Origin of the sequence: Janthinobacterium sp. NKUCC08_JDC, from assembly GCF_019345575.1 — a bacterium.
GTDB classification, from domain to species: Bacteria; Pseudomonadota; Gammaproteobacteria; order Burkholderiales; family Burkholderiaceae_D; genus Janthinobacterium; species Janthinobacterium aestuarii.
In genome coordinates this window covers 55,588-170,097 of record NZ_JAHKQW010000012.1, presented here as the reverse complement: position 1 = coordinate 170,097, position 114,510 = coordinate 55,588, and the positions used below count along the sequence as shown (strand labels likewise).

The following is a 114,510-nucleotide window of genomic DNA, read 5'->3' as shown; positions in this document are numbered from 1 at the left end:
GCCATCGAGGTGCACGATGGCCGAGTCGTTCGTCCATTCCAGACGGCTGGCGCGGCCCTGCAGCACGCTGACGTTGGGCGCGAATTTCAGGGCGGCGTCCAGCGCCTGGCCCAGGTTGCGGTCTTCGATGATCCACGCCAGGCTGCCCACATGGGCGCCGTAGGCGTCGAAACCGAGTCCGCCCGCCTGCGCGCCGTCGCCGTTGACCAGCATGGCGTCGACGGGCGCCACCCTGTCGGCCTCTAAAGCGCCCCACACCTTCAGCGACGACAGCAAGTCGTGCGCCGTGTGATTGAGCGCATACACGCGCACGTCCCAGCTGGCTTCGAGCGGCTTGGCGGCCGAAGGGGATGCGGTCACCGGCGGACTCGCCGGAGATAACAGGGTGACGCTTTGTCCTGCCTGGGCAAACGCCAGCGCCGTGGTTTTCGCGATGGCGCCGTTGCCGACGATGCAAACGTCGCTGTGGCTGTGCATGAAGCGCCGCATGGTAGGGGGAGTGGGACTGTTCATGCGGCCATTATAGCGTTTGCCCCACCTGTTTCAGATAGTCCGGAAGTACAGAACGCGTGCCTCAGATCAAGCGGCGCCATGAAAGACGGGCAACACGTGGTCCGCGATCTCCTGCATCGTCTCGGCCAGCGGGCGGCGGTTCTGCCGCAGTTCCAGGCCGATACTGAAACCGCCCTGCCCCAGCTTCGTCATGGCGCCCATCTCAGTCCCACTGCGGCGCCAGGCCGTCCGGGTTGGCCAGGCGCTCGCCCCGCTCCAGGGTCGCCATCTGCGCCATCTCGTCCGGCGACAGGGTGATGCGCTGGAAATGCAGGTTCGCTTCCAGGTTGGCGCGTTTGGTCGACGACGGAATCACGGCAAAGCCCTGCTGCAGCGACCAGCTCAGGGCCACTTGCGCCGGCGTCACGCCATGTCTGGCGGCGATGGCCGCGATCACGGGGTCGGCCATCACCTTGCCATACGCGAGCGGCATGTAGGCCGTGATGTGGATGCCCTGGCTGCGCGCGAAATCGATGACCTTGCGGTTTTGCAGGAACGGATGGATCTCGACCTGCTGCGTGGCGATTTCCGATGCACCCACCGTATCGATGGCTTGCCGCAGCTGCGCGTTGGTGAAATTCGATACGCCGATGGCCCTGGTCAGCCCCTGCGCCTTCGCCTCCGCCAGCGCCGCCATGTAGTCGGCCACGGGAATCGCGTCGTTCGGCGACGGCCAGTGGATCAGGGTCAGGTCCAATTGTTCCAGCCGCAGCTTGCGCAGGCTGGCCTTCAGGCTGGAAATCAGCTTGTCGCGCTGCAGATTGTCGATCCATATCTTGGTGGTGACGAACAGCGCGTCGCGCGGGACGGCGCTGGCGGCGATCGCCTGGCCCACTTCGGCTTCATTGCCATAGATTTGCGCCGTGTCGATATGGCGGTAGCCGACGTCCAGGCCCGTGGTGACGGAATCGATGACGACCTGGCCCTGCAGGCGGAAGGTGCCCAGGCCGATTTCAGGGATGGCGGTGTGATTGGTGGTGGTATTCATGCGGCAGTCCTCTCAAATACATATCGATGACGACACTATGCGCCCTTCCTTTGTTGAGAAAAATACCGTTTATATCAAATCATATTTGATCTACAGGCAAGTAAAATGATGCCCATGCAGGAAATCCGGGAAAAGTCGTCGCCGGCTCTTGCATTCCCGTTTTGGTCTGCTATAATTCGCCACCTTGGCCTGGTAGCTCAGTCGGTAGAGCAGAGGATTGAAAATCCTTGTGTCGGTGGTTCGATTCCGCCCCGGGCCACCAAGAATTCAGCAGCACCTATCAAAAACGCCACCTTCGGGTGGCGTTTTTGTTTGTGGCGCCGTCACATTCCCTCCCAGCTCATCATCCGGCACCATTGCACAAGACGCCGGCATTCCTGACACAAGATTTTCCCCACGGGAACATGTTAAGATTAATTAAAAATTAACGCCTGTATCAAGGAACATGACCGTGAAACAATGTTTATTACTGGCTGTTGCCAGTGCCCTTGCCAGTACCGGGATGGCGCAGCCTGCGCAAGTCGCAGCACAGGTGACAACGTCTTCAAGCGCCACGCAGCAGGAACCTCGGCGCGCAATCCCACTCAGGCCATGGGAAAAAAGGCTGGCAGCGTCGACGTTTTCCATGCAGATGCTGGCAAGCGGCCGCATTGATCCCGACTACCCTGGCTTGCCGCTTGGCCTCGCCGTGACCGCCATACAAAAATTCTTGGCCGACAAAAAAGGCGAATTCGAATCGACGGCTGATTATCAGCGTAGAAAGACCGCTGCCCTGGATGAAAAAATCATCGGCAACTCAAGCTTGAATGACTGGTTTGCCTTGGTGACCCCGGTCAAGAATAACGAACAATCTTCAAATGCCATCAGCTACGAATTCAATGCGAATACAGGAAAAGTAAAGCTCTTTGTCTTGCCTTACTCTTTTGAGCTGAATGGCATCGGCGCTCCTGACTACGACCTCAACAAACTGCGATACAAGGGCCTGGATCAATTTCAATTGAGTTCCAAACTGAAATCAAAAGGTCCGTACAAGGGGCCTGGCAGCTATCGCGCAAAATACCCCATCGAAGAAACCGACACGGCAAGGCTGGGCATTGCAGTCAATCGCATCCCGTTCCTGGATTTTCAGCGTGACAATTTCCAATCTAACAAGAAACCTGTAATCCAGTTGACGATGGAAAATGCCGTCGCGGCAAAAGAGCTACCTGCCTTGAAGGCGCTGCTCGTGATGAAAGTGGCGGCGCCTTACCTGGTCTATAATTTCTACCGGTCCGAGTTTACTCCGGACAGAACGGACATGAAAACAATACAAAGCATTTACCTTGCCGGCAATATGGCTGGCATTATTTTTTACTCCGGCATCACCGGCGACATTCTGGGGCGATTACCCGCAGGATTTGGCCTGCCTGTCGCACCGAATTAATGCAAAAAAAAGCCAACCCGAAGGTTGGCGTTCTCAAATCACGCAAGGCGGCCGCCTGCGGCCAGCCACATCGCTTTTACCACATCAAATCATCAGGAATCTGGAACGCCGCGTACGGATCGTCCTCGTCCACTTCCGTACTGGCCTGCTTGACGCGCACGACGATGGCGGGGTCGCGTTCGGCGATCTTGTCGGCGATGATGCGCGGCACCAGTTCCACGGCCCCGCCCAGGCAGACGATCACCAGACGGCCCGCCACCAGATGGGCTTGCACGGCCGCCGTCACGTAGATGCGCTCGATCTTGTTGTTGAACGTGAAGTTATACGGCACGTCGCCGTTGTTGCCCTTGCTCTGACGGTTCTTTTGCACCATTTGCGCGATCTGCGCCACGATGGCCTTCTGGTTGGCGGCCGCGTCGCGCTGGGCGTTCAGTTCGCGCGCGCGTTCCGCATTCTTGCGCTGCGTCTCGAGCGCGGCCAGGCGCACTTCGTCGACACTTTGCGTGCCGCTCTTGCGCTCGTCCTTTTTTTGCTTGCTCTTGTCCTGGTTGGCCAGCTTGACCTTCTTCTTGTCGACCAGGCCGGCCTTTAAAAACTGCTCTTGCAACGAGACCATAACTACTCCGTATTGAGGGTGCGCCGGCCAAGGCAGCGGCATCGGCCGGTGGAAAGACGCTAGCATAGCAAAAAACAGGACCGCTACCGCCGCAACATGATTGCCAGGAGCAGGCAGTGGACGTCTGGCGCCCGGCAGTAACAAAAAGACACACACAAGTGGAAATTTTGTTGATAAATGTCATATAGTTAGTTACGTTCTGCATACCGGCATTACCTGCCGCTTGCATGTACCCTTCCACCGACTGCGCCTAAAGGATTTACCATGAAACAATTCATCGCCCTCTGCATCGCCGCCGCGTTTGCCAGCACCGCCTTTGCCGCCGCACCGGAAGCGGCGCCCGTCGCCAAGACGGCCCAACAGTCAAAAATGACCACCTGCAATGCGGATGCCGCCGGCAAGAAAGGCGATGAGCGCAAGGCCTTCATGAAGGAATGCCTGAGCGCCAAGCCGGCGCCGGCCATGACGCAGCAAAACAAGATGAAAGCGTGCAATGTCGACGCCAAGGACATGAAAGGCGACGCCCGCAAAGCCTTCATGAAGGAATGCCTGAGCGCGCCGAAGAAATAAGCGCCTCGCCTGCCTGTCCCCGCAACGCCAGCATCATGCTGGCGTTTTTTATTGCGCTGCGTAAGCCTGCATCAGCCGGTCGAGGAAAACAAACAGCTGGCCGTTCATCGCTTGCCAGTCGTGGGCGCGCAGGATCGCTGGCTGCTGCACGAAGCGGTGCGACGTGAGCGTGGCCAGTTCTGCTTCCGACGCGGCGATCAGCAGGTCGACCACCTCCGGCGTGAACTCCATATGGCACTGGAAGCCGTACACCAGATTGCCGTATTCGACGATCTGACGGGGGCAGCCTTCGCTAGAGGCGATGACCTTCGCGTTGCCGGTCAGGCCCGGCATGTCGCTGTGCCAATGCCCCGTTTCCAGGACGTCGCCAAAATGGGCGAACTTGTCGTTCGCCTTTCCGTCTGCCGTCAGCGTGATGGGGAACTTGCCGATTTCCTTTTCAGGGCTGTGCGCATGGCGCGCTCCCAAGGCCGCGCCGATCAGCTGCGCGCCCAGGCAAACGCCGACGACGGCCTTGCCCGCCGCGGCACAGGCGGCTATCAGGGCCTGTTCGGCCGCGGCGTCGAAATGCGGACACTCCTCGCGCGTCGTCGACGGCGACTGCGGCCCGCCCATGACGACCAGCAGGTCGATGTCCGCGATGGAATCAGGCAGCGGCTCATGGGCATAAACGCGGGAATACGTGGCCTCGTGGCCCCGTTCGCGCACCCAAGTCTCATAGGCGCCCGGCGCCTCGAATGCTTCATGCACGACGAAATGGACTTTCATGATGTTCCCCTTCTGTAGCGAGTAAATGAAACTATGGCCGGCCCAGCACCTGGGCCAGCACTGCGGCGAACGCCTCCGCGCCCGCTTCGTCGATGGCCGACACGGTGATCCGCAATCCCTGCGCCGACGCCTGCACGCCGAACGCTTCGCCGCCGCGCACCAGCCAGCCATGCCGGGCCAGTGCCAGCACGGCCGCCTGGCTGCTGTCCTGCAGCGGCAGCCACAGGTTCAGCCCATCGGCCGGACTGGCGCAGACCAGGCCTTGCGCCGCCAGCGCCGCCGCCACCATGTCGCGGCGGCGCGCATAGTCGGCGCGGGCCAGGACCACCTGCGCGGACACGTCGGACGACGACAGGCAGGCGCTCACGGCGTCCTGTAAGAGATGGCTGACCCAGTTCGTGCCGGGCGCCAGGCGCAGGCGCAAACGCTGTGCCGTCTGCCCGTCGCTGGCGACAACGGCCAGGCGCAGGTCGGGACCGAAGATCTTCGATACGGAACGGACCAGCGCCCAGCGCCGGGCCGCCGGGGGTATCACGTCCTGGTAGCCGGCGGCGGACAGCAGCGAAAAATGGTCGTCGACGATGACCAGCACATGCGGATAGGCGGCCAGCACGGCGCGCAGCTGGTCCGCACGCGCCGCGCTCAGGCTGCAGCCGGTGGGATTGTGCGCGCGCGGCGTCACGATAACGGCTTGCGCGCCTTGCGCCAGCGCCCGTTCCAGCGCCTCGGCCTGCATCCCCTCGGCATCGACGGCCACGCCAACGGCGTGCAGTCCGGCAATTCGCAAGGTGTTGATGCTGCTGACGAAGCACGGGTCTTCCACGGCTACCTTGTCGCCTGCGGCCAGGTACGCCCCCAGGAGGCGCTCGACCGCATCGACGGCCCCATTCGTCACGGTGATGTCGTGGCCTTCGGGGCAATCGCCGGCCAGCCAGCGCCGCGCCAGCACTTCCAGTTCCGGGTCCACGGTGGCTTCGCCATACAGGCGCGGGCGGTATCGCTTGCGCGCCAGGGCCGCGCCGACGTCAGGCAGCCAGGCCAGGTTCGGATTGCCGCCGCCCAGGTCGGCCAGCGGCGAGCCGGGCAGCAAGCCTTCCTGCTCGCCGGGATCGCGCTGCGCGCGGATGGCCGTGCCCAAACGCCCTTGCGTGACCGCGATCCCGGCCGTCACGAGGCGCTGGTACGCCAGCGACACGGTATTGCGGTTGACGCCCAGGGTCGCGGCCAGCTCGCGCACGGTCGGCAACTCCTGACCCGGCAGCAATTCCCCCGCCTGCGTCAGCGCGCGGATGCTGTCGAACAGTTCCGCGGCGGTTTTCCCGGCAATCTTCACGATAGTCTCAGACATGATATATTTTGGCATAGGACAATAATACACCACTCCCGCGACTGCTGCCGCTAAAGGCGAACACAAGGCTGACACATGAACACAGACACTCCCCTGCTCACCCCCACCATGCATGAGCGGCATGGGCGCTGGCCGCAAGCCGTGTCGGCGGACGACTTCCGCCGCAATCTGGCGGCAGTGCATGCGCGCATGGCCGCCGCCTGCCAGCGGGTCGGACGCGATCCGGCCGGCGTGCGCCTGCTGCCAGTCAGCAAGACCAAGCCCGAGGCGAGCCTGCGCCTGGCCTACGCCGCCGGTTGCCGCATGCTGGGAGAAAACAAGCCGCAGGAGGCGGGGCGCAAATGGGAAGCGATGGCGGACCTGGCCGACCTGCAATGGTCGGTGATCGGCCATTTGCAGACCAACAAGGCCAAGCTGGTGGCGCGCTTTGCCAGCGAATTCCAGGCGCTCGACAGTCTGCGCGTGGCCGAGGCGCTGGAACGGCGCCTGCAAGCGGAAGGGCGCGGACTCGATGTGTTCGTGCAAGTAAACACCTCGGGAGAAGCCAGCAAGTACGGCTTGCCGCCGGACGAGGTGGCCGCTTTCCTGCGCCAGCTGTCCGCCTTCCCGGCGCTGCGCGTGCGCGGGCTCATGACCCTGGCGCTGTTGTCGGCGGAAGCCGTGCGCGTGCGCCGCTGCTTCGTGCTGCTGCGCGAATTGCGTGACCGGCTGCGCCAGGACGTCCCCGATGGCGTCAGCCTCGACGAGCTGTCGATGGGCATGTCCGGCGATTATGAAATCGCCATCGAAGAAGGCGCCACCGTCGTGCGCGTCGGCCAGGCCATCTTCGGCGCGCGCGATACGCCCGATAGCCACTACTGGCCCACGGCGCAAACGGACTAGGCGGGCCAGTACGCCTTGTGGTCGCGCCGTCAATCATGCCGAATGATCAAGATGACATGCTGAAAGATACCGCGTAATATTTTTACCATACTGCTCAGCTCGGCAGCAGAGCTCACTGGTGAAAGGACGGCAGCGTGGCCGCGTCAAACGATCTCGCGCACTGGCGCGGACAGATTTTTGCGCGCCTGCTGCAGGCGGTGCTGCTGCTGGGCATCGTCACTGCCATTCCCAGCGCCCTGCTGGCCGCGCGCGAAGCTATCTGGTCCATAGTCGCCCTCGACTTGCTGGCCATCGGCTGGATCGGCCTCATCTGGCATCTGCGCGCCATGCCCTACCGCTGGCGCGTGTGGCAATTCCTCATCGTCGCCTATCTGGTGGGCGTGGGCCTGCTGATGAAAATCGGCCCCGTCAGCCAGATCTACATGATGCTCATGCCCGTGCTGGCGGCCCTGCTGCTGGGCATGCGGCCAGCCCTGTCGACCCTGGCCCTGACGTCGCTGACCATCTTTCTGCTCGGCCTGCATCCCGACGTGGAGCTGCAATTGCGCGGCGTGCCCGATTCGCCCGTGCTGCGCGCGCTGATCGTGGCCCTGAACTTCCTGTTCATCGCCGCCGTGCTGACCCTGTCCTGCGCCTTCCTGCTGCGCCACCTGGAACGCAGCAGCCAGGCCCTGTCGCAGTTGAACGCCGACCTGCGCTTGACGGCCACGGCGCTGGCCCGCCTGAACGACATGGTGATGATCGCAGAAGTGGCCGATACCGCGTTAGGCGCGGGTACGGTGCCCGCCACGCGCATCATCTTCGTCAACGATGCCTTCGAGCGCAGCAGCGGCTATGCGCGCGCCGAAGTGCTGGGCCGCAGCCTGCTGTTCCAGCAAGGCCCCGCCACGGATGCGGACGAACTGGCGCGCGTCGCCGCCGCCATGTCCCGCGCCCAGCCAGCAAGGGCGGAATTACTGAATTACAACAAGGCCGGCAAGGCGTACTGGGTCGAGGCGGAACTGGTGCCGTTTACGGATGCGGACGGCAGGCAGACGCACTGGGTGGCCGTCGAGCGCGAAATCGACGAGCGCAAGAAATCGGAAGCGGACATCCACCGCCTGGCCTTCTACGATGTGCTGACGGGCTTGCCCAACCGGCGCCTGCTGATGGACCGCATCGGCCACTTGCTGGCCGCCGCGCCGCGCAACCATACCATCAGCGCGCTGATGTTCATCGACCTCGACCACTTCAAGCACATCAACGACGCGCGCGGCCACGCCACCGGCGACGCGCTGCTGCGCCTGGCGGGCGAACGGCTGGCGCAGCTGATGCGCAAGGCCGACACGGTGGCGCGCATCGGCGGCGATGAATTCGTCGTGCTGCTGGCGCACCTGGCCGATGACCTGGACAGCGCCGCGCGCGCGGCGGCCCAGGTGGCCGAAAAAATCCGCGCCGCCATCGCGCGCGACTTCGAGATCGGCGCGCAGTCCTATCATTGCAGCGCCAGCATCGGCGTGACCCTGCTGCCGAAAATGGAGCAGCAGGCGCACGACCTGCTGCGCGAAGCGGACATCGCCATGTACCGCGCCAAGGCCGAAGGGCGCAACGGCATCGCCTTCTTTGAAGCGGCCATGCAGGCGGGCGTGGAGCGCCGGCTGACCCTGGAACGGGCGCTGGCGCGCGCCCTCGATGACCATGTTTTATGCATGCACGTGCAGCCGCAGGTCGACCGGCACGGCCGGGTCACGGGCGCCGAATTGCTAATGCGCTGGCCGCAGGCGGACGGCACGTACATCGCGCCGGATATCTTCATTCCCATCGCCGAGGAATCGGGGCTGATCGTCAAGCTCGGCCACTGGGCGCTGCGCGAAGCATGCCGCGCCGCCAGGGTGCTGGCGCAGGCGGGATCGCCCGTCGCCCTGTCCGTGAACGTCAGCCCGGCCCAGTTTCGCCAGCCCGATTTCGCTTCCCGCGTGCAGGCGGCGCTGGCCGAACACGGCACGCCGGCCGGCGCCCTGATCCTGGAATTGACGGAAGGCTTGCTGATCGATCAGCGCGACGCCTCGTTGGCGCGCATGCGCGAACTGGCGGACCTGGGCATCCGCTTTTCCATCGACGATTTCGGCACCGGCTATTCCAGCCTCGCCTACCTGACCTCGATGCCGCTGTATGAACTCAAAATCGACAAGCGCTTCATCGACGACACGCCGCACGATGCGCGCGACACGGCCATCGTGCAAGCGATCCTGGCCATGGCGCGCCACCTGGGCTTGCGCGTCGTGGCCGAAGGCGTGGAAACGCAGGAGCAGGCAGACTTCCTCATCGCCCATGATTGCGACGGCTTGCAGGGCTTCCTGTATGCGCGGCCGATGCCGCTCGCCGACTTTCTCGCCTGGCTGGCCCGGCATCAGGCTTAGCTTTCCGACATTTCCTGCACGCAACTCCTCCGCTAGAATACCGGCCTCATAGCCTGTACCTTCATCATCCCCTTTGATTAAAGCGATCCCCGATGCGTCTGGTTCTTCCCCTGCTGCCGCTCCTGCTGCTATCTCTGCTGCCTGCCGCGCATGCGGCCCCTTCCTCCACCGCCACCACGCCCACGCCGATCACCTTGGACCAGGCCATGGCCGATCCCGACTGGATCGGCACACCCGTCGAAGCGGCATGGTGGGGCTGGAACGGCCAGCTCTACTACAAGCAAAAACGCCTCGGCTCGCCCCTGCGCGACACCTATCAATTACCAGACGCGAACGCCAAGCTCAATAGCGGCAAGAAGGTCGACGATGCGCAGCTGGCCAACCTCGATGGCCAGCAGATGGTCGTCAACCGGGCCGGCACGCGCGCCATCCTGCTGCGCAACGGCGACTTGTTCGAGCGCGACCTGAAAAACGGCGCCCTGACGCAAATCACGCGCGGTGTGACGGCCATCAGCGACCCGCAATATTCCAGCGACGGCGGCGCCGTGCAATACCGCAGCGGCACCGACTGGTTCAGCTGGAACCGTCTTGATCGCCTGAGCGCCCCCGTCGCCCTGCTGCGCGCGGCCAAGGACCCGGACGCCAAGCCGGAAGCGGACGCCCTGCGCGAGCTGCAGCTGCGCCTGATCGTCAACCTAGCGCGCCAGAAGGAAGACCGCGACGCGAACCGCGAACGCCGCCACGAAGAGCGCCGCCTGGACGCCACGCGCGCGCCGGAACCGATCTACCTGGGCGAGAAAGTGACGATTTCCGGCAGCGCCCTGTCGCCGGACGGCCGCTGGCTGCTGTTCGTCACGCAGGATAAAGCTGCCGAGAAGGGCAAGCTGGGCAAACTGGCCCGCTATGTCACGGAAACGGGCTATCCGGAAGCAGACGACGAACGCACGCGCGTGGGCCGCAACATGCCGATCGCGCAAAGCCTGAAACTGGCGGACCTGCGCACGGGCCAGGTGCGCGAGATCGCCTTTGACAGCCTGCCCGGTATCGCCACCGACCCGCTGGCAGCCTTGCGCGCGGAACAGAAGCTGCCGCCGTTGAAAGGCAACCGTGCCGTACGCATCGACGCCCAGCGCGACGGCATCGCCTGGACCGATGACGGCAGCAAGGCCGCCGTGCGCATCCGCGCCATCGACAACAAGGACGGCTGGCTCGCCAACGTCGACCTGGCCAACGGCGCCCTCGTGCCCGTGCACCGCATCAGCGATACGGCCTGGGTCAACCGCCGCGCCGAGGAATTCGGCTGGCTGCCAGACAACGCCACCTTGTGGTATCTGTCCGAGGAAAGCGGCTACGCCCACCTGTACACGAAACAGGGCGCGGCTCCGGCGCGCGCACTGACCAGCGGCCAGTGGGAAGTGAGCGCCGTCGAGTGGAGCCGCGACGGCAAGAATGCCTATTTCATGTGCAACCGGCAAGCGCCAGGCACGTATGAAGTGTGCGCCAGCACGGCCAACGATGGCGGGGCGCGCGAAGTCACGAATCTGAAAGGCGTGGAAAACTTCGGCCTGTCGCCCGACAACGGCAAGCTGCTGCTGCGCTATTCCACCAGCTATATGCCGGCCCAGCTGGCGACGGTTCCCGTTGCCGGCGGGAAGGCGACTATCCTCACCGATACGCGCAGCGACGCCTTCAAGGCGCGCAGCTGGGTCATGCCGGAACTGGTGCAAGTGCCGTCCACGCACGGCGCGGCGCCCATCTGGGCCAAGCTGTACCGGCCAAAGCAGCTGGAAGCGGGCAAGCGCTATCCTGTCGTCATGTTCGCGCACGGCGCCGGCTACCTGCAGAATGTGACCGAGCGCTATCCCGTGTACTTCCGCGAACAGATGTTCCACAACCTGCTGGTCGAGCAAGGCTACATCGTGCTCGACGTCGACTACCGCGCTTCGCTCGGCTACGGCAGCGCCTGGCGCACGGCCATCTACCGCCAGATGGGCCACCCGGAACTGGAAGATTTTGTCGATGGCGCCAACTGGCTGGCAGCCCAGCACCAGGGCGACATCAAGAACGTGGGCATCTATGGCGGCAGCTATGGCGGCTTCATGAGCCTGATGGCCCTGATGCGCGCGCCGGACATCTTCAAATCGGGCGCCGCCCTGCGCCCCGTGACGGACTGGACGACCTACAACCACGAGTACACGGCGAATATCCTGAACACGCCGGACATCGATCCACAGGCGTATAAAATCTCGTCGCCGATCGAATACGCGGACAAGCTGACAGGCAACCTGCTGATCGCGCACGGCATGATCGACGACAACGTGTTCTACCAGGACTCCGTGCGCCTGTCGCAGCGCCTGATCGAGCTGAAAAAGGACAACTGGGAAATGGCCAGCTACCCGATGGAGCGCCACGGTTTCGTGCAGCCGGAAGCGTGGTATGACGAGTACCGCCGCATCTATCAATTGTTCCAGCGTACGTTGAAGTAAGCGATATCAGAATGTCGGGTTACGCGGCTACGCCGCTAATCCGACCTACGCCGGAGAGAGTAGGTCGGATTAGCCCGCAAGGGCGTAATCCGACACCACACTCACTCAGTCAAACGGCACCGGCCGCGGCGTCGTATCCGACGATGGCGGCAGGATCGGCAGCACGATATGCGGCTGCTTGCCCGTCAGGGTTTTCAGGAAAGCGACGAGCTTGGCGTTTTCATCGGGCGTAAAGGTGCGGCCCAGCTGCAAGCGGCCCATCACGTCGACGGCCTGCGTCAGGGTCGCCGCTTCGCCATCGTGGAAGTACGGATACGTCAGCTCCACGTTGCGCAGGGTCGGCACCTTGAAATTGAAGCGGTCCGCATCCTTGCCCGTCACGGCCGAGCGCCCTTCAGCCGTCATCGCCGTCTTGTACGGTTCCACCACGCCCATCTTCTGGAAAGTATTGCCGCCCACGGCAGGGCCGTTATGGCAGGCGATGCAGCCGCTCGACTTGAACAGCTGGTAGCCGGCCAGTTCGTCTTTCGTCAGCGCGCTTTTCTTGCCCGACAGCCATTGATCGAAACGCGAACCGGGCGTCACCAGCACTTCCTCGAAGGCGGCGATGGCGCGCGTGACTTGTTCGATGGTCAGCTTGTCCTGGCCAAACACTTGCCTGAACTCCGAGCGGTAAGCGGGAATCGAGGCCAGCACGTCGATGGCCAGCTCGTGCGTAAAAGCCATCTCGCCCGGATTGGCGATGGGGCCGCCCGCCTGCTCCTGCAAATCCTTGGCGCGGCCATCCCAGAATTGCGCCACGTTCATGCTGGCATTGAGCACGGTGGGCGAATTGATGGGCCCGCGCTGCCAGTTGTGGCCGATCGAGGTCTTGATATTGTCCGTGCCGCCCATGCTCAGGTTATGGCAGCTGTTGCAGGAAATAAAGCCCGAGCGCGACAGGCGCGGATCGAAAAACAGTTTCTTGCCTAGCTCGACCATCGCTGGATTGGCCGCCTTGGCGGCGGTGATGGGCTGGATCGGCTCCTTGCTGGCGGCGTGCAGCGCGCCACTGAAAGCGAGGCTGGCGATGAAGAGGAAGGGGGACATGGTGCGGCGCATAGTCTAACTCCTGGAAACATTCCCGAATCGGCGGCGCGCACCGGCGCGGGAATGCAGCGTGCCGGCCCGGTCGCCACCCGTACATCGCTGATTGGATGTTGATTTATATTAACTTTGACGGGTTGACAATGGAAATGACCGGGATCAAGGTTCTGGCCAAGTGCGAATCGCGCTTGCCATTTACGCAAGCGTGGCACATGATGAAGGCATGAAAACGCCTACCTACTCCGCCCTGTTGCGCGCCACGTGCGCCAGCTTCCTGCTGCTGGCCGCCAGCGCCTGCGGCAGCGCCCCCACGCAAGATGATGCGCCGCCCGCCCCCGGCAATGCCGGCTTGCTGGCGCAAATCCAGGCGGAAGTGGGCACCGCCGCCTGCGATTCCACCCAGCAATGTCAGACCATCGCGATCGGCGCCAAGGCTTGCGGCGGCCCCGAGCGCTATTTGGCCTGGTCCAGCAAAAACAATGACGGCAAGAAGCTCAAGGCCCTGGCCCAGGCGCAAGCCGAAGCGAGCCGCAAGCAGCAGCAGGCGGACGGCATGATGTCGACCTGCTCCATCGTCACGGACCCGGGCGCCACCTGCGAAGCGGGACGCTGCGTGTTGCAAAAGAGCGCCATGGGCGGCAACGCCGCCATGTAATCGAATGTGCCGGCAACACGTCAGGATTGCAATTGCAAGGTCTTGACGATTTTGCTCTCCACCCTCTCGCCCGCGCCTGAGGTGGTGTTCTTGCTCTCCTTGCGCAGCAACAATAAATGGTCGCCGCTGACGCCATACTGGCGTGTCTCGTCCGACTTTTGCGTAAAGCTGACGACGACAAAGGCGCGCCCGCTCACGTCAAAGTGGAAATGGCTGGCCAGCGGCGTGCCGTCCGCGGCGATCCACACCTCGATGCCGCCTTCGAACTTCTTCACATACTTGCGGTCTTTCTCAGGCACCTTGTCGAGCGACAAGGTAAAGCTGAGCAGGCGCGCCGGCTTGCCCTTGTAGCTATCCATTTTTTCACTACTGAACACGGCTTCCTCGATCTCGCGCGACAGGGCGTCCGCCGCCGACACCATGGAACGCAACTCCGTCGCCTTCATTTCTCCCAGCGCAAAGCCGATCGGCGTCTTCACCTTCGGATCTTTCACCCTGGCGCGCTGCTCGGCCTCCACTTTCGCCAGCAAATCCTTGCCGTAGAGCACTTGCAAGCCTGCCGGCCCGCCTTCGACGGTGACTGTCGCCTGGCCGCTATCCTCTTCCGCCACCTTGCCCTCGCCCTCGCGGCGCCAGCTTTTCGATTCGACCTGCGCCTTGATCGGCATCTGGCCCTGCAATCGGGCCAGCGCCGCAGTTAAATCGGCCAGCCCATCGGCCCGCGCCGCGCCGCAAAACAAACTGAACAAGCCCGCCACCGCCAGGCCCTGCACTCCAATACGTCGCTGCATCGCCACATCCCTTCGGGTCATACAAGGATGCCAAAACACCATGTTTTGGCCATCTGTTGCATTTGAACACAGCTAGCTCTGGTCAGGTAGAAAGTCTTTCTGCTATAATTCGCCGCCTTGGCCTGGTAGCTCAGTCGGTAGAGCAGAGGATTGAAAATCCTTGTGTCGGTGGTTCGATTCCGCCCCGGGCCACCAAGAATTCAGCAGCGCATAGCAAAAAGCCAACCTTCGGGTTGGCTTTTTTGTTTTTCTTTGCACAAAATCTCTCCCGCCCCACCGCTGTGTACGCAAACGTACGGACTGCAGCGGCCCAAGAGCCCATGCTGCAGGCAGACCACACACCCTTCCCGCCGCCAGCGCCCTGCGCGACACGGCGCAACGGCCACCTGGCCAGTTCTCCCCGCTACACCGCCATGCGAAACTCGCGCCCGACGCCGTCGAGCCGTTCCGTACATTACGGCACACTGCCAAAGGATGCATCATGAAAACTACCCTGATATTGCTCGCGCTCGCCTCTACCCTTGCCCTGACGGCTTGCCAGCGCGAAGCACCACCCGCACCCACCGTCGTACAAGTCGTTCCCGGCCCTGCCGGCGCGCCTGGTCCTGCCGGCGCGACGGGTGCCACGGGCGCTGAAGCCCCTGCCGGCGCGACCGGTGCCACCGGCGCCACGGGACAGACCGGCGACAGCGGTGCCGCCGGATATGACGGCGCCAAGGGCGCCACTGGAGCACAAGGCAACGATGGTGCCAAGGGCGACGACGGCGCCAAAGGTAAGACGGGCGACACGGTGATTGTCGTTCCACAACGTTAATACGCTTTACTCCGGACACCACAACGCCAACCCATCCGGTTGGCGTTGTGCGTATGCGCTGTACCGCACAGTAACATTCGCCATCTCGGCCTATCCTGTTGTCATATAACAGGGAGATATCGCATGCTGACGATCATACTGGTGGCGGCCCTGCTGGGCCTGGTTGTACTGTTCGCGCCCGGCCCCGTGCGCCGCGCCCTGATTACCCCACACCTGCTGGCCCTGTTCAAGCGCATCTTGCCGACGATGTCCGACACGGAGCGCGACGCGCTCGAGGCGGGTACCACGTGGTGGGATGCGGACCTGTTTTCCGGCAAGCCCGACTGGCCCAAACTGCTGGGTTATGGACGCGCCTCGCTCACGGCCGAGGAACGCCATTTTCTCGATCACGATGTCGAACGGCTGTGCGAACTGGTCAACGACTGGGAAACGCAGCAGGCGCAGGATTTGCCGCGCCCAGCCTGGGACTACATGAAGGCGCAAGGTTTCCTCGGCATGATTATCCCGAAGCAATATGGCGGCAAGCAATTCTCCGCCTACATGCATTCGCAAGTGGTGATGAAGCTGTCGAGCCGCTGCTCGGCGCTGGCCGTGACCGTGATGGTGCCCAACTCGCTGGGACCGGCCGAACTGCTGCTGCACTACGGCACAGAAGAACAGAAAAACCATTATTTGCCGCGCCTGGCCAACGGCACCGAGATTCCCTGCTTTGCCCTGACCAGCCCGTACGCGGGTTCCGACGCGGCCGCCATTCCCGACCTGGGCGTGGTTTGCATGGGCATGCATGAAGGACGCCCTACCCTGGGTTTCCGCCTCACGTGGAACAAGCGCTACATCACCCTGGCGCCCGTGGCAACCTTGCTGGGCCTGGCATTCCAGACCAGCGACCCCGAGCATCTGCTGTCCGGCAACGATGCGCCGGGCATCACTTGCGCGCTGATCCCCGCCAGCCACGACGGCGTGGTGATCGGGCGCCGCCACCATCCCTTGAACGCCGCTTTCCAGAACGGCCCCACCTCGGGCAACGATGTGTTCATCCCCATCGACTGGGTCATCGGTGGCCAGGCGCAGGTGGGCAAGGGATGGCGCATGCTGATGGAGTGCCTGGCGGCCGGGCGCGCCATTTCGCTGCCCTCGTCCAGCGTGGGCATGGGCAAGATGGCCGTGCGCGGCACCGGCGCGTATGCGGCCGTGCGGCGCCAATTCAACATGCCTATCGGCAAGTTCGAAGGGGTGCAGGAAGCGCTGGCCCGCATGGGCGCCAACCTGTATCTGATGGATGCGGCGCGCACCCTGGCCGCGCACGCCGTCGATCTGGGCGAAAAGCCGGCCGTCATTTCCGCCATCGTCAAATACCACGTCACGGAACGGGGCCGCGCGCTCGTCAACGACGGCATGGATATTCTCGGCGGCAAGGGCATCTGCGTCGGTCCCAACAATTTCCTGGCCAGCGCCTACCAGCAAATCCCCATCGCGATCACGGTCGAAGGGGCCAACATCCTCACGCGCAGCCTGATCATCTTTGGCCAGGGCGCCATCCGCGCGCATCCGTATGTGCTCAGGGAAATGGCTGCCGTCAGCGAAAGCGACGGTCGCAAGGCCTTGCGCGATTTCGATACGGCCTTCTTTGGCCATGTCGGCTTTGTGCTGGGCAACCTGGCCAGGGGATTGTGGTACGGGCTGGGCGGCGCGCGCCTGGCGGCCGTGCCCGATGCCGGCGTGCCTGTACTGACGCCCTACTACCGCGCCCTGACGCGGTTGTCGACGGCGTTTGCCGTCATGACGGATATGTCGATGTTCGTGCTCGGTGGCGAACTCAAGCGCCGCGAGCGGCTGTCCGCCCGCTTGGGCGACGTGCTGGCGCAGCTGTACCTGGCATCGTCCGTGCTGAAGCGCTACGAAGACGATGGCCGGCCCGAGGCCGACCTGCCCTATGTGCACTGGTCGCTGCAAGATGCGCTGGTCAAGGCGCAGCAGGGCTTGACGGGCGTGCTCGACAATTTCCCCGCGCGCGTGCTGGCGGCGCTGCTGCGCACCTTGCTGTTCCCGTTTGGCTTGCCCCACCGCCCGCCATCCGACGAACTGGGCAGTGAAGTGGCGCTGGCCCTGCAAACGCCGGGCGCCGACCGCGAACGCCTGCTGGCCGACGGTTATGTGGCCAACGACAGCAACGACCCCGTGGCCTGCGCCGAGCGGGCCCTGACCCTGCTGCCCGACATCCTGCACATCGAAAAACGCCTGAAAGACACGCCCGAAGGCGCGGCCCTGCGGCACCTGCCGCAAAGCCTGTCCGCCATGCAGCAGTGGCTGGCCGCAGCCAAGGCGGCGGGTTCGGTCAGCTGCCAGGAGCACAACACCTTGCTCGACTATGCGCGCCTGGTCGACGGCTTGATACAGGTCGACGATTTTGCGCCCGCTGCGGCGCAGCCAACACACTTGCAGGCGCACGGGGCCGATATCAACAGCCGCGCAGCCTGAGCCGGATTGCGGCCTATACTGAATTGAGCGGGTGCTGTGCCCGCTCTTTTCGGAAAGGAGTCGATCATGACGCGCAAATTCATCGATTGCCGGGAATTCCCAAGCGACACGCATTGTTCGGTGGCCATCTCGGCCGACAGCGAGGAAGAGCTATTGGGGATTGCCGTGGAGCACGCGGTCTCGGTACACCATCACCACGACACGCCGGAACTGCGCCAGCAATTGCGTCAACTGTTCAAGGACGGCATGCCGCCCGAACACCTGCCCATGACGGGACAGGCCGGCAACAGCGGGACCGCGCATGCGCACTAGCCGGCCAGGGCTTGCGCCGGTTTCTGAAAGCGCAAGCCCGGCACGAGCGGCACCAGGGACACACAGGCTTGAACGCCTGACGCCTGAGCACGCCGGCAGCGGATGCCAATCCCTTGACCCAAGGCAATGCAATATGCGGCCAGCCAGCATAAGATCGCCGGCTTTGCCCATCCTCCATGCGCCACGCTCCCGAACTCCTCCTGCCTGCCGGCTCCCTGGCCAAGATGCACGCCGCCTTCGACTTTGGCGCCGACGCCGTCTACGCGGGCCAGCCGCGCTACAGCTTGCGCGTGCGCAATAACGATTTTTCGACCTTGCAAGCCTTGCAGGAAGGCATCGATGGCGCCCATGCGCGCGGCAAGCAATTCTTTGTCGCCAGCAACATCTTCGCGCACAACGCCAAGCTGAAAACGTATTTGCGCGACATGGAACCGGTGATCGCCATGCGCCCCGACGCGCTGATCATGGCCGACCCGGGCCTCATCATGATGGTGCGCGACAAGTGGCCGGACGTCCCCGTACACCTGTCCGTGCAGGCGAATGCCGTCAACTGGGCCGACGTCAAATTCTGGCACCGCATGGGCTTGACGCGCGTGATTTTGTCGCGCGAACTGTCGCTCGACGAGATCGAGGAAATCCGCCAGCGCTGCCCGGAAATGGAGCTCGAGGTCTTCGTCCACGGCGCGCTGTGCATCGCCTATTCGGGCCGTTGCCTGCTGTCCGGTTATTTCAACCACCGCGACCCGAACCAGGGCACCTGCACGAATTCCTGCCGCTGGGATTACAAGGTGAAAAACGCGTCCGAAGACGCCAGCGGCGACCTGGGCGGCATGCAGGTGGTGCCGCTGGAATTTCACCAGGCGCTGGCCGAGGCGGACAACAATGCGTTTTCCGCCCTGCACCAGCAGCCGCGCCACCCGCTGGCCGACCAGCCCTATCTAATTGAAGAAGCCCAGCGCCCGGGCCAGCTGATGCCGATACTCGAAGACGAGCACGGCACCTACATCATGAATTCGAAGGACTTGCGCGCCGTCGAGCATATCGAGCGCCTGGTTAAAATCGGCGTCGATTCGCTGAAGGTCGAGGGCCGCACCAAGTCGCTGTACTACGCGGCGCGCACGGCGCAAGTCTACCGCCAGGCCATCGATGACGCCGTCGCGGGCCGCCCCTTCGACATCAGCCTGCTGGGCCAGCTGCAAGGCCTGGCCAACCGCGGCTACACGGACGGTTTTTACCAGCGCCACCATACCCAGGCGCACCAGAACTACATGCGCGGCGCGTCCGAGGCGGACCGCAGCCAGTACGTGGGCGACGTGCTGGGCGTGGCGGACGGCTGGGCCAGGGTGGAAGTGAAAAACCGCTTCGCCGTGGGCGACCGCATCGAGGCCGTGCATCCGGGCGGCAACCGCGACGTCACCATTACCCGCATGCTCAGCGATGACGGCAAAGAGATCCAGGTGGCGCCCGGCAGCGGCCACTTCGTGCGCATCGAACTTGACGGCGCTCTCGACAAGGCCTTGCTGGCCCGTTATTTGTAACCGCCAGTCTGCTGCGCGGGGTAGCGAAGCAGTCTACAAGTGTTTGATTTGACAAGAAAAATTCCGGCTGGCACTACCTAAATAATTTGTTTAGGCTTCAACATTGCTATACGATACGGCCACCCGCGCCCGGGGGCCTTATCGGCATCCCGTGCGTCCCTGACACGTTCACCGGAATCCCCGATGCCACCTGCCACACCCGCCCTGATCACCAATGACGCCGTCGTCCTCGGCCTGCTCGCCATGACCCTGGGAGCCGTCTTCTGGAGCGCTTCCCGCCCAGACGGCTTCTGGAAAAAGTTCTACACGTATATCCCGTCGCTGCTGATGTGCTATTTGATCCCGGCGTTGCTCAACACGTTCGGCATCATCGACGGCAACGCGTCCGGCCTGTACGCCGTGGCGCGCGACTACCTGCTGCCCAGCGCGCTGGTGCTGCTGTGCGTGGCCATCGATTTCGGCGGCATCATCCGCCTCGGCCCCAAGGCCATCATCATGTTTTTGACGGGCACCCTGGGCGTCATGCTGGGCGCCCTCGTCTCGTTCGAAGCCTTGCGTTTGATCCACCCGGAAACGGTGGCCGGCGACACGTGGCGCGGCATGACGACTGTCGCCGGCTCGTGGATAGGCGGCGGCGCCAACCAGGCGGCCATGAAGGAAGTATTTGAAGTGGATGCCACCATGTTTGGCCAGTTTGTCGCCGTCGACGTGCTGGTAGCCAACGTCTGGACGGCCGTGCTGCTGTTCCTGGCCGGCCGCGCGGGCGCCTTCGACCGCTGGACGGGTGCAGACTTGACGGCCATCAATGCGCTCAAGGACAGCATCGAAAGCTACCGCGCCCAGCACGCGCGCGTAGCCAACCTGACCGACATCATGATCATCCTCGGCGTGGGCCTGGGCGTGACGGGCCTGTCGCACTTCCTGGCCGGCCCCATCATCAGCTGGATCAACACCCTGCCCGCCGCATGGCGCCTGCAGGATTACAGCCTGACGTCGAACTTCTTCTGGATCGTCGTGCTCGCCACCACCTTCGGCCTGCTGCTCAGCTTTACCAAAGCACGCAGCCTGGAAGGCGCGGGCGCCTCGACCATCGGCTCGGCCATGCTGTACGTGCTGGTGGCTACCATCGGCATGCACATGGACTTGAAAGCCCTGTTCGACAAGCCATTTTTGTTCCTGCTGGGCCTGATCTGGATCGCCGTGCATGGCGGCCTGATGCTGCTCGTCGCCAAGCTGATCCGCGCGCCCCTGTTCTTCATGGCCGTGGGATCGCAAGCGAACATCGGCGGCGCCGCCTCGGCCCCCGTCATCGCCAGCGCCTTCCACCCATCCCTGGCCCCCGTGGGCGTCCTGCTGGCCGTGCTCGGCTACGCGCTGGGCACCTACGGCGCCTACATCACGGGCTTGATCTTGCGCGGCATGGCGGGGTGATCCCTGTCCTGGCTTGACCAGCCAGGCACGCAAGAATGACGACAACGCCAGCCTTAGGGCTGGCGTTGTCGTTTACGGCTCGCATCGGCCGCAGCATCCCCAAAAATCCCCACAATGTAGCAGAAACCCCTCAAAACCAAATTTCCGCACCATTTTTGTGCGAAATCTGCGATGATAGTTTCCCAAATAACCGATTACCTCCATGGAATTCTGATGAAATACGCATCTGCTCACGAGTATGTCCAGCATGTCGCCGCACGCAATCCAGGTCAACCCGAGTTTCTGCAAGCCGTCACCGAAGTCATGGAGAGCTTGTGGCCGTTCCTGGAACAGCACCCGAAATACGCGGAACAAGGCTTGCTGGAACGCTTGATCGAGCCGGAGCGCGTGGTGATGTTCCGCGTGTCGTGGGTCGATGACCACGGGCAGGTGCAAGTCAACCGCGGCTACCGCATCCAGCACAGCATGGCCATCGGACCGTACAAGGGCGGCATTCGCTTCCACCCTTCCGTGACCTTGTCCGTGCTGAAATTCCTCGCTTTCGAGCAGACGTTCAAGAATGCGCTGACGACCTTGCCCATGGGCGGTGGCAAGGGCGGTTCCGACTTCGATCCAAAGGGCAAGAGCCCGGGCGAAGTGATGCGTTTCTGCCAGGCCTTCGTGAGCGAACTCTTCCGCCACGTGGGTTCGGACACGGACGTGCCGGCCGGCGACATCGGCGTGGGCGGGCGCGAAGTGGGCTATATGGCAGGCATGATGAAAAAGCTCAGCAACCGCGCCGACTGCGTGTTCACGGGCAAGGGCGCCAGCTTCGGCGGCTCGCTGATGCGGCCGGAAGCGACGGGCTACGGCACCGTATATTTTGCGCAGGAAATGCTAAAAACGCGGGGCCGCTCGTTCGAAGGCATGCGCGTGTCCGTGTCCGGCTCGGGCAACGTGGCGCAGTACGCTGTGGAAAAAGCCATGGCGATGGGCGCGAAAGTCATCACCGTCTCCGATTCGAGCGGCACCGTCATCGACGAGGCAGGCTTTACCCCGGAAAAACTGGCCATCCTGATGGAGGTCAAGAACCATTTGTATGGCAGGGTCAGCGACTACGCCGCGCGCACGGGCGTGCGCTTCGAGGCCGGCGTGTCGCCATGGCATGTGCCGGTCGATATCGCCCTGCCCTGCGCCACGCAAAATGAATTGCATATCGACGACGCGCGCACCTTGATCGCCAACGGCGTGCAATGCGTGGCTGAGGGCGCCAACATGCCGACCACCATCGAGGCAGCCAAGGCATTCGAAGCGGCCGGCGTGCTGTATGCGCCGGGCAAGGCCAGCAATGCGGGCGGCGTGGCCACGTCCGGCCTGGAAATGAGCCAGAACGCGGCCCGAATTTCCTGGCCGCGCGAGGAAGTCGATGCGCGGTTGCTGCAGATCATGCAGGGCATCCACGCCGCGTGCAAGCAATACGGCACGCGCGCCGATGGCACGGTCAGCTATGTCGATGGCGCGAATATCGCCGGCTTCGTGAAAGTGGCCGATGCGATGCTGGCGCAGGGCGTGATTTAATCATCGGCCAACGGTGGTGTCGGATTACGGCGCCTTGCGCCTAATCCGACCTACGCCGACCTACGACATTTCTGGCTTCATCAGGCTCTTGCGGCTGATGGTGCGGCCCGACACCATGAACTCGCCGTTGCCGCGGTAATGTAACGTTTCCGGCAGCTTGGGCGAGGTGGCCACGTGGGCTTTCACGCACTCGAAGATGAAGAAGCCGCCTTTCGGATTGCCCGCCACCTGGGCCAGCTTGCATTCGAAGTTGGCGTAGCACTCGGCGATCAGGGGCGCGCCCACCAGTTCGGCTGGTTGCGGTGTCAGGCCGAAGGCCGTGAACTTGTCCGTGTCTTCACCGCTGCAATTGCCGATGGCGACCACCTGGTCGACCATGTCGGCCGTGGGCAGGTTGATCACGCACTCCATGCTGCGCTTGATCATTTCATAGCTATGGTTCGCGTCGGAAATAAAACAGCCCAGCAACGATGGCGTGAATTCCATCAGCATGTGCCAGGCCATGGTCATGACGTCGCTTTCGCCCTGCCACGTTGAACTGACGAGCACCACCGGCCCCGGTTCGAGGAAGCGCCGGATATCGGCGACGGGATAATCTTCTTTGTGGTAATTTTTCATCTGGTCTCCAGGACGCGGTACGCCATAGCATAGACCAACGGCGCCTTGCCGGGCGCGCGGCTGGCCGGCCGCAGCGTGTCATCGGCACCGCGATTTGTGCCGTTCATCGCAAATTTCTCCCCCTTGGAGATGTTGCAACATAGAATACACTGATCAACTACTCAAGGAAACCGCCATGCGTCCTCTGTTCCTGTTGTCAGTCCTGTCCCTCGCCTGCCTCTCGGCCCTCGCGCATGCGGACGAGCAAACCCGCACGGTAGCCGCCTTCAACGCCATCGACATCCGCGGCCCCATCAGCATCGAAGTGGAATCGGGCAAGGAGCAAAGCCTGCTGCTGCGCGGCGACCAGAAATTCCTCAGCGGCGTCATCACGGAAGTGGTCGATGGCGAGCTGAAAATTTCCATGAAGGACAAGGACATCAAGAAGACCGAGGGCGACCCGCGCGTCATCATCACCATGCCCACCTTGCGCAAGCTGATCGCGGAAGGCGCGGGCGAAAAGATCCTCACCAAGCTCAATGGCCCACGAGTCGACATCAGCTACAAGGGCGCGGGCCGCCTGGCCGCCGATGGCCAGGTCGACTGGCTGCGCCTGAAGGCGCAAGGCGTGGGCGAAGTCGATACGAAAGCCTTGCTGGCGAAAAACGTCGATGTGAATTTCGAAGGCATCGGCTCCGTCAAGGTGTATTCCTCGGGCGAACTGAACGCCGTGGTGCGCGGCATGGGCGAGCTGACCTATTACGGCAAGCCGAAGATCGTGCACAAATCGATCGCCGGCATCGGTAGCGTCAATGCCGCCAAATAAGATTTCCTAGAACAACAAGGCCATCAGGCCACTGGAGACCGCATGACCGCAACACATGATACCGAAGCGCCGCTGGTGCTGCGCGAGGAGCACAATGGCCTCGTCACCCTGCGGCTGAACCGCCCGCTGCAATTCAATGCCCTGTCCGAAGCCATGCTGGCCGCGCTGCAGGAAGCGCTCGACACGATCGCGCAGCAGCCGCACGTGCGCTGCGTGGTGCTGGCCGCCGAAGGCAAAGCCTTTTGCGCGGGCCACGATTTGCGCCAGATGCAGGCGACGCGCCAGCTTGCGTATTATCAAACCCTGTTCGCACAATGCTCGCGCGTGATGCAAGCCATTCAAACCTTGCCCGTGCCCGTGATTGCCCGCGTGCACGGCATCGCCACGGCGGCCGGCTGCCAATTGGTCGCCAGCTGCGACTTGGCCGTGGCGGGCGCCTCCGCCCGTTTTGCCGTCTCCGGCATCAACGTGGGCCTGTTCTGCGCCACGCCATCGGTCGCCCTGTCGCGCAATGTGTCGCCCAAGCGGGCCTTCGACATGCTGGTGACGGGGCGCTTCATCGACGCTGACACGGCCGCCGACTGGGGCCTGATCAATGAAACCGTGGCCGACGCGGCGCTCGACGACGCCGTGGCGCGCCTGGCGCAGCAGATCATGGCGAAAAGCCCGACGGCCATCCGCTACGGCAAACAAATGTTCTACCGGCAGCGCCAGCTGCCGCTGGACGACGCGTATGCGTATGCGGGGGACGTGATGGCGCGCAATATGATGGAAGAGGATGCGGAAGAAGGCGTGACTGCCTTCCTGGAAAAGCGGCCGCCCGGCTGGGCGGCCATCAAGTAGCTTAACGTTCCTGCTTCATCTGCTGCTGGACGGAAAGGCTCAAGGTCCCCAGGTCTTCCTTGCCCAGCATCGGCAATTGCGCCAGCAGGTTGGCCAGGGCCGAGCTGCCCGTCACGTCCAGCTCGGACGACTGCACCAGCACCGTGCCGGCGCCCGTGAAGTCGATCTGCTTTTCCTCGCCCGACAGGGTAAAGCCTGTGAGCGCGCCGGCGGCCGAGGCCCAACCCTGCACGTGGGCGTAATCGTAGTGATACGAAGGACTGGGGCAATCGGCCCAGCCCAGCACGGCCTGCTCGTCCACGCGGCATGGCAACTCGAGGAAATGCACGGGGCCGTTCGACGAGGCGATCACTTTACCCGTGCCTATCATGGTCAGGTAGCCGGGCAAGGTCGATTCCTGGCAAATCACATCCTTCGTGAAACCCAGCAGGTTTTTCGCGCGGATGGTCATGTTGGCGTTGTCCAGGTCGTAGCAGGCCAGGTCGTTGCCGTTGTCGCCCAAAATCAATTGGCCTTGCCCTTGCGCGACGACAAAGTGGTGGATGTATTTCGGCGCATTGAATGCGTTGCGCACGATCAAATCGAGCACGCTGCTGCCCATGGCTTCGAAGCGCAGTTCGCCATAGAAGGCGATCATCTTGCCCTTGCGAATGAAGATCTGTTCCTTGACGTCGATGACATACGAAAAACGGTTCAGGTTATCGTTCTTCGGCAAGGTATCGGGAGTGTAAATCGTCATGGCTTACCTTTCGCTCGCTTGGATATAGACCGTGCCCTGGCCCGTGAACTTCACCTGGTACGATTCGCCGGACGCCTGGCCGACGAAGGTTTTCCAGTTCAGGTCCGTGACGATGGTCGAGCTCAGCTGCCCCGTGTGGCCGATATACGCTTGCGGGTCGACAAACACGGGCACGTCCGGCGTGACGGGCAAGCCGATGGCGTTACCGTCGGACAAAATCGCCACGTCGCCCGTGCCTTGCAAGGTGGTGGTAAACAAGCCCTGGCCCGAGGCCATGCCGCGCACCACGCCCTGCACGCCGCCCTGGTTGCCGAGGAACATGGTGCCGGCCGTCAAGCGCGCATCGAAGGCCAGCAGGGAATCGCTTTCCACGTAGAACGTTTCGCCGCGCACGGGGACGATGGTGACGAACAGGCCGCCCTGCGCGTAAAACACGCTGCCCGTGCCACGCGCCGACATCATGGCGTAGCCTTCGTTCGTGACGGCGCGCATGGCCAGGCTTTGCACGCCCTGGCCGGCCAGGAAGGAGCGGCTGAACGCAACGTCGCCCTGGTAGGACACCATGGCGCCCTTGCGCGCGAACACTTCTTCATTGCCGAGTTTGACCTCAAGCATCTTTTCATTGATCTGCTGATAGACAGGCATCGCGGGTCCTCGCTAACTTAACGTTCGGCGGGCTGGATGAACACCACGCCCTGGCCTGTGAATTTGTGCTGGTACGATTCGCCCGAGCTCTGGCCGATCATCGTGCGCCAGTTGACGTCGAAAACGAATTCCTGGCGGATGTCGCCCTTGAAGCCGACGAAGGCGTCCGGGTCCACGCGCAGCGGATGCGCGGGCGTCACTTCCAGCATGATCAGGTTGCCGCGCGAAATGACGGCCAGGTTGCCGTTGCCTTCGACGGTGGTGGAAAACAGCCCCTGGCCCGAACTGGCGCCGCGCAGGCCCGCAAAGCTGGTGCCCGTCTTCAGGCTCGTGTCGTAGGCCAGCAGGCTGCTGCTTTCGATGGTCAGCTTTTCGCCGGCCAGCGCCATGACGGTGATCTCGGCCGCATTCTGCGCGAAAAACACCGTGCCGGTGCCTGAAGCCTGCATCACCTGCATGCCTTCGTTCGTCACCTTGCGCTTGAGCGCGCCAAAGAGGCCCTCGCCGCCAAGCAGGGACTTTTCAAATTTGATGGCGCCCGTATAGGCGACCATCGCGCCGGCAATCGCCAGCACTTTTTCATCCTGCAGGCGCACTTCCAGCAGGCGGTCGGTATTGGTGCGGAAACTGGTCACGCGCGACTCCCCAAGAATGCCAGGCCACAAAGCCATGGCTATCCGACAAGATACCGGGGGCGTTACCGCCATGCAAGTGCTATTCCTCCCGAACGGGGGTCTGCGTTAAAAAAAAGGCGTGCCCGGAGGCACGCCTTGCGCTGACATTTGAAACGGTTTACTCGGCCAGCACCGGCTTGGCGCCGCGCGCGTTCTGGAACAGCGGCACGGGATCATTGGTATTGACCTCGACCACCGTCACGCCCTGCACCACGCCAGCGACCTGGTAGCCGACGGCGCCCAGGTGGCGCTTGCCTTCGGCCAGGTTGGACCAGCTGAGCGACACAGACGCGGTGCCGCCCATGAAGGCCGTGCCCGGCATCAGCGCCTTGAAGCTGCCGTTGTTCAAGCCCGGCGCCAGCACCCACGACGACAAGGTGTAGTCGGCCTGGCCGTTTTGCGGCGCAAAACCGATCACGCACACCTTGTAGGTACCGGCGGCGGGCAAGCGCAGTTCCACCTGCTCATTGGAACTTTCATTGCCGCTGCTGCCGACGAGCACATTGGCGGCGTTGTAGACCTCCATGTCCAGGTCGGTATTCGCGCCGCCCGTCGTTTCCGTATCGTAGGTGGCAAAGCGCGCCGCCAGGGTGCCGGCCGGGACCACCACGTTGTGCACGTTCACGCCCGTCGCGCCGCCCGCCTTGCAGGCAGCCGATGCGGCGGCGCCCGTCACCGCCTGGCCGATCGTGCGCGTCTGGCGCACGGCTTCGACGAGACCCGATTTGACGCCGACCAGCGCGCCCGTGAAGCCCGTACCCAGGGTCAGCACCTTGCTGCCCGTGGCCGCTTCGCTGCTGACCAGCGGAATGGCGGCCAGCGACGTGCCGCGCGCCGTCAGCGGGCTGCGCACCGTGTGCGTGCCATCCGTCCAGCTCAGGGCGCCGTAGGTCCAGGTATTGGCCGGCGCCGTCGTGCGCGTCAGCTTGACCTGGTACTGGCCCTTGGCGCCCGGCGCCAGGCTCAGGCTCGTTGGCGTCACCGCCACCGTGTAGCCGGGCAGGCTGGCCGAGACGTTATAGACGGCGCTGCTGGCGCCCACGTTGGTCACCGTGCGCGTCAGCACTTGCGTGCCCAGTACGTTGGCCGCCGTCAGCGACGCCAGGTTCAGGTTGTAGGCAGGAATGGTGCCGACGGCCTGGCAGGTGGCGGGACTGTAGACCTTCAGGTTCAGGCCGCACAGGAAGCGCGCATAGTCGATTTCCGACACGTCGTACACGAGGCCGGGATCGGCAGCGCTGTTCGGTGCGATGTGGCCGGCGCCCTGGCCCCATGGCAGCTGGCCCGAGTTCTTCGCCGTGGCATCCCACGACACGGAACCGTTCAAGCCATCGGGATACGTGCTGAAGGCCGTCGTCATCAGTGCCGACTTGATGGCCGCAGGCGACCAGCCCGGATGCTGCTGCTTGAGCAGCGCCGCCACGCCGGCCACGTGCGGGCTGGCCATCGAGGTGCCGGAATAGAAATCCCATTCCGCCACGGGCGCCGCGCCGCCAGCGGCCACGGCATCGCGCTGCGCCGGCGTCAGGTCGGCCGTCACGCCGGCGAGGATGTTGGTGCCGGGCGCCGACATGTCCGGTTTCAGGATGTTCGCGTTGGCCACGTTCGGTCCGCGCGAGGAACGGTCGCTGACGATCGGCGCCTGCACCGTCGTGTCGGCGATCGTATGGATCTCGCCCAATGCCGCCGTGCCGTCCGGATTGGACGCCATGAAAGCCTTCAGCGCGTCGCCCTGCGCCTGCGCCAGGTGCACGGTCGACAGCGTGTGCGCCTGGTTGATGATGGTGTTGGCGCCGCCGGCCACGTTGGCGATGACCACGCCCGCCGCGCCCGCCGTCCTGGCATTCGCGCTCTTGTTGACCAGCACGTTGCCGCCGCGGTCGCACACGAGTATCTTGCCCGCCACTTTCGCCGGGTCCAGATAAGCGGAGGTGGCATCGGCCCCGCCGAAGCAGCGCAGCAAATTGAGGTCCGTCGGCAGCACGCCGGCCAGGCCCGCATCGCGCGAGCGGATCAGCGGCAGCGCCGGCGTCTTCGCATTGCTCGATGCGCCTTCCAGCCTGGTGCCGTTGCTGAGGATGACATTGCCCGCATACAAGCGGTTGTGCGTGGAATTGGCCACCGTCGCCAGCCAAGGGCTGATGTGCGAGACAGGCGCCGGCACGTCGGGCGCCGGCGTGGATGGGCCGGAATTGCCGCCCGACGTGGCGACAAACACGCCGGCCGCCGCCGCGCCGAGGAAGGCGACTTCCGTCGGCTCGTCGAAGGCGCCGCCGCCCGCGTTCGGGCCGATGGAGAAGTTGATGACGTTGACGCCATCCTTGACGGCCTGATCGATGGCGGCCACGCTGTCGGCCGTGGCGCAACCGTTGCGGCCCGTCGATGCGGCCGTCCAGCAGACTTTATAGGCGGCGATGCGGGCACGCGGCGCCATGCCCGAGGCCTTACCCAGCGACACGCCGTTCGAGGTGGCCAGGGCACCATTGTTGCCGCCGGCCGTGGACGCCGTATGCGTGCCATGGCCGCCGTGCCCCGTCAGGCCAGCGACGGAATCACGCGGCGACAGGAATTCCGTCCAGTGCAGCGCCGACGTGGAAGCGCGGTAGTAGCGCGCGCCGATCAGCTTGTTGTTGCAATTCTCGGCGCTAAAACCTTCGCCCGTCTGACAGGTACCCTGCCAGCTGGCCGGTGGCGCGCCGTACACGACGTTGCTGCCGCTGTGGCTGGGCACGCCGTTCTCGTCGAGGCGGTCGGCAAAGGCCGTGTTCTCGGGCCAGATGCCGCTGTCGACGATGCCGATGATGATGTCTTCGCCCGCGTGTGTCTTGCCGCCCAGTTGTTCCCACAGGCCGCCCGGCTTGTCCAGGCCCAGGAAGGTGGGCGTGTAGCTGGTGTCGAGCTGCAGGATGGAGTCGGCGCTGATGCTGGCCACGCCGCTGTTTTTCTTCAGGGCCCGCACTTCATCGTCCGTCAGCAAGGCGGAAAAGCCGTTGAAGACGACGCTGTACTGGTGCGTGATTTCCGCCGCGCTGACGGTGCCGGCCACGGCGGCCTGCTTGCTGTCGAGGTAGCTCAGGTAGGCCTGCACATCGGCGGCGCCCACGTTGATGCGCGCACCCGGGGCCGGCTTGGTGGCGGCCAGGCCGTCGACCTGGCCCGTGTAGGTGGCGGCCGGCTTGTCGACCAGCTGCACGATGTAGGAGCGGCGTTCCTGCGCCTGCGCCGCTTGCGCCAGGCTGGCGGCCAGCAGGAGGATACCGAGAGAGACGGGACGTAATTTCATCTCACGCTCCTTGCACGGTGAACGCTGCGAACTTGCCGCTGCGGCGGCGCGACAGCATGCCGATGGCGCCCAGGCCGGCCAGCAGCAGCATGTAGGTCGACGGTTCCGGCACGGCGCTGATGTTGATATTGTCGAGCGCAAACTGGCCCTGGTTAAAGGCGGGGAAATCGATGGAATTGCTGCACGCGCCAGTGTCATTGAAAATGCAGGCGTTGAAGGTCAGGCCCGTGAAGGAATAGTTGCTGAAGCCGCCCAGCAGGGATGCGCTCTGGAAATGGTAATTGCCATCGCTGCCCTGGCCCGGAAACGCCAGCGACGTGCTGACCACCTGGCCGTTGCTGAGGGTGCCGCTCAGTTGCAGCTGGCCCCACTGCATGTTGGGCAAGCCGGAAACGGGCGCGATGAAGGAATAGTCGAAACCGGCCAGGCTGAACGCCTGGTGGTCGGCACGCGCGAAATTCACGCCGCCATCGTTGAGGATGGCCAGGTAGTTGCCGGTGGCGCCCTGCGGGCAGGCGGCGATATCGCACGACGAGCCCACGCGGCCATCGAGGATGGCGCCCACGCCGCTGACGCCGCCGCCGGCCGCCGTGGTCGGGTCGGCCAGGAACAGCAGGTTGTAGCTCGACGTATTGAGCGTCTGGCCGCTTTCATACACGTCGGGGGGCAAATTATCGAAGGTCAGGACACCGGCCATGGCCGGCGCCGAGGCCAGCACGGACAAGGTGGCCAGCGCGGCCAGGATGGTGGCGCGGCCGCGGGTAGCGGGCCGATCGGCGGTGGCGGGCGATACCCGCGCATGTGATGGACGATTCATTCTATTCCCTTGGTTGTTGTGGATAGATAGGTCGGCAGGTCTCGCGCCCGCTTTCAGCTTTTTCACAAAAGTGTCAACAAATATAGCAAACCACACAAAACAAATATCATATTTTTAATATCATTTATTTATTTTTTATCTAACTCTGCGATACTTTGTTTTGTTTTATCTATGAAAGCTTGAGCAATCTCAACGTTACATCGGACCAACAATGCCTCGCACCGCAGACGTGCGCGCCAGCGCGCCGGCCCGACTTCAGATAAGCTCGAAAACCGCGCCTGCCGCGCCGTCATCCCCGTCACATCGCGGTACACCTGTTCCATCCTGGAACACTTGTCTCTCGCCGCGAAGCGCCCGGCCACAGCCCCTGCGCGATGGCATGAAGCTTGCACAACAAGGGAATCGACCGCGCTCAGGGAGCAGCATCATGGAACACCATCAATTTGCCGGCAACGGCAGCGCAGGCACGCGGCCGGCCCGGCGCCTCCTCGTGTGCTGCGCGCTGGCGCTGGCTTTTTTCCTGCTGGCCGCCAGGCTGGATCTGGCCGAACGGCTGACCTACGCGCTGTGGCGCCAAGAGCACTGGCAACTCGATGAACTGGCCCTGAGCCTGCTGTTGCTGACGCTGGCGCTGGCCGGCTTTGCCGTGCGGCGCGGACGCCAGGTGGCGCGGCTGCTGGCGCAAAACCGCACCCTCACGCAGCGCCTGCTGCGCGCGCAGGAAGAAGAGCGCTGCGCGCTGGCGCGCGAGTTGCACGATGAAGTGGGACAGGACTGCACGGCCATCCGCGCCGCCGCCAGCTACATCCTGCGCGCGCGCGATGGCGACCAGGCGAACGTGCAGGCGTGCGCCGCCAGCATCGCGCGCTCGTCGGAAGCGCTGCATGCGATGGTGCGCACCATGCTGCGCCGGCTGCGCCCGCCCGTGCTCGACAGCCTGGGCCTGGCGCCGGCCCTGCAGGCGCTGTGCGACAGCTGGTCCCAGCAGCACGGCATCGCCTGCCATTTCGCACCGCACGCCATTCCCGCCAGCCTCGACGACTGCACCGCCACCGCCATCTACCGCCTGGTGCAGGAAGGCTTGACGAACGTGGCGCGCCACGCGGGCGCCAACCGGACCACGGTGGAATTGCGCGCCGATGCGCACGGCTTGCTGCACCTGGCCATCGAAGACAATGGCCAGGGTTTGCATCCAGACAAAACGCCGACAGATGGCTTCGGCATGCTGGGCATGCGCGAAAGAGTGGCCGGCCTGCGCGGCCATATCCGCTGGATCAGCGCGCTGGGCAACGGCTTGCGCATCGAAGTGGCGATGCCGCTGGCGGCAGGTGCGGCATGAACGCGGCCATGACCCCGATCCGCGTGATGCTGGTCGACGACCACCCGGTGGTGCGCACCGGTTACCGGCGCCTGCTGGAACAGGGTGGCGACATCGCCGTCGTGGCCGAAGCGGGCAATGGCGAAACGGCGTATGGCTTGCATCTGGAACACGCTCCCGACGTCTGCGTGACGGATTTGTCCATGCCCGGCATCGGCGGCCTGGAATTGCTGCGCAAGCTGCTCGCCCGCGATACCGGCGCCCGCGTGCTCGTGTTCAGCATGCACGACACGCCGCAGCTGATCGCCCGCGCGTTTGAGGGCGGCGCCTGCGGCTTCGTCAGCAAGCAGGCCGACCCGGAACACCTGGTCGATGCCGTGCGCGCCGCCCACGCGGGCCGGCGCTACGTCGATCCGCACAGCGCGCCGGGCGTCCTGCAAGGCACTGCCCGCATGGAAGCGCAGCGCTTGAGCAGCCTGAGCCAGCGCGAATTCGAAATCTTCCGCCTGCTGGCCGAAGGCCGCAGCGCCGCCGACTGCGCCCGCCTGCTGCACGTGAGCAGCAAGACGGTGGCCAACCACCAGACCTGCATCAAAGAAAAGCTCGACGTGCCCGGCCCCGCCGCGCTCGTCCACTTGGCCTTGCGCAACGGGGTCATCGAACAGATCCACTCTTAAAACACGTAGCGCAAGCCCACATTCACGCTGCGCGGAGCGCCGGCCGCATAGAAGGTCGCGTTGACCATCGGATACTCGCCGTTCACGGCCGGCAGCGGCCGGGCACTAAAATTGCCGTTGGCGTCGAAACCCGTCGCGCCCAGCTGGGCCGCCGTCGCATAGTGCCGGTCGAACAGATTGTTGACCTGGGCGAACACGCTCAGTTGCCGTGTCAGCTGGTATTTGCCATTGAGCTCGACCACGGCGTAGCCGCCGCTCTTGCCCGCGCCCAGGTACGCTGGTCCATCCGCCTGGTGCGCGTTGTTTTCATTGCCGCGCGCATAGGAACTCGACACGGCCGTCATGGCCAGGCCCACCGTCCAGTCGCGTCCGCCCTGCACCTCCACGTGCGCCTTCAGGATATGGCTGGGAGTGAGGGGAATCCGGTTGCCCGGCGTGATGGCGATATTGCCTTCCAGGCCGGGCGCCTCGGCGTCGCTGCTGCTGTTGGCGCTGCCGTTGACGGTTTCCCGGCTCTGATACGTCGCCTGCAGCCACGTGTAGTTGATGCCGAAGTCCAGCGCGCCCGCCTTGCCGTCGAGCGCCAGCTCCACACCCTGGTGGCGCGTCTTGCCGAAATTCTTGAAGTAGCCGAAACCGGCCTGGTTGTCGGCCACGAACAGGATATCGTCATGGTTTTCCGCGCGGAACACGCCCGCGCTCCAGCGCGCCACCTCGCCCCACTGGCCGCGCACGCCCGCTTCCCACGTCTTCGTCACCACCTGTTTCAAGGGCGGGTCGCCGGCCATGGCGTTGGGCAGGCGGCAGGGGTTTTCCGGATCGGCGCAGCCAAGCTCGATGGCCGTCGGCGTGCGGCTGCCTTCGTTGTAGCCGAGATAGGCGCTGATGCCTGCGGCCGGCGCGTAGGCCAGGCCGATGGCGGGATTGAAGCGGCTGAAACGGTGATCGCCATCGAGCGAACCGCTGCCGCCACCGGGCGTGATGGCGTCGCGGTTGCGCACCGTGCTGCGGTTGTAGCGGCCAGCGATAGTCAAGGTCAGCTCTCGATTGAATGCCATGCTGTCGCTCGCATACACGCTCCATGTGCGCATGCGCCCGCTCAAATCGACCCGGTTATCGACGGGCGTGCCATCGTCGTCGATTTGCGTGCCGTCGGCAAAGAAGTCGACGGGCGTGATGCCGCGGTCCGGGTTCAAATAGCCGAACTGGCTCGTCTGGCGGAAGGTGGCGTGGCTGGCATCGAAGCCGGCGCCGGCCGTGACGGCATGACGCGCGCCCGCCACGTCGGCCAGCGCGGTGAACTGGCCTGAAAAACCATAGTTTTCCTGCTCGGTATGGCTGCGGTTGATCATGCCATTGCATTTTTCGGCCGGCTCGTCATTCAGCAGCACGTTGGCTATGCAGCGCCACTTCGGAAACGGCGTATTGGACGGATTCGCCCCGCTGGCGGGAAAGCCCGTGTAGCCGGCCGCCGCCAGGGCCGCGCGCTCGGCCGCGCCGGGCTGATAGATGGACTGGTCGAGCGACTCGTCGTTGAGGTCGCCATTGAAGGTGTGCGTGTCGATCTTGCGGTAGTAGACATTGCCGGACAAGAGCAAGGCAGCGCTGGCCTGGTGCTTGCCCGTCAGATTCAGCAAGGTCGACCTGTTTTCCGTCAAGTCAGGCTTAGTGTAGACGCTGCGGTAGTCGCGCGCCAGCATGCGCTGTTCCTGCAAGCCGTTGCCCGTCAACGCATTGTCCGCGTGGGCCACGGTGACGGCGATATCGGTGCGCGCATCGCCCCATCCCAGCTTGCCAAACACCTGGCGCACGTCGGATGGCGAATCGTCGCGCCAGCCCACTTCCTTGAAACGGTTGCCCGTCACGTACCAGTGCCAGCCCTGCGCATTGCTGCCGCCATGCTCGACCTCCACGGCGCGCCGTTGATCGGAACCCAGGCGCGCCTCGACGGCGGTACCCGGGTGGCTCTTGCCATCCTTGGTCTGCAGGGCCAGCGCGCCACCCAGGGTGTTCAGGCCGAACAGGGGATTCGAGCCGGGCATCAAGGTCAGCGAAGCGATCGCCATGCGCGGTATCAAATCCCAGCTGACGACGTCGCCGAACGGCTGGTTCAGCCGCATGCCGTCCAGGTACACGGACAGTCCCTGCGGCGTGCCCAGCAAGGGCGAGGCCGTATAGCCGCGGTAGCTGACGTCGGGCTGGAACAGGTTGTTCTGCACTTCGTTCACGTAGACGCTACCCAGGTTGCGGCGCAGGAAGGCGGAAATATCGAGCGCGCCGCTGGCGGCGATCTGCTGTGCGCTGGCCGTCTGCACGGGCGCAGCCAAGGTATCGCGCGGCTGCTCCACGGTGGGCAGCGGCATGCTGCCCGTGATGATGACGGTGGGCAAGTCGCCCGAGGCGGCCAGGTTCGCGGCCAAGCTGGCGGCAGCAGGTTCGGCTGCCTGTGCCTGGCACAGCGCCATGGCAGCGGCAGCCAATAAAGTCAGTTTCATGCGGGTCCCCGTTTTTATCATGGTTTTTATGTCTGTCCAGTATCGGACAGCCACCATCGATGAACTAGGGAAAAACTCCCGCCGTGCAAGGAAACTTAGCGCTGCAAGGGCAAATAGCTCTGCTTGAGCTGGCGCAGCACGAAACTCGATTTGCTGTGGCGGATGCCGGGAATTTTATACAGGCGCTCGCGCAGCAGGCGTTCATAGTCGCGCGTGTCGCTGACGGCAATGCGCAGGTAGTAGTCGTAGTCGCCGGAGACGAGGAACGCTTCGAGCACTTCCGGGATCATGGCCAGCGCGTGGCCGAACTCGAACAGGGCCTGGTCGGAATGGTCGTCCAGGGTCACTTGCACGATGACGGTGTCGGCCAGCCCCACCTTGGCCGCGTTGACGTTCACCGTATAGCCTTCGATGACGCCATCGTCCTCCATGCGCTTGATGCGCGCCCAGCACGGCGACGACGTCAGGCCCACCTTGGCGCTCAGTTCGTGCAGGCTGATGCGGGCATCCTGCTGCAGGGCCGTCAGGATGGCGAGGTCGAATTTGTCGAGCTTCATTTTGCAATTTCCCATGTTTGCAGCAAATTTTGCTGATCAAGGCATTTTATACGAGAAAACCAGCAGCCTTTTCTGCCATGGCAAGCAGAAAATAGATACATGAAACCCGATCCCGCCCCCCTTCTCGCTCCCGCCCACGATCTTGCGCCGCGCAACGGCGCCAGCACCCTGATCGACACCCTGCTGGCCCTGGGCGTCGACACCGTCTTCGGCTATCCCGGCGGCGCCGTGCTGCCCCTGTACGACGCGCTGCACGCGCAGCCGCGCTTGCGCCACGTGCTCGTGCGCCACGAACAGGCGGCCGTGCATGCGGCCGAAGGGTATGCGCGCAGCACGGGCCGGCCCGGCGTCATCTTCGTCACGTCCGGCCCCGGCATGAGCAACACCACCACGGGCTTGCTCGACGCCCTGTGCGATTCGATTCCCGTCATCTGCATCAGCGGCCAGGTGGCCACCACCAGCATCGGCACGAACGCCTTCCAGGAATGCGACGCGCTGGGCATCTCGCGCCCCGTCACCAAGTGGAACCGGCAAATCCGCACGGCCGACGAGACGGCCGCCGTCGTGCACGAAGCGTACGTGCAGGCCACGCAAGGCCGGCCGGGCCCCGTGCTGATCGATTTTCCCAAGGATATGCAATTGGCGACCGTCGCGGCCAACACGCCGCCGCCGTCCGTCGCCAACGTCGCCGCCCCCTTGCCCGACGCGGCCGATATCGAGCAGGCCGCCAGCCTGATCGCCAACGCGCGCCAGCCCGTGTTCTATGGCGGCGGAGGCCTCATCAATTCCGGCCTCGATGCCTGCGCCGCTTTCCAGCAGCTGGTGAAACTGGCGGCCGCGCCCTGCACCCTGACCCTGCTGGGCCTGGGCGCCTTTCCCGCCTCGCATCCGGCCTTCCTTGGCATGCTGGGCATGCACGGCACCCTGGAAGCGAACCTGGCCATGCACCATGCGGACCTGATCGTCTGCGTGGGCGCCCGCTTCGACGACCGGGTGACTGGCAGGCTGGACGCCTTCTGCCCCGGCGCAAAGGTCATCCACGTCGATATCGACCCGGCGTCGATCGGCAAGGTGGTGCGCGCCGACGTGGCCCTGCGCGGCGATTGCGCGCCCGTGCTGGTCGCCCTGCTGGCGCAGTTGCGCGGCCGCCTGCTGGCGGACCGCCAGCCGTGGTGGCAGCGTATCGACGGCTGGCGCGCTCAGGACAGCCTGGCGTTCGACGACACGCCGGACGTGATCGCGCCGCAGGCGCTGATGCGCCGACTGCAGGCGGCCCTGGACGGACAGGACGCCATCGTGTCCACCGACGTGGGCCAGCACCAGATGTGGGCGGCCCAGCACTTGCGCTTCGAGCAGCCGCGCCGCTGGCTGACCTCGGGCGGCGCCGGCACCATGGGCTATGGATTGCCGGCCGCCATCGGCGCGCAGATCGCCCATCCGGGCAAGCGCGTCGTGTGCGTCAGCGGCGACGCGTCGATTTTGATGAATATCCAGGAACTGGCCACGGCCGTGCAGCACCGCCTGCCCGTGAAAGTGGTGCTGTCGAACAATGGCTACATGGGCATGGTGCGCCAGTGGCAGGAACTCATCCATGGCGGGCGTTACAGCCACAGCTACACGGAAGCGCTGCCCGATTTCGTCGCGCTGGCGCGGGCGTTCGGCTGGCAGGCGCATACGGTCAGCCGGCGCGAAGACCTCGACGCGGCGCTGGCGGCCTGCCTGGCATCCGAAGGCCCCTACTTCCTCGACGTGCGAGTGCATGGCGAAGAAAATTGTTTCCCCATGATGGCGCCCGGCGCGGGGCACCATGAAGTGACCCTGTCCAAGGGACAGGTGTACAGCGAGCGGTAGGTCGGCATGACCACCGGCCACGCCGACGATGTTGCCGGATTACGCGTGGCGTTGCCACGCTAATCCGACCTACTCGCCCCCACGGGTAGGTCGGATTAGCGGCGGTACGCCGCGTAATCCGACATCACCACCGGCCGGATTACGCCCATATCCTGTAGATCCAGTAACTTTCATCTTCGCGGCTGGCGCGTGCCAGTTCGGTGGGACTCAGGCCGGTGATGGCGCGCACTTCGCGGCACAGGTGGGCCTGGTCGGCGTAGCCGCCCTCGGCGGCGATATCGGTCCAAGAAGCATTGCCTTGCAGCATGGCCTCGCGTGCGTCGAGAAACGACTGTTCCGCGCGGCGCATGCGTCGCAGGGTGCGCATGGGCTGGCCGGCCCAGGCCTTGATGCGGCGCTCGATATTGCGCGCGCCGCTGGCCAGGCCCGTCGAGGCCGCCTGTACGCCCAGGCGGCGCACCCAGTCCTGGATGGCGCCGGTGGGATGGTCGCCGCTCTTGCGCGCCAGCGCCCAGCGCGGCGCCAGGAATGCTTCCACCAGCGCGATGCGCGCTGCATCGTCGGGCGCGGCCAGCACGGCGTCGGACAAGGCCAGCCAGTCGGCGTCGAACAGCGGTTCCAGCGGGCGCACCTGGTCGAACAGGGCCGCCATGTCGATGCCCGTCAGCGCGTGCAGGGCGGCCGGATACAGCATCACCATGAACGAGTGCACGGGGCCGGGGTTGTAGCTGACCAGCGGATAGCCGCGCGGTCCGCTGAACAGGGCGGGCGGCATGCGCACGTGCAGCAGGTCGGAGCCGGGCGCGGCCGCCTCGACGTCGCCCGCGACCGTCCACAGCAGGCAGCACATGGGCGTGGCGGGAAAGCGGTTCAGGCGCTGCGCGGGCGGCAGCGGCGCGCAATGCGTGGTGTCGCGCACGAGGAAGGCGCGCACGCAGGAAGCGAGCGCGGTGCGCGGCGCGATCAAGCGGGTCAGGGGCGTGGGGGCGGCAGGCATGGCGACGATTGTACCGGCAATTTTTGGCCGCGCGCGATGTCGTATTCGTTCAAGACGCGTGCGCGCAAGCGCGCTAGAGTCTAGCCATCGTTCCCACGACAACAGGAGCTTTTCATGCCGCCACTCGACCACGCCGCCGCACCCGCCACCACCCTGCGCCAGATCCGCCAGTTGCCGGGGCCATTCGCCTTGCCCATCATCGGCAACGCCATGCAAGTGCGGCTGCCGCGCATCCACCGCGACGTGGAAGGCTGGGTACGCCGCTATGGACCTTTCATGCGTGCCTGGTTCGGCCGCACTCTGGTACTGGTGGTGGCCGACAGCGAGGCGGTGGCCGCCGTGCTGCGCGACCGCCCCGATGGTTTCCGCCGCCCCCTCAGCAGCTACATCGTTTCGGAGGAAATGGGCGGCAATCCCGGCGTCTTCCTGGCCGAAGGCAGCGAGTGGCGCAACCAGCGCCGCATGGTGATGGCCGGCATGGCGCCAGGTGCCATCAAGGCGTATTTTCCCGCGCTGGTGACGGTGGCGCAGCGCCTGCAGCGGCGCTGGCAGCATGCCGCCACGCAAGGCCAGTCCATTGCCCTCGATGGCGACCTGAAACGCTACACGGTCGACATCATCGCCGGCCTGGCCTTCGGCACGGAAGTCAATACACTCGAATCGGGCGAGGACGTGATCCAGCGCCACCTGGACGCCATCCTGCCAGCCGTGGCGCGGCGCAGCCTGTCGATGCTGCCCTACTGGCGCTACGTCAAGCTGCCCGTCGACCGGCGCCTGGACCGCGACGTGGCGGCGCTGGACGTGGCCGTGGCGCAACTGGTGCGGCAGGCGCGCGAACGCATGGAACAAGACCCCGCGCGGCGCGTGCGCCCGCCCAACCTGCTCGAAGCCATGATCGCCGCCGCCGACGAACCCGGCAGCGGCGTGAGCGACCGCGCCGTGGCCGGCAATGTGCTGACCATGCTGCTGGCCGGCGAAGACACGACGGCCAACACGATTTCCTGGATCATCTACCTGTTGCAACGCCATCCGCACAGCCTGGCCAAGGCGCGCGAGGAAGTGCGGCGCCTGGCACCCGACGTGACGCAGTTCACCGTGGCGCAAATGGATAGCCTCGACTACCTGGGCGCCTGCGCCAGCGAGGCCATGCGCTTGAAACCCGTGGCGCCCTACATTCCGCTCGAAGCGCTGCGCGACACGGTGGTGGGCGACGTGGCCGTGCCCGCCGGCAGCATGCTGTGGTGCGTGATGCGCCACGACAGCGTGTCCGATGCGCACTTTCCCGATGCACAGGCTTTCCAGCCCGAACGCTGGCTGGAAGGCGGCGAGGCGAACAACAAGCGCGCCGCCATGCCTTTCGGCGCGGGCTTGCGCACGTGCCCGGGCCGCTACCTGGCCTTGCTGGAAATCAAGATCGCCATGGCAATGCTGCTGGGCAGCTTCGACATCGCCGGCGTCGACACGCCCGATGGCGGCGAAGCGCAGGAACTGATGGGTTTCGTGATGTCGCCCATCGGCCTGACGATGCGCCTGGCGCGGCCGCAGTGATACCATGGGGGAAGTCCCATACATTCGACCTTCCCATGACCATCCGCCTGGAATCGCCGCAGCAAGCCGACGTGCAAACCCTGATCGCCGAGCTTGACGCCTACCAACAGACCCTGTATCCGGCTGAGTGCGTCTACTCGCTGGACCTGGCGTCCGTGCCGCCTGATACCCTGCTGTTTGCCGTCGCCCGCGATGCGGCAGGCGCGGCGCGCGCTTGCGGCGCCATCGTCGTCACGCCCGATTTCGGCGAGGTCAAGCGCATGTACGTGCACCCGGACAGCCGCGGCCTGGGCCTGGCCAAGCGCCTGCTGGCCCTGCTGGAAGAGCAGGCGCTGGCGTGCGGCTGCCGCTTGCTGACCTTGGAGACGGGCATCCACCAGCCCGAAGCCATCGCCCTGTACGCGCGCCACGGCTACCAGCGGCGCGGGCCGTACGGCGACTATCCTGACGATCCATTCAGTGTTTTCATGGAAAAACCGCTGCAGGTGGCGGCATGAGTGCGCCTGCCGACAGCCTGTTTGACATCCGCGCGCGCCTGCGCACCTTTGCCGACGAGCGCGACTGGGACCAGTTCCACACGCCGAAAAACCTGGCCATGGCCCTGTCCGTCGAAGTGGCGGAACTGGCCGAGCACTACCAGTGGCTGCCCACGGGCGCGGACGCCGAGCTGGACGAGGCCAAACGCACGGGCATCCGCCATGAACTGGCCGACGTGCTGATGTACCTGGTGCGCCTGGCCGACAAGAGCGGCGTCGACCTGCACGCGGCCGTACTGGAAAAGATGGAACTCAATGCGCAGAAATACCCGGCGCAGCAGGTGCGTGGCGACGCCCGCAAATATAGCGAATACTGAACGAATACTGAGTCACCCACCCGTGCGTGGCTGATGCGCAAAAAAGCGTAGCATCCAGCCATGCGCATTCCTATTTCCCTGCTGCTTGCCTGCCTGCTCCCTGGCCCGGTTGCCCTGGCGCAAACCGCACCCGTGCCGCAGGTCAAAGTGGACGCCACGCGCGACCCCGTCGATAAATCGTACCGCAAGATGCTGCAGGGCGTGGACCGCTTCGAGCGCGACCGCGCGCTGGCGCCGCAAGCGAGCTTGCGCTTTCGTCTACTGCCGCGCCAGCCTGGCGTGGACATGACGGGCGTGCAGCTGCGCATCGCTGGCGACACCGTCAGCATCCCCTTACCCTTGGCCGAGGACAACAGCTTTGCTCCCGTGCGCAATGCGCAAGCGGCGCGCGAAGACGCCGTGCTGATCGCCAACCGCAAGGCCACCACCATGAGCTGGCGCGCGCAAGTGATCACGCCCGGCTTGCCGCCCGGCACGCGGCGCCTGGGCGACCTGCGCCTGGAATGCCGCGCCGGCATGGATTCGGGCCTGATCTCGAACGACCCGCAAATCATCGCCTGGCTGTCCAGCATGCTCTACAGCACGGACAAGGTGTGTTCCGAGCCGGATGGCAATTATTTGTTCTTCACGGAGCGGCCCCTGTTCGGCGTCACCCTCGTGCATGGCGAGCGCCGCCTGGCGTTGCCGTTCAGGATGCTGTACGCGGGCGGCGAGCAGACGCCCGCCTCGCTGCCCTATTGCGATTGCCAGGTCTTGCTTGACCGCACGTATTACGCGCCCTTATGGGATGCCAGCTGGCCCGACGACACCCTGCTGGAATTTACTTACATGGACGAGGTGGTGCCATGAAATGGCTGCTGATCGCCATGCTGGCGCTGCTGGCCGCCTGCTCCGGCACGCGCGCCTTGCAGGCAAGTAAGAACGTGCCATATGCCACCTTGGAACAGACGGTGCAACCGGGCAGCAGCACGCGCGAACAGGTGCGCGCCGCGCTGGGAGACAGCACGTCCATCCGTTTCGACAGCGGCAATGAAGTATGGATGTACACCTACCCGGCCGCCTCGGGCGCGCAGGGAGAATATGTGATTTTGTTTGGCGGGGATGGGGTGGTGAAGAAGGTGCGCAGCGGAGAGGTGTATCGGGTGAAGCAGTAAAAGTACCCAAAAAGCAAACTGGGGTCGTACCCTGAGGGTACGACCCCGGCCTTTCGCCGTTGGGGTAATTAGCGTGCTTTCAGCAAAGCGCGCGACGCCACGCCCGCGCCCACGCTGCGTCCCATACCAGCTGTCTTGCGCTTGGGCGAGGCCTTCAATTTGAAGATGCCGATCGACTGGGCCACGCTGTCGGTGCGTTGCGCCAGGCTGGTGGCGGCAGCAGCCGCCTGCTCCACCAGCGCCGCATTCTGCTGCGTGATGCCATCCATGTGGATGACGGCCTGGTTGACTTGCCCGATGCCCTGGTTCTGCTCGCGCGTGGTCGAGGAAATCTCGTCCATCACTTCCGTCACCCTGGCAACCGAGGCGATCACTTCCGTCATGGTGGCGCCCGCATTGCTGGTCAGCACGCTGCCCGCATTCACGGTGGCGATCGAATGGTCGATCAGGTTCTTCACTTCTTTCGCCGCTGTTGCCGAGCGCTGCGCCAGGCTGCGCACTTCGCCGGCCACGACGGCGAAGCCGCGGCCATGCTCGCCCGCGCGGGCCGCTTCCACTGCCGCGTTCAAGGCGAGGATGTTCGTCTGGAAGGCGATGCCGTCGATGAGACCAATGATGTCGAGAATCTTGCGCGACGAGGTGCTGATCTCGTCCATCGTGGTCACCACTTCGCTGACGATGGTGCCGCCCTTGGCCGCGACGGTAGACGCCTGCGCCGCCAGCTTATTGGCCGTGTCCACGTGGTCGGCGCTGTTCTGCACCGTGGAAGTCAGCTCTTCCATGCTGGCCGCCGTCTGTTCGAGGCTGGACGCCTGCGATTCCGTGCGGCTGGACAGGTCCATATTGCCCGTGGCGATCTCGGCCGTGGTGACGCGGATATCCTCGAAGTTGGCGCGCACGTCGCCGATGATGCTGTGCAAGTTGATATTCGTCTGGCGCAAGGCCGCCATCAATTGGCCCATGTCGTCGTCGCGCACTTTGTCGATGACGCCCGTCAAGTCGCCGCCAGCCATCTTGCGCGCCACCGTGATGGCCTCGCCCAGCGGCGCGACGAGGGAATTGTGCAAATGGGCCCAGAAATACAGCATCAGCGCCACGGCCGCGGCGGCAGCGCCGCTGAGCCAGCTGCGCGTGGCCGTGCTCGTGTCGCCATCGATATTCCACACGGCGCAGCCGAGAATGGCCAGCACCACGCCAAAGACGATGCAATGCAGGGCCAGGTCTTGCGACAGGGTCAGCTTGCGCCACTCGGCCAGCTTGGCAGCCCAGCCCTGGCGCACGACGCGGCCATTGCGGATCGCCAGCTTGGCGCTATTGCCGTCTTTAAAACTTTTATACAGGGCTGCCGCTTCGTTGATCTGCTCGCGCGTGGGCTTGGTGCGCACGGACATATAACCGATCGGGCGGCCGTTTTCGATGACGGGCGTGATATTGGCGAAGACCCAGTAGAAATCGCCATTCTTGCAGCGGTTCTTGACCATGCCGGTCCATGGCATGCCCGTCTTGATGGTATCCCACAGGTCAGCAAACGCTTCGGCCGGCATATCGGGATGACGCAGAATATTCTGTGGCGCACCCAGCAGTTCCATTTCTGAAAAACCGCTGACTTCAATGAAATACTGATTGGCGTAATTGATGTTTCCTTGTAAATCCGTCGTGGAAACAATCGTCATGCCTTCATTTAATACGTATTCATTTTGCGTGATAGGCGTATTGACCCGCATCGTCGCTCCTCTATTTTTTTCAACTAGCATAACAAAATCATAAAAACAATATACCACATCAAGCACCCATGATATATCGCCCCGGCGACAGTGACACTGGTCAAAAAATTTAATAAAAGCTAATTCATTTATGTTTTAGAATTTACTTTGATTCAACTTGATTGATTTTATTGAATGCAAAATTCAAATTGCGCGCAAACACAATAATTAATAAAAAATTATTTATCGGCGAAGCAGGCAATAAATACGCCGTATGCGCCGACAAAAAGGCGCAAGGGAACTGGCGCAATGGCCGGCACGTGGCGACGCCTGCCGCCAACCATAGCGCGGTAACAATATTCATTTCTTGAGGGAAAATAAAAACTGGCGCGAATGCGCCAGTGGGGGAACTGTCTCCAATCCGCGACACAGGCGCCGGAGCGCCCGTGGGGATGGCTTACTTAAAGGTTTTGCGCGGTGGCGACTTCGGACGCGGCGGCGCAGGCTTGCGCTCCGTCGTGCCATCGTCCAGGCTGATGCGCAGCTTCTGGCCCGAGACCACGACCGATTTCAAGTGGTCGAGGATTTCCGGCGGCATGCCTTCAGGCAGGTCCAGCACGCTGTAGTTGTCAAAGATATCGATGCGGCCGATATGCTTGGCTTCCAGGTTCGCTTCGTTGGCGATGGCGCCGACGATGTTGCTTGGCGTCACGGCGTGTTCACGGCCCACTTCGATGCGGTAAGCCGTCACGCCTGGACGTGGACGTTCCTTCTTCGGCGCGCGCGGCGCAGGGGCTGCGTCGCCCGCGTCCGCTGGCGCATCCTTGAACGCTGGCGCGGACTTGGCGGCGAACGGCTTGCGCGGCGCGGCTGGCGGCGCCAGGTCCGGCGCGTCGCCGTCGCGGCTGATGCGCAGCTGCTGGCCCGCGACCCACACGGTTTTCAGCTGATCGAGCAATTCTTTCGGCATGCTGTCCGGCAAGTCCAGGACGCTGTAGTCGTCATAGATTTCGATGCGGCCGATGTTTTTCGAATCGATACCCGCTTCGTTGGCGATGGCGCCCACGATATTGCCTGGTTTCACGCCATGCTGATGACCGACTTCAATGCGGAAGGTCTGCATGCCGGCGTCGGCTGGACGCTGGATACGTTCCTTTTTCGGGAAGGCCGGGCGTTCGCTGCGCTCGTTGCGGTCGAAGCGGTCATTACGCTCGAAACGGTCACTGCGCTCAGGGCGGTCAAAACGGTCTTGGCGCACTGGACGGTCGTCTTGCCACGTGGCTTGCTCGCGCGCCTTGTTCTTGTCCAGCAGCAGCGGCGTATTGCCACGCGCCATCTTCGCCAGGGCAGCGGCGATTTCGATGGCGGGAATGTTTTGTTCGCGTTCGAAATCTTCGATCAGCGATTGGAACTGTTCCAGTTCGCCCAGGGCCAGGGTTTCGCTGATCTGTTCCTTGAACTTGGCGATACGCACGTCGTTGACGGCCTGGATCGTTGGCAGTTCCAGCATGCCGATCGGCTGACGGGTCGAGCGTTCGATGGCTTTCAACAAGTTCTTTTCGCGCGGGGTGATGAACAAAATCGCTTCGCCGCTGCGGCCGGCGCGGCCCGTGCGGCCGATGCGGTGGGTATAGCTTTCCGGATCGTGCGGCACGTCGTAGTTGACGACGTGGCTGATGCGCTCGACGTCCAGGCCGCGGGCGGCCACGTCGGTTGCCACGAGGATGTCGATCTTGCCGTCTTTCAACTGCTGGATCGTGCGCTCGCGCTGGGCTTGCTGGATGTCGCCATTGATGGCGGCAGCCGAGAAGCCACGGGCTTGCAGCTTGCCGGCCAGCTCTTCCGTGCCCAGCTTGGTGCGGGCGAAGATGATCATGCCGTCAAACGCTTCCGCTTCCAGGATGCGGGTCAGCGCGTCGAGCTTGTGCATGCCCGACACGAGCCAGTAGCGCTGGCGGATGTTGTCGGCCGTGCCCGTCTTGGCGGCGACCGTCACTTCGGCCGGGTTCACCAGATAGGTCGTGGCGATGCGCTTGATGACGGAAGGCATGGTGGCCGAGAACAACGCCGTTTGATGGCCTTCCGGGGTTTCTTTCAAGATACGTTCGACGTCGTCGATAAAGCCCATGCGCAGCATCTCATCGGCTTCGTCGAGCACCAGGGTTTTCAGCTTGGACAGGTCGAGCGAACCCTTGTCCAGGTGATCGATGACGCGGCCTGGGGTGCCGACGATGACGTGCACGCCGCGGCGCAGGGCCGACAGCTGCGGGCCGTAGCTTTGGCCGCCGTAGATCGGCAGCACGTGGAAGCCGGGGATGTGGGCGGCGTACACCTGGAACGCTTCGGCGACCTGGATGGCCAGTTCGCGCGTCGGTGCCAGGACCAGGGCTTGGGGTGAGCTTTGTTTCAGATCGATGCGCGACAGGATCGGCAAGGCGAAGGCAGCGGTTTTACCCGTGCCCGTTTGCGCCTGGCCCAGCACGTCGCGGTTCGCGAGCAATAATGGAATCGTGGCCGCCTGGATAGGCGACGGTGTTTCGTAACCGACATCCTTGAGCGCGCGAATCAGCGGCTCGCTCAGGTTAAGGTCGGAAAATAAGGAAATTGGTGTATCAGACATGAAATCACTCACAAGTTCGCTCGAATCGCCCAATGCGAAAGAGTGTATCCGCTAGTTTACTCTTTACTGGACCTTACCGGGTGGAACGGGGCGGCAGAACGCCATTTTTTGCAGTCTAAAACGCAGAAAAATCGGCGATCCGCACGCAATTGGTGCAAAAACCAAGCAATATTATATGTTTTGCAATAGATTCGACTACTTTACAGATGCGCCTCGATATTGCTTGCCGCATCGACCGAGTGGCGCAAAAATTCCAGCAAGTCCTCGTTCAGCCTGTCCTTGTGCGTCGTCGCCAGGCCGTGCGGCGCGCCCGCATACACGAGCAGCTTGCTGCCTATGATGAGTTCGGCAGTGCGCCGCGCCGAGGCGGCAATCGGCACGATCTGGTCGTCGTCGCCATGGATCACCAGGGTCGGCACGTCGAATTTGGCCAGGTCAGCCGTAAAATCCGTCTCGGAAAATTGCTTGATGCACAGGTAGGATGCCGGCATGCCCGCCTGCATGCCTTGCCGCCAGAAACCGTCGCGCACGCCCTGCGACGGCTTCGCATCGGGCCGGTTGTAGCCATAGAAGGCCTCGCTCAAATCCTGGAAAAATTGGCTGCGGTCGGCCTGCACGCCGGCGCGGATGGCGTCAAATGTGGACAGGGGCAAGCCCAGCGGGTTTTCCGTGGTTTGCAGCATCAGTGGCGGTACGGCGCCCACGAGCACGGCGCCAGCCAGACGCCCGGTGCCATGGCGGCCGATGTAGCGCGCCACTTCGCCGCCGCCCGTCGAGTGGCCGACGAGGGTGGCGCCCGTCAAATCCAGCGCGTCGATCAGGGCGGCCAGGTCGTCGGCATAGGTATCCATGTCGTTGCCGTCGAACGGCTGGCTTGAGCGGCCATGGCCGCGCCGGTCGTGCGCGATGACGCGGTAGCCGCGCGAGGCCAGGTAAAACATCTGGTCTTCCCACGCGTCGGACGACAATGGCCAGCCGTGGCTGAAGACGACGGGCGGGCCGCTGCCCCAGTCCTTGTAGTGGATCAATGTACCGTCGGCGGTACGCAGGGTATTGCTCGATTGCAAGTTCGTGGCAGTCATGGAACGCTCCTTGTCGGTGGACCAGCAGCCATTGTGGCCGCAATTGGCCCGCGCACGCCGCGCGCTACGCCAGGGCATTGCGGTAGAGTAAGATTGTCGCTGCTTTGCTTTCCCGTATTCACTTTTGGAGTCGTCATGCGCTTTCCCTTCGTCCTCGCCGCCAGCCTGTTCAGCACGGCCGCCCTCGCCCAACCGCTCGTGGCCGAAGCGCCCCTGCGCGCCCATCTGTCCTTCCTGGCCGACGATTTACTGGAAGGACGCGGCACGGGCCAGCGCGGCGGCGACCTGGCCGTGCGCTACCTGGAAACGCAGGCGGCCGTAGCCGGCCTGCAGCCGTTGAAGGATGGCACGTACCGCCAGGCGCTGACCATCGTCGGCAGCAAGGCCTTGCCATCCAGCAAAGTCACGTTCAGCGCGGGCGGCAAGACCTTGTCTCCCGCCTTCGGCAAGGACATCGTCTTTGGCGCGGCAAATGGCCAGCAGACAGTGGTGTTCGACGCGGCCGTCGTGTTCGCCGGCTACGGCATCCGCGCGCCAGAAGAAAACTGGGACGATTTCAAGGGCGTCGACCTGAAGGGCAAGCTCGTCATCATGATGGTCAACGACCCGCAACCCACAAGCGCCGAACCGCAGCGCTTCGCCGGCAAGTCGCTGACCTATTACGGCCGCTGGGTCTACAAGTACGAGGAAGCGCTGCGCCAGGGCGCCGCCGGCGTGCTGCTGATACACACGACCGCATCGGCTTCGTATCCGTGGTCGGTACCGGCCAACGGTTTCGGCCATGAACGCTTCAACCTGGCCGGTGCGGGCAATGCGATGGAAGGCTGGCTGCAGGAAGACATGGCGCGCACGCTGTTCCAGGCGAGCGGACAGGACCTGGACGCCTTGCGCGCGCAGGCGGAAACGCGCGAGTTCCGCCCCGTGGCCCTGAACGCCACGGTCAAGGTGGCGCTCGACAGCCAGGTGCGCAGCATCGAGCAATTCAATGTGGCCGGCATCGTGCCGGGCACGGATCCGAAATTGAAGGACGAGGCCGTCATTTACTCGGCCCACTGGGACCACTTGGGCAAGGATGACGAAGGCAGCCAGCGCGCCGGGCAAAGCGACCATATCTACAACGGCGCCATCGACAATGCGTCGGGCGCGGCGGCCTTGCTGGCCATGGCGCAAGTGGCCGTGAAACAGCCGGCGCGCCGCACGCAGATCTTCCTGTGGCCGGCCGGCGAAGAAACGGGCATGCTCGGCAGCACGGCCTACACGCGCGCGCCCCTGTGGCCGCTGGCCAAGACAGCCGCCGACCTGAACCTCGACAGCATGAATTTTGTCGGCAAGACGCACGACATCGGCGTGGCCGGCGCCGAACGCAGCAGCCTGTACACGAGCGCCGCCAAGGTCGCCAAGCGCATGGGCCTGCGTCTGGCGCCCACGATCCCCGACCTGTCCGGCGCGTTTTACCGGGCCGACCATTTTGCCTTCGCCAAGGCTGGCGTACCCGCCTTCAACGTGGGTTCGGCAGTGTTTTCCGGCGACGGCTCGTTCGACTTCGTCCAGGAGCCGAAAGCGTCGGGCGAGCGCCTGGTCGCATTTAAAAAGGACTACCACCAGGTCACCGATGAGTACAACCCGTCGTGGGACTTGTCGGGCATGGTGCAGCAGGCGCAATTTACATTGAACCTCGGCTATGAAGTGGCGAACGACAAGAATTTGCCGGTGTGGAACAAGGGCGAAGCGTTTGGGAAGGTCAAGCGCTAGGCATCATGAAAAACACCGGCCTGTGCCGGTGTTTTTACAAGCGTGCCGGCCACAATCCCGTAGGTCGGATTAGCGGCACAGCCGCGTAATCCGACAACATTGTTAGCGCCGGTGGGAATGCCGGATACGCGGCTTCAGATTGCCATGATGCGTTTCAGGTCGACGAACGCCGTTTCATACAGATGCTGAAACGCGCCGACCATGACCTCTTCCACGCCTTCGGCCGCGTCGAATTCGCTCGACCATTCGGCCACGCACTCGTTCGCGCCCGGCTCGCCCGTGACGCGCAGGGTGGAACGGTAGTTCTTGACGGGGATGGGGCCAGAGACGATGGTGTAGCTGTAGCTCTTGTCCGCTTCGCTGTAGCTTTGCAGGCGTTCGGCGATGATGGCGCCGTCCGTGGTTTTCAGGCGGCGCACGCGGCCGCCGTGTTCGGACAAGCTGGTCTTGATCGAGCTCGACCATTCAGCCAGCGACTGGAAGCCGCCGATAAAATCCCACACTCGTTCGGCGCTTGCCGCCAATATTACAGAAACAATTACTTGGGCCATCTTTAATTCGGTTCCTCATCCAGGTTTGCCGGGCGCCGCGCCCGGCCGGCCGGAGTTGCCCGGCACAGTCGCTATTTTAGCGCCCATGCCGCTTTGCTGCTGAGCAAACTATGGCAACTGGCCAGCCTGGGGTGGCTGTCTTACAGGTTTTCCGCCAGGAAAATCAGGGAATTGCCATGCGCCTGGGCGGCGGAACGCTGCTGGTAGCTGTCGCGGTGGGTGCAGTTGAAACCGTGCTCGGCGCCCGGGTAGATATGGATTTCCACGTCTTGGCGGTCTTCGAAGCGCTCGGCGATCTTTTGCACGGCTTCCGGCGGAATATGGCTATCCTGGCCGCCGAAATGCATGAGCAGCGGCACCTTGATCCGGTCGGCCAGGTCCAGCTTGTTCTGGATGCCGCCGCCGTAATAGGCGATGGCCGCATCAACCAGGCCGGCCGCGGCCGCCTGATACGACAAACGGCCGCCGAAGCAGTAGCCGACCGAAGCGAGCTTGCCCGTCACTTCCGGACGCGCGCGCAGGACAGCGACGGTGGCGGCGATATCGGCGTCGGCCTGCGGATTGTCGGTGGCCTGCATCAGCTCGACGGCGCGCTTCCAGCCGTCCGCGTCATAGCCCAGCTCGATGTGCGCGCCGGCGCGCCAGAACAGGTCCGGCACCAGCACCACGTAGCCATCGGCCGCGTACTGGTCGGCCACGGCGCGGATGTGCTCGTTGACGCCGAAAATTTCCTGCAACAGGATGATGGCGGGACCCTTGCCCACGTGCGGCACGGCCAGGTAAGCCTGGAAGCTGCCGTCCGGGCCGGCGATATCGATCCACTGCGAAGTTGTGCTCATAGAAAACTCCAGTCTGAGGTTGGGGGGAATGCCACAGCCAGGCATGTTACTGGTTTTTCCTCTTTTCTGCCCCCGCCCTTGGTCCAGGCTCAATACATCTCGCGCAGGTAAATCACGGGGCCCGATTTGAAGACGCCGAAGACGACGGTGCCGACGGTGCTGGCCAGGTAGGGATGGCTGCCCACGGAAACATCCACGCTGCCGGCCTTGCCGGCGCCGGGCGCCAGCAAGGTCAGGAGATTGGTTTGCGGCAGTGCGCCTTGCGTGACGGTGTATATCCGGTCATCAACGGCCAGCTTGCCGCAGTCCAGCGTTTTCTTGCAATTGACAAACAACACGTCCGACTTGTTCAAGGCACTGACGTTGTCAAGCAGATTCGTGACCCACTTCGTGCCGTTCCAGTACTGGACTTGCACGGCCAGCCTGACTGGCAGCAATTCGGAGCCATAGCCGTGGGGCACCATCCATTGCCCCGACAGCACGGTCATCCGTGCCTCGTTCTGTATCAATGGCGAGATTGAGCTGACGACGGCGCCGCCGGGATAGGTGCTGCTGGCGCGCAAGCGCACGTCGGTAGGCGCCACCTTCAGCGGCACGCCGGCCTTGCCCGGAAAACGGTAGGCGACCATGGGAAGGGCAACGCCGAGGGTGAATTTCGCGGGCGCCACGCCGGTGATGGTGGTCTGCGCCTTCTTGCCATCGGTAAGCCGGCTGCTGCCATCGGGGGTACTCGGCGGAAAGGAAATCGTGCCCGTGGCCGCATCGAGGCCTTCGAGCAGCACGGGCGCCAGGACGCTCGGGACGCGGTCGTCATAGTTTTTGGTCGGCGTCCCGCCCAAGGCGCGCGCCGTCACGCGCACGCCTATCGCCTGCCCCGAGTAAGCGTAGCGGCCTTTTTCCCCGTCGTTGGCGCAGGTGAGCGGTGCGGCGCACGGCGTGGCGATGCCGGCGGGAGCGCCGGTTTTCACCAGTTCCGTAATGAAGTGGTGCGGGATAAACTGCACCTCCCCGCTCACGCCCGAAGCCTTGGGCAAGGCCGGCACAGCAAGGTTGGCATCCAGATAACCGTTGGGGTTGGCCAGATTGAAAGCGATGGTGATGGTGCCCACTTCCGACCAGTTCATGTCGCTGCTGACAACGCTGCCATTCGTAAAGACCACGCCACCCTGCATGGCCGGCTTGGCTGGTGTGTCCGGCGCGGCGATCTCGCTGGTCGTCGGCTTGACCAGGCTGGACAGCGAAGGCAGCACCGTCTCCGCCGGCTTTTCATTGCCGAAGTTCGGCGTCACGGCGCCCACACTATTGAGCACACTCATGCTGACCGCCACAGGCGCACCCGCGCGCTGGGGGTTGGCGATGGCAACGACGCTGAACGAGGCCGGTACGACGGTAACCTTGCCGCTGCCCGTCATGCTCAAGCCGGCGTCGCCGGTTGTGGCCGCCCCCGTATAGGTGGCCTTCAAATTCAGCTGTCCCACGTCCGCATACGACATGATGGCGGTGGCGACGCCCTGGTCGTTGAACGCCAGGTTGACGTTCGCGCCCGCCGTGCCGCAGGCGCTGGTACTGTTCGATGCCAGTGGCACGAACGCCCCGGTTCCCTGCACGAAAACAGGCAGGGTGCCGCTGGCGGGATTGCCATAGCTGCAAGCGAGATTCAGGTTCTTGCTGGTACTTTTGAACAGGGGCACGCAAGCTTGCGGGGTCGAACTGGGGGGCGCCTGCACGGCGCTGATACTGAACGATTGCAGCTTGGCAGAAACATGATTGACGGGAGTGACCGTCAAGCCTGTCGCCGCAAAGCTCATGTCGCAGCTGCTGCTGTTGTCCGAAGCACGCTTGCATACGAGCGCGCCCGTGGTGCCGGGCACGCTCGTCAGGCTCAGGGTGGCAGTGCCGGCCGTGTACTGGCGCACGCTGGCCGTCGCCACGCCGGTGTTGCCTATCTGCGTCGCCGTGCCGCCAGGGCTGACAGTGACATTCACGCCGTTCGTGTACTTGGCGCTGCAGGCGGCATCCGCGCATGCCGTCACCGTCACCGTCTGCGGCGCGCACGTCAGGGCATTGCCCGAATGCTCGATCTGGAAATGGTGGGGCCCCGCCTGCGTACCCGGCCCGCACTTCGGACCCATCGGTTCATTGAAAGCCCAGCCGCTGTTGTTCGTCACGCAGCTGCACGGATACGACGGTGTATAGGTTTTGCAGGTGATGGTTTGCTGCACCCGGCCCTGCCAGCCCAGAGTGATGTGGTCGACCTTGGCGTTACCCGTGATATAGGCGTTGGACGAGTCGAGCGTTACCTCGCCGGCGTCCACATTACCCTTGATGCCATTGCCCGAGGCGATCGACAAGGAATTGCTGGCTTCCACATCGCCCGTGACGAGCAGGCCGGACGCTTTCAAGTCGATCGTCGGCGATTTCAGGTTACCCGTCACCTGGCTGCCGGAACCGATGGTCAGCGAAGTGGTCGCCGTGATATCGCCCTGGATGCGGGTATTGGCGGCCAGGATATTGACGATGGTGCCGCTGATGGGCCCGTTGATGACCGAACCCGAGGCGATTTCCACCGGGCCCTTGGCGCTGATCCTGCCCGTCACCGTGACGTTGTTCGAGCCCATCTTGATGGCCGTGGCGGAAATATTCGCCGTAATCGTCTGTTCCTGCGCGCCCAGGAAGAAAGTGCCGCCCTCGGCTGTCAGGTTTCCGCCCGTCACCTTCAGGTTCGGCGGATTGATGTCCTTGATGTCGAGATTGCCCTTGACCGTCAGCGCGGCATTGCCGCTCATCGTCAAACCCTGGTTGTAGCTCATCGACAAGGAACTGTTGACCGTCACGCCATACGCGCTGCCAATGACGATGACGTCGGTAGAACCGAGCGCCAGCGAGGCGCACGTGTATTGCAAACCGTCCTGGCTCAGGCCGCAGCCGCTCACGGCGCCGCCATTGAAGTTGAGCGTGGCCGCGTGGGCAAGGGATGAGCCCAGCAGCAATGTCAGGGCGGAAAAAAAGTGGAGTAAGCGCACGATATTCAGGAATCCGATGGGTGGGGAGCCAGCGGGCGCGCCGATTATTTCATGCTAACCTACGCCATCGCTGTTGTTGCATTATGGCAGTATTTATCCCCCTCGCGCATATCGCATGATCAAGCAAAGCCCCAAAGAATTTCCCCTGCGCACAGTCGACATCATCGTCTATCCCGGCTTCAAGGCGCTCGAAGCCATCGGCGCCATGAAGGTGTTTGATTACGCCAACACCCATTTGCGCCTGCGCAAGCTGCCCGGAGGTTACGACGTGCGCATCGCCTCGACGGCCATCGGCCCGGTCGAATCGGACACGCTGATGTCGCTGCACGCGAGCAAGGCGCTCGACGCCAGCCGCCTGCCCGACCTGGCCGTCATCGTCGGCTGCCATCACGTCGAACAAGTCTTGCACGACATCCCCGCCCTGGCCGCCTGGGTGGCCGAGGCGGCGCCGCGCATCGATACCCTGGCGGCCCTGTGTACGGGCTGCTTTTTCCTGGCCGAAGCCGGTGTGCTCGACGGCAAAAGCGCCGCCACGCACTGGAGCGCCGTGGACAGCCTGCGCCAGCGCTATCCATTGATACAGGTCAATGCCGATGCGATTTTCGTGCGGGAAGGGAAATTCTGGACGTCGGCCGGCGTGACGGCCGGCATCGACCTGGCGCTGGCCCTGGTGGAAGACGATTTCAGCCGCGATATCGCGCTGGAAGTGGCGCGCGACCTGGTCGTGTATTTGAAGCGGCCCGGCGGCCAGTCGCAGTTTTCCGTGCACCTGTCGAGCCAGATGACGACGCATCCGACCATCCGCCAGTTGCAGGGCTGGATCATGGAGCATCTTGCCGAAGAACTCACCGTGCCGCTGCTGGCGGCCAGGCTGGCCATGAGCGAACGCAATTTTACGCGCGTGTTCCAGCGCGAAACGGGGACCAGCCCCACGGAATTCATCGACACGGCCCGCTTCGAAGTGGCGCGCCGTTTGCTGGAAGACAATGTATCTTCCTTAAAACAGGTGGCCGTGCAGGCGGGCTTGCATAGCGAGGACAGGCTGCGCCGCCTATTCCAAAAGAAACTCGCCATCACGCCGCGCGACTATCGCGAGCGCTTTTCCAGCACGGCGCGCTAGGAGGTCAGCGCGGCTTGCCGTGACGCACGTGGCGCGTGGCCAGCTGGCGGCTCTGCAGGGCCAGCGGTGTAAACAGGAGTGCGCACAGCAGATACGTCGCCAGCAGCGCCAGCCAGATGGCGGGCGTGGCAAGGCTGGCGGCATTGCTCCACCACAAGGCCAGCAGGGAAGACAGGGCCGCGCCGAGGAAGACGGGCAGCATGCGGCGCAAGGTCGCGAGATAGGCAGTGGCAAACATGAACGGCTCCCAAAGCAAGGCGGTGATGTCTTCACACTAGCAGGGGCAGACGGCGAAGTACAGCGTGCCGTCCTGCCCCGTCCGTCAAGTGTTGCGCAATGAGTACAGTCAAATAAAATTAATACAACACGACGGAACGGATCGATTCGCCGCTCTTCATCAGGTCGAAGCCCTCATTGATGCGTTCGAGCGGCAAGCGGTGCGTGATCAGGTCGTCGATGTTGAGCTTGCCTTCCATATACCAGTCGACGATCTTCGGCACGTCCGTGCGTCCCCGCGCGCCGCCGAAGGCCGAACCGCGCCATTCGCGCCCCGTCACCAGCTGGAATGGACGGGTGGAAATTTCCTGGCCCGCCGCCGCCACGCCGATGATGAACGATTTTCCCCAGCCCTTGTGCGTGCACTCGAGCGCCTGGCGCATCAGGGTCGTGTTGCCCACGCATTCGAACGAATAATCGGCGCCGCCATCGGTCAGCTGCACGATGGCGTCGACGACGTTTTCCACTTCGTTCGGGTTGATGAAATGCGTCATGCCGAACTTGCGCGCGATGGCCTGGCGCGCCGGGTTGATGTCGATACCGATGATCTTGTCGGCACCGACCATTTTCGCCGCCTGGATCACATTCAGCCCGATGCCGCCCAGGCCGAACACGGCCACGTTGGCACCCGCTTCCACCTTGGCCGAGAACAAGACGGCGCCCACGCCCGTCGTCACACCGCAGCCGATGTAGCACACCTTGTCGAATGGCGCGTCTTCGCGGATCTTCGCCAAGGCGATTTCCGGCACGACGATGTAGTTCGAGAACGTGGACGTGCCCATGTAGTGGAACAGCGGCTGGCCATTGAGCGAGAAGCGACTGGTCGCGTCCGGCATCAGACCGCGGCCCTGCGTGGAACGGATGGCCTGGCACAGATTCGTCTTTTGCGACAGGCAGAACTTGCACTGGCGGCATTCCGGCGTGTACAGCGGGATGACGTGGTCGTCCTTTTTCAGGGTCGTCACGCCCGGGCCCACGTCGACGACGACGCCGGCGCCTTCATGGCCGAGGATGGCAGGGAAGATGCCTTCCGGATCGGCGCCGGACAAGGTGTAGTAATCGGTATGGCAAATGCCCGTGGCTTTCAGTTCGACCAGCACTTCGCCGGCGCGCGGGCCGGCCAGGTCGACTTCTTCGATGGTCAGCGGGGCGCCCGCCTTCCAGGCAATCGCGGCTTTGGTTTTCATGTGTGTCATTCCTGCTCGGTTTCAGATGTGCCATTATCGGGCGCTGGCGGGCGCGATGGCGCGGCTGGCCACGCGCTTGTCTGAAAACGCGGCGCATTTGTCCGATGGCGCCGCACGTTTGCGCCAACGCAAACCTACAGGCACAAAGACGCGCATTCTTGGCACAGGCTCCCCGATTGAGCCGCCGTTGCGCCGTTCCCGCAGGAGACCGACATGCGCCATATCCTTTCCCGCTTTCCCCGGCCTTGGCTGGCCCTGCTGCTGGCATGCTGTTTGGCCCTGCTGGCCGCCTGTGGCGGCGGCGGCGATGACGACCCTGCGCCTGGCCCCACCACCGGCAGCCTGACGGTCAGCATCGGCGGCTTGCCGGCCGGCGTGGCGGGCGCCGTCACGGTGACGGGACCTGCGTCCTACAGCAAGACATTGACGGCGAGCGCCACGCTCACGGATCTGGCGCCGGGCGCCTATACGCTCAACGCCGCCAGCGTGGCGCAAGGCACGGGACCGCTGGCGCCCACGCCCGTCACGCAGCAGGTGCAAGTCAATGCGGGGGCGACGGCCAGCGCCAGCGTCCTGTATGCGGCGGCCACGCCGCTGACCCTGGGCCTGCAGGAGGTGGCCAGCGGCTTGAGCGTGCCCATCTTCCTTACGGCGCCGCCCGGCGACAGCCGTTTGTTCATCCTCGAACGGGCCGGCCGCATCCGCGTAGTGCAGAACGGCACTCTGCTGGCCACGCCCTTCCTCGACATCAGTACGCTCACCACCACCAGCGGCGAGCGGGGTTTGCTGTCGATGGCCTTCCATCCGCAATACGCCAGCAATGGCTATTTCTTCCTGTATTACACCAACCTGGCCGGCGATATCGTCATCGAGCGCCGGCAGGTGTCGGCCGGCAACGCCAACATGGCCGATCCCCTGTCGGCGCTGACCATCCTGACTATTCCCCACCCCACGTTCAGCAACCATTATGGCGGCTTGCTCAGCTTTGGGCCGGACGGCTATCTGTATGCGGGCACGGGCGATGGCGGCGGCGCGGGCGACCCGCCCCGCAATGCGCAAAACACGAATGTCCTGCTGGGCAAGCTGCTGCGCCTGGACGTCAACGCCAGCACGGTGGCCCAGCCGTACGCCATTCCGCCCGGCAACCCGTTTGCCACAGCAGGCGGGCGCCCTGAAATCTGGGCCTACGGCTTGCGCAACCCGTGGCGCTACGCCTTCGACGTGCCAGCCCAGCTGCTGTATATCGCCGATGTGGGCCAGGCCAACCTGGAAGAAGTCGACGTGCGTCCCGTGGGCCAGGCGGGCAACAACTATGGCTGGAACATCATGGAAGGCACGCAGTGCTACAACAGCACCAGTTGCAACCAGGCGGGGCTGGTTCTACCTGCCATCGAATACGGCAACAATGCAGCCAACGGCTGTTCGATCACGGGCGGCTATGTGTACCGGGGCACGGCCTTGCCGGAACTGGCGGGGCAATACCTGTATTCGGATTACTGCAGCGCCTGGCTGAAGAGTTTCAGCTACAGCAATGGCACGGCATCGGCCGTAAAAGACTGGGGCATCACGAATGTGGGCAACATCCTGTCGTTCGGCCAGGATGCGCAAAACGAGCTGTACATGCTGAGCGGCACGGGCAAGGTGTACAAGATTGTACGTAAATAAGCGTACGCAAAAAGATGGGCCAATAAGGTGGGCCAATGAGGTGGGCCAATGAGCATGTGCAAGCAGTCATGGCGACGCACGCCTGAGGCCGCGTTTTTCGACGGGGCGCGGGGAACCGGCTAAAATTGGTTTTTCCGCCGCGCCCTGCGCACCAGCCCAAGAGAACACCATGGCCCGTTTGAAACTTGAATTTCCCGAAGACCAGTACTGCTATTCCTCGCAACTGACGGTACGCACGACGGACATCAATGCCGGCAACCATCTCGGCAACGATTCCATGATTTCCATGATTTCCGAGGCGCGCGCCCGCTTCCTGTTCGAATATGGCGTGCGCGACATCGAAGCGGACGGCACCGGCATCATCGTCACCGACCTGGCCACCACCTACCGCGCCGAAGCCCATGCGCGCGACCAGCTGCTGTTCGAAGTGGGCGTCATGGATTTCAACAAGTATGGCGGCGACATCACCTTCCGCATCACGCGCCCGCGCGACAACACCCTGATCGCGATGGCCAAGTCCGGCTTTGTCTTCTTCAACTACAAGCGCAGCCAGGTCGTGCCCATGCCGGAAGAGTTCGGCAGCAAGTTCCCGCAGGTGAACTGGATCGATTGACAGCAGCTCGATGCCGCCATGCTGTATCCTTGCCAGGAAGATAATTAATTCTGGAGCGGCATGCAATCAGCAATAACGGCAAGACTGTGCCTGGCCCTGGCGTTGCTGGGCGTCTTGCCATGCGCCCTGGCCGCGCCGCAAACCGTCACGCTGTACGGCGATGATGACTACGCGCCGTACAGCTATGTGGAAAACGGTGTCTTCAAGGGCATGTATATCGACATCCTGCGCCAGGCGGCGGGCACGATGCCCGGCTACCGGCTGGAATTGCAGCCGCGCCCCTGGAAACGGGGGCTCGACGCGCTGGAAAAAGGCCAGGTTTTCGGCCTGTTTCCGCCCGGACGCAAGACGGAACGCTCGTACGTGCAACCGTATTCAGCCGTGCTGCACCGCGAATCGGTGGTGCTGTTTTGCCATGACGCCGTCATGCGCACGCCGCGCACGCACTTCCCGACCGACTTTGCGGGTCTGACCATTGGCGTCAACACGGGTTTTTTGCTGTCGGAAAAGTTGATGGCGCCAGCCCGCCAGGGGCTGCTGCGCCTGGAAGCGGCCAAGGGGAATGAAGCGAACCTGAAGAAACTGGCCCTGCGGCGCATCGATTGCTACGCCAGCGACCGCGGCGCGGCACGCCACACGGCACGCCAGCTTCAAGACGAACTGGCCGGCTACGGCTTTCAATTGCGCGAAGTGCTGGAATTGTCGTCCGAAGCCACCTACATCGCCTACAGCGCGCGCAACACGCCCGCCTACAAGACCGATTTCATCGAGAAGATGAATGCCGCCCTGCTCGCCATGCGGCAGAACGGCGAGCTGGTGCGCATCGAAGGCGCTTACCTGCGCTGATTTACTACTTGCTCACTACTTGCGCGCGTGGCGTTTCACCTTGACGCCAAAGGTATCGGAAAACCAGTCATCGATCATCAGCTTTTCATAGCGCAACTTTTCATTGCTGAAGTAAGGATTGATGCGGCTCAGGTATGACATATCGGACAGGGCCGCATTGCCGCTGCTGATGACCTTGCCATCCTGTTCCAGCACATACTGCAAGCGCATGCGCGGCCAGTCGACCCGGCCATTCATGACACGGATATCATGGCCGGCACGCAGCGAAGGATTTTCACGTCCCGCCAGGTCCACATCCGTGACGTCGATTTTCAAGGTCCGCCCGGGCGGCAGCGCCATACCCAGCTTCTCGAAATGCCGGGTCAGCTCCTTCAGTACGTCTTCCCGTTCGTTCGGATCGAACGGCACATCCGTGAATTGATCCGGTTTGCTGAAATGCACTTCGGTTCCTGCCCAGGCCGCGCTGCTGGCCAGCAAGGCCAGGCCGGCGATCAGGACGCGCGTTGTCTTCTTTTTCATGATGTAATCCTTTCAGGAAAAATATGGGTGGCGCATGAGCCACTTTTTATCCGATTCACTATACCCCCATGCGCCGCCGTTCAAAGCGAAATTCATACCTTGTTACCTTTTCCTACGGCAACTCTGACAAGACCGGCCGCCGACTTTTTTGCAGATTCATTGGCAATATTAATTAAAACAAAGTATTGTCTTGAAAATATAGTTGCCTAAGCGATAAAGTATAGATAGTGTCGGCAGCACGGATTTAAAGTGCTTTTTTAGCACGTGTGTTGCATGATTTTAGTCAATTGTTCTTGCTTATTGTTAATACTTAGCTGTCAGTCTACAATCGACAAAATGCGCCCGAAAAACGCGCAACGCCGGTCATGGCGCACAGGAATTCCTGGCGCGGGCGTCTCAGCATTGCGTCAGTTATGCCTTTTAGCGGAACTCGCCCTTATGTCATTTTTGTCTTCAGCATCGCCCAAGTTACCTCCCTGGAAAGTCCTGCTCGTCGATGATGAACCCGACATCCACGACATCACCAAACTGACGCTGAGCCGTTTCCGCCTCGAAGGCCGCGCGCTGAGCTTCGTGCACGCGTACAGCGGCGCCGAAGCCAAGCAGGTGCTGGCGCGCGAAGAAGGCATCGCGCTCGTCTTCCTCGACGTGGTGATGGAACGCGAAGACAGCGGCCTGGAAGTGGCGCGCTGGATGCGCGAAGACCTGGGCAACCAGTTTACGCGCATCGTGCTGCGTACGGGACAGCCGGGACAGGCGCCGGAAGAACGGGTGATCGTCAACTACGACATCAACGACTACAAGGAAAAGACGGAACTGGACCGCACCAAGCTGTTCACCACCACCTTTGCCGCCCTGCGCGCCTACCGCGACATCATGAAGGTGGAAGAGGCGCGCCAGGCCCAGCTCCATTACCGCGAAGGACTCGAGCGCGTCATCGCCGCCTCGGCGCACATCTTCAAGCAGCGCAACCTGCGCGACTTCGCCAGCGGCCTGCTGCAGCAAGTCGTCGCCCTGCTGCGCCTGGAAACGAGCATGCTGCTGCGCCTGCGCGGCGCCAGCGCCATCACGGGCGAGCAGGACTATGAAATCCTCGCGCAGATCGGCGACCATGAAGCCGATGGCGGCATCCTCAGCCCGTCCCTGCTGTCGCAACTGGACGATGCCAAGAGCAACAAGATTTCGCGCCTGCATGGCGACACCTATGTCGGCTATTTCCCGAACAGCAGCGGCAAGGCGTCCTTGCTGGTACTCAAAGGTGTGGAAGAAATCTCCGATCTCGACGCGCAATTGCTGGAAGTATTCTGCTCGGGCGTGGCCATCGCCTTCGACAACATCCTGCTGACGCAGGAAATCACCGATACCCAGGCCGAGCTGATCCTGCGCCTGGGCGACGTGGTCGAATCGCGCTCGCACGAAGGCGGCAACCACGTGCGCCGCATGGCCGAAGTGTGCCAGCTGCTGGCGCAGGCGTCCGGCATGTCGGAAGAGGAAACCATGGTGCTGCGCCACGCGGCGCCCATGCACGACATCGGCAAGATCTCCACCCCCGACGCCGTGCTGCTCAAACCGGGCAAGCTCGATGCGGCCGAATGGGAAATCATGAAGCAGCATCCGACGGTAGGCATGTCCATCCTCGACGGCTCGCAGCGCCCGCTCCTGAAGGCAGCGGCCGTGATCGCCCACCAGCACCATGAAAAATTCGACGGCAGCGGCTACCCGCAAGGTCTCGTCGGCGAAAACATCCACAAATACGCACGCATCGCCGCCGTCGCCGACGTCTTCGACGCCCTCATGCACAAGCGCTGCTACAAGGACGCCTGGCCCCTGGAGCGCGTCGTCAGCTACCTACGCGAAGTGAGCGGCAGCCACCTCGATCCGCAGTATGTGGAGTTGTTGATTGCGAATCTGGATGAAGCGCTGGCGTTGAACAAGCGTTTCCCCGACTAGTAGGTCGGATTAGCGCTTGCGCGTAATCCGACAACATTGTTGGCGCCGCCGACGGCGCCAGATTACGCGGTTCATCAAAGAGCCAAGTGCCCCCCGAATCGATACGCACGCCAGAAAAATACGCTTCGGCCCAAGCCCCCAACATGGGCGTTCCGGGCCAAGCGGGCCTGAAAAATGTCGAGGGCAAGGCGCAGCGACGCAGACAGTACGCATGTACGGCAAGGAGCTGCAACGCCGCCATCGGTATTTTCTCAGGCCCGCGTCTCCGGCCCGCCGTTTTCAGGTTTTCAAGGACACATCATTGAAACCGAGAGGGAAGCGTATCTTGTAATGCAATCCCATCCCCGGCGCACTAACCACCTTCACCGTCCCTCCCAGCGGTCCCGTCACCAGGTTGTACAGGATATGCGCGCCGAGTCCGCTGCCGCCCGAGCCCCGCTTCGTCGTGAAAAAGGGGTCGAACAGCTGTGCCAGGGTGGCGCTGTCCATGCCCATGCCATCGTCGCTGTAGTCAAGTTCCAGCATGTCGCCCGCCGTCCTGGCGGACAGCTTGATCTTGCCCGGCTCGCCTTCGGCAAAGCCGTGCACCAGTGAATTGACCACCATGTTCGTGACGATCTGCGAGACGGCGCCCGGATAGCTGCGCAGCTGCACCTCGGGCGCGCAGTCGATCTCCACTTTGACCGGCTTGCCTTTCAGCTTGGGCTGCAAGGACAGCAGGACTTCATCGAGGTATTTGCGCAAGTTAAAGCTGCGCAATTCGTCCGACGACTGGTCCACGGCCACCTGCTTGAAGCTGCGCACCAAGGCCGCGGCCCGCTGCGTGTTCGTCGTCATGATGCGCAGGGTCTGGTCGATGATGTCGAAGAATTGCCGCAAGCCGTCTTCGTCGAGCTGGCCGCCTTCCAGGTCTTCGCGCGTCAGTTTCAATTCCTGCACCAGGTGGCTGGTGGCCGTCACGCAGATGCCCAGCGGCGTATTGATTTCATGCGCCACGCCCGCCACCAGGCGCCCCAGCGACGCCAGCTTTTCCTGGCGCACCAGTTCCGACTGCGCTTCCTGCAAGGCGCTCAGGGCGCTGTTCAGGGCCGCGTTCTGCTCTTCCAGCGCTTCCTTGGCCTGGCGCATGGCGCTGTCGGCCTGGATGCGGGCCATCGCCACGGCCACGTGGCTGGCCATGAAAGCCAGCACGTCCAGTTCCGCCTGGCCATACACGACGGATTCGTCATAGCTTTGCACGATGATCACGCCATATTTGCGCTCGCCCAGCAGCATGGGCGCGCCCATCCAGCTGGCGATACCGACATTGCCCAGCGGTTCATCCATCTCGCCGCTGGCCACCAGCGCCGCATAGCTGCTGGCATCGAGCAGGCAAGCCTTGCGCCGCGCCAGCACGTACGAACTCATGCCGATGCCGTAATGAAAGCGTTTCACGGGCGCCTGCGCATCCTTCTCGTCGACGAAATACGGGATCGTGATGTCCTTGTTGTCCGGGTGGTACAGGGCGATCAGGAAATTCTTTGCCGTCACCAGTTCGCTGATGATGGCGTGCAGGCGCGCATACAGGGTCGTCGCGTCGGCCGCCTGCGCCGACAGGTTGGCGATTTCATACAGCGCATGCTGGAGGTTTTCCGCGCGGCGCCGCTCGGCCACCTCGTGCGCCAGCAGGGCCGTGCGCTCCTGCACCGCCTTTTCCAGCCGGTCCATACTTTGCATGCCTTGCAGGGCGCTCGACACGTGGGTGGCGATCAGCGCGAACAGGGCCTGGTCTTCCAGGCTGAAGCGGTGCTGCGCGTCATAGCTCTGGATGACGATGGCGCCCAGCACCTGGTGCTGCTGGTCCAGCAGCGGACAGCCGATCCAGTGCTCGGCCGCCGTGCCGCCGCCCCAGGCGCCGCCGCCGATGGCGCGCATGGCGTCGTCGTCGGCCGTCATCACCAGCTGCTTGCGGTTGACGATGACCCATGCCGTGGGCGACTGCGCGGCGCTGGCCAGGCGCACGCCCTCGTCCGGGTCGGGCGCGGTGTCGAATTCATCGACAAAATAGGGAAAGCGCACGAGACCGTCGTCATGGTCGCTGAGCGCCACGTAAAAGTTCGCCGCATACATGATGCGTCCCAGCGCCGCATGCACCGCCTGCAGGAATTCGCTGATATCGCTGCAGGTGCTCGAGCGCTGCCCGATCTCCAGCAACACGGTTTGAACGGCTTCCAGACGGCTGAGGCGGCTTTCCATGGGTGACTATGTACCTTGTGCAAGTATATGTTCTGAAAATCAATATTATCAGTTCAGCCCGGCCTTGGCACGGCATAAAACGGAGAATCTTGCCTTGAGGCAGAGCAACACACGCCACGCGCACATTTGCCACGCTGGCAATACAGTGGCAGACTAGGCCCCTTCCTACAGACCAGACTGTCCTCATGACCGCCACGCTACGCGCCTCGCTTCGTCCCTACACCCTCGCCGGCCTGCTGGCCTTTGCCGCGCTGGGCATGCCGCCGCTGTGCGCCGCGCCAGCCAAGGCGCCGGCGGCGGAAACGGCCGATGGCGGACGCTATTTCGGCCCCCTCGTCGCGGGCAAGATGCATGGCCAGGGCCGGCTCGAATACGCGAGCGGTGCGTTTTACGAAGGGGGCTTCGCGCGCGGCGTGTTTTCAGGCCAGGGCAAGCTGCGCCAGGCGTCGGGCGTCGAATACACGGGCGCCTTCCGCCAGGGCGCCTTCGATGGCATCGGCCGCTACACCTCGCCCAAGGGCGAGATTTATGCGGGCAACTTCGTCAAGGGCAGCTTCGAGGGACAAGGCCGCTTCCAGGGCGCCGACGGCGCCACCTTCGAAGGCCACTTCAAGCACTGGCGCCCGCACGGCGCCGGCAAACTGACCGACACGGACGGCACCGTCTTCGAAGGCGACTTCGTCCAGGGCCAGGTGCAGGGCAAGGCCAAGGTCACCACCAGCGACGGCATCCACTACGAAGGCGAGCTGAAAGACTGGAAATTCGAAGGTGAAGGCGTACTGCGCACGGCCGACGGCGACGAATACCGGGGCGGCTTCAAGAATGGCCAGTTCGACGGCAAGGGCGTGCTGCGCTACGCCGTGGCGCAAGCGGACGGCCGGCGCGAAGACGGCGGCAACTGGACGGAAGGCCAGCTGGACGACCCGGCCCTGGACAAGCTCACGCGTGACAATATCGAGCTGGCCCTGTACAACCAGCGCAGCCTGCTCGACGGCGCCCTGGCCCGCATCGCACCGCGCGACACGGCGAAAAAGATCAATCTGTATTTGCTGGGCGTGGCCGGCGATGGCGCGCAGGAAGTGTTCCACCGCGAAACGGCCTTCGTGCAGCGCCAGTTCGACCGCGATTATGGTACCGTGGGCCGCTCCTTGATGCTGGTCAACAGCCGCAACACGGTGGCCCAGCAGCCGATGGCCACGCGCACCAGCATCGCCGCCAGCCTCGACGCGCTGGGCGCCAAGATGGACAAGCAGAACGACATCCTGTTCCTGTTCCTCACCAGCCACGGCTCGCCCGAGCACGAACTGGCGCTGGCGCAAAACGGCATGGACTTGCACAGCCTGCCCGCGCAGGAGCTGGCGTCCATGCTCAAGCACAGCGGCATCCGCTGGAAAGTCATCGTGATCTCGGCCTGCTATGCGGGCGGATTCATTGCGCCATTAAAAGATGACAACACCCTCATCATCACGGCCGCGCGCAGCGACCGCACCTCGTTCGGCTGTGACGACCAGAACGATTTCACGTATTTCAGCGAAGCGTATTTCAAGGAAGCCTTGCCAAAGAGCGCCGGCTTTGCGGAAGCCTTCGACAAGGCCAAAGTGCTGGTGCAGGCGCGCGAAGCGGCCGACTTTAACGAAGGCGGCATGGAAGCGGAAGAGCATTCCGAGCCGCAGCTGTTCCAGGGCAAGGCCATCGCCGCGCAGCTGAAGGCGTGGCGCACCCAGCCGCGCTGACATGGGCACGGCCTTCTTTCTTTCTGTACAATAGCCGTCACCATGCGCCGATTCTTCCTCATTTTTCTGCTGTTCGTGCTTCCGCTCCAGATGTCCTGGGCCGCGGCGAGCGCGTATTGCCTGCATGAGGAAGGCAAGGCGGCGCAGCACCTGGGTCACCACAGCCACCAGCACAAGGCCGAGGCAGATGCGGACAAGCAGCCCGCCGGCGACAAAAAAGTGGCGGACCAGCAGAAAAAAGGCCAGCCGCACAGCGACTGCAACGTCTGCCATGGCATTGGCCACGCGTGGCTGCCAGCCGGCTCCAGCCTGCCCATCGGCGACACGGCGTCCGTCAACGCGGACACCTCCCCCTTCTTTTACGCTTCCCACATCCCGGACGCTCCCAAGCGCCCTGACTGGTCGTCGGCCATCTAGGCCGACGGGACGTTTCAATCACTTATCGCAGTAAGTCAGGCGCAGGCCTGCGCGTCCCGTCGAATTCTTTTCCATGCTTTTGGAGAATTCGATGTACCGATTCATTTTCTTGCTATCCGCTGGCCTGCTGGCCGGCAACTTTGCCCATGCACAAGCTCCACAGGAGCCTGCCGGCCCCCTGACCCTGCCCGCCGCGCTGGCTCTGGCCAAGGGCGGCAACGCCACCCTGTCCGCCGCCCGCCACGAACTGGCGGCGCAGGGCGGCGCCCTGCAGCAGGCACGCGCCCTGCCCAATCCGGAACTGCAAACCGTGCTGGAAGACACGCGGCGCGCCACGCGCAGCACCACGGTGCAACTGAACCAGCTCATCGAACTGGGCGGCAAACGCGGGGCGCGCGCCGCCGTTGCCCAGCGCGGCGCAGACCTGGCGCAAGCGGGCCTGTCAATGCAGCAAGCCGACACGCGCGCCGCCGTCACGAGTGCCTTTGTCGACGTGCTGGCCGCGCAGGAAGGCTTGCGCCTGGCCGACAGCGCACAGGCCCTGGCCGCGCGCGCCAGCGACATCACGGCGCGCAGGGTAACGGCCGGCAAGGCCTCGCCCGTCGAGGAAACGCGCGCCAGGGTCGCCGAAGCGAGCGTGCGGCTGGAGCTGAACCTGGCCCGCAGCACCCTGGCCAGCGCCCGCAAGCGCCTGGCCGCCCTGTGGGGCAACGCCACGCCGCGCTTCAGCGTCGCCGAGGGACGGCTGGAAACCTTGCCCGAACTGCCACCGGCCAGCGAACTGGCGGCGCGCCTGGAGCAAGCCCCGGCTGTGCGCCAGGCGCAAAGCGCGCTGGCCCAGCGGCAAGCCATGCTCGACGTGGAACAGCGGCGCGCCACGCCCGACGTCACGGTCAGCATCGGCATGAAGCGCTCGGAAGAGCTGGGCCGCAACCAGGCCATCATCGGCCTGGCCCTGCCGCTGCCACTGTTCGACCGCAATGCGGGCAACAAGCTCGACGCCCTGCGCCGCAGCGACAAGGCCAGCGACGAGCTGGCCGCCGCCCGCATCGCCGTGCAAACGGACGTGGCCGCCGCCACCGAACGCCTGGCCACGGCCCGGCTCGACGTGGAAAGCTTGCGCCAGGACATCTTGCCCGGCGCCCAAAGCGCCTACGACGCGGCCAGCAAAGGTTTCGAGTTCGGCAAGTTCGCCTTCCTCGACGTGCTCGATGCCCAGCGCACCTTGCTGCAAGCCAAAAACCAATACCTGCGCGCGCTGACGGAAGCGCAACACGCCGCCGCCGACATCGAACGCCTGCTGGGTACACCAGCTCCCCTGTAAGGAACACCATCCATGAACATCACACTCAACAAAAAACAGGCGGTCGCCATGGCTTCCATCGCGGCCGCCGGCGTCGTGCTGGCCATCCTCATCCTCGGCACGGGGAAATCCAGCGCCCCGCCGGCCCTTGCCGTCAAGGCGGAAGCACATGCTGAAAAGAAAGACGAACACGGCCACGAAGAAGTGGAAGGCAAGCTGGAATTGACGGCGGCGCAAAGCAAGGCCGCCGGCGTCGTCATCGCCACGGCCGCGCCCGGCCGCATCAAGACGACGGTCGCCCTGCCCGGTGAAATCCGGTTCAATGAAGACCGCACGGCCCACGTCGTGCCGCGCCTGGCCGGCGTGGTCGAAACGGTGCAGGCGGACCTGGGCCAGCTTGTCAAGAAGGGACAAGTGCTGGCCGTCATCGCCAGCACGGAATTGTCGGAACAGCGCAGCGCGCTGCTGTCGGCGCAGCGGCGCTTGTCGCTGGCCCGCTCCACGTATGAGCGCGAAGAAAAACTGTGGCGTGAGAAAATTTCAGCCGAACAGGATTATCTGCAGGCGCAGCAGGCGTGGCGCGAAGCGGAAATCGCCGTGCAGAACGCGCAGCAAAAGCTCAGCGCCCTGGGCGCCACGAGTACCAGCAAAGGTCCGCTGAACCGCTATGAGATCCGCGCGCCGTTCGACGGCATGGTGCTGGAAAAACATATCACCCTGGGCGAGGCCGTCAAGGAAGACGCGAACATCTTCGTCATTTCCGACCTGTCGACCGTGTGGGCGGAAATCGCCGTGCCGGCGAAAGACTTGGCCACCGTGCGCATGGGAGGCAAGGCGGAAGTGAAAGCGTCCGCGTTTGACGCCAGCGCGCAAGGCACGATCACCTACGTGGGCGCGCTGCTGGGCGAGCAAACGCGCACGGCCAAGGCACGCATCAGCTTGCAAAACCCCGACATGGCCTGGCGCCCGGGTCTGTTCGTCACGGTGGAAGTGGTGTCCGGCGAAGCGGACGCGCCCGTCACCGTACACAGCACGGCCATCCAGACGGTGGAAGACAAGCCCGTCGTCTTCGTGCAGGTGAAAGATGGCTACCAGGCCACGCCCGTGGTGCCGGGCCGCAGCGATGGCACATTGACACACATCAAGCAGGGCCTGGCCACCGGCACGCCGTACGCGGCGCAAGGCAGTTTTGTCCTGAAGTCCGAGCTGGGCAAAGATTCCGCCGGCCACGAACACTGATCACGTCAAACTAAAGGAAACCATCATGTTTGAACGCTTGATCCGCTTCGCCATCGACCAGCGCTGGCTGGTGATGCTGGCCGTCGCCGCCATGGCTGGCCTGGGCATCTACAGCTATCAAAAGCTGCCCATCGACGCCGTGCCCGACATCACCAATGTGCAGGTGCAAATCAATACCCAGTCCGCCGGCTATTCACCGCTAGAAACCGAGCAGCGCGTCACCTTCCCCATCGAAACGGCCATGGCCGGCTTGCCGAATCTGGAACAGACGCGCTCGCTGTCACGCTACGGCCTGTCGCAAGTGACCGTGATCTTCAAGGATGGCACGGACATTTATTTCGCGCGCCAGATGATCAACGAGCGCTTGCAGGAAGCCAGGGAAAGCCTGCCGTCCGGCATCACGCCCAAGATGGGCCCCGTCTCCACGGGCCTCGGCGAAATCTACCTGTGGACGGTGGAAACGCAGGACGGCGCGAAAAAGCCGGACGGCACGCCGTACACGCCGACGGACTTGCGCGAAATCCAGGACTGGATCATCAAGCCGCAGTTGCGCAACGTCACGGGCGTGACGGAAATCAATGCCATCGGCGGCTACGCCAAGCAATACCAGGTGGCGCCCTACCCTGAAAAACTGGCCGCCTACGGCATCAGCCTGCAAGACGTGGTGACGGCGCTCGAGCGCAACAACAGCAACGTGGGCGCCGGGTATATCGAAAAACAGGGCGAGCAGCTGCTGATACGCGCGCCGGGCCAGGTGGCATCCAAAAGCGACATCGGCAACATCGTCGTCGCCAATGTGCAAGGCGTGGCGATCCGCATCCGCGACGTGGCCGACGTGGTGCTGGGGCGCGAGCTGCGCACGGGCGCGGCCACGGAAAACGGCCGCGAAGTGGTGCTCGGCACCGTCTTCATGCTGATCGGGCAGAACAGCCGCGCCGTCTCGCAAGGCGTCGACAAGAAGATGGTGGAGATCAACCGCAGCCTGCCCAAAGGCGTGCACGCCGTCACCGTGTATGACCGCACGGTGCTCGTCGACAAGGCCATCAATACGGTGAAGAAAAACCTGCTCGAAGGCGCGGTGTTGGTGATCGCCATCCTGTTCCTTTTCCTCGGCAATATCCGCGCGGCCATCATCACGGCCATGGTGATTCCGCTGGCCATGCTGTTCACGTTTACGGGCATGGTGCAATACCATGTGAGCGCCAATCTGATGAGCCTGGGCGCGCTGGACTTCGGCATCATCATCGATGGCGCCGTCGTGATCGTGGAAAACTGCGTGCGCCGCCTGGCCCACGCGCAGCAGAAACTGGGCCGGCCGCTCACCTTGCAGGAACGTTTTCAGGAAGTGTTTGCCGCATCGCAAGAGGCGCGCCGCCCCTTGCTGTACGGCCAGCTGATCATCATGGTCGTGTACCTGCCCATCTTCGCGCTGACGGGCGTGGAAGGCCGCATGTTTACGCCGATGGCGCTGACGGTAGTCATCGCCCTGCTGGGCGCCATGCTGTTGTCGATCACCTTCATTCCGGCCGCCGTGGCGCTGTTCATCGGCGACAAGGTGGCGGAAAAGGAAAACGCCATCATGCGCGCCGCCAAGCGCTGGTATGCGCCGCTGCTGGACAAGGTGATGCGCAACACGCCCGTCGTGCTGACGGGCGCGGCCGTGGCCGTCGTGCTGTCAGGCTTGCTGGCCACGCGCATGGGCAGCGAATTCGTGCCCAGCCTGAACGAGGGCGATATCGCCATCCAGGCCCTGCGCATCCCCGGCACCAGCTTGACGCAATCGCTGGCCATGCAGCAGCAGCTGGAAAGCAAGCTCATGGCAAACCACAAGGAAATCGCGCGCGTGTTCGCCCGCACGGGGACGGCCGAGATCGCGTCCGACCCCATGCCGCCGAATATTTCCGATGGCTACATCATGCTCAAGCCCCGCGACCAGTGGCCGGAACCGAAGAAACCGCGCGAGCAGTTGCTGGCGGAAATCGAAGCGACGGCCACCAGTTTACCGGGCAATAACTACGAGTTTTCGCAGCCGATCCAGCTGCGCTTCAATGAGCTGATTTCCGGCGTGCGCAGCGACGTGGCCGTGAAACTGTTCGGCGACGACATGCTTGTCCTCGACGGGACGGCCGCGAAGATCGCCGGCGTGCTGGGCAAGATTCCCGGTGCGACGGAAGTGAAGGTCGAGCAGACGACGGGGTTACCGATGCTGACGGTGCAGATCGACCGCGAGCAGACGGCCCGCTACGGCCTCAACATTGCCGACGTGCAAGCGGCGATTGCCACGGCCATCGGCGGGCAAGAGGCCGGCACCCTGTTCCAGGGCGACCGCCGCTTCGACATCGTCGTACGCCTGCCCGACAGCCTGCGCAGCGACCTCGAGCAACTGAAACGCTTGCCCATCGCCCTGCCCCTGGGCGCGGCGGCGGAAGGCCGTGCCCGCTTCATTCCGCTCGGTGAAGTGGCCAGCCTGCAAGTGGCGCCGGGACCGAACCAGATCAGCCGCGAAGACGGCAAGCGCCGCATCGTCATCAGCGCGAATGTGCGCGGACGCGATATCGGCTCGTTTGTCGCCGACGCCACGCAGCAGCTGCAAGCGCAAGTGGCCATCCCGGCCGGTTACTGGACTAGCTGGGGCGGCCAGTTCGAGCAGCTGCAATCGGCCACGAAACGCCTGGAGCTGGTGGTGCCCGTGGCGCTGGCCCTCGTCTTCGTCTTGCTGTTCGCCATGTTCGGCAACGTGAAAGATGGTTTGCTGGTGTTCAGCGGCATCCCGTTCGCCTTGACAGGCGGCATCGTCGCCCTGTGGCTGCGCGACATCCCCATGTCGATCTCGGCCGCGGTCGGCTTCATCGCCCTGTCCGGCGTGGCCGTGCTGAACGGCCTCGTGATGATCGCCTACATTCGCCAGCTGCGCGAACAGGGCATGCCCTTGCAGGATGCCATACGGGAAGGGGCGATCACGCGCTTGCGGCCCGTCTTGATGACGGCGCTGGTGGCGTCGCTGGGTTTCGTGCCGATGGCGATTGCCACGGGCACGGGCGCCGAAGTGCAGCGTCCGCTGGCCACCGTGGTGATCGGCGGCATCCTGTCGTCGACGGCCTTGACCTTGCTGGTGCTGCCGCTGCTGTACCGGCTCGCGTATCGCAGGAAAGAAGAGGAGGTAGGTCGGATTAGCGTGGCCGAAGGGCACGCGTAATCCGACACATGGTTGGCGCTGGTGGCGTCGGATTACGGCCTTTCAGGCCTAATCCGACCTACGCCTGCCGCGGCTGTACCGGCTGGCGTATGCCGCAAGAGGTAGGTCGGATTAGCGCGCAAGCGCGTAATCCGACACATTGTTGACGCCGGTGGTGGCGTTGGATTACGGACGGCGGTAGCCGCCCTCGATCCAGTTCGCGGCGGACGTCGCATTGAACTTGAACGCGGCCGAGGTGCGCACCTTGGCGATCTGTTCGCCGTCGGCGTCGTAGGCGCTCAGTTCCGCGTACGGGTGGTCTTCGTCGGGGACGATGTCGAACATCACCTTGACTTGCCCCTCGTCCGTGGCGACGAACAGGTTCTTGTGCAATTGCGCATGCAGCTGCTGCTCGTGGCGGCGCAGCACTTCCGACGCCGTCTTGACCAGGGTATTGAAGGCGTTGACGTCGAGCGGCTTCGGGTTTTTCTTGTCGCGGCCCATGGTCCACGGGCCCACCAGCGCCGGCTCCGGTTCGCCATCCTTGATCATGGCCACGGCCCAGCCTTCATCTTCCTCGTTCTTGATCACCCTCGCCGTCCAGCCATTGCCCACCCACAGGCGCGGCTCCTGGATCGGGGCATCATTGTCCTGCTCGGCTGCTTCGTCGGAAAAGTCGGGGAAATCGGTACTCATGGCGGTGCTCGTGATGGAAGGTCGGGGCTAGCATGATAGTCGAAAACGCCCGCCCGTGCCGCGTTCCCGGCGGCACGGGTGAACGTTCAACACTTCCGTCCGGCATCTTCCCACGCGACTGTCAGCACATGGACATGGCAGGCCGGTTGGGCCAGGTCAGCGGCGGGCCCGGCGGCACCCAGCGCGGGTCGATGGCCGGCAGCGGCGCATGGTAATTAAAGGGATTGATGATGATCGGCGGTATCGCCGATGGCGCACCGACGGGCTCGGCGCAGGACTGCGTGGCGCTACGCTGGCGCGTGATTCGATGGTCAGGGGGGGATAGCGATTGATCCCCGGTATCTGCAAACAAAAGCATGTTGCCCTCCTTGCGAGAGTGAGGTATTCAGTATAGGACGGCTTGCGTACATTACAAGAAAAGAAATCTTGTTCCAGATCAGCGTTTTCTGGCCTCCAGCGCCTTCCATACCGTGAAAATGACGGCCTGTCGCACGCCGCTGGCGGCAAACCGGGCGCGCCCCTACAGTGTGACCATGCAATACCCGATCACCCACACTGCGAGGCTTACCATGAAAAAACTGCTCACCTTCGTCCTCATCGTCATGCTCGCCTGCCTGTTCCTCGACAAGGTCGGCGGCAGCGACATGCACATGCAGTTCAACGGCGACGATGTCGACGGTCCGCTCGAGTGGCTGTTCGGCCTCGTGTTTGCCGGCGGCGGCTTGCTGATCGCCGCCATTGCGGTGGTGTGCGCCGCCATCGTGGCGGGCGTGGTGCTGGCCGGCGTGAGCGTAGTGCTGATCGCCGCCGTGGCCCTGTGCGTCGTGCTGGCGCTCGCGCTGAGCACGCCCGTGCTGCTGCCGCTGCTGATACCCGTCGCCATCGTCTGGCTGATCGTCAGCCGCAACCGCAAGCAGACGCAAGCGCGTCAGCACAGCCTGTAATCACTGCGCCATGAATTTGCTGAGCACGCCGTCGCCGCCGCCATCGTTCTGTTCGATGCGGTTGCGCCCGCCCCGCTTGGCCCGGTACAGCGCCTCGTCGGCGCGCGCCAGCACGGCGTCGCAATCGGCATCGGTACCGGCCATGGCAGCCATGCCGATGCTCACCGTGATGGTGATCACCGTGCCGCCATCGATGGTCAGCGAACTTTCCGCCACGCGCCGGCGCAGCCGTTCGGCAAACACGGCGGCGGCGCTCAGATCCGTGCCCGGCAACAAGATGGCAAATTCCTCGCCGCCCACGCGGCCCGGCACGTCGACCTTGCGCAGCGCCTGGCACATCAGCGCGCCCAGGTGGCGCAGCACGGCGTCGCCCACGGCATGGCCATACTCGTCGTTGACGCGCTTGAAGTGATCGATGTCGAGCATCAGCACGCTGGCGCAGCTGGCCAGCTCGCGCTGCAAGCGGGCATGCTCGTTTTCCAGCGACGCCATGAAGTGGCGCCGGTTCGGCAAGCCGGTCAGGAAATCCGTAGTGGCCAGCTGCAGCAGTTCCGCGTTCATGCGCTTGCGCTCGGTGATGTCGAGCGAAGACACCATGACGAAATCGAGGCTGTCCGCATGGCCAGGCATCACCAGCAAGCTCAATTCATTTTGCCGCGCCGCGCCATCGAGAAGCACGAAGCTGCTCTCGCACTCGTACAGGTGGGCGCCGCCAGCCAGCGCCAGCAGCGCATCGCCGAAACGGGGCAATGCACTGTCGTCGAAATTCTGCGCCAGGCTCAAGGCGCCGCGGCGCTGGTCGTCCTCGTTGGCGCGCACCTGCGCCAGCGCGGCGCCGTTCGCATCGATGATGCGCACCAGCCCCGCCAGCCGCCGCAGCGCGTCCGGATTGGCCTGGAAGTGGGCGCCCAGGTCGCGCACACCCGCTTGCTCGAGCGCATCGAGCGCGGCGCGCACGGCAGACCAGTCCTGTTCCCACAAGGCCACGGGCGCATGGTCGTACAGGCTGCGGAAACGCGCTTCGCCCGCGCGCAGGGCCAGCGCCACCTGCGCCTGTTCAATGGCCATGCCGGCCAGGTGGGCCGCCTCGCTCAGCCGCGCCAGATGCGCCGCGCCCGGCAAGGTCGGCTGGCGGTGATACGCCATCAGCACACCGAGCAGCTTGCCCGAGCCGCCACGCACGGGCTCGGCCCAGCATGATTGCAGCTGGGCACGGCACGCCAGTTCCATCGTTTCCTGCGCAGCGGCATGCAGATCGCCGACGATCACGCGCTGGCCGTCGCGCACGGCTTGCGCGGCGATGCCGTGCACGCCCTGCAGGGTGTCGAGGTCGTGGCCATGGCTGGACAGGTTGAAAAACGCGGGCAAGCTCGGCGCCGCACCCAGCACCAGGCGGTGGCGGCTTTCGTCGAGCAGCAAGATGCTGCACAGCATGGCGGGATGGTCGGCTTGCACGCTCAGCACCACGCTTTCCAGCACCCGTTCCAGCGGCGCGCCCGTGGCCAGCATTTCCAGCACTTGCCGCCGCGTATGCTCGCGCCGTTCCATCTGGCTGCGCTCGCTGATATCGCGGAAGGTCCACAAACGCGCCTGCTCATTGCCCAACTGCATGCTGCGCACGTATTGTTCGACCACCCGTCCATCGCGCAGGTGCAGCACGTCGCGCCGCTCGCGGTGGCCGTGCGGCGCGTGGGCGCGTGCTCCGAGGAAAGGCGCCGCCTGCTCGAGCTGGCTTTCCACATGGCGCACGAGCGCCGTGCCATCGGCTTGCCAGTCGAGCGCGTCGGGCACTTGCCACAGGTCGCGGAAACGCCGGTTCGACGTGAAGATGCGGCCGTTGATATTGTCGACCAGAATGCCGTCGATGGTCGAATCGAGGATGCTGCGCAGCATGGCCTGGCTGCGCTGCGCCGCCTCAGCCATCGCCAGCACGCTCGCCTGCCCCTGCTCCAGCTGGCCGGTCAGCTCGCTCGAGCGCGCCAGCGCCGCCTGGGCGCGGGCACGGCCCGCCGCCAGCAGCCAGGCCGCCAGCGCCAGCACGATGCTGGCCAGCAAACCGGTCCAGGCCACCAGACGGGGCCGCGCCAGCAGCTCGCCATCGAAGCCCGGCATGGCGCGCACGCGCAAGGTCCAGGGGCGGCCGGCGATGGTGATGACTTGCCGCGACACGAGGCTGTCCGACGCGGCAGAGGAAAAGCCGCCCGGCAAGCTGTCGTACATCAGGGTCGCCTCGGCCAGTTGCGCGCCGTCATAGATTTCCAGGTCCAGCTGGCGCGCCGCCTCGCCGCCCACGCCCGCCATCAGGTCGCCCATGCGGAACGGCGCAAACACCCAGGCGCGCAAGGCGGCGCGCCGCTGTTCCACGCTCGCATGCAGCATGCCATTGTCATACACGGGCAGCACGACGAGGAAGCCATGCGCCTGGGCGCTGCCGCTATCTTGCACCAGGTGAATCTTGCCCGTCATGGCGGCCCGCCCCGTATCGCGCGCCTGCTCGAGCGCGGCGCGGCGCACGGGTTCGGACCAGAGGTCATAGCCGAAGGCCAGCAGGTTGCTGTCGCTTAAAGGTTCCAGATAGGTGATGGGCGCATGCCAGGCGCGCTGGCCGTGCGGACGCACGGCATAGCCGGGATAGCCTTCCGCGCGCACGCTGGCCTCGTGCCGCGCCAGGCCGGCGCCGGGCAACAGCGGCAGGAAGCCGATGCCGTGGATTCCGGGAAAGTGACGGTCCACCTGCTGCACCGACAGATAGGCATGGAATTCGCGGCGCGTGACTTCCTGCGAACTGGCATACAGTCCCTGCACCCCGTGCAGCACCTGGATATAGGTCTGCATGCGGCCGGCGATGTTGCCCACCAGTTCGCGCACGCGGAAATCGAAATCGGCCTGCACCTGCTGTTCGCTGGCATCATGGGCATTGCGCCAGGCGCCGTACGTCAACCCCAGACACAGCGCCAGCACCAGCGCGGCCAACGCACGCGGTCCCACCCAGTGCGACACTGGCTTGGCAAACCACGACGAAGACGCGCGTGTAGACATGGCAGGCTGACAGGACGGACATCAAACCATTTCACGGCCAGCAACATGGCTGGCAGCGGGCTGTACAACTACCATCGGTAGTCGATGAGAATGATAGTACGTTACAGCGGGCGCCCTTGCAATGCTGAATATTGTATTAAAAAGAGCACATATTTCGTGAACGCAATGATGTGTACTCCAGGAAAATTCGATGCCATGAAAACCATCGCCCGACACTGGTATGATCGCCCCGCAATCCATTACCGAGGAGCCGCGTTTGCAGCAAGATAGCTGGCAGGGAACACTCTGGCTGGCGCCGGACTTTGCCATCTTGCATGGCGCAGCGGGCGCCACGGACAGCCACGCCCATTATGCGCACCAGCTGATGCTGAGCACGGGAGCGCCCTTCACGGCCGAGCTCGACGGCATCATCCACACAGCGCGGCACTTGCTGGTCGACAGCCTGCGCCCGCACGCCATCATCGCCGCGCCGGCACCCATGCTGACCATCTATGCGGAACCGCAGCGCCTGGGCGGCGCGGCCCTGCTGGCGGCGGCCGCCAGCGCCGGCGTACCCAGTCTCGACAGCCTGGCCGCCGCGCTGCAGGCGCAGCCGCGCGAGCGCTTGCCCGATCCCCGCCTGCTGCGGGCGCTGGACAAGGTCGATGCGCTCTTGTCTGGCAAGGTCAGCGCGGCGGAAGTGGCCGAGGCCGCGCATTTGTCGCTGAGCCAGCTGGAGCGCCTGTTCAGCGCCCAGCTGGGCTTGCCTGTGCGGCGCCTGGTGCTGTGGCGCCGCTTGCGCCTGGCCATCCGCTTCATCTTGCTCGGCAGTACCCTGACGCAGGCGGCCCACGGCGCCGGCTTTGCCGATGCCGCGCATTTTTCGCGCACCATGCGCAGCCTGTTCGGCGTGCGCGCCGACCGCAGCTTGCGCCAGCTCGACGTCAAGCTGCTCGATTGACGGCACGATTGAGTGCCTGCCGCAAGCCGGCCGGCAACTCCGGCGCGCGCACGCCCTCTTCCGCGCGGAACGGCTCCAGCAGCTGCGGTCCATAAGCGACGGGATAATCGGGACGGCTGCCGATGCCCAGGTCTTCGCCCCGCATGCGATAGCCGGGCGCGTCGAAGGCCGTGCCCAGCAGACGGTCCCAGCACGTAAAGAACAGGCCGAAATTCACGTCGCCGGCCGTGCCATACTTCATGTGGTGAAAACGGTGCAAGGGCGCCCAGGCGAACACGTGGCGCAGCGGCCCCATGCGCATGTCGACATTCGCGTGCTGCAGCAACAGCTGGATCGCCACGGCAAACGCCAGCACGGCCATGACCTTCTCCGGTATGCCCAGCAGCAGCAAGGGCAGCATGCCACCCGCCGCTTCGAGCAGCAGATGCAGCGGATGTTTCATCCAGCCGTTGAAACCGTACATGCGCTGCACGCTGTGGTGCACGGCATGCAGTTTCCACAGAAAATAATAGCGGTGGCTCAGGTAGTGCACGAGCGTGATGCCGCAGTCGGCAATCAGGATCGCCAGCAGCAGCTGCGCCCAGAACGGCAGCTGGCCCGGCCAGAACGGCCCCAGCGCCAGATGCCCGGCCAGCAGGGGAAAAGCCGCCAGGCCCAGCAGGTACAGCGCTTCATTGACGAGCGCGTGCAGCGTATCGCGCCAGCTGTCGCCGTGACCGTCGTTCCACGCGCCGTCGTACGGCAGATAGCGTTCGGCAAGAAAGGAAGTGAACAGGGCCAGCAGCAGCAAGGGCGGCAAGACCCACAGGGAATAGTGGCACACCGCGATCAGGCAAGCGGCGCCGCCGATGAAGCCGGCCCAGAACACGGGGCCGTACAGCGCGGCAAAGAGGGATTTCATGGCAAGACGCTCCTGTGGCAAAAACCACAGCATGGCTGGTCTCCCCGCCGCGCCGCTTGAAGAAACGGCGCAACCTGTTACTTCAGGGCTTTTCTCGCAGCATATTGCTGGTAGCCATTCGCGCGCAGGGCGCAGGCGGGGCAAGTGCCGCAGCCATAGCCCCAGTCGTGCAGCTCGCCCCGCTCGCCCAGGTAGCACGTATGCGTGCCGCTGCGGATCAGGTCGACCAGCGGCTGGCCGCCCAGGTCTTCCGCCAGGTCCCAGCTTTGCGCCTTGTCCAGCCACATCAGCGGCGTTTCCAGCTTCATGCGCGTGTCCATGCCCAGGTTCAGGGCTACTTGCAGGGCCTTCATCGTGTCATCGCGGCAATCCGGGTAGCCGGAAAAGTCCGTCTCGCACATGCCGCCAACCAGCACCGTCAAGCCGCGGCGGTAGGCCACGGTGGCGGCGACGGTCATGAACAGCAAGTTGCGTCCAGGAACAAAAGTGTTCGGCAAACCGTTTTCCTGCATGACGATCTCGACGTTCTGCGTCATGGCCGTATCGGAAATGGCGGAAATGAGCGACAGGTCGATCATGTGATCCTGGCCCAGGCGGCTGTCCCATTCGGGCGACTGCTGGCGCATCTGTTCCAGCACGCCGGGACGCACGGTCAGTTCGATCGCATGGCGCTGGCCATAATCAAAGCCGATGGTTTCCACGCGGCTATAGTGTTTCAAGGCCCAGGCCAGGCAGGTAGTGGAATCTTGTCCACCGCTAAAGAGCACCAGTGCGGAGTCCGTTGCTAGCATAATTTCTTTCTTTTCAGTTTTATTCTGTCCGAGTGCGTGGGAAAACATGATTCCCTGCGCAAAAAATACTTATTCGTCCGCCATCAGTTTACCTATTCCGGTAACATGCAGTCAGCATTTACTTATCTGGAGCACCATGTTTTCTGCACGACCCATACGGCATACGGCTGCCGGCAAGGCGATACGACCACGAATTTTGGCACAAGTAGTGGCAAAAGTAATGGGGCAACTGACACTGGCGGCCGCCGGCGGTGCCATCTTGCTGTTTCCTGCCGCCCATGCTGCCGCACAAGAGGCCACGCAGGATGCTGCTCCAGAGAGCGCCAGCACCACGGAAGCGGCGCCTGCCCCGCTGCAGTACGAGGTCAAGGTCAACGCGCCCGGCGACCTCGATGAGCTGCTCGAAAAAAACCTGGACCTGGAACGCTTCCGCGGCAACCCGCGCATGGACCGCGAGCAATTGCGCCGCCTCGTGCGCGCTACGCCCGAAGAAGCCAAAAACCTCATCGCCACGGCCGGCTACTATACGCCCGTCGTCACGGTGCGCGTCGATACGACGGGCGCCAAGCCCGTCGTCATCGTCGACGTCGACCCGGGCCAGCCCGCGACCATCGACAAGGTCGAGCTGGAATTGCGCGGCTTCGACCCCACGCCGCCGCTGGCCGCCAGCGAGCCCTACGATACGGAAGCGCTGAAGCGCAGCTGGGCCCTGAAGACGGGCAGCGTGTTTCGCCAGTCCGACTGGGAAGCGGCCAAGCGCGCGCTGCTGCGCGAAGTGGTGCAGACGCGCTACCCGCGCGCCCAGCTGGTCGATACGCAAGCCGTGGTCGACCCGGAAACGCACAAGGTCTCGCTGCTGGTGGTGCTCGACAGCGGCCCCGAGCTGCGCTTCGGCGAGCTGCGCATCGAAGGCTTGAAGCGCTACGACGCCAGCATCATCCGCAACCTCGACAAGATCCGTCCCGGCGATTACTACAGCGAATCGGCGCTGCAATCGTTCCAGGCGCGCCTGCAGGACACGGGCTACTTTGCCAGCGTGGAAGTGAGCGCCGACATGAGCAGCATCCTCAGCGAGCAGATCGAGGCGGGCCAGGAAAGCCAGCAAGCCGATGCCGCCGGCGCCGCGCCCGACGCCAAGCCGGCCAACCGTGGCCCCGCGCCGCAGTTGCCGCTGGTCGTGCGCGTGACGGAAAACAAGCAGCAGAACGTCAGCGCCGGTCTCGGTTTCAGTACGAATACGGGAAATCGCGCCCAGCTCAACTATGACAACCTGAACGTGTGGGGCACGCGCTTCAAGAGCGCGATCACCATGGAAACGAAGAAACAGGCGGCGCACGCCAATTTTTACTTTCCAACGACCGAGCGCGGCTACAACGACAGCGCGGGCGCCTCGTTCGAGCGCAGCGACATTTCCAACGAAATCACGGCCGTGACGACCATCTCGGCCAAGCGCAACTGGGGCGGCACCAACCTCGAGCGCAGCCTGACATTCGAGTTCCTCAGCGAAGACAAGACCGTCGTGGGGCTGGAACAGACGCGCAGCAAGAGCTTGCCGCTGACCTATGCCATCACCAAGCGCAGCCTCGACAGCCTGCTGTTCCCCACCAAAGGCTATGTCATCAATGCCCAGGTGGGCGGCGCCCTGCTGCCCGTGCTGACGGACGAGCGCTTCGTGCGCGTGGCAGGCAAGGCCGTGTATTACCGTCCGCTCGGTGAAAAGGGCGAGCTGATCGTGCGCGGCGAAATGGGCGCGCTGGGCTCAAAGGAAAAACGCGGCGTGCCGGCCGTCTACCTGTTCCGCGCGGGCGGCGACCAGTCGGTGCGCGGCTATGCCTACCAGGAACTGGGCGTCAAAGAGGGCGACGCTACCGTCGGCGGGCGCTACATGCTCACCGGCAGCGCCGAATACCAGTACTGGTTCAAGCCGAAGTGGGCCATTGCCGCTTTCTATGACGCCGGCAACGCGGCCGACACCATGAAAGCGGCCATGACGCCGAAATCGGGCTACGGCCTGGGCGGGCGCTACAAGAGCCCCGTCGGTCCCATCAATGTCGACGTGGCATATGGCCACGCCGTCCACGCCTACCGTTTGCACTTCTCTCTGGGATTCACTTTCTGATGTCCGATATGACTACCGAATCGCCCGGCGCCGTCCCTCCGCCGCCGGCGAAAAAACCGCGCCGCTGGGTGCGCTACGTACTGATCGCCGTCGCCAGCCTGGCGGTGCTGCTGGGCGGCGCCTTCTGGTTCCTGGGCCGCGAATCGACCTTGCAGATGCTGGTGCAAAAAGTGGCCAGCGCCAGCGGCGGCGACATCGAAGTGTCGGGCGTGTCCGGCTCGCTGTACAACCGCATGCACCTGGGCCACGTCAGCTACCGCAGCAAGACGCAGCACATCACGGCCGACAATATCGACATCAACTGGTCGCCGTTCCAGTTCTTCTCGGAAGGCATTGCCATCAGCGAACTGCACGTGGCCAGCCTGTCCGTGGAAAGCACGGCGCCGTCCGAGGAACCGTCGACCATGCCCACCAGCCTGGCCGCGCCGTTCAGGATCGGCATTGCCGACGCGCGCCTGGACAAGGTGACCCTGGTCAGCCCGGGCGGCAACACGGTGTTTGAAAAAATCCATTTCACCCTGTCGGGTGACAAGTCGCAATGGCAACTGGAAGACGCCTCAGCCCTGACGCCGTTCGGCCAGGCCACGGCCAGCGCGACGATAGCCGCCACGCAGCCGTTCAAACTGTCGGGCAAGGCCGGCTTGACGCAGCTCAACCCCGCCGCCGGCGAAAAACCGGCTGCCCTCGCCTTGCAACTGGGCGGCGACTTGAACGTGCTGAACGTCACGGCCAAGGGCAGCGCGGGCGCGGCCACGGCCGACGCCCGGCTGGCGCTGGCGCCGTTCGATCCCGTCATCATCCTGCGCTCGGCCAGCATCAAAGGCCGCAACATCAATCCGGGCAAGTTCGACACCACCTTGCCGCAGGCGGACCTGAGCCTGGAACTCGATGCCACCATCGACACGCGCCCCAACGCGCAAACCGTGTCGGGCAAGCTGGCCATCCTCAACCACGCCGCGCCGGGCCCCATCGACCAGCAAAAGCTGCCGCTGCGCCAGTTCGAGGCACGCCTGGGCGGCACCCTGACGGCCACGACGCTCGAGTCGGCCATCATCGACTTCGGCAACGCGGGCAAATTCACGGGCGGCGGCAAGCTTAACCGCGACGCGGCCGACGCGCCCATCGGCAATGCGCAGCTGACCTTGCACACGGACAAGATCGACTTGCAGCACATGTACAGCAGCATCAACAGCACGAAAATCGTCGGCGACATCGTGCTCGACAGCGACGGCAAGACGCAGACCCTGCGCGCCAAGCTCGGCGAAGCCAAGCTGCGCCTGGACGTGGAAGCGACCTTGGCCGACTCCTTGGTGCAACTGCGCAAGGCGACCTTGCAAGCGGGCAAAAGCAGCGTCAATGCGACGGGCCAGATCAGCCTGAAGGACGAGCAGCCATTCAAGGCCGTGGCCAGTACCAGCCGTCTCAATCCCGCCGACTTCGGCGCCTTCCCCGTGGCCGACCTGAACCTCGACGTGCGCGCGAATGGTCACGTGGCGCCCAAGTGGCTGGCGAATGCGGACTTCACCGTGCGCCCCAGCAAGCTGCTCGACCAGCCCCTGTCGGGCAAGGGCAAGCTGACGGCCGATGCGGCCCATTTCAGCGGCATCGACGTGCAACTGGCACTGGGCAAGAATAACGTGACGGCCAAGGGCAACTTTGGCGGCGCTGGCGAAAAACTCAACTGGAACGTCGATGCGCGGCAACTTTCCGCCTTGCAGGGCGACTTGCTGGGCACGGTACTGGCCAGCGGCGTGGTGCAGGGAACCATGCAGCAGCCGCGCACGAGCTTTGTTGCCGATGCGAAGGGCCTGGGCCTGACCAGTGGCAAGCGCCCTGCGCCCGACAGCGCCATCCACGCCAGCGGCGAAGTGGGCTTGACGGGAGCCAAGCAGCAAGCGGAATTGAAAATGACGGGTTCCCTGCAAAAGATCAACCCGGCCGCGTTTGGCGCATCGCTGCCCAATGGTAACGTCAATGCGGACTTCAACGGCAGCGGCCGCCTGACGAGCGACTGGCAAGTGGCCCTGAACCTGGCCCTGCGCGAATCGACCTTGCAAAACGCGCCGCTGGCCGGCTACGCCAAGCTGTCGGCCAATGCGAAACGCATCGACAGCGTGGATACGGAATTGCGCCTGGGGCCGAACAGCCTGCTGGCCAAGGGTGCGCTGGGCGGCGCCACGGACCAGCTGACGTGGAAGCTCGATGCGCCGCAACTGTCGACCCTGGGCCCCCGTTTTGCCGGCGTGCTGCATGCGGCCGGTTCCGTCTCGGGCAAGATGGATGCGCCCGCAGCCCAGCTGACGCTCGACGGCAAGGACTTGACCTTCTTTGGCGACCAGCAGTTGAAAGCCGTCAAAGGCAGCGCCAGCGTGGGCGCCGGCCAAGGCGCGCTCGACCCCATGGTCAGCAGCCTGGAAATCACGGGCTACAGCACGCCCACCTTCAAGCTGGCCAGCGCCCGCCTGGGCACGACGGGCACGCGCGGCAGCCATACGGTGAGCCTGGCGGCGCGCAATGACGATTTCGACGCCACCGTGCAAGTGCGCGGCAGCCAGAGCGGCGCCAGCTGGACGGGCACCATCGACAGCCTGCAAAACAAGGGCCGCTATGCGCTCGTGCTGCAAGCGCCCGTGCCCGTGAAAGTGGCGGGCCCTGCCAACAGCGGCGTGGCGGGCCTGGGCCAGCCCGAGCAGATCAGCGTGGGCAACACCGTCATCAAATTGCCGGCAGGCAGCATCACCATGCAAAGCCTCGTCAAGAACGGCCCCCGCTGGACCAGTTCCGGCCAGGCGGCCGGCGTAGCGCTGACCTATCTGGCGCAAGTGATTCCCGCGCTGCAAGCCAATGCGCGCAGCGACCTGACCCTGGGCGCGCAATGGTCGCTCGACATGCAAGTGCCGACGGCGAAACAGAAGGATCCATCTTTGGCCGGCATGCTGCACATTTACCGCGAAAAAGGCGACGTGACGGTGGGCGTGGAACAGCCGCTGGCGCTGGGCTTGCGCACCCTCGATGCGAGAGTGGACGTGGCCAACCAGCAGCTGCGCCTGGCCGTGAAACTCGACGGCGCGCGCGCGGGCCAGAGCGACATCAATGCCACCGTGCAAATGCTGGGCGGACGCATCAGCAACGACAGCGCCCTCTCGCTGACGGGCACCACCAATATCGATTCGCTGGCGTGGCTGGCGCCGCTGACGGGCCAGCCGGGCCTGGAACTGGGCGGCGCCTTGAAGGTGGCCCTGTCCGGCAGCGGTACCATCGGCGCGCCGCAATTGAATGGCGACATCAACGGCAGCAAGCTGCTCGTCAACTGGGCCGACCAGGGCTTGAAATTGCGCAATGGCGTGCTGCAGGCGAAGCTGGCCGGCGATCAACTGCAATTGCAGCGCCTGAGTTTTGACGGCGGCGATGGCAAGGTGCAGGCCGATGGCTGGGTACGCTTTGCGAATGGCGAGGCAAGCCTGGAACTGAAACTGCTGGCCGACCGCCTGCAAGCGCTGTCGCGGCCCGACCGTACCCTGGTCTTGTCGGGCAACAGCACCCTGGTGCGCAACGACAAACGCTTCAGCTTCGAGGGCAAGTTCAGGGCCAACCGCGCGCTGATCGAACTGGCGCCGCAAGACACGCCGACGCAAAGCAGCGACGTGGTGGTGCTGGGCAAGGAAGTCAAGGGCAGCAAGGAAGCGCCGTCGCTGCCCCTGAATATCGACCTCGAGTTCGACCTGGGCAATGCCTTCCACCTGCGCGGCATGGGCATCGACGCGGATCTGGCGGGCAATGTGCGCGCCAGAGTCATCAACCGCGCCGCGCCGCGCGTGACGGGCAGCATCAAGGTCACCAGCGGCCAGTATGCGGCCTACGGGCAGAAGCTGTCGATCGAACGGGGCTTGATCGCCTTCACGGGCGCCTACGACAACCCGTCGCTCAATATCCTGGCCGTGCGCAAGCGTCCCGAAGGCGAAGCCTTGTCGGAAACAAACGTGGAAGCGGGCGTGGAAGTGCGCGGCACGGCCCAGGCGCCGACGGCCAAGCTGGTGTCCACGCCAAGCGTGTCGGACAGCGACAAGCTGGCCTGGCTGATCCTCGGCCACGGCGCGGAAACGGCGGCCGGCGATGAAATGGCCTTGCTGACGACGGCGGCCGGCGCCCTCTTCGGCGGCTCCGGCGGCGGCCTGCAAGGCAAGCTGGCCAATTCGCTGGGCCTCGATGAAGTGGGCCTGTCGCAGGCGCAAGGGCTGGAAAGCACGGTCGTCACCGTCGGCAAGCGCCTGTCCTCGCGCGCCTACCTGACGTTCGAGCAAGGCACGAGCACGGCGACGAGCCTGGTCAAGCTCCGTTATAAGCTGAACCGCCGCATCACCTTGCAATTCCAGACGGGCACGAACAATGCGCTCGACGTGTTGTACACGTGGGCGTTTGATTAGATTGGCGGCCAACCATGTTGTCGGATTACGCGGGGCGTTGCCCCGCTAATCCGACCTACGTTCCATGTGCATGCGCGTAGGTCGGATTAGCGGCGCAGCCGCGTAATCCGACACCAGCAGAAACACAAAGGGCGCCGCGGCGCCCTTTTTCATCAATACTGCAAACAGCTTACTCGGCCACGTCGAGCCCCCGCTCGATCATGCCTTCGACGTAGGCGCGCAGATACTGTTCCAGCGCGGGGCCGGACAGCACGTTGGCCGTCAGCGCGCCGTGCGGCGAGCCTTTCAGCACGCCGTCGTGGTACACGCGCGCAATCCAGGCCACGTCCGCGCCCTGGGTATAATCGAGTTCATAGTCGAACGATTCTCCGCTGACTTTGCGTGTGTAGACTTCCTTGACAATTGCCATCTAAAACAGCCTTTCTTGAAGAGATTAACTGGGGTGCGGGTGCGGCACCGGATCGTCCTGCGGCACCGGGTGCACGGGCCCCGGCTGGCGCCCGGGCGCTTCTTGCGGCTCCGGCGCCGGCATGGGTTCATCGACGGGCGCCGGGTCGGGCGCGCGGTGGCTATGGATGACTGACATGGCTGGCCTCCCTGCAGACAAAGGAAGACCATACCACGAGATGCGCGCCGCTGCCCTTATTTGCTTGCAGGCTTGGCGTCGGCGGCTGGCGGCGCCGCGTTCTTCACATATTTCTCCAGCCAGTTGTTGCTTTCATACAGCATCTGCATGATCGATTCGCGCGCGCGGTAGCCGTGGCTCTCGTTCGGCAGCATCACCAGGCGCGCCGTGCCGCCCAGTCCCTTGACGGCCTGGAACATGCGCTCGCTCTGGATGGGGAAGGTGCCCGAGTTGTTGTCCTGCTCGCCATGAATCATCAGCAGCGCATCCTTGATCTTGTCCGCATAATTAAATGGCGACATGGCCTGGTAGACGGCCGGTGCCTGCCAGAACGAGCGCTCTTCCGCCTGGAAGCCAAACGGCGTCAGGGTGCGGTTGTAGGCGCCGCTGCGGGCGATGCCGGCGCGGAACAGGCGCGTGTGCGCCAGCAGATTGCCCGTCATGAAAGCGCCATATGAGTGGCCGCCGATGGCGATGCGGTTGCGGTCGGACACGCCGCGGCGCACCACTTCCTCAACGGCAGCCTCGGCGTCGGCCACCAGCTGCGGCAGATAGGTGTCGTTCGGTTCCTGCTCGCCATTGCCGACGATGGGGAACGATGGATTGTCGAGCACGGCGTAGCCCATGGACAGGAAGGCGGCCGGGCCCCAGTAGCTGACGGCATTGAATTTGTACGGCGAACCCTTGGTCTGGCTGGCGGCGCTGGCCGTCTTGAATTCCTGCGGGTATGCCCACATCAGGGTCGGCAGCGGGCCGTCGCGTTTGACGTCATAGTTCGGCGGCAGCATCAATGTCGCCGTCAAGTCCACGCCGTCGGCGCGCTTGTAGCGGATCAGCTCTTTCTGCACGTCCTTCAATTGCGGCAGCGGATGGGGGAAATGCGTGAGGGCCGTCAATTGCGCCGCGCCCTGCTGTTTCAGGTTGCGCACATAGTAATTCGGCTGCTCGGTCGGCGATTCGCGCGTGGACAGCAAACGGCTGCCATCCTCGTCCAGCACGGCCACCACGTTTTCATAGTAGGGTGCGGCGCTCTGGAACAGGCGCTGCTTCTGTTTCGTCGCCAGGTTCAGGCGGTCGATGAAGGGACGGTCGCCTTCCTTCGACGCGCCCTGGCCGTCGAGCAGGATGGAGTTGTCAAAGGCGATCAGCAGGCGCGGCAAGCCGGCCGCGTCGGCGCGCATGACGGGCTGGCCCGGATCGTTGTAGCGGTCTTCGAACGATCCCGCATACACGAGGTCGGCCGGCGCGGAAGGTTGATCTGGCGAAATTTTCCACTGCTTGACGGCGCGCGTCTTGTACCACGCTTCGCTGAGCAGGGCCAGGTCGCCACGGCCCCAGGCCACGCCCGCATAACGCGAACCGAGCTTGGCCAGCACGGCCGGCTTGGCGGTGAACGGCGCCGCCTGCGTGTAGACGATGTCGCGGATCTCGACCGCCTTGGCCGGGTCGCCGCCATCCTGCGCTTCGGCCCACACCAGGGTGGCTGGCGCATCAACCCGCCAGCTGACGGAGCGCACGCCGGCGGACACGGCATCATTGCCTGGCGGCAGGCCTTCTTCCAGCGGCAGGGCCGCCACCGCATGCACCACCTTGCCATTCAGGTCGCGCACGTCGATCTTGTGGGCAAAGTCGGAGGCCGGCACGATGTAGGAATACGGACGCACGATGCTCGTCGTCAGCAAGTGCTTGCCATCGGGCGAGGCCGCCACGCGCGAGAACTGGCCCGGCTGGCCGACGAGGCGCTGCTTGCCCGCCACGTCCAGCAAGGCCAGCTGCACGGTGATGTAGTGCTCGAACAGCTGTGCATCCTGTTCGTTTTTCAGCAGGTCGGGATAGGTGCGCAATTGCTTGACGCCGCCGCCCGGCACGCTGTCCTGGATGGACGGGCCTGTCGGAATACCGCTCGCCACGGGCGCCGCGCCCAGCTTGGCCGGTTTCAGTTGCACCAGCAAGGTCTTGCTGTCTGGCAGCCAGGAAAAACCGCGGCCATACACGGTCGACAGCGCTTGATTGCCCAGCTTGCGCGCCGCTTTCGTCTGCACGTCAAGCAGCCACAGTTCCACGCCCGATTCCTTCACGCCCTTGGCGGGGTCGGCATAGGCGATGTGCGTAAACGCCAGGTAGCGCTGGTCGGGCGACCAGGCCAGGTCGGCGATGCGGGGCGAGGCGGGCAAGCCGCTGACCTTGATTTCCTTCTGCGTATCGATGTTGAGCAAGCCCAGTCCCGTGTGAAAACTGAAACGGCTGGCCGAATACGTGCGCGGATTGATGCGCAAGCCCGCCAGTTTCAGTTCCGGCTGCGCCACTTCGCTGATGCTGGGCAAAGATGGCGTGGGCAGCACGGCAGCCAGGTTCCGTTTCGGGCTCAGGCTCAGGGTCGGCGCGCGCGGCGCATCGACGATGGCTTGCAGAGGCGCTGGCGGGGCTTGATACGCGCCATCTTGCGCCATGGCCAGGGAAGACGAGGCCATCAGGCCGACAGTGATGGGCAGCAAAGGCAAACGAGTAGACATGGAACTCCAGTGTATGAAGGTGGCGACAACAAGCAAGCGCACCGCACCGCTCATGGCGGCGCTGTGTGACAGGGCATAGTGCGTTCATGCCATGTAAATGTCAACCAGCAACTTTTACCGTTTGACAAGCATCGCCGCCCGTCCCCATCTGGCTTACAATCGCTGTTTTACCCGCACCCGATTGCCTACATGGAAACCACTACCCTCGCCCTGCTGTTCCTGGTCCCGCTGCTGGTCTGGCGCATTTATTCGCGCCTGAAAAAACTGGTGGCGCGCCAGAAGTCGCAGCTGTGGCGCCACTGGAGCGTGGCGGTCGTCTTTCCAGCGCTGCTGCTGTTCCTGGCGACGACGACGAAATTCGAGCTGTTGCCCCTGTCCAGCCTAGGCGCGGGCGCGCTGGCCGGTGGCTGGCTCGGCGTGCTGGGCTTGAAGCTGACGCGCTTCGAACAGGTTGGCAAAGACTTTTTCTTTACCCAGCACCGCTATCTGGGACTAACCATCACGATGCTGTTCATCGCCCGCCTGCTGTACCGCGGCATGCAAATCTATATGAACACGCGCCTGGACGTGCCCGTGCCGCCGCCACCGTTCGGCCAGAGTCCGCTGACCATGGCCGCCTACGGCCTCGTCATCGGCTACTACGCCGTGTATGCGTGGGGCCTCGTGGGGGGGGGGGGGGGGGGGGCCCCCCCCCCCCCCCAACAAACCGCTGCAGGCATCGGAGTAAGTCACATCAGTCAGTAGTACTGGCACAGACCGGTACACGTCGTCACCGACAGCGCCTGGCGTATCGCCGCCAGCGCCGGCGCCAGGGCCGGATCGAGATCCTTGTCCCCATCGGCCAGGCTGGTCAGCAAACGCTCGCGCAAGGGCGGCGCCATCAGATTGGCATTCGCTGCGGCGTGCTGCGCCGCCGCTTCCAGCATCCGCTTCTTTTGCGCCACGTTCCAGAACGGCACTTGCACGAACTGCACCACGTTCACAAACATGGTGCTCGATCCCTTGCTGAAGGCGCGGGCGCGCATGCGCTCTGTACTGCTCACCTCGGGCAAGGGCTGGCTGCTGAACTCCTTTTCCATCAAGCCAATCAAGTGCGCATGGCAATGCATGCCAAAGGCGAACAAGGCGGCCATTTCATCGCCGTAATCGGCCAGGTTCCGCGTCACCTGTTCCCTGCGCGCCTGCTGCAATTCGGCGCCCGACAACGGCAGCGGCCGCGTGAGGCCAAATTGGTAATAGGACTTGCCCAGATTGGTGCTCCGTTCGCACAGGGCTACGCTCTGATTCATGTCTTGCAGCGCCGCCACGGGCGCCTGGAACAGGCGCGGGCCATCGGCAATATGGGCAAACAGCTGCGCCACGCCAGGGTCGCCCAGGCGCGGCAAGCCGCTTTGCGGCGTGGCCTTGGCCATCAGCACTTCCAGCTGGCCGCTCGCTTGCTGGAAATCGGTATAGCTGTCGGCGAAGGCGGCGGGCGCCACGAGGGCGGAGGAAAGGCAAAACAAACGGCCGAGGCGGCGCAGCGGCATGGAAATGGACAGGGACATGAGATCAGGAAAACACTATTGGATAACTGGCAATTATAGGCAATCTGTATCCACAGTGTATTTAATTGCTTTTACGCCAGCATTTTTCAAACGATGATGGTCACACGCGGCCAGCGCGCCGCATAGTTCTTGCTGGCCAGGCGCTGCGCATAGCCGTCCTGACTGATGCGCACTGGGTTGCGCCGCACCACCATGTCGAACAGGTCATCTAGGCCATGCGGCGCGATGATGCCGATCCCGCCGTCAGGCTGCAGATGGATGCCGACCGCCGTGGCAAACTCGGGCCAGGAAGCGATGGCGTCGTCGAGCGACAGCAGCGGCGGCACGGCGTAGCCGAACTCGTCTTCAAACCACAGGTGCACCCGGGCCTGGTTGCACACTTCCCACGGCACGCCGGGCAGCACGGTTTCCAGGCGCTGGCGCAACTGCGTTTCGCTTTCCGGATGCACATCGTGCGCATCGAAATACGCCACGTCGATGTCGCTCAATGCCGACGGTTGCGCGTAGCCGTGCAAGGCGTCCCACACGAGGTTGCGCACGGCGCCGGCGCCGATGCAGCAGTGGGGCAAGCCCAGCTGCGCCACGGCGTGCAGGGCTTGCATGCACCACGGCGTGGCGTGGGCGATGGCGCGCAGGCGCGCGGCCAGCGCTTCCTGCGTGCTCATTGCTATGGCCGGATCCGTGGCGCCACGCCGTCGTGGTCGCCCGCGCTTTCGACATTGCCGAAGTACACGTCGAGATCCTGCTTCGGATGGAAGTTGCGCAGCTTGACTTGCAAGGTGGTGGGGTTAATCTTGGTGAACGTGCCCGGGAAGCACAGGCTGACCAGCTCGTCCGGCTTGCCCTTGATCAGGTTCAAGGTAAAGTCTTCGATGCCATTCTTCCACGTGTTGCCGGTCGTCAAAATGTACGACACCCACACGGCATTGACGAAGCCGCTTTCGCCCTGCTTGGCCGCCAGGCGGTTCCACGTCTTGTAGAAGGCCTTGTCGCCACAGTATTTCTTTTCAAATGTATCGCCATCGCCCAGGTAGGACGCGCCCGGACCGGCCGCGACAAATGGCGCATATTGATGGCGCACGCGCACGACTTTGCCGGCGGGGAATTTCTGCTGCCACAGATAGATGACTTTGACAGTCCAGGCCGGCACCCATTCCTCGTCGTACAGCTGGGCCAGCAAACCTTCGCGTATCATGATCTTGCTCTGCGCGGCCGTCAGCGGCGCCACCTTCTTGTCGAACGGCGTGTGCGAAGGGAAATACGCGATCTGCGCATCCGACAGGCCCAGCTGGCGCAAGCGGGCCGTCACGTCGGCGCTATCGAGCTTGGCGACGAAGGTGGTTTGATAGTCCTTGCGCTTGCCATCGACGTCGACGGTGAACTGCTGCGGCTGGCCGTAATACGTGGGCGAGCCATGGTAGCCGGCCGAGTATTCGGGCAGCGGGAAGAAGATCGTCTCTTCCACATCCTTGGCGGATTCGTTGAGGAACTCATACTCGACCTTGATCAAGTCCGTGCTCACGCTGAGCACTTCCTTTTTCATGGCCACGGCATCCGTCTTGCCGAACAGGATGCCGCCCGCGCTCACGGAACCGATGCCGTCGTTGGCCACGGCTGGCGCCGAGCACGCCAGCGCCAGTACGGCAGATGCGAGCAAAGTGCGTATAAGCATCACGCCGCCTTGCCCGGCGCGGGTTCGACCCGGCGCTGCAGCACGAAAATCGGTTGCGCCCATTGGGTATCCTTTTTCTTCTTGCTGGTGATCAAAGTAAGCTCGGACGGATCATAGACGTCCGTGTTGTGCGTCAGCGGCGTCGTCATCAGGTATTGCGCTTCCGTATTCTTCAGGAATTCGCCGACCAGTTGAATGTTGCGGATATCGAGGTGGGCAAACGGTTCGTCGATGAAGACGAAGCCGCCGGAACCGTCTTCCGATTTCAGCAAGCCGATCAGCAGCACCAGCGACTTCATCACCTGCTGGCCGCCCGACGCTTCGCCATCGTTCATGCCGATGACGCCCTTGCCATCGAACTTGAAGCGCACGTGCAAGCCCGCCTGCGACAGCTGCACGTCGTCGTTTTCCAGGCGCACGGGGTCGGCATGGACTTCGATGCCGGCCAGCTCGCCCAGCTCCTTGATGTTCTTGCTGTAGGTCTTGATGGTGTAGCGCAAGCGCTCCATGTAGGCGCCGCGGGCATTGCCCGTCGCTTCGATGGCGCGGTTGTTCTGGTAGCGGCGCTCGTCCGTTTCCGACTGGCGGCCGTGCAGCTGGTCCGACAGGCGGTGGTGCTGGTCGATGACGGTCGCGTCGAGTTCCCAGTCGTCGCGCGCCAGGCTGTTTTGCAGGCTGGCCACGCGCAGATCGACCTGGTGCGCATTCTGGTGCTCGGCCACGAGGGCGGCGCGACGTGCGGGACGGCGCCAGCTTTTCGGCAGGTGGCGCCACGCATGGCGCAGGGCCAGCAAGGCGCGCGCATGCTCGGCGCGCTGCTCGATCTGCTTCTTGTAGCCGAGACGCGAACCGGCTTCCGCTTCCGACAAGGCCAGGCGCGCGTTTTGCCACACCGTATCGGCACGCGTGCGCGCCACGGTGGCGTTCTTCGTCAGGTTTTGCAGCTCGCCCAGGCGGCCGCCCACTTCCAGGCGCTCTTCCTTGAGCGGCTTCGAATTGCGCAGCGCTTCGGCGAATTCTTCCTGGCGTGCGCTCAGTTCCTTGGCCGCGTCGACGCCGGCGATGCGCGCCTTCAGGGCGCCCACTTCGGCCGCCAGTTTCGAGATCGCCAGGGTGAGCGTGTCTTCCTGGCCTTCCAGGCCCGGCAAGGAGCGCAGCAGCGCTTCCAGGCGGCCGCTGCGGCCAGCCTGGCCGAAGCGGTAGCGCGACGCTTCCACGAACAGCGAGCGTCCGCCGCGGCGTTCGCGGTGGTAAGCCTCGGGCGTGATCCACTCTTCGTGGTTGCCCAATTTAAAGCCTGCTTCAACGGAGTCGACGCGCGAAATGCGCGACAGCTGCTCGATCAGCCAGCTTGGCACGGGCGCGGAAAATTTCACCACGGCCAGCAAGCTTTCGTCTTTCGCCACGGGCGCCGTGACCAGGTCGGGCACGATGAAGTGGCGGTAGCGCTCCTTCTCGGCCAGGCGGTAAGCGGCGGCCGCATCCTTGGCCTTGTCGAGCAGGACGACCGAGGCGTAACCGCCCAGCACGCCTTCGACGGCGCCCTGCCAGCGGCTATCCGTCACTTCGACGATATCGGACAGCATCGCGTGGGAAATGCCCGCGTCGCGCAGCGCGCGGCGCATGCCGCGCACATTGTCCGGCTCCGGCATGGCCGTCTTGCCTTGCAATGCTGCAATCGTCGCCTGCTCGCCCGCGATACGCGCCGACAGGGCGTCGCGCTGCTGGCGCTGGCGCAGCAGTTCCGCTTCCTTCTGTTCCAGCTGGGCCGCCACTTCGGCGATGTCGCTGCCCGAATCGGCGGCCAGCTTCTGCAGGCGATCCTTCTGTTCCAGCAGGCTGTCCAGCGGTTTCAGCTTGGCATTGATCAGTGACAAGCGGCTCTGCAGGCCGATCGACTCCTGCTCCAGCAGGGTCTCGTTCATCTGCGCGTCGGACAGCGCCTTCGCTTGCGCGGCCAGCGCATTGCGTTTATCGGTCAGCTGCTGGTCCGCCTGCGCCATCGGCTTGCGCGCATCGCGCAATTGCCGGCTCGCGATGGCCGCTTTTTCGCGCGCCTCGTGGTATTGCAGGCTGGGAAGCACTTCTTCCAGCAGGTTGCGGCGCTCTTTATGCAGCCCTTCCCACTGGTGGTAATTGGCCACGCGCAGGCGCAAGCCTTCCAGGTTGGTTTTCGACGCTTCCAGTTCCGTCTCGAAACGTTTCAGCTCCACTTCCGTGTCGCGCTGGTGGCGCTTGGCTTCGTCGTAGGCATCCAGCACTTCCTTGTCGCCAAACACTTGGAATACGAGGTCGAGCAGCTGGCGCGGCGCATATTCGCACAATTTGTCCGTCTCGCCCTGCTCCAGCGCCAGCACTTTCGACATGGCTGGCGACAGGCCCGCATTGGCGAGGCGCTTGCGGTAGTTTTCCACGCCGAGCCAATCGTTGGCATCCGTGATGTCCTCGATCTGCACATTGCCCGGACGCATCAGATACTGGCGCTTCCAGTCGCCGCCATTTTTCTGAATCTGGCAAAACAGGGTCACTTCATCGTCGCTGAAGAAGCCGGAACTGCGGAATGGCCGGTTCGACAGCTGCTTGCCCACGTTCTTGTTGTCGACCACGGCGCGCAGCCAGGCCGTCTGCTGGCCCGAGTGGCGCGCATAGTGCTTGTACGTGCGCCCCATCGAGCAGTCGAGGCCGAACAGGGTGCGCAAGGCGTCAAGCAAGGTGGTCTTGCCCGAACCGTTCTGCCCCGCGATGGTGATGATCTTCGCGTCGAGCGGGATATTCTTGATGCGCTGCCAGTAATCCCAGTGCACCAGTTCAAGTGATTTGATATGAAACATGGGCGCTTTCAGTGAGGAAGGTCGGACGCGGGCTCGTCGCCAGCGTCAGGCAGGTCGCCGATGTCGGCGGACAGGTCGTCTGCCAGATCGGCGTCAGGATCGATGGCCACCAGGCGCGCCGGCGCCCGCTTGAACACGTCGGCCAGGGCGCCGTTGATGATGCGCTCTTTCAACACATCCGTGTCCATCATCAAGTCCAGCAGCGGACCTTCCAGGATGAAATCGCCGCGCCGCTCGATAAAGCCCAGCTTGGCCAGGGTGCCCAGGTTCATGTCCATGCGCGTCTTCTTGCCCAGCTTGTCGCCGAAGTCCGACAGCAGCGCCTTGTAGGAAATGCCGATCGACGCATCTTCCGCGCGCGGCAGCGGTTTTTCCGTGCCGAACATATCGTTCTGGTCATCGTCCGCATGCTGGTGCGTTTCCTGGCGTTCGCGCTTGGGCAGGATGATCTGCGCCCACAGCACCACCAGCAAGGCCACGCCATCGCGCGCCAGGCCGAAATTATTGTTTTGCCACACGTCGCGCGCGCCGAAAATCTTCGGCTCGATGGTGCGCGTCAGGGCCAAAGTCACGTGGTCGGCATACACGTTGTCGAGCAGTTTCAAGCCGCAGGCCAGCAATCGCGCATCGATCTCGGCGCGGAACAGCTCGTCGGACAGCACGCGTTTGACGAGCTTGTCGTCGCGGCGCAGGGTTTGATGCGTGAGCAGGCGCGCAATCAGGATTTGGGAATCGTCATTCATCGGCTGTGCCGCTATCTAAATCAAGTGAAACATTCAGTGAAAGCGAGGCGATCGACATGGCCGCCACGTGGGGGTCGGTCAGTTGGACCATCTCGTCGGTCGGTGTAAAGGTAATCGGCAGGCGGGCCAGTTCGGCCGTCGAGCCTTGCAAGCTCGCTTCGGAGACGTCACCCAGCAGCGGCAGCATCGAGGCGCGGTATGACGCCACGGCAAAGCTGGCCGGCAGCAAGGAATCCTGCACGGGCACCGATTTCGGCCCCTCTTCGCCGATGCTGGGGAAATTGCCCAGACTGGCGAAGTTCGACAGGCGGTCCAACAGGTCATCGAGTTCAAGCTGCATGGCGGGTCCGTCGCTGATGGTGGTGGGCGCATCCTCTCCGCTGGGCAGGCCCGTGTTGGTAATGCCTGCCGCCCGTTCGGACAGCAGTTCCGTTTCGGCAACGTCGATCATCTCGGCCGGCGTGGAGAACAGCGGCACGACGGGCTGGTCGATGGCGCCTTCGGCCAGGCTGGCCAGGTCTTCGTGCAGCAAGAGCCAGCGCTTGATGTCCGTGGTCGACAGGCCAGACTGGCCCAGGTGCACGCGCTGGCGCTCGATCTGGTTCAGCGCGCGCGAAAACATGCCTTGCATGTTGAGCAATTTGCTTTGCGCGCGGCCGATTGCCTGCGCCGCCTTGTGCGTGGCGCTGTCCGCGTTTTCATCGGACGTGATGGCCACGAGAATCTCGGAACCCTTCTCGACCCAGTCGCACGCCATGTTCCACTTTGCCTGCGCCGTGCGCAGCCGGAATTCGGAACCGGAAGCGATGGCGTCGGAGAATTCCTCCGTCAAGTCCACCAGGCGTCCCAGCAAATGCTGGAGTTGTTCAACCGACACGCCGCCGACGGCTTGCGCGCCCGCTACCTGCGACAGCAGAAAACCCATTTCCGCTTCGTCTTCCGTCTGGCCCAGGCCCAGCAAGCTGTCGATGGCGGACAGCACGTTGCGCGCCATCGGCGTCACGCGGTACACGCCCTGCTGCGCATCCCAGGCCAGCAACTGGTTCGAGCGCAGGCGCAGCAAGACCGTTTCCAGGCTTTCCGGCAACAGATAGGCAAGTTTCGTGTTGATATCGGCGCGCGTATAGGCGGACGTGGCCGCATCGGACGCGAGTTCGCGCAACACGAGCAGACGCACCAGCACGCCGTCGAAACCGCCGTGGAACAGGGCCGTAAACACTTGCAGCAGAGGCTGCGCCCGCTTCAAGTGAAAAACTTGCTCTATTTCATCGGCCGAAATATTGGGCTGGAAATGCGCCTGCAAGGAATCGTGATGCTCTTGCTCTGTCTGATTTGCATCCGTAGCCACGGCTGCACTTGCCATTATATCAATCATTCTTTTCCGGATGAGTGTTCAGCGGGCGGCGCAGCGGGCTAACGCAGCGCTGCGGGGCGGGGGCGTCAGTATATCAGTTCTGACATGCAATTTAGCGCGTGGGAGGGGGAGGTGCGGACACGGCGCAACGCTGGCGCCTGCTTATCAAGACTCCTGATGGCGAAAACGGGCGGACAAGGGTCAGTTCCTTTGGAATCGGGATGCGCCCATTGGGCACCTCCCCCCGGCGGGTCTGACCCCACAACAACAGCAAGCACTTACTTCTGCACGACCTTTTGCAAGGTTTGCTCGACGTAATCACCATCTTCATCGGCGAACGTCACCTTCACGGGATACCATTCCAGCGACGGGGCCAGCCACAGGTCCACTTGCTGGCCCTTCTTGTCCGGCGGCGGCGCCTTGATCAGGTGCACGGCCTCGACCAGACCCTGGCCGGTGGCGACAGTCTCCTGCTTGACGACCTTGAAGGTCCAAGGCTCGGCGTCGCGGCGGCCGGCAACGAAGAAGCTCCATTCCGAACCGGGCGTGAATTTCTCGGGCGTGGCGCGCGCTATGCTGACCAGTTGCCAGACGGTGCTGTTGCGGTCCTGCTCGCCGCCTTTCAGCGGATAGCTGTCATCGCCTTCGCTGAAGACGATGGTCTTGCTGTCGCGCTTGAAAGTAGTCGTGGCCGCTTCCTTGCGGAAACGCTTTTCCACGAACTGGGCTGGCGCCAGGCCGTAATCGTCGACCGTGCCTTCGCTGCGCTGCTCGAGGATCTTGCCGAACAGGGCAGCCTTGGTTTCGGCCAGCAGCGAGTACTTGCCGTCGCCGGCGCGCCAGTTGCTGACCGATTCGCCGGACAGCGCGATGCCGCGCTGCTTCGCCTTGATCGAATAGACGAGGTCAGCCGACGGCGCCAGCTTGTACGGGCGCTTGATGACGGGGTGGTCCACAGGCGCGTCGGCCATGGCGGGAGCGAAGGTGGCGGCCAGTACGCCGGCGGCCAGCAAGTGTTTCAAAGAATGCAGAGTCATCATTTATTTTCCTGTAGCGTCATTGACGCGAATTTGGGTCACGGTTTGCGTGGTCAGCGCCCCGTTCGCTTCGGTATTGCGTATTTGTACCGGATACCATTGCATCGATGGCGCCAGCCAGATATCGAGCTGCGACGAATACGTGCCGGGCTTCGGCGGCCGGCGCAAATGCCAGGTCACCAGGCGGCCCATCTTGGTCTCCAGTTCTTCCTCGCCCACCAGCTGGAAACGGAACACGGTCGCTTCCTTTTCCTCGCCGACGAGGATGTCGATATTGCCAGCCAGCTGATTGACGTCGGCGCGGCCGATGGCGGCCAGCTGGAATGGCACGGTGGCCTTGTCTTGCGCCCCCTCCTGCCATGGCGCCGTGGCCGTCGTGGCCGAAAACGTGATGGCCTTGGCGTCGCGGTTGAAATGCGTGGCCGTTTGCGCGCGGCCCTTGCGTTTCTCCGTGGCCGTGACGGGCACGATGCCGCTGCCATCGATCAGGCCCTCGCTGGTCAGTACCAGCAGGTTGATACGCGTGATCAGCATGCTCAAGCCCACTTCCAGTTTCAGCTGGTACGTGTCGCCCCGGTTGTCCCACGCCATGGCTGCCACGCCCTGCCACTTGGTGCCGTCCGCATCGCGCCGGTCCACGTGCAGGTCGAACTGAGCCGATGCAGGCGCATTCGTCTTGTAGCGCCGCGCCTGCTCGACGGGCGGCGGCGGCGGACTGGCCGGTGCCGGTGCTTCCGCCACGGCGGGCGGTGGCGCCGTGATGGCTGGCGCGCTGGCCGCCGGTGCCGCTGGCGTGACCGGCCCTTGCGGCGCGTCGCTGGCGGGCGCCGTGAACTGGGCCGTGTCGCTCGACGGCAGCTCCGTCGGCGGCGGCGGTGGCGGCAAGCGGGGCTCGGGCAAGGGCCGCAGCTTGGGCGGCGGGGGCGGCGCCACCGGCACGGGTTTGGGCGGCTCGGCGATCAAGGCCATGCTGACCACCTGCGCATGATCCTGCCCCAGCGGCACCATGCTGGCACGCGAGGTGAGCCATTCCAGCGCCACGTAATGCAGTGCGCCGATGACCGCGACAAAAATGACGGTGCGGCGGCGCGGTGGCGAAAAGAAGGAGTCAGGCATCATAGGCCGTAGTGTAACGCCTTCCCCCTACTTCCCGCTTCTTGCCCGTACTCAACTCCTGCTGTTTTATGTAAGAAAATGTTGGCGGCTTTGCGTCAGTTGCAAGCTGATATCTGCTACGCTAGGCACATCCACCTACCAGGAGATTTCGCATGGCAAACCCGCAAATGCCCCAAATGCCGGGCGCAGCAGTTGTGACCGACACCCTCGACTTCGTCAAGAACCTGTGGGGCAGCATGAGCGTGCCCGGCATGGGCGTGCCTGGCATCACGGCGCCCACCATGTCGGTGGAAGAGCTGGACAAGAAAATCAACGACTTGAAAGCCGTCGAAGCCTGGCTGAACCTCAATACCAGCATGCTGCGCGGCAGTATCCAGGCATTGGAAGTGCAGCGCGGCACCATCGCCACCCTGAAATCGATGGGCGCGTCCCTGGCGGCAGCCATCACCCAGCCCGGCGCCAGCGAGAAATCCGTGTTTGAATCGGTACCCTACGCTTCCGCGTTTTTCCAGCAAGCCGCACCCGCAGCTGCGGCACCAGCGCCTGAACCAAAGCCGGCGCCTGCCCCCGCACCGGAACCAGCTGCGGCGGCGCCCAGCGATGCCGGCAGCCAGGCGGCAGCCCAGCTGGCCAATCCAAGTGCCTGGTGGAATTTGTTACAAGATCAGTTCAAGCAGGCCGTGTCGACAGCGATGTCGCCCGATGCTGCCAGTTTTGGCGGTGGAGCGGCTGGAGCGACGGCCAAGCCAGCGGCCGGCAAATCCGCCAAGCCCGCTGAAGCAGGCACGGCAGCCAAGGCCAAGGCCCCGCTGCGCAAGGCGCCGGCAAAGCGCGCGGCACCCAAGTCGAAAGCACCAGGCAAGGCCTGATGTTTCAAGCTGGCGACATGATCAGGCGATACGATGAATGCGGATCGCCTCGATCTGATTGTCGGCTTGGCGTTTTACGTCACCGATCGTGATCAGGCCTTCGTCGGCCAGCGCCTTGGCGTGCTCGTACGAAGACTGGAATGTTTCCAGCGTGTCTCCCTTGGCGGCGACCGGGCGTACCCAGGCAACGGCGCCGACTTTCATTTTTTTGTATACTTCATTGACCACATCACGCATAGTTTCTTCCTTATTGTTGTAGAGCAACTCAAGCACGGGCGAACCCACGCTGGCCCCTAGTTTATCATCCGGCACGCTCACGCACGACTTTTCCCCCTTTTTCCGGCACCGGCGGCGCTTTTTCCGCTACCACGACGGCCTCTTCCGGCCCGGGCGGCGGCGTCAGCTGCACCAGTTGCTCCATCAATTGCGCGAAGCGCTGCTGCCCTGGTGCAATTTTGTCCACATACAACAACACTTCCATGGCTTCGGCCGCCAATTCCGCCTGGTAGCCGCGCTGCTCCAGGAACGACACGATGATTTGCGCGGAATTGAACAGGATGCGCAAGTTGTTCGGCAGCTTGTCGCGCGCCGTGCGCATCCAGGCAACGGCTTCGTTGAGCTTGTCCGTCTTCCACAGCAGCACGCCCTTGTTCATCAAGTCCGACGCTTCCTTGCGCGAGGCGATGATCAGGCTCGTGCCCTCGTCGCCCATCTTCGCCTTGTCGAAAATTTTCTGCACTTCGTCCTGCACCACCTGGTTATCGTGGTTGTTCTTGACCACGTAGCACAACAAACCGGCCGGCGCATCCTTGACGCCGACGGCGAACAGCAGGGTCGCCAGTTCCATGCAAATGCTTTTCTCGGGCCGCGCCGGGTCTTCGGCCAGCATCGCTTCGAGTTCGTCGCCGCACTTGCGCGCGCGCCGGTAGTCGCCCGTTTCGTGGTGCACCATGCCTTCCGTGATCTTCGCGCGCAGCCCGATCTGCTCGGGCGAGAATTCGCGCTGCGCCAGCAGCAGCCATTGCAGCGCTTCCTTGGCATCCTTCTTCAGGCCGCACACGCGCGCCAGGCCCAGGTAGGCGTCCGGCGTCTTCATGACGGAAAACTCGCCGATGGAGATGCATTTGCGAAAGGCCTTTTCCGCCATGCTGACATTGCCGACCTTCAAGGCCGCCAGTCCCAGGTTGCGCTGGCGCGGCACGGAATTGGGCGACAGGCGCGCCGCCTTTTCCAGCACGCCGCACGCTTCCTCGTGCTGGCCCATCAGCTGGTAGGCGACGGCCATCTGGTCGTAGGCATCGATGTAGTACTTGTTTTCCACGATCACGCCCTGGAAGATTTGCCGCGCCGCCTCGTGCTCGCCGTTGTTCATGCGGATCTTGCCCAGGCCCGCCTTGGCCCAGCTGTAATCGCGCTCGGCCAAGACTTTTTCGTACACGGCGCGGGCCTTTTCCGGCTCGCCGCTTTTCAGCAGCAAGCTGGCCTTCATGCGCAGCAATTCCAGCTCGTGCAGCTTGTTGAGCTCGATCTGCGCGTCGCACAGCTTGGCCGCGCGCAGATAATCCTTTTCCATGCAGGCCTGGTCGATTTCGCGGAACACCTGCTTCTTGTGCCACACGCGGTTCAGCCGCGTCAGCAGCACGCCTTCCGTGATCGGCTTGATCAGATACGCGTCGGGCTGGTGCTCGGCCGCGCCCATCACGGATTCCACGCTTTTCTCGGCCGACACCATCAGCCACACGCTCGACGGCGCCGTCAGGTTGCGCACGCGCGTCTCTTCCAGCACTTGCTGGCCGTTCTTGCCTTCGCCCAGGTTGTAATCGCACAGCACCACGTCGTAGCGCGTCTTGGCCAGCAGCTTCATGGCTTCGCCGCCGCTGGCCGCCTGGTCGATATGGCGCGCGCCCAGGTTGCGCAGCGATTCGCGCAGCAGGATGCGGATGCCGATGAAGTCGTCGACCAGCAGATAATGCTTGTCGGCCCAGTCGGTGCTGCCCGCTTCGGCGGCGGTGGCGTGGCTGTCTGTCGTCATGGAGTCCTCGTTCAGGGCAGGCGCAGGATGAAACAGCCGCCGCCCAGGGCGCCGCCATTTTCCAAGGCGATGCTGCCGCTGCTGCCCCGGTGCTTGTGCATTTTTGCCACTTCGCTGGAAAAATACAGGCCCAGGCCCGTGCTGTTGGTGGAAAAATTCACGCCGGCCGCCATGCCATCCATGGCCGCGCTGCCCGCGTCGAGCAAGGCCTGCGTATAGCCGTCGCCATTGTCTTCCACGCGCAGCTCGAGCATGCCGCCGTGCTCCCGCACGGACAGGCGGATCGTGTCCTTCGTGTAGCGGATGGCGTTATTGATCGCATGCGCGAGCACGCCGATGACCAGGTCTTCATCGAGGGTCCAGATCAGCTCCGGCGCACAAGCCGTCTCGAGCCGGATGCCTTTCGAGGTCAGCAGGATCTTTTCCTGGTCCACCACCTGGTCGACCACCTGGCTCACCAGCTGCGGCTGCACATCGAACGGGTAGCCGGGCTTGCCCACTTCCTTGTACAGGGCCAGCAGCTGGATCAGGTTATCGTTGAGGCGCTTGGTCTGGTACAGCATCTGCGCCATCTGCAGGTAGGCGGGGTCGGCCTGGGGGGCTGTTTTCGCCTGCTCGGCCGCCAGCAGCGACTCCAACGTGCCGCTGACCACGCTGATCGAGTTTTTCATGTCGTGCACGGTCGACGCCAGGAACAGGAATAGCTCGGGCGAGCTGTGTTGATCTTCCACCGGATATCTCCTTGGGCCGCAGCTTCAATATTGCCAAGGATAAATTATACCGCCAGCCTGCGGGCGCCAGCCAGCCACGCGTAAAGTCCGTGACATGACGCAACAATGCCGCCCCCGCTTGCGCAAGGGCGGCATCAGGCTGACAAACAGGCAAGATCAGCGACGCGCACCCGCCAGGCGCTTGACCACGACGATCATGCGGTCGATTTCCTCATACGTGTTGTAGAAGGCGAACGATGGCCGCACGGTCGCTTCCACGCCGAAGCGGCGCAGAATCGGCTGGGCGCAGTGGTGGCCCGAGCGCACGGCGATGCCCTCGTCGTTCAGCGCGCGCCCCACTTCCGCCGGCTCGTAGCCGGCCAGCACGAACGAAGCCACGCTCGCCTTGTCCAGCGCCGTGCCGATCAGGCGTACGCCGGAAATGGCCTGCAAGTGATGCGTCGCGTACTCCAGCAGCGCGTGCTCGTAGGCGGCGATGTTTTCCAGGCCGATGCGCTGGACGTAATCGATGGCCGCGCCCAGGCCCACGGCATCGGCGATATTGCCCGTGCCCGCCTCGAAACGGTTCGGCACGCCCTGGTAGACGGTGCGCTCGAACGTGACGTCGGCGATCATGTTGCCGCCGCCCTGCCATGGCGGCAATTGCTCGAGCAAGTCCGCCTTGCCATACACGGCGCCGATGCCCGTCGGGCCAAATACCTTGTGGCCCGAGAACACATAGAAATCCGCACCCAGCGCCTGCACGTCCACGCGCAGATGCGACACGGCTTGCGCCCCATCGACCAGCACACGCACGCCGGCCGCATGCGCCAGCGCGATGATCTGCGCCACGGGCGTTACCGTCCCCAATGCATTCGACACCTGCGTGACGGACACCAGCCTGGTGCGGCCGTTGAGCAGCTTGCGGAATTCATCGAGGATGATCTGCCCGCTGTCGTCGACGGGAATCACGCGCAGGCTCGCGCCCTTTTCCGCCGCCAGCTGCTGCCACGGCACGATGTTGGCGTGGTGCTCGAGCTGCGAGACGATGATCTCGTCGCCGCTGCCGATGTATTTGCGGCCAAAGGTATTGGCGACCAAGTTTATGCCCTCGGTGGCGCCCCGCACAAAAATGATTTCATTGGGTGAAGCCGCACCGAGGAAATTGGCCACCTTGGCGCGCGCCGCCTCGTACGCGTCGCTGGCGCGCGCCGCCAATGCGTGCGCCGCGCGGTGGATGTTCGAGTTCTCGTGCGCATAGAAATACGACACGCGGTCGATCACCGACTGCGGCTTGTGCGTGGTGGCCGCATTGTCGAACCAGGCCAGCGGCTTGCCGTTGACGCGCTCCGCCAGTACGGGAAAATCGCGCCGCACGGCATGCACGTCGAACGGCGCCGGCGTCTGGTGCTGGCCCGGCTTCGTCGCCGAGGGCAGCTCGGTCTGGAAATAGAACACGGGCTGGCTGTTAGCCGGCGATACGGGCAGCTGGCGCGCGGGTGCCTGCTGCGGCGCGGCCTGCCCCAGCCCCTGCTGCGCCAGGCCATCGAGCTTGCCGTTCGACGCGGGATAACCATGCGCGCCGCCGACAAAATAGTAGGGCGACGGCGCACCGAGGCTTGATGCACGCGGCGTCGGCACGGAAGCCGGCGCCGGCGCAACCGGTGCCTCCAGCGGCGCCGTCACGGGCGGCACTTGCGCCGTCGCCACGCCTGGGGCGATGGCGGCGAAGGAAGGACCGGGCTGCGGCGGCGGACGATTCGCGTAGCGGGGCGCCGCATCGAGCACGCTGCCGGAACCGCCAAGGCTGGGCGACTTGTCCAACGCGGGGGCCAACCCCGGCAAGCGGGCAAAGAATTCACCGGCCAGGCGGTTCAAGGTCGCTTCGTCGGGTAAGAACGGGACGGCAGGCAAGCCCGCCGCGCCATCACTTGTAGGTGTCTGGGTAGTCATGGTATTTACCGATCTCCACGTCTTCCAGTACGGCCAGCGCATCGTCGGTCAGCACGGCCAGCGAGCAATACAGCGAAATCAGATAGGACGAAATCGCGTGGCGGTTGATGCCCATGAAGCGCACGGACAGGCCCGGGCTTTGCTCGCCCGCCAGACCAGGCTGGAACAGGCCGATCACGCCCTGCCGCTGTTCGCCCGCGCGCAGCAAAATGATCTTCGTCTTGCCGTCTTCGATCGGCAGTTTGTCCGATGGCACCAGCGGCACGCCGCGCCACGTGAGGAACTGGGAACCGAACAGGCTGACCGTCGGCGGCGGCACGCCGCGGCGCGTGCATTCGCGGCCAAAGGCGGCGATGGCCAGCGGATGGGCGAGGAAAAAGCCCGGCTCTTTCCACACTTTCGTCAGCAGTTCGTCGAGATCGTCCGGCGTGGGCGCGCCCGTCAGGGTAAAGATGCGCTGGTCGTCATGCACGCTGGCCAGCAGGCCGTAGTCGGGATTGTTGATCAATTCGCTTTCCTGGCGTTCCTTGATCGTCTCGATGGTCAGGCGCAGCTGCTCCTTGATCTGGTCGTGCGGGCTGCTGTACAGGTCCGACACGCGCGTGTGCACGTCGAGCACCGTGCTGACGGCATTGAGAAAATATTCGCGCGGCTGGTCGTCATAGTCGACGAAGGTTTGCGGCAGTTCCGACTCGTCGCGCTGCGAGCAGGCGACGCGCACGTCCTTCGGATTTTTCACGCGATTGAGGCGGTAGATACCCGCTTCCACGGGCAGCCATTGCAGCAGGTGCACGAGCCAGCGCGGCGTGATCGTGGATAACTGGGGGACGCTCTTGCTTGCATTGGCCAGCTGGCGCGCGGCGTTATCTCCCAGCGCGAACTGGTTCTCTGTTGCTTCTGCCATGACTACTCCCGATGAAAAAAGTGAATATGCTTATCTGAAAAACGAATAAAGTATCGGACGCCCCTCTCTTTTTCTCAACATGCTATCGCCATCATCACGGCACTTAATCCAACCGCTTTACTCCACCAATTCCGGTTCGCAGCGCGCCATCAACCCGGCCAGGCCGATGCCCAGCGCGATGGCCAGTTTTTCCACCGTCAGCAGCGACGGCGTGGCGGCGCCCCGTTCAATTTCGCCGATGAACGAGCGGTTCAAGTCGGCCGCTTCGGCCAGCCGCTCCTGCGACCAGCCATGCCCTTCACGCAACTGGCGCACGGCCAGTCCAAACTGTTTGATCAACATGCTGTCCTCATGGGTGGTGGGCAAAGGCGGGGTGGGATGGCGCCGGCAATTCCGGTGCCTCCTGCTGGTTGTGCGCTTGCGTGACATGGCTGCCGGGCGCCACGCTGCGGGTCAGCCAGACATTGCCGCCGATGACGGAGCCCTGGCCGATGGTCACCCGTCCCAGGATCGTCGCGCCCGCATAAATGACCACGTCGTCCTGCACGATGGGGTGGCGCGCCAGTCCCTTTTTCAGCACGCCGTCGGCGCCGGCGGGAAAGCGCTTGGCGCCCAGGGTGACGGCTTGATAGATGCGCACGCGTTCGCCGATGATGGCCGTCTCGCCGATCACCACGCCCGTGCCATGGTCGATGAAAAAGCTGCTGCCGATGATGGCGCCCGGGTGGATGTCGATGCCCGTCTGCGAATGGGCCACTTCGGCGATGATGCGCGCCACCAGCGGCGCGCCCAGCGCATACAGGGTGTGCGCGAGGCGGTAATGGATGATGGCCAGGATGCCCGGGTAGCACAGCAGCACTTCATCGACGCTGTGCGCGGCCGGGTCGCCATGGAAGGCGGCCGCCACGTCCGTGTCGAGCTGGGCGCGGATGCGCGGCAGCGCGCGGGCAAAGCGCTGCACGATGGCCAGCGCCTGCTGTTCGATGGAGACCGTCTGCTGCAAGCCATGCTGGCGCGCGTGGTAACTGAGTTCGCGCCGCACCTGTTCATGCAAGCCCGTGAGGGTCGTGTCGAGCGTGTGGCCGACAAAGAAATCTTCGCTCTCCTGCTGCAGGTCGAGGGGACCGAGGCGCATCGGGAACAGGGCCGCGCACAGGGCTTTGATGATGTCGTGCAAATGCTGGCGCGACGGGAATTCGCGCGCGCCGCACTCCTGGTTGCTGGCCAATCCTTCGCGCCACTGCTCGCGCACGGCGCGCAATTCATCGACGATCTGGCGCAGTTCCCATTGCGGCTGTGCGGCAAGAGAGGCAGGGGGAATGGCTCGCTGGTTCATGGTGGTCCCGGGGAAGAGGTTCAATCTTGCAGCCAGGGCAGCGCATGCCAGCGCCAGCCACCGCTGTGGCCGCGCTGCTGCTGCTCGTCAAGGTCACCCTCGAAGCCTTGCGCGATATTGAAAACGTGCGTGAAACCGGCCTTGGCGGCCGCTTCGGCGGCCGCGGCCGAGCGCTTGCCGCTGCGGCACAGCAGCACCACGACGGCATCCTTGCCGCCCACCTTTGCTTCCAGTTCGCGCGTAAAGCGGGGATTGCGGTTCATGGCCGTGCCGGTGGCCCACGCCACGTGCAACGAGGCGGACACGTAGCCGACGAACGTGCGTTCTTCATGCGTGCGCACGTCGACCAGCACGGCTTTGCCAGCCTGCACCAGTTGCCACGCATCCTGCGCGCTGACGATGCCCGCATACGGCAAGCCCTGCGCCTGCGCCTGGGTACGCGCGAGATTGAGCACCTCGTCAAAAGCCGCCTCGCCGTGCGCGGCGCGGGGATCGAAAATCAGTTCTGCAGCAGCCATCTTTCCACCTCTTTATTCCGTCGTCAAAAACCAGCACGAGTCCACTGTAGCGAACTTATGTTGTTCGGAAAACAAATTAAAAAGAGTTTGGAAAGCTGAAAAACGTATATGGAGATATTGCAGCGTAAAGCCGGGGTCAGACCCGCCGGGTCTGACCCCGGAATTTGCCTTTGGGTGTCCTCAGGAAGCGCGGCGCCGTTCCCGCAATAAAAATCGCGCAGGATCCAAGGCAGCGGCCAATTGACTCTCCAGCGGCAGCGGCTCCCCCTCCAGCTGGCACGCCAGCAGCTCGGCCGCCAGCGGCGCCCAGATCAGGCCGCGCGAGGCGTAGCCGAGCAAGCCAAACAGGCCGGGCCAGCGCGGCACGTCGCGCAGGCGCTCGCAGCGGCCCGGTACGCCGCGGTCGGGCAAGGCGCCCGCCAGCGGCAGGCGGTCCGGTGCCATGCAGCGAAAGCCCGTGCGCCCGGCCAGCGGCGCGGCGAACGGGGCCACGCCAAGGATATCGGCGATCTTCGCGATATTGTCTTCCTGGCTCGATGGGCGCAAGCTGGTGTCCGCGTCCGCGTCGTAACTGGCGCCCACGCACACGATGCCCTGGTGCGCCGGCGTCATGTAGGCTTCGCGGCAGACGACGAACGGCAACGATGGCAAGCTTCCTTCGGCCAGGTGCGTGACCTGGCCGCGCACGGCGTCCAGCGGCAGGCCGGCCGCCTGTTCGAAATCGACGGCACCCGTGCCCGCCGCCAGGATGACGTTGGGTGCAGCCGCGATCAGGGCGCCGTCCGCATCGCGCACCAGCCATTCCTGGTCGCCGCGCTCCAGGCGCAAGGCGCTGCTGGAAAAGCGCCGCGTGAGCGAGGCGCCGCAGGCGTCCAGCATGGCCGCGCAGACGGAAGACGGGCGCGCCCAGCCGCCCTGCTCGAACCACCAGGCGCCATCGGGCGCCGGTGCGCCCAGCATGGCGGTCGCCTCGGGCGCTTCCAGCCAGCGGGCGAATTCACGCGGATACAGGCCACTGGCGGCGATCTGCCGCTGCACCTGCGCATGCGCGCCGTCGCGCGCCAGGTGCAGCACGCCGCTTTGCGCACCCTCGATGGCGGCGCCGATGCCTCCCAGGTCTTTCCAGCGGTTCAGCGAATACAGGTAGGCGGCGCGCACCAGGCGCGTGGCGATATTGTCGTCCTTCGACATCAGCGGCATGAAGATGCCGGCCAGGTTGCCCGAGGCCTCGCTGGCCGGTTGCATGTGGCGCTCGACCAGGGTCACCTTCCAGCCGCGCGCGGCCAGCCGTTCGCAGGCGGCCGCGCCGGCCACGCCCGCGCCGATGACGATGGCGCGCCGCTCGGGCGCGGTGACGGCCGCGTACTCTGCGCGCCGCGCATAAAACACGGCGCGCAAACGGCTCTCGTCAAAAACAAAGCCATTCTTTTGCAGGGCCGCGCGCTGCGCCTCGTCCAGATGCACGGCTTGCAGACGGGCGCCATCAGCCATCAGGCGCGCCAGCACCGGCGTGGCTGGCGGCACCCAGGCCAGGTGTACTTCATCGACGCGCGCCGACAGTTGCGCCAGGCAGGTATCGGCTTCGCCGATCAGCACATCGAGCGTGACGAGGCCATCGTGCGAGACCATGCGATGCAGGCCCGGCACGCAGGGCGGCCATTGCGCACGCCACTCTTCGGGCAAGTGGCGCGCATCGACGGGACGCGGCGCCAGCGCGATGTAATGCAGGCGGCGACCGCCATGCGCCGCACAGGCGGCACGCAAGCGGGCGCCGTCAAAATCCGTATCGAGCAGGACGAGCACGCGGTGCATCAGCGCCCCGCGCGGCAAAAGCAGGCGGGCGCATGGTCATTGACCATGCCGATGCCCTGCATGTAGGCGTAGATGATGGTCGAGCCGACGAACTTGAAGCCCAGCTTGAGCAAGTCTTTCGACAGTTGGTCGGACAATGCCGTCTTGGCAGGAAATTCGCCCGGCTGCCAGCTGTTGACGATAGGCTGGCCATCGACATACGCCCACAGGAAGCTGTCCAGGGTCTGGCCTTGCGCGCGCAGGCGCAAATAGGCTTGCGCATTCGTGATGGCGGCCGCCACCTTCAGGCGGTTGCGCACGATGCCGGGGTCCGCCAGCAGCTGCGCCACCTTGTCCGGGCCATACGCGGCGATCTTTTCCGCGTCCCAGTCGTCAAACGCGGCGCGGTAGGTGTCGCGCTTGTTGAGGATGGTTTCCCAGCTCAGGCCAGCCTGCGCGCCTTCCAGGTTCAGCATCTCGAACAGCCGGCGCTCGTCGTGGCAAGGTACGCCCCACTCCGTATCGTGGTAGTCGAGATAGCGGGGATTGGCCGGGTTGGCCCAGGAGCAGCGGATGGTGGTCATGGTCGTGTTCTTCGTGTGCAGGCAAATGCCAGTATAGTTTATCGGCCGCGCAGGATGCGTCCCAGTTCCTGCACGCCATGCTGTATCTCGGCCGGGGGAATGGCCGCAAAGCCCAGCAGCAGCCCGGGCGGCGTGGCGCACTCGGGCCCCGCCGCCGGATCGGCATAGTGGTTCAACGGACGCAATTCGATGCCCCGTGCCAGGCCCGCGCGCGCGACCGTTTCTTCATCGTGGCCGGCGCGAAAATACGCGCACAATTCCAGGCCGCTGTCGGCCGGGCCGCACGCGAGCTGGTCGCCCAGTTCGCGCGCGATGCCGCGCACCAGCAAGTCGCGCCGTTCGGCATTGCTGTCGCGCGTGCGGCGGATATGGCGGCCAAAGTGGCCCTCGGCGATGAAGTCGGCCAGCGCCATCTGCGGCACGATGGCCGTGTGCCGGTCCATCACGGCCTTGGCTTGCACCAGCGCCTCGGCCAGCGCGGGCGGCGCCACCATGTAGCCCAGGCGCAGGCCAGGGAACAGCACTTTCGACAGGGTGCCGACATACACCACGCAGCCGACCCGGTCCAGGCTTTGCAGCGAGGCCAATGGCGCACCCGCGTAGCGGTATTCGCTGTCGTAATCGTCTTCCACCAGCCACGCCTTGTGCTGTGCGGCCCAGGCCAGCAAGGCCAGGCGGCGGGGTAAACTCATGCTCACGCCCAGCGGCATCTGGTGCGATGGCGTCACGTACGCCAGCTTCGCCTGCGGACAGTGCGCCACGCCATACGCCACGTCCAGCCCCTGCGCATCGACGGGGACAGGAAACACGCGCGCGCCGGCCGCGCGCAGCGGGCCGCTGGCGCCCCGGTAGCCGGGCGACTCCATCCAGACCGGGTCGCCGGGCGCCAGCAAAATGGTCGACAGCAGGAACAGCGCCTGCTGCGAACCGGACGTAATGACGATCTGCTGCGGCGTGCACTGGACACCGCGCGACGCCTTCAAATACACGCACAGCAGTTCGCGCAGCGGCAGGTAGCCGGCCGGATCGCTGTAGCCGAAATGGTGGTCGGGCCTGCGCCAGCGCCGCGCTTCCAGGCGGTTCCACACGTCGAACGGGAAATGGTCGATGCGCGGCATGCCGACGCGGAAGGCCCGCAGCGGGCCACGGTGGAACGCCACCTGGCGCATGGCCGTCACCACGCCCTGGCCGCGCGCCGACAGGGGCCGCAGCAGGCCAGGCGCTTCCATCTTGGTGGCCGGCGCGGCCATGGGGACCTCGACGCTGACGAAGGTGCCGCGCCCCACGGCGCCATCGAGATAGCCTTCGGCTGTCAGAAGCGCATACGCATTGAGCACCGTCTGGCGCGACACGGCCAGCAGGCGGCAAAAGTCGCGCGTGGGCGGCAGCTGCATGCCGGGATTCATGCGGCCATCGAGGATGGCGGCCTTGATGGCCGCATACAGCTGGCGAAACAGCGGCTCGCTGGCGCCGCGCTGCAGCGGCAAGGTGGCGATGATCTGGTGCAAATGGGAAGCTGGCATGGCGGCACTCTTGAATTGGTAGCTTAAAGATAGCACTTATTGGCTGTTTTAAATAGCCAAGACTGGCGCTAAGATGGCGCATCCCCTCTATTTTTGCGGAGCACCCATGCATCAGTTTTTCGCCACCGTGGCCTGGCAGCGCGACGGCCAGGATTTCGTCGGCCAGCGCTACAGCCGTGGCCATGAATGGCAGTTCGACGGCGGCCTGACGGTAGCTGCCTCGTCGTCGCCCCTGTCCGTGCCGCTGCCCATGTCGGTGGCGGAAAATATCGATCCGGAAGAAGCGCTGGTGGCGGCCACGTCGAGCTGCCACATGCTGTTCTTCCTGTCGCTGGCGGCGCAGCGCGGCTACGTCATCGACGATTACCGCGACGAAGCCACCGGCGACCTGGGGAAAAATGCGGCAGGCCGCCTGGCCATGACGCGCATCGTGCTGCGTCCACGCATCGCGTTTGCGGGAACGCCGCCCTCTCCCGAGGCGCTGGCGGCCCTGCACCACGACGCGCACGAGCGCTGCTACATCGCCAATTCGCTGACGGCCGACGTGGTCGTGGAAGGAGCTGATTAAATGTACTCGCCTGCCAGCTTTCGCGAAGAACGCCTCGACGTGCTGCATGGCTTGATCGACGCGCATCCGCTGGGCGCGCTGGTGCGCCACGATGCCGATGGCTTGTGCGCCGACCACCTGCCGTTCGAGATCACCGCGCCCACGCCCGACGCCCCATTCGGCATCCTGCGCGCCCACGTGGCGCGCGCCAATCCGCTATGGCGCGCTGCCGGCGGGAACGACGAAGCACTGGTGATCTTCCAGGGACCGCACGCCTACATCACGCCCGCCTGGTACGCGGAAAAGCAGCGCAGCGGCAAGGAAGTGCCGACCTTTAATTACGCGGTCGTGCACGCCCACGGCCCCCTGCGCGCCATCGACGACGCGGCGTGGCTGCTGGGATTGGTGGAGCGGCTGACGGCGCGCCATGAGGCAGATCAAGCCGCGCCATGGCGGGTGAGCGACGCGCCGGCCAGCTATATCGAGAAACTCTTGAAAGCCATCGTCGGCATCGAAATCCCCCTCACGCGCATCACGGGCAAATGGAAGCTGGGCCAGAACCGCAGCATGCAGGACCAGGCCACCATGGCGCGCGAACTGGCCGCCGGCGCCCAGCCCGGCGCGGCGCAGGCCCTGGGTGCGCTGATCGCCGCCAACGTCACGCCAGCCAGCTGACTGCCGCCGAAAACGTCAAAAACGACAGCGCCGTCGAGACCAGAATAATGCGGGCGATGCGCGCCGTCGCTGTGCTCTCGACGATGCGCAAGGCGCGCGGCGAGGCCCGGGTCCACGCGGCCACCCTCACGCCAGCCAGCTGACGGCTGCCGAAAACGTCAAAAACGACAGCGCCGTCGATACCAGGATGATGCGGGCGATGCGCGCCGTGTTCGCGCCAAAGCGCTCGGACAGCAGCGAGACGTTGCTGGCGCTGGGCAGGCACGCCACCAGCACCATGCAGGTCAGCGCGAACGGATCGAGCGGCGCGCCCAGCGCGATGGCCGCATGGCCAATACCCCACACCAGCAGCGGATGCAGCAGCAGTTTTTTCAGCGCCACGGGCACATACTCGCCCAGCGGCGCCGGATCGGCCGTGCTCATTTGCGAACGGGCCAGCACGGCGCCGATGGTAAACAGGGCAACCGGCGAGGCGGCGTCGGCCAGCAGGCCCACCGTCTGCATCAACGGCTTGGGCAAGGCCAGTTCCAGCCACGACGACATGGCGCCCAGCACGATCGCCCACGGCATCGGGTTGCCCAGCATGCCCTTCATGGCGTTGACGATGGCGGCGCGGCTGCCGTGCGCGCCGCCGCTGCCGATGCGCGACAGGGCGATGCACAGCGAGCTGGTAATGAGCATGTCGACGACGATGGTGACGATGACGGGACCGGACGAACGGGGTCCGAGCAGGGTCAACAGCAGGGGCACGCCCATGAAGCCCGTGTTCGGGAAGGCCGCCACCAGCGCGCCGAAGGCGGCGTTGTTCCAGTCGATGCGGTGGCTCAAGGTCATGGCCGTGGTGACGCCCACCATGATCAGCGCGCACAGCAAGTAGACGCCGAACACGCTGGCGTCGAGCAGCTGCGCGATGGGCGTGGCGGCGCCGAAGCGGTACAACATGCACGGCAGCGCGAAGTACAGGACAAAACTGTTCAAGCCGCCGATGGCGGCCAACGGCAGCAGCGTGCGCCGCACGGCCAGGTAGCCGCACAGTACCAGGGCGAAGAAGGGAAAGGTGATGGCGAGGATGGTCAGCATGAAGCGCCATTGTAGCGCGCTGCTGTGGCTGGCCGCCGGGCGCAAAAAAAGGCCGCTCGCGCGGCCCAAGGAGGTTTCGGGAAAGCGCCAGCGGCTATGGCTTGAGCTGGGCGCGGATCTCGCCGGCCGGGTAGGCGGCGCTGTGCACGTTCACGTACAGGTTGCCTGCCTGGTAGCTCGCATACTGGGGCGGCGTGAGCATGGCGCCGGCCGGCACGGCAAACATGCCTTCGGCCGTTTTCACCAGAGGCATGATGACGGGGCCGTTGGCGCCGGCCGG

98 protein-coding genes and 2 tRNA genes (2 of these 100 cut by a window edge) are annotated in these 114,510 nt (G+C 64.1%); 43 read left to right on the top strand and 57 right to left on the bottom strand.

Annotated features, from left to right (window positions below):
- The 3 genes from KO538_RS23155 to dkgB all read right to left on the bottom strand — a co-directional run.
- Window positions 1-513, bottom strand: partial view of a UbiH/UbiF family hydroxylase gene (locus tag KO538_RS23155; RefSeq protein ID WP_257620521.1) — the 5' portion only. Its footprint begins 732 nt before the window's first position; 513 of the gene's 1,245 nt are visible here — the first part of the coding sequence; the start codon lies at window positions 511-513; its stop codon lies beyond the left edge, outside the window.
- A 66-nt stretch (window positions 514-579) separates the two neighbouring features.
- Window positions 580-714: a hypothetical protein gene (locus KO538_RS29505; RefSeq protein WP_257620532.1), complete on the bottom strand. Its 135-nt coding sequence runs from the start codon at window positions 712-714 to the stop codon at window positions 580-582.
- A gap of 1 nt (window position 715) precedes the next feature.
- Window positions 716-1,540, bottom strand: a complete 825-nt coding sequence (dkgB, locus tag KO538_RS23150) for a 2,5-didehydrogluconate reductase DkgB (protein WP_219329769.1) — start codon at window positions 1,538-1,540, stop codon at window positions 716-718.
- A gap of 186 nt (window positions 1,541-1,726) precedes the next feature.
- Between dkgB and KO538_RS23145 the strand changes: the two genes are divergently transcribed.
- Together KO538_RS23145 and KO538_RS23140 are read left to right on the top strand one after the other, a co-directional pair.
- Window positions 1,727-1,802, top strand: a tRNA-Phe gene (locus tag KO538_RS23145).
- A gap of 183 nt (window positions 1,803-1,985) precedes the next feature.
- Window positions 1,986-2,963, top strand: a complete 978-nt coding sequence (locus tag KO538_RS23140) for a hypothetical protein (protein WP_219329768.1) — start codon at window positions 1,986-1,988, stop codon at window positions 2,961-2,963.
- Between the two features lie 76 nt (window positions 2,964-3,039).
- Here the strand turns inward: KO538_RS23140 and KO538_RS23135 are convergent, their stop codons facing one another.
- On the bottom strand, window positions 3,040-3,579 hold the full coding sequence (locus KO538_RS23135; RefSeq protein WP_034753528.1) for a DUF2058 domain-containing protein: 540 nt from the start codon (window positions 3,577-3,579) through the stop codon (window positions 3,040-3,042).
- A 264-nt stretch (window positions 3,580-3,843) separates the two neighbouring features.
- On the opposite strand from KO538_RS23135, the gene KO538_RS23130 reads away from it, so the two are divergent.
- A complete protein-coding gene (locus KO538_RS23130; RefSeq protein WP_034753527.1) occupies window positions 3,844-4,149 on the top strand; it encodes a PsiF family protein in 306 nt (101 codons plus the stop codon).
- Between the two features lie 48 nt (window positions 4,150-4,197).
- On the opposite strand, the gene KO538_RS23125 is transcribed toward KO538_RS23130, so the two are convergent.
- Both KO538_RS23125 and ptsJ read right to left on the bottom strand, forming a co-directional pair.
- On the bottom strand, window positions 4,198-4,917 hold the full coding sequence (locus KO538_RS23125) for a hypothetical protein (RefSeq protein WP_219329767.1): 720 nt from the start codon (window positions 4,915-4,917) through the stop codon (window positions 4,198-4,200).
- 31 nt (window positions 4,918-4,948) lie between these two features.
- Window positions 4,949-6,250 carry a transcriptional regulator PtsJ gene (gene ptsJ, locus KO538_RS23120; RefSeq protein WP_219329784.1) on the bottom strand — a complete coding sequence of 434 codons (1,302 nt, stop codon included), beginning with the start codon at window positions 6,248-6,250 and terminating at the stop codon, window positions 4,949-4,951.
- Window positions 6,251-6,340: 90 nt separating this feature from the next.
- Here ptsJ and KO538_RS23115 point away from each other — a divergent pair, with 90 nt between their 5' ends.
- The 3 genes from KO538_RS23115 (at window position 6,341) to KO538_RS23105 (ending at window position 12,032) form a co-directional block, all read left to right on the top strand.
- Entirely contained in the window at window positions 6,341-7,147 is an 807-nt protein-coding gene (locus KO538_RS23115) for a YggS family pyridoxal phosphate-dependent enzyme (protein ID WP_219329766.1), read from the top strand.
- Between the two features lie 134 nt (window positions 7,148-7,281).
- A complete protein-coding gene (locus KO538_RS23110; protein WP_219329765.1) occupies window positions 7,282-9,546 on the top strand; it encodes an EAL domain-containing protein in 2,265 nt (754 codons plus the stop codon).
- Window positions 9,547-9,638: 92 nt separating this feature from the next.
- Window positions 9,639-12,032 (top strand): S9 family peptidase, encoded by a 2,394-nt coding sequence (locus tag KO538_RS23105; RefSeq protein ID WP_219329764.1) that lies wholly within the window; start codon window positions 9,639-9,641, stop codon window positions 12,030-12,032.
- A gap of 105 nt (window positions 12,033-12,137) precedes the next feature.
- Here KO538_RS23105 and KO538_RS23100 read toward each other — a convergent pair whose 3' ends face one another.
- On the bottom strand, window positions 12,138-13,121 hold the full coding sequence (locus KO538_RS23100) for a cytochrome-c peroxidase (RefSeq protein ID WP_257620528.1): 984 nt from the start codon (window positions 13,119-13,121) through the stop codon (window positions 12,138-12,140).
- Between the two features lie 220 nt (window positions 13,122-13,341).
- On the opposite strand from KO538_RS23100, the gene KO538_RS23095 reads away from it, so the two are divergent.
- Window positions 13,342-13,773: a hypothetical protein gene (locus KO538_RS23095; RefSeq protein ID WP_219329762.1), complete on the top strand. Its 432-nt coding sequence runs from the start codon at window positions 13,342-13,344 to the stop codon at window positions 13,771-13,773.
- A gap of 20 nt (window positions 13,774-13,793) precedes the next feature.
- Here KO538_RS23095 and KO538_RS23090 read toward each other — a convergent pair whose 3' ends face one another.
- Window positions 13,794-14,564 (bottom strand): hypothetical protein, encoded by a 771-nt coding sequence (locus KO538_RS23090; RefSeq protein ID WP_257620519.1) that lies wholly within the window; start codon window positions 14,562-14,564, stop codon window positions 13,794-13,796.
- A gap of 119 nt (window positions 14,565-14,683) precedes the next feature.
- Between KO538_RS23090 and KO538_RS23085 the strand changes: the two genes are divergently transcribed.
- The 7 genes from KO538_RS23085 to gdhA all read left to right on the top strand — a co-directional run bounded on the left by KO538_RS23085 (window position 14,684) and on the right by gdhA (window position 22,694).
- Window positions 14,684-14,759 (top strand) — tRNA-Phe (locus KO538_RS23085).
- Between the two features lie 286 nt (window positions 14,760-15,045).
- Window positions 15,046-15,378, top strand: coding sequence for a hypothetical protein (locus tag KO538_RS29670; RefSeq protein ID WP_070305493.1), 333 nt, complete (start codon window positions 15,046-15,048; stop codon window positions 15,376-15,378).
- Window positions 15,379-15,501: 123 nt separating this feature from the next.
- On the top strand, window positions 15,502-17,856 hold the full coding sequence (locus tag KO538_RS23075; protein WP_219329761.1) for an acyl-CoA dehydrogenase: 2,355 nt from the start codon (window positions 15,502-15,504) through the stop codon (window positions 17,854-17,856).
- A 66-nt stretch (window positions 17,857-17,922) separates the two neighbouring features.
- A complete protein-coding gene (locus tag KO538_RS23070) occupies window positions 17,923-18,168 on the top strand; it encodes a DUF1059 domain-containing protein (protein WP_070305491.1) in 246 nt (81 codons plus the stop codon).
- 176 nt (window positions 18,169-18,344) lie between these two features.
- Window positions 18,345-19,706: a tRNA 5-hydroxyuridine modification protein YegQ gene (gene yegQ / locus KO538_RS23065; protein ID WP_219329760.1), complete on the top strand. Its 1,362-nt coding sequence runs from the start codon at window positions 18,345-18,347 to the stop codon at window positions 19,704-19,706.
- Between the two features lie 183 nt (window positions 19,707-19,889).
- Window positions 19,890-21,137 (top strand): DUF819 domain-containing protein, encoded by a 1,248-nt coding sequence (locus tag KO538_RS23060; RefSeq protein WP_072457140.1) that lies wholly within the window; start codon window positions 19,890-19,892, stop codon window positions 21,135-21,137.
- A 213-nt stretch (window positions 21,138-21,350) separates the two neighbouring features.
- On the top strand, window positions 21,351-22,694 hold the full coding sequence (gene gdhA, locus KO538_RS23055) for an NADP-specific glutamate dehydrogenase (protein WP_034753510.1): 1,344 nt from the start codon (window positions 21,351-21,353) through the stop codon (window positions 22,692-22,694).
- Between the two features lie 60 nt (window positions 22,695-22,754).
- Here the strand turns inward: gdhA and KO538_RS23050 are convergent, their stop codons facing one another.
- Window positions 22,755-23,312: a flavin reductase family protein gene (locus tag KO538_RS23050; protein ID WP_034753508.1), complete on the bottom strand. Its 558-nt coding sequence runs from the start codon at window positions 23,310-23,312 to the stop codon at window positions 22,755-22,757.
- Between the two features lie 175 nt (window positions 23,313-23,487).
- On the opposite strand from KO538_RS23050, the gene KO538_RS23045 reads away from it, so the two are divergent.
- Both KO538_RS23045 and KO538_RS23040 read left to right on the top strand, forming a co-directional pair.
- Window positions 23,488-24,117: a head GIN domain-containing protein gene (locus KO538_RS23045; protein WP_072457138.1), complete on the top strand. Its 630-nt coding sequence runs from the start codon at window positions 23,488-23,490 to the stop codon at window positions 24,115-24,117.
- Window positions 24,118-24,159: 42 nt separating this feature from the next.
- A complete protein-coding gene (locus KO538_RS23040; RefSeq protein ID WP_219329759.1) occupies window positions 24,160-24,960 on the top strand; it encodes an enoyl-CoA hydratase in 801 nt (266 codons plus the stop codon).
- Between the two features lies 1 nt (window position 24,961).
- Here KO538_RS23040 and KO538_RS23035 read toward each other — a convergent pair whose 3' ends face one another.
- The 5 genes from KO538_RS23035 to KO538_RS23015 all read right to left on the bottom strand — a co-directional run bounded on the left by KO538_RS23035 (window position 24,962) and on the right by KO538_RS23015 (window position 31,118).
- On the bottom strand, window positions 24,962-25,699 hold the full coding sequence (locus KO538_RS23035) for an AIM24 family protein (RefSeq protein ID WP_034753505.1): 738 nt from the start codon (window positions 25,697-25,699) through the stop codon (window positions 24,962-24,964).
- Window positions 25,700-25,702: 3 nt separating this feature from the next.
- On the bottom strand, window positions 25,703-26,344 hold the full coding sequence (locus KO538_RS23030) for an AIM24 family protein (RefSeq protein ID WP_034753503.1): 642 nt from the start codon (window positions 26,342-26,344) through the stop codon (window positions 25,703-25,705).
- Between the two features lie 17 nt (window positions 26,345-26,361).
- A complete protein-coding gene (locus tag KO538_RS23025) occupies window positions 26,362-27,015 on the bottom strand; it encodes an AIM24 family protein (protein WP_257620518.1) in 654 nt (217 codons plus the stop codon).
- A 121-nt stretch (window positions 27,016-27,136) separates the two neighbouring features.
- Complete coding sequence (locus KO538_RS29665) at window positions 27,137-30,301, bottom strand: S8 family serine peptidase (RefSeq protein ID WP_219329758.1); 3,165 nt, start codon at window positions 30,299-30,301, stop codon at window positions 27,137-27,139.
- 1 nt (window position 30,302) lies between these two features.
- Window positions 30,303-31,118, bottom strand: a complete 816-nt coding sequence (locus tag KO538_RS23015) for an NF038120 family PEP-CTERM protein (RefSeq protein WP_219329757.1) — start codon at window positions 31,116-31,118, stop codon at window positions 30,303-30,305.
- A 427-nt stretch (window positions 31,119-31,545) separates the two neighbouring features.
- On the opposite strand from KO538_RS23015, the gene KO538_RS23010 reads away from it, so the two are divergent.
- A complete protein-coding gene (locus KO538_RS23010; protein ID WP_219329756.1) occupies window positions 31,546-32,457 on the top strand; it encodes a histidine kinase in 912 nt (303 codons plus the stop codon).
- Between the two features lie 8 nt (window positions 32,458-32,465).
- Window positions 32,466-33,113 carry a response regulator transcription factor gene (locus KO538_RS23005; protein WP_219329755.1) on the top strand — a complete coding sequence of 216 codons (648 nt, stop codon included), beginning with the start codon at window positions 32,466-32,468 and terminating at the stop codon, window positions 33,111-33,113.
- Here the strand turns inward: KO538_RS23005 and KO538_RS23000 are convergent.
- Complete coding sequence (locus KO538_RS23000) at window positions 33,110-35,608, bottom strand: TonB-dependent receptor (protein ID WP_257620517.1); 2,499 nt, start codon at window positions 35,606-35,608, stop codon at window positions 33,110-33,112. The two genes, KO538_RS23005 and KO538_RS23000, sit on opposite strands and share 4 nt — an antisense overlap.
- A gap of 95 nt (window positions 35,609-35,703) precedes the next feature.
- The gene (locus KO538_RS22995) at window positions 35,704-36,165 is read right to left on the bottom strand and encodes an Lrp/AsnC family transcriptional regulator (protein WP_034784295.1); all 462 of its coding nucleotides are present in this window, start codon (window positions 36,163-36,165) and stop codon (window positions 35,704-35,706) included.
- A gap of 99 nt (window positions 36,166-36,264) precedes the next feature.
- Between KO538_RS22995 and ilvB the strand changes: the two genes are divergently transcribed.
- Window positions 36,265-38,016 carry a biosynthetic-type acetolactate synthase large subunit gene (ilvB, locus tag KO538_RS22990; protein WP_219329754.1) on the top strand — a complete coding sequence of 584 codons (1,752 nt, stop codon included), beginning with the start codon at window positions 36,265-36,267 and terminating at the stop codon, window positions 38,014-38,016.
- Window positions 38,017-38,155: 139 nt separating this feature from the next.
- Here ilvB and KO538_RS22985 read toward each other — a convergent pair whose 3' ends face one another.
- The gene (locus KO538_RS22985; RefSeq protein WP_257620516.1) at window positions 38,156-39,013 is read right to left on the bottom strand and encodes an AraC family transcriptional regulator; all 858 of its coding nucleotides are present in this window, start codon (window positions 39,011-39,013) and stop codon (window positions 38,156-38,158) included.
- 114 nt (window positions 39,014-39,127) lie between these two features.
- Between KO538_RS22985 and KO538_RS22980 the strand changes: the two genes are divergently transcribed.
- The 5 genes from KO538_RS22980 to bamE are packed head-to-tail and all read left to right on the top strand — an operon-like array spanning window position 39,128 to window position 42,568.
- A complete protein-coding gene (locus KO538_RS22980) occupies window positions 39,128-40,561 on the top strand; it encodes a cytochrome P450 (protein WP_219329753.1) in 1,434 nt (477 codons plus the stop codon).
- Between the two features lie 35 nt (window positions 40,562-40,596).
- Window positions 40,597-41,058 carry an N-acetyltransferase gene (locus KO538_RS22975; protein ID WP_219329752.1) on the top strand — a complete coding sequence of 154 codons (462 nt, stop codon included), beginning with the start codon at window positions 40,597-40,599 and terminating at the stop codon, window positions 41,056-41,058.
- Window positions 41,055-41,414, top strand: coding sequence for a nucleotide pyrophosphohydrolase (locus tag KO538_RS22970; RefSeq protein WP_219329751.1), 360 nt, complete (start codon window positions 41,055-41,057; stop codon window positions 41,412-41,414). Before KO538_RS22975 ends, KO538_RS22970 begins: the two co-directional genes overlap by 4 nt.
- A gap of 60 nt (window positions 41,415-41,474) precedes the next feature.
- Complete coding sequence (locus KO538_RS22965; RefSeq protein ID WP_219329750.1) at window positions 41,475-42,263, top strand: hypothetical protein; 789 nt, start codon at window positions 41,475-41,477, stop codon at window positions 42,261-42,263.
- Window positions 42,260-42,568 (top strand): outer membrane protein assembly factor BamE, encoded by a 309-nt coding sequence (gene bamE, locus KO538_RS22960; RefSeq protein WP_219329749.1) that lies wholly within the window; start codon window positions 42,260-42,262, stop codon window positions 42,566-42,568. Before KO538_RS22965 ends, bamE begins: the two co-directional genes overlap by 4 nt.
- Before the next feature lie 68 nt (window positions 42,569-42,636).
- Here the strand turns inward: bamE and KO538_RS22955 are convergent, their stop codons facing one another.
- The 3 genes from KO538_RS22955 to KO538_RS22945 form a co-directional block, all read right to left on the bottom strand.
- Window positions 42,637-44,292, bottom strand: coding sequence for a PAS domain-containing methyl-accepting chemotaxis protein (locus tag KO538_RS22955; RefSeq protein ID WP_219329748.1), 1,656 nt, complete (start codon window positions 44,290-44,292; stop codon window positions 42,637-42,639).
- A gap of 436 nt (window positions 44,293-44,728) precedes the next feature.
- On the bottom strand, window positions 44,729-46,891 hold the full coding sequence (locus KO538_RS22950) for a DEAD/DEAH box helicase (protein WP_051991450.1): 2,163 nt from the start codon (window positions 46,889-46,891) through the stop codon (window positions 44,729-44,731).
- A gap of 200 nt (window positions 46,892-47,091) precedes the next feature.
- Window positions 47,092-47,973 carry an alpha/beta fold hydrolase gene (locus KO538_RS22945; RefSeq protein WP_070305464.1) on the bottom strand — a complete coding sequence of 294 codons (882 nt, stop codon included), beginning with the start codon at window positions 47,971-47,973 and terminating at the stop codon, window positions 47,092-47,094.
- A gap of 135 nt (window positions 47,974-48,108) precedes the next feature.
- On the opposite strand from KO538_RS22945, the gene KO538_RS22940 reads away from it, so the two are divergent.
- Complete coding sequence (locus KO538_RS22940; protein WP_219329747.1) at window positions 48,109-49,725, top strand: M28 family peptidase; 1,617 nt, start codon at window positions 48,109-48,111, stop codon at window positions 49,723-49,725.
- Window positions 49,726-49,859: 134 nt separating this feature from the next.
- On the opposite strand, the gene KO538_RS22935 is transcribed toward KO538_RS22940, so the two are convergent.
- From KO538_RS22935 to KO538_RS22925, 3 genes are all read right to left on the bottom strand, one after another.
- Complete coding sequence (locus KO538_RS22935) at window positions 49,860-50,276, bottom strand: SRPBCC family protein (protein ID WP_219329746.1); 417 nt, start codon at window positions 50,274-50,276, stop codon at window positions 49,860-49,862.
- A gap of 140 nt (window positions 50,277-50,416) precedes the next feature.
- Complete coding sequence (locus KO538_RS22930; protein WP_219329745.1) at window positions 50,417-51,115, bottom strand: dienelactone hydrolase family protein; 699 nt, start codon at window positions 51,113-51,115, stop codon at window positions 50,417-50,419.
- A gap of 89 nt (window positions 51,116-51,204) precedes the next feature.
- Window positions 51,205-54,138: a polymer-forming cytoskeletal protein gene (locus tag KO538_RS22925; RefSeq protein WP_219329744.1), complete on the bottom strand. Its 2,934-nt coding sequence runs from the start codon at window positions 54,136-54,138 to the stop codon at window positions 51,205-51,207.
- A 115-nt stretch (window positions 54,139-54,253) separates the two neighbouring features.
- Here KO538_RS22925 and KO538_RS22920 point away from each other — a divergent pair, with 115 nt between their 5' ends.
- A complete protein-coding gene (locus KO538_RS22920) occupies window positions 54,254-55,258 on the top strand; it encodes a GlxA family transcriptional regulator (RefSeq protein ID WP_219329743.1) in 1,005 nt (334 codons plus the stop codon).
- A 4-nt stretch (window positions 55,259-55,262) separates the two neighbouring features.
- Here KO538_RS22920 and KO538_RS22915 read toward each other — a convergent pair whose 3' ends face one another.
- Together KO538_RS22915 and KO538_RS22910 are read right to left on the bottom strand one after the other, a co-directional pair.
- The gene (locus KO538_RS22915) at window positions 55,263-55,496 is read right to left on the bottom strand and encodes a hypothetical protein (protein WP_034753482.1); all 234 of its coding nucleotides are present in this window, start codon (window positions 55,494-55,496) and stop codon (window positions 55,263-55,265) included.
- Window positions 55,497-55,614: 118 nt separating this feature from the next.
- On the bottom strand, window positions 55,615-56,721 hold the full coding sequence (locus KO538_RS22910) for an S-(hydroxymethyl)glutathione dehydrogenase/class III alcohol dehydrogenase (protein WP_035824324.1): 1,107 nt from the start codon (window positions 56,719-56,721) through the stop codon (window positions 55,615-55,617).
- Between the two features lie 213 nt (window positions 56,722-56,934).
- Here KO538_RS22910 and KO538_RS22905 point away from each other — a divergent pair, with 213 nt between their 5' ends.
- The 3 genes from KO538_RS22905 (at window position 56,935) to KO538_RS22895 (ending at window position 59,845) form a co-directional block, all read left to right on the top strand.
- Entirely contained in the window at window positions 56,935-58,386 is a 1,452-nt protein-coding gene (locus KO538_RS22905) for a sorbosone dehydrogenase family protein (RefSeq protein WP_219329742.1), read from the top strand.
- Between the two features lie 169 nt (window positions 58,387-58,555).
- Window positions 58,556-58,999, top strand: a complete 444-nt coding sequence (locus tag KO538_RS22900) for a thioesterase family protein (RefSeq protein ID WP_034753479.1) — start codon at window positions 58,556-58,558, stop codon at window positions 58,997-58,999.
- A gap of 60 nt (window positions 59,000-59,059) precedes the next feature.
- On the top strand, window positions 59,060-59,845 hold the full coding sequence (locus tag KO538_RS22895) for an ABC transporter substrate-binding protein (RefSeq protein WP_219329741.1): 786 nt from the start codon (window positions 59,060-59,062) through the stop codon (window positions 59,843-59,845).
- A gap of 15 nt (window positions 59,846-59,860) precedes the next feature.
- On the opposite strand, the gene KO538_RS22890 is transcribed toward KO538_RS22895, so the two are convergent.
- Window positions 59,861-60,364: a DUF3016 domain-containing protein gene (locus KO538_RS22890; RefSeq protein ID WP_219329740.1), complete on the bottom strand. Its 504-nt coding sequence runs from the start codon at window positions 60,362-60,364 to the stop codon at window positions 59,861-59,863.
- A 438-nt stretch (window positions 60,365-60,802) separates the two neighbouring features.
- Between KO538_RS22890 and KO538_RS22885 the strand changes: the two genes are divergently transcribed.
- On the top strand, window positions 60,803-62,314 hold the full coding sequence (locus KO538_RS22885; RefSeq protein WP_070305451.1) for a DUF3369 domain-containing protein: 1,512 nt from the start codon (window positions 60,803-60,805) through the stop codon (window positions 62,312-62,314).
- Window positions 62,315-62,593: 279 nt separating this feature from the next.
- Here KO538_RS22885 and KO538_RS22880 read toward each other — a convergent pair whose 3' ends face one another.
- Window positions 62,594-64,549, bottom strand: coding sequence for a GAF domain-containing sensor histidine kinase (locus tag KO538_RS22880; protein ID WP_219329739.1), 1,956 nt, complete (start codon window positions 64,547-64,549; stop codon window positions 62,594-62,596).
- 185 nt (window positions 64,550-64,734) lie between these two features.
- Between KO538_RS22880 and KO538_RS22875 the strand changes: the two genes are divergently transcribed.
- The 5 genes from KO538_RS22875 to KO538_RS22855 all read left to right on the top strand — a co-directional run bounded on the left by KO538_RS22875 (window position 64,735) and on the right by KO538_RS22855 (window position 72,437).
- Window positions 64,735-66,282 (top strand): C13 family peptidase, encoded by a 1,548-nt coding sequence (locus tag KO538_RS22875; RefSeq protein WP_219329738.1) that lies wholly within the window; start codon window positions 64,735-64,737, stop codon window positions 66,280-66,282.
- 42 nt (window positions 66,283-66,324) lie between these two features.
- Window positions 66,325-66,699 (top strand): cation efflux protein, CzcI family, encoded by a 375-nt coding sequence (gene czcI / locus KO538_RS22870; protein WP_034753474.1) that lies wholly within the window; start codon window positions 66,325-66,327, stop codon window positions 66,697-66,699.
- Window positions 66,700-66,790: 91 nt separating this feature from the next.
- Entirely contained in the window at window positions 66,791-68,023 is a 1,233-nt protein-coding gene (locus KO538_RS22865) for a TolC family protein (protein ID WP_070305443.1), read from the top strand.
- Window positions 68,024-68,035: 12 nt separating this feature from the next.
- The gene (locus KO538_RS22860; protein ID WP_219329737.1) at window positions 68,036-69,241 is read left to right on the top strand and encodes an efflux RND transporter periplasmic adaptor subunit; all 1,206 of its coding nucleotides are present in this window, start codon (window positions 68,036-68,038) and stop codon (window positions 69,239-69,241) included.
- Between the two features lie 25 nt (window positions 69,242-69,266).
- Entirely contained in the window at window positions 69,267-72,437 is a 3,171-nt protein-coding gene (locus tag KO538_RS22855) for an efflux RND transporter permease subunit (RefSeq protein WP_219329736.1), read from the top strand.
- 165 nt (window positions 72,438-72,602) lie between these two features.
- Here the strand turns inward: KO538_RS22855 and KO538_RS22850 are convergent, their stop codons facing one another.
- Window positions 72,603-73,112 (bottom strand): hypothetical protein, encoded by a 510-nt coding sequence (locus KO538_RS22850; protein ID WP_034753470.1) that lies wholly within the window; start codon window positions 73,110-73,112, stop codon window positions 72,603-72,605.
- 121 nt (window positions 73,113-73,233) lie between these two features.
- Window positions 73,234-73,470: a hypothetical protein gene (locus KO538_RS22845; RefSeq protein WP_072457088.1), complete on the bottom strand. Its 237-nt coding sequence runs from the start codon at window positions 73,468-73,470 to the stop codon at window positions 73,234-73,236.
- A 211-nt stretch (window positions 73,471-73,681) separates the two neighbouring features.
- Between KO538_RS22845 and KO538_RS22840 the strand changes: the two genes are divergently transcribed.
- Complete coding sequence (locus tag KO538_RS22840) at window positions 73,682-74,056, top strand: hypothetical protein (protein ID WP_051991406.1); 375 nt, start codon at window positions 73,682-73,684, stop codon at window positions 74,054-74,056.
- Here the strand turns inward: KO538_RS22840 and KO538_RS22835 are convergent, their stop codons facing one another.
- On the bottom strand, window positions 74,057-77,095 hold the full coding sequence (locus KO538_RS22835) for a CHASE domain-containing protein (RefSeq protein ID WP_257620515.1): 3,039 nt from the start codon (window positions 77,093-77,095) through the stop codon (window positions 74,057-74,059).
- A gap of 220 nt (window positions 77,096-77,315) precedes the next feature.
- Here KO538_RS22835 and KO538_RS22830 point away from each other — a divergent pair, with 220 nt between their 5' ends.
- Window positions 77,316-78,035, top strand: a complete 720-nt coding sequence (locus tag KO538_RS22830) for an AraC family transcriptional regulator (protein WP_072457084.1) — start codon at window positions 77,316-77,318, stop codon at window positions 78,033-78,035.
- Here the strand turns inward: KO538_RS22830 and KO538_RS22825 are convergent.
- On the bottom strand, window positions 78,019-78,936 hold the full coding sequence (locus KO538_RS22825) for a sterol desaturase family protein (RefSeq protein WP_219329735.1): 918 nt from the start codon (window positions 78,934-78,936) through the stop codon (window positions 78,019-78,021). The genes KO538_RS22830 and KO538_RS22825 overlap by 17 nt on opposite strands.
- Before the next feature lie 77 nt (window positions 78,937-79,013).
- Window positions 79,014-79,727, bottom strand: a complete 714-nt coding sequence (queC, locus tag KO538_RS22820) for a 7-cyano-7-deazaguanine synthase QueC (protein WP_219329734.1) — start codon at window positions 79,725-79,727, stop codon at window positions 79,014-79,016.
- A 220-nt stretch (window positions 79,728-79,947) separates the two neighbouring features.
- On the opposite strand from queC, the gene KO538_RS22815 reads away from it, so the two are divergent.
- Both KO538_RS22815 and KO538_RS22810 read left to right on the top strand, forming a co-directional pair.
- A complete protein-coding gene (locus KO538_RS22815) occupies window positions 79,948-81,846 on the top strand; it encodes an autotransporter assembly complex family protein (protein WP_219329733.1) in 1,899 nt (632 codons plus the stop codon).
- On the top strand, window positions 81,846-86,270 hold the full coding sequence (locus KO538_RS22810; protein WP_219329732.1) for a translocation/assembly module TamB domain-containing protein: 4,425 nt from the start codon (window positions 81,846-81,848) through the stop codon (window positions 86,268-86,270). The genes KO538_RS22815 and KO538_RS22810 overlap by 1 nt, the downstream gene beginning before the upstream one ends.
- Window positions 86,271-86,439: 169 nt before the next feature.
- Here KO538_RS22810 and KO538_RS22805 read toward each other — a convergent pair whose 3' ends face one another.
- The 3 genes from KO538_RS22805 to KO538_RS22795 are packed head-to-tail and all read right to left on the bottom strand — an operon-like array spanning window position 86,440 to window position 89,408.
- Complete coding sequence (locus tag KO538_RS22805) at window positions 86,440-86,679, bottom strand: hypothetical protein (protein ID WP_034753464.1); 240 nt, start codon at window positions 86,677-86,679, stop codon at window positions 86,440-86,442.
- A 24-nt stretch (window positions 86,680-86,703) separates the two neighbouring features.
- The gene (locus KO538_RS22800; protein WP_181877959.1) at window positions 86,704-86,856 is read right to left on the bottom strand and encodes a hypothetical protein; all 153 of its coding nucleotides are present in this window, start codon (window positions 86,854-86,856) and stop codon (window positions 86,704-86,706) included.
- A gap of 56 nt (window positions 86,857-86,912) precedes the next feature.
- Window positions 86,913-89,408 carry a S9 family peptidase gene (locus KO538_RS22795; RefSeq protein WP_257620513.1) on the bottom strand — a complete coding sequence of 832 codons (2,496 nt, stop codon included), beginning with the start codon at window positions 89,406-89,408 and terminating at the stop codon, window positions 86,913-86,915.
- A gap of 189 nt (window positions 89,409-89,597) precedes the next feature.
- Here KO538_RS22795 and KO538_RS22790 point away from each other — a divergent pair, with 189 nt between their 5' ends.
- On the top strand, window positions 89,598-90,152 hold the full coding sequence (locus KO538_RS22790; RefSeq protein ID WP_257620512.1) for a hypothetical protein: 555 nt from the start codon (window positions 89,598-89,600) through the stop codon (window positions 90,150-90,152).
- Here the strand turns inward: KO538_RS22790 and KO538_RS22785 are convergent.
- The 8 genes from KO538_RS22785 to KO538_RS22750 all read right to left on the bottom strand — a co-directional run bounded on the left by KO538_RS22785 (window position 90,146) and on the right by KO538_RS22750 (window position 99,711).
- Window positions 90,146-90,955 carry a hypothetical protein gene (locus KO538_RS22785; protein WP_219329731.1) on the bottom strand — a complete coding sequence of 270 codons (810 nt, stop codon included), beginning with the start codon at window positions 90,953-90,955 and terminating at the stop codon, window positions 90,146-90,148. The genes KO538_RS22790 and KO538_RS22785 overlap by 7 nt on opposite strands.
- An 86-nt stretch (window positions 90,956-91,041) precedes the next feature.
- Window positions 91,042-91,620 (bottom strand): nucleotidyltransferase family protein, encoded by a 579-nt coding sequence (locus tag KO538_RS22780; protein WP_257620511.1) that lies wholly within the window; start codon window positions 91,618-91,620, stop codon window positions 91,042-91,044.
- A gap of 2 nt (window positions 91,621-91,622) precedes the next feature.
- The gene (locus KO538_RS22775; RefSeq protein ID WP_219329730.1) at window positions 91,623-92,627 is read right to left on the bottom strand and encodes a DUF4424 family protein; all 1,005 of its coding nucleotides are present in this window, start codon (window positions 92,625-92,627) and stop codon (window positions 91,623-91,625) included.
- Window positions 92,627-95,458, bottom strand: coding sequence for an ATP-binding protein (locus KO538_RS22770; protein WP_070305420.1), 2,832 nt, complete (start codon window positions 95,456-95,458; stop codon window positions 92,627-92,629). The genes KO538_RS22775 and KO538_RS22770 overlap by 1 nt, the downstream gene beginning before the upstream one ends.
- 8 nt (window positions 95,459-95,466) lie before the next feature.
- Window positions 95,467-96,201: a hypothetical protein gene (locus KO538_RS22765; RefSeq protein WP_219329729.1), complete on the bottom strand. Its 735-nt coding sequence runs from the start codon at window positions 96,199-96,201 to the stop codon at window positions 95,467-95,469.
- Window positions 96,194-97,564, bottom strand: coding sequence for a hypothetical protein (locus KO538_RS22760; RefSeq protein ID WP_128141393.1), 1,371 nt, complete (start codon window positions 97,562-97,564; stop codon window positions 96,194-96,196). The genes KO538_RS22765 and KO538_RS22760 overlap by 8 nt, the downstream gene beginning before the upstream one ends.
- A 269-nt stretch (window positions 97,565-97,833) precedes the next feature.
- Complete coding sequence (locus KO538_RS22755) at window positions 97,834-98,595, bottom strand: DUF3108 domain-containing protein (protein ID WP_034753456.1); 762 nt, start codon at window positions 98,593-98,595, stop codon at window positions 97,834-97,836.
- Entirely contained in the window at window positions 98,596-99,711 is a 1,116-nt protein-coding gene (locus tag KO538_RS22750; protein WP_219329728.1) for a DUF3108 domain-containing protein, read from the bottom strand.
- 149 nt (window positions 99,712-99,860) lie between these two features.
- Here KO538_RS22750 and KO538_RS22745 point away from each other — a divergent pair, with 149 nt between their 5' ends.
- A complete protein-coding gene (locus KO538_RS22745) occupies window positions 99,861-100,577 on the top strand; it encodes a PhaM family polyhydroxyalkanoate granule multifunctional regulatory protein (protein WP_034753455.1) in 717 nt (238 codons plus the stop codon).
- Between the two features lie 21 nt (window positions 100,578-100,598).
- Here KO538_RS22745 and KO538_RS22740 read toward each other — a convergent pair whose 3' ends face one another.
- The 11 genes from KO538_RS22740 to KO538_RS22690 form a co-directional block, all read right to left on the bottom strand.
- Window positions 100,599-100,895: a hypothetical protein gene (locus tag KO538_RS22740; protein ID WP_230516689.1), complete on the bottom strand. Its 297-nt coding sequence runs from the start codon at window positions 100,893-100,895 to the stop codon at window positions 100,599-100,601.
- Complete coding sequence (locus KO538_RS22735) at window positions 100,879-102,609, bottom strand: tetratricopeptide repeat-containing response regulator (protein WP_219329727.1); 1,731 nt, start codon at window positions 102,607-102,609, stop codon at window positions 100,879-100,881. Before KO538_RS22735 ends, KO538_RS22740 begins: the two co-directional genes overlap by 17 nt.
- An 11-nt stretch (window positions 102,610-102,620) precedes the next feature.
- Window positions 102,621-103,340 (bottom strand): HAMP domain-containing sensor histidine kinase, encoded by a 720-nt coding sequence (locus tag KO538_RS22730; RefSeq protein WP_219329726.1) that lies wholly within the window; start codon window positions 103,338-103,340, stop codon window positions 102,621-102,623.
- A 156-nt stretch (window positions 103,341-103,496) separates the two neighbouring features.
- Entirely contained in the window at window positions 103,497-105,272 is a 1,776-nt protein-coding gene (locus tag KO538_RS22725; protein ID WP_219329725.1) for a family 2A encapsulin nanocompartment cargo protein cysteine desulfurase, read from the bottom strand.
- Window positions 105,247-106,176, bottom strand: a complete 930-nt coding sequence (locus KO538_RS22720) for a family 2A encapsulin nanocompartment shell protein (protein ID WP_034784363.1) — start codon at window positions 106,174-106,176, stop codon at window positions 105,247-105,249. Before KO538_RS22720 ends, KO538_RS22725 begins: the two co-directional genes overlap by 26 nt.
- 117 nt (window positions 106,177-106,293) lie before the next feature.
- On the bottom strand, window positions 106,294-106,518 hold the full coding sequence (locus KO538_RS22715) for a helix-turn-helix domain-containing protein (protein WP_219329724.1): 225 nt from the start codon (window positions 106,516-106,518) through the stop codon (window positions 106,294-106,296).
- Window positions 106,519-106,525: 7 nt separating this feature from the next.
- The gene (gene epsC / locus KO538_RS22710) at window positions 106,526-107,512 is read right to left on the bottom strand and encodes a serine O-acetyltransferase EpsC (RefSeq protein WP_070305407.1); all 987 of its coding nucleotides are present in this window, start codon (window positions 107,510-107,512) and stop codon (window positions 106,526-106,528) included.
- Between the two features lie 20 nt (window positions 107,513-107,532).
- A complete protein-coding gene (locus KO538_RS22705; RefSeq protein ID WP_219329723.1) occupies window positions 107,533-108,030 on the bottom strand; it encodes a rhodanese-like domain-containing protein in 498 nt (165 codons plus the stop codon).
- 180 nt (window positions 108,031-108,210) lie between these two features.
- Window positions 108,211-109,842 carry an FAD-dependent 5-carboxymethylaminomethyl-2-thiouridine(34) oxidoreductase MnmC gene (gene mnmC, locus KO538_RS22700; protein WP_219329722.1) on the bottom strand — a complete coding sequence of 544 codons (1,632 nt, stop codon included), beginning with the start codon at window positions 109,840-109,842 and terminating at the stop codon, window positions 108,211-108,213.
- Window positions 109,842-110,405 carry a DNA-3-methyladenine glycosylase I gene (locus KO538_RS22695; RefSeq protein ID WP_219329721.1) on the bottom strand — a complete coding sequence of 188 codons (564 nt, stop codon included), beginning with the start codon at window positions 110,403-110,405 and terminating at the stop codon, window positions 109,842-109,844. Before KO538_RS22695 ends, mnmC begins: the two co-directional genes overlap by 1 nt.
- 38 nt (window positions 110,406-110,443) lie before the next feature.
- Complete coding sequence (locus KO538_RS22690; RefSeq protein ID WP_219329720.1) at window positions 110,444-111,928, bottom strand: PLP-dependent aminotransferase family protein; 1,485 nt, start codon at window positions 111,926-111,928, stop codon at window positions 110,444-110,446.
- Between the two features lie 106 nt (window positions 111,929-112,034).
- Here KO538_RS22690 and KO538_RS22685 point away from each other — a divergent pair, with 106 nt between their 5' ends.
- Entirely contained in the window at window positions 112,035-112,496 is a 462-nt protein-coding gene (locus KO538_RS22685) for an OsmC family protein (protein WP_219329719.1), read from the top strand.
- A complete protein-coding gene (locus KO538_RS22680) occupies window positions 112,497-113,150 on the top strand; it encodes an FMN-binding negative transcriptional regulator (RefSeq protein WP_219329718.1) in 654 nt (217 codons plus the stop codon). It begins immediately after the preceding gene.
- Here KO538_RS22680 and KO538_RS22675 read toward each other — a convergent pair.
- The 3 genes from KO538_RS22675 to KO538_RS22665 form a co-directional block, all read right to left on the bottom strand.
- Window positions 113,134-113,274: a hypothetical protein gene (locus tag KO538_RS22675; protein WP_219329717.1), complete on the bottom strand. Its 141-nt coding sequence runs from the start codon at window positions 113,272-113,274 to the stop codon at window positions 113,134-113,136. The two genes, KO538_RS22680 and KO538_RS22675, sit on opposite strands and share 17 nt — an antisense overlap.
- Window positions 113,275-113,276: 2 nt before the next feature.
- On the bottom strand, window positions 113,277-114,230 hold the full coding sequence (locus tag KO538_RS22670; protein ID WP_219329716.1) for an AEC family transporter: 954 nt from the start codon (window positions 114,228-114,230) through the stop codon (window positions 113,277-113,279).
- A 94-nt stretch (window positions 114,231-114,324) separates the two neighbouring features.
- Window positions 114,325-114,510: the 3' end of a CHRD domain-containing protein gene (locus KO538_RS22665; RefSeq protein WP_070305399.1), read on the bottom strand. The gene runs 252 nt beyond the window's last position; the window shows 186 of its 438 coding nt (coding positions 253-438); the start codon falls outside the window, past its right edge; the stop codon is at window positions 114,325-114,327.

Coding starts and splice junctions, on each gene's coding strand:
- KO538_RS29505 (WP_257620532.1), bottom strand. CDS start 714: ATGGGCGCCATGACGAAGCTGGGGCAGGGCGGTTTCAGTATCGGCCTG.
- dkgB (WP_219329769.1), bottom strand. CDS start 1,540: ATGAATACCACCACCAATCACACCGCCATCCCTGAAATCGGCCTGGGC.
- KO538_RS23140 (WP_219329768.1), top strand. CDS start 1,986: ATGACCGTGAAACAATGTTTATTACTGGCTGTTGCCAGTGCCCTTGCC.
- KO538_RS23135 (WP_034753528.1), bottom strand. CDS start 3,579: ATGGTCTCGTTGCAAGAGCAGTTTTTAAAGGCCGGCCTGGTCGACAAG.
- KO538_RS23130 (WP_034753527.1), top strand. CDS start 3,844: ATGAAACAATTCATCGCCCTCTGCATCGCCGCCGCGTTTGCCAGCACC.
- KO538_RS23125 (WP_219329767.1), bottom strand. CDS start 4,917: ATGAAAGTCCATTTCGTCGTGCATGAAGCATTCGAGGCGCCGGGCGCC.
- KO538_RS23115 (WP_219329766.1), top strand. CDS start 6,341: ATGAACACAGACACTCCCCTGCTCACCCCCACCATGCATGAGCGGCAT.
- KO538_RS23105 (WP_219329764.1), top strand. CDS start 9,639: ATGCGTCTGGTTCTTCCCCTGCTGCCGCTCCTGCTGCTATCTCTGCTG.
- KO538_RS23100 (WP_257620528.1), bottom strand. CDS start 13,121: ATGTCCCCCTTCCTCTTCATCGCCAGCCTCGCTTTCAGTGGCGCGCTG.
- KO538_RS23095 (WP_219329762.1), top strand. CDS start 13,342: ATGAAAACGCCTACCTACTCCGCCCTGTTGCGCGCCACGTGCGCCAGC.
- KO538_RS23090 (WP_257620519.1), bottom strand. CDS start 14,564: ATGCAGCGACGTATTGGAGTGCAGGGCCTGGCGGTGGCGGGCTTGTTC.
- KO538_RS29670 (WP_070305493.1), top strand. CDS start 15,046: ATGAAAACTACCCTGATATTGCTCGCGCTCGCCTCTACCCTTGCCCTG.
- KO538_RS23075 (WP_219329761.1), top strand. CDS start 15,502: ATGCTGACGATCATACTGGTGGCGGCCCTGCTGGGCCTGGTTGTACTG.
- KO538_RS23070 (WP_070305491.1), top strand. CDS start 17,923: ATGACGCGCAAATTCATCGATTGCCGGGAATTCCCAAGCGACACGCAT.
- yegQ (WP_219329760.1), top strand. CDS start 18,345: ATGCGCCACGCTCCCGAACTCCTCCTGCCTGCCGGCTCCCTGGCCAAG.
- KO538_RS23060 (WP_072457140.1), top strand. CDS start 19,890: ATGCCACCTGCCACACCCGCCCTGATCACCAATGACGCCGTCGTCCTC.
- gdhA (WP_034753510.1), top strand. CDS start 21,351: ATGAAATACGCATCTGCTCACGAGTATGTCCAGCATGTCGCCGCACGC.
- KO538_RS23050 (WP_034753508.1), bottom strand. CDS start 23,312: ATGAAAAATTACCACAAAGAAGATTATCCCGTCGCCGATATCCGGCGC.
- KO538_RS23045 (WP_072457138.1), top strand. CDS start 23,488: ATGCGTCCTCTGTTCCTGTTGTCAGTCCTGTCCCTCGCCTGCCTCTCG.
- KO538_RS23040 (WP_219329759.1), top strand. CDS start 24,160: ATGACCGCAACACATGATACCGAAGCGCCGCTGGTGCTGCGCGAGGAG.
- KO538_RS23035 (WP_034753505.1), bottom strand. CDS start 25,699: ATGACGATTTACACTCCCGATACCTTGCCGAAGAACGATAACCTGAAC.
- KO538_RS23030 (WP_034753503.1), bottom strand. CDS start 26,344: ATGCCTGTCTATCAGCAGATCAATGAAAAGATGCTTGAGGTCAAACTC.
- KO538_RS23025 (WP_257620518.1), bottom strand. CDS start 27,015: ATGGCTTTGTGGCCTGGCATTCTTGGGGAGTCGCGCGTGACCAGTTTC.
- KO538_RS29665 (WP_219329758.1), bottom strand. CDS start 30,301: ATGAAATTACGTCCCGTCTCTCTCGGTATCCTCCTGCTGGCCGCCAGC.
- KO538_RS23015 (WP_219329757.1), bottom strand. CDS start 31,118: ATGAATCGTCCATCACATGCGCGGGTATCGCCCGCCACCGCCGATCGG.
- KO538_RS23010 (WP_219329756.1), top strand. CDS start 31,546: ATGGAACACCATCAATTTGCCGGCAACGGCAGCGCAGGCACGCGGCCG.
- KO538_RS23005 (WP_219329755.1), top strand. CDS start 32,466: ATGACCCCGATCCGCGTGATGCTGGTCGACGACCACCCGGTGGTGCGC.
- KO538_RS23000 (WP_257620517.1), bottom strand. CDS start 35,608: ATGAAACTGACTTTATTGGCTGCCGCTGCCATGGCGCTGTGCCAGGCA.
- KO538_RS22995 (WP_034784295.1), bottom strand. CDS start 36,165: ATGAAGCTCGACAAATTCGACCTCGCCATCCTGACGGCCCTGCAGCAG.
- ilvB (WP_219329754.1), top strand. CDS start 36,265: ATGAAACCCGATCCCGCCCCCCTTCTCGCTCCCGCCCACGATCTTGCG.
- KO538_RS22985 (WP_257620516.1), bottom strand. CDS start 39,013: ATGCCTGCCGCCCCCACGCCCCTGACCCGCTTGATCGCGCCGCGCACC.
- KO538_RS22980 (WP_219329753.1), top strand. CDS start 39,128: ATGCCGCCACTCGACCACGCCGCCGCACCCGCCACCACCCTGCGCCAG.
- KO538_RS22975 (WP_219329752.1), top strand. CDS start 40,597: ATGACCATCCGCCTGGAATCGCCGCAGCAAGCCGACGTGCAAACCCTG.
- KO538_RS22970 (WP_219329751.1), top strand. CDS start 41,055: ATGAGTGCGCCTGCCGACAGCCTGTTTGACATCCGCGCGCGCCTGCGC.
- KO538_RS22965 (WP_219329750.1), top strand. CDS start 41,475: ATGCGCATTCCTATTTCCCTGCTGCTTGCCTGCCTGCTCCCTGGCCCG.
- bamE (WP_219329749.1), top strand. CDS start 42,260: ATGAAATGGCTGCTGATCGCCATGCTGGCGCTGCTGGCCGCCTGCTCC.
- KO538_RS22955 (WP_219329748.1), bottom strand. CDS start 44,292: ATGCGGGTCAATACGCCTATCACGCAAAATGAATACGTATTAAATGAA.
- KO538_RS22950 (WP_051991450.1), bottom strand. CDS start 46,891: ATGTCTGATACACCAATTTCCTTATTTTCCGACCTTAACCTGAGCGAG.
- KO538_RS22945 (WP_070305464.1), bottom strand. CDS start 47,973: ATGACTGCCACGAACTTGCAATCGAGCAATACCCTGCGTACCGCCGAC.
- KO538_RS22940 (WP_219329747.1), top strand. CDS start 48,109: ATGCGCTTTCCCTTCGTCCTCGCCGCCAGCCTGTTCAGCACGGCCGCC.
- KO538_RS22935 (WP_219329746.1), bottom strand. CDS start 50,276: ATGGCCCAAGTAATTGTTTCTGTAATATTGGCGGCAAGCGCCGAACGA.
- KO538_RS22930 (WP_219329745.1), bottom strand. CDS start 51,115: ATGAGCACAACTTCGCAGTGGATCGATATCGCCGGCCCGGACGGCAGC.
- KO538_RS22920 (WP_219329743.1), top strand. CDS start 54,254: ATGATCAAGCAAAGCCCCAAAGAATTTCCCCTGCGCACAGTCGACATC.
- KO538_RS22915 (WP_034753482.1), bottom strand. CDS start 55,496: ATGTTTGCCACTGCCTATCTCGCGACCTTGCGCCGCATGCTGCCCGTC.
- KO538_RS22910 (WP_035824324.1), bottom strand. CDS start 56,721: ATGAAAACCAAAGCCGCGATTGCCTGGAAGGCGGGCGCCCCGCTGACC.
- KO538_RS22905 (WP_219329742.1), top strand. CDS start 56,935: ATGCGCCATATCCTTTCCCGCTTTCCCCGGCCTTGGCTGGCCCTGCTG.
- KO538_RS22900 (WP_034753479.1), top strand. CDS start 58,556: ATGGCCCGTTTGAAACTTGAATTTCCCGAAGACCAGTACTGCTATTCC.
- KO538_RS22895 (WP_219329741.1), top strand. CDS start 59,060: ATGCAATCAGCAATAACGGCAAGACTGTGCCTGGCCCTGGCGTTGCTG.
- KO538_RS22890 (WP_219329740.1), bottom strand. CDS start 60,364: ATGAAAAAGAAGACAACGCGCGTCCTGATCGCCGGCCTGGCCTTGCTG.
- KO538_RS22885 (WP_070305451.1), top strand. CDS start 60,803: ATGTCATTTTTGTCTTCAGCATCGCCCAAGTTACCTCCCTGGAAAGTC.
- KO538_RS22880 (WP_219329739.1), bottom strand. CDS start 64,549: ATGGAAAGCCGCCTCAGCCGTCTGGAAGCCGTTCAAACCGTGTTGCTG.
- KO538_RS22875 (WP_219329738.1), top strand. CDS start 64,735: ATGACCGCCACGCTACGCGCCTCGCTTCGTCCCTACACCCTCGCCGGC.
- czcI (WP_034753474.1), top strand. CDS start 66,325: ATGCGCCGATTCTTCCTCATTTTTCTGCTGTTCGTGCTTCCGCTCCAG.
- KO538_RS22865 (WP_070305443.1), top strand. CDS start 66,791: ATGTACCGATTCATTTTCTTGCTATCCGCTGGCCTGCTGGCCGGCAAC.
- KO538_RS22860 (WP_219329737.1), top strand. CDS start 68,036: ATGAACATCACACTCAACAAAAAACAGGCGGTCGCCATGGCTTCCATC.
- KO538_RS22855 (WP_219329736.1), top strand. CDS start 69,267: ATGTTTGAACGCTTGATCCGCTTCGCCATCGACCAGCGCTGGCTGGTG.
- KO538_RS22850 (WP_034753470.1), bottom strand. CDS start 73,112: ATGAGTACCGATTTCCCCGACTTTTCCGACGAAGCAGCCGAGCAGGAC.
- KO538_RS22845 (WP_072457088.1), bottom strand. CDS start 73,470: ATGCTTTTGTTTGCAGATACCGGGGATCAATCGCTATCCCCCCCTGAC.
- KO538_RS22840 (WP_051991406.1), top strand. CDS start 73,682: ATGAAAAAACTGCTCACCTTCGTCCTCATCGTCATGCTCGCCTGCCTG.
- KO538_RS22835 (WP_257620515.1), bottom strand. CDS start 77,095: ATGTCTACACGCGCGTCTTCGTCGTGGTTTGCCAAGCCAGTGTCGCAC.
- KO538_RS22830 (WP_072457084.1), top strand. CDS start 77,316: ATGATCGCCCCGCAATCCATTACCGAGGAGCCGCGTTTGCAGCAAGAT.
- KO538_RS22825 (WP_219329735.1), bottom strand. CDS start 78,936: ATGAAATCCCTCTTTGCCGCGCTGTACGGCCCCGTGTTCTGGGCCGGC.
- queC (WP_219329734.1), bottom strand. CDS start 79,727: ATGCTAGCAACGGACTCCGCACTGGTGCTCTTTAGCGGTGGACAAGAT.
- KO538_RS22815 (WP_219329733.1), top strand. CDS start 79,948: ATGGGGCAACTGACACTGGCGGCCGCCGGCGGTGCCATCTTGCTGTTT.
- KO538_RS22810 (WP_219329732.1), top strand. CDS start 81,846: ATGTCCGATATGACTACCGAATCGCCCGGCGCCGTCCCTCCGCCGCCG.
- KO538_RS22805 (WP_034753464.1), bottom strand. CDS start 86,679: ATGGCAATTGTCAAGGAAGTCTACACACGCAAAGTCAGCGGAGAATCG.
- KO538_RS22800 (WP_181877959.1), bottom strand. CDS start 86,856: ATGTCAGTCATCCATAGCCACCGCGCGCCCGACCCGGCGCCCGTCGAT.
- KO538_RS22795 (WP_257620513.1), bottom strand. CDS start 89,408: ATGTCTACTCGTTTGCCTTTGCTGCCCATCACTGTCGGCCTGATGGCC.
- KO538_RS22790 (WP_257620512.1), top strand. CDS start 89,598: ATGGAAACCACTACCCTCGCCCTGCTGTTCCTGGTCCCGCTGCTGGTC.
- KO538_RS22785 (WP_219329731.1), bottom strand. CDS start 90,955: ATGTCCCTGTCCATTTCCATGCCGCTGCGCCGCCTCGGCCGTTTGTTT.
- KO538_RS22780 (WP_257620511.1), bottom strand. CDS start 91,620: ATGAGCACGCAGGAAGCGCTGGCCGCGCGCCTGCGCGCCATCGCCCAC.
- KO538_RS22775 (WP_219329730.1), bottom strand. CDS start 92,627: ATGCTTATACGCACTTTGCTCGCATCTGCCGTACTGGCGCTGGCGTGC.
- KO538_RS22770 (WP_070305420.1), bottom strand. CDS start 95,458: ATGTTTCATATCAAATCACTTGAACTGGTGCACTGGGATTACTGGCAG.
- KO538_RS22765 (WP_219329729.1), bottom strand. CDS start 96,201: ATGAATGACGATTCCCAAATCCTGATTGCGCGCCTGCTCACGCATCAA.
- KO538_RS22760 (WP_128141393.1), bottom strand. CDS start 97,564: ATGGCAAGTGCAGCCGTGGCTACGGATGCAAATCAGACAGAGCAAGAG.
- KO538_RS22755 (WP_034753456.1), bottom strand. CDS start 98,595: ATGATGACTCTGCATTCTTTGAAACACTTGCTGGCCGCCGGCGTACTG.
- KO538_RS22750 (WP_219329728.1), bottom strand. CDS start 99,711: ATGATGCCTGACTCCTTCTTTTCGCCACCGCGCCGCCGCACCGTCATT.
- KO538_RS22745 (WP_034753455.1), top strand. CDS start 99,861: ATGGCAAACCCGCAAATGCCCCAAATGCCGGGCGCAGCAGTTGTGACC.
- KO538_RS22735 (WP_219329727.1), bottom strand. CDS start 102,609: ATGACGACAGACAGCCACGCCACCGCCGCCGAAGCGGGCAGCACCGAC.
- KO538_RS22725 (WP_219329725.1), bottom strand. CDS start 105,272: ATGACTACCCAGACACCTACAAGTGATGGCGCGGCGGGCTTGCCTGCC.
- KO538_RS22720 (WP_034784363.1), bottom strand. CDS start 106,176: ATGGCAGAAGCAACAGAGAACCAGTTCGCGCTGGGAGATAACGCCGCG.
- KO538_RS22715 (WP_219329724.1), bottom strand. CDS start 106,518: ATGTTGATCAAACAGTTTGGACTGGCCGTGCGCCAGTTGCGTGAAGGG.
- epsC (WP_070305407.1), bottom strand. CDS start 107,512: ATGAACCAGCGAGCCATTCCCCCTGCCTCTCTTGCCGCACAGCCGCAA.
- KO538_RS22705 (WP_219329723.1), bottom strand. CDS start 108,030: ATGGCTGCTGCAGAACTGATTTTCGATCCCCGCGCCGCGCACGGCGAG.
- mnmC (WP_219329722.1), bottom strand. CDS start 109,842: ATGCACCGCGTGCTCGTCCTGCTCGATACGGATTTTGACGGCGCCCGC.
- KO538_RS22695 (WP_219329721.1), bottom strand. CDS start 110,405: ATGACCACCATCCGCTGCTCCTGGGCCAACCCGGCCAATCCCCGCTAT.
- KO538_RS22690 (WP_219329720.1), bottom strand. CDS start 111,928: ATGCCAGCTTCCCATTTGCACCAGATCATCGCCACCTTGCCGCTGCAG.
- KO538_RS22685 (WP_219329719.1), top strand. CDS start 112,035: ATGCATCAGTTTTTCGCCACCGTGGCCTGGCAGCGCGACGGCCAGGAT.
- KO538_RS22680 (WP_219329718.1), top strand. CDS start 112,497: ATGTACTCGCCTGCCAGCTTTCGCGAAGAACGCCTCGACGTGCTGCAT.
- KO538_RS22670 (WP_219329716.1), bottom strand. CDS start 114,230: ATGCTGACCATCCTCGCCATCACCTTTCCCTTCTTCGCCCTGGTACTG.